The following is a 115,343-nucleotide window of genomic DNA, read 5'->3' as shown; positions in this document are numbered from 1 at the left end:
CACCTGCGCGTCCAAGGCTACTTCGTCGAGGGACGGCCGCCATTCGGCTACGAACGCCAGCCGAAGCCCAAAGGAACGAAGATGCCGCTGCCGCTCCGCGTGGTTCCGGAGCACGCCGTGGTGGTGCGTCGCATGTTCGCGCTCGCGCTCGAAGGCTGTAGCGTGTTTGAGATTGCAAAGCGTCTTCGCCAGGAGTACGGCAACGTCAAAGCATTCGGACGCGCCTGGGTGCTCATCGCGCTGCGTAACCGCGTTTACACGGGCCGCATTGCAAAGACCGCCGTGCGGCCGAAGGCGACACGCGGCGCCGTGCAGCTTCCGGCCGAATGGGTGCCCGCGCATGAGGCGATCGTCGACGATGAGACGTTCAACAACGTCCAGCTCGCACTGAGAGATCGACGCCGGGGAAGGAAGCCACAAGCCGAGTCTGCGACGGTCAACCACTTGCTTCGCGGCATCTGCCGCTGCGCGGAATGCGGCGGCAGCGTTGCTGCGATTCCGGTACCCCGCAGCAGCCGACACAAGGTAGGCTACTACGTCTGCCGCGGCCATGTGGAGCAGAAAGAGAAGGGCGTGCGGTGCAAGTCTTCCGCATGGCTCCGTCAGCCGGACGCGGACGCCGCTGCGGGAGAGCAATTCCTGGCGTTTGCTCGCTCGCTACTCACCTCCCTTACTAGGCCGCCACGCCAGATCGAGAAGCCAGATTTCGCCGCCCAGCGCCGGGAGATCAAGATCGCGCGACAGCGCGTGGTGGAATTTGTTGCAAAGGGGCTCTTCACGGTCGAGGACGTGAAGGTAGAACTGAATCGCCTCGATGACTCGCTTGCAGCAATCGAGGCGAAGGAAGCCGAGTTCAAAGAAACGGTGGGCAACGACACCATCGAGACTCGAAAGCACGCGCACGCCTATGTCCAGCAGATAGCCGATGAGTGGAGCATCTTGCAGGTAGACGTCCAGCGAGCGCTGATCCGCGCGTTCTCCTCGAAAGTCGAGGCGACAAAGGACAAGCAGATCAGGATCACATGGCGCGATCCATCGCAGATATCAGCGGCGCATGGTGCACAGGAGCTGCCAGCGCTCCGCCCTGCGCCGATCGCCGTTGCGCTCCCGGTCCCTTCGACCGTCACGTCTTTGTCCACGAATGTCGCAGCGCTCCCTGCTCCATCGATGTCCGCGCGTGACTACCTCGGTTCGTCGGAAAGTGCCCCCGCTCCGGTCCGGGGTCGGTAAATCTAGCCCGGCGTGTTGCTGATCCGGTTCTGCATGGAGGCCGGGTGGTCACCTGCGCTCACTGCGTCGAAGGCGAATGGACTCCGACGCCGATGCCCGGTAGACAAGGTTCGTCCGACGTCCGACGCCTGCCGGCGTGTACGCCATTTGGGCGATAGCTACAGCGTTTCCTTTACTCCTCGTCCAACTCACTTGCGGAACAGACGGCCCTGTCTGGCAGGGCGGATGATGTCCGAATCCTTCACCTTCGTCGACACCTCGCGCTCCTCACCATTCGCTCCGCGCTTCTCAAACTCAAGGTCCGCGCACAGCCGATTGACGGCGTCGCCGAGCGTCTCGAGATCCGCCGGGGTCTCGTTACATAGGGCCTTATAGAGAGCTTTGAGAGAGACGCCATCGTGGTGCCTGGCCTGGAAGATAACCGGCAGTTCCTCGACGAGCGCCCTAACTGTTCGAGCCTTCGCCGAGTCGTCGAACTCGAACGGGAACGGCAAGACGGCCTGGTATTTGTTCTTGGCCGGGTCGAAGCCGAGCATCATCGTGCCTTCGCGGCCGAAGTGCTCGAAGTGGTTGCTCACCGACCAGTGCAGGGCCTTTACAACGTCGTTGGCTTTGGAACTGTTGGCAAGGTGCAGGAACCAGTACGATCGGTGGCTGCGCTTCGAGGTGATGAAGAAGGGGGTGTAGCACTCGGCGTGCGCGCGCTTCGCGAACGTCTCATGCAGGATGAACTGGATCAAGCGCATCAGCCGGCCGCGGTCCTCGCTGGACAGCGTCGCTGCTTCGTCCATGTCCCGGCGACCGGAGAGGAACGCCTCCAACTCGGGCTCGACCAGGCGCGCGTCCTTCAGCCTGCCGAGCGCCTCTCCGGCCGTCCGTGCATGCGCCGAGATGTGGTCCACCGCGAGTGTTAAAAACACCTCCGCCGTGGGGATTTCCGTCATGATTCGCCTGATCAAGTCGACGGGGATGGCACGATAGCCGTACTGGTCGAGCACGAAGATCGGACGCGGGCGCCTGGGGCTGGTGCCCTTAATTTGATCCAGGATGCCACCGAGTTCCTCCTCGAAAGCCCCACGCCGCAGGTCGACTTTGTCCCGGACGAAGCTCTCGCCGACGTGCCGCTTCAACGTCGCATCCAGGTACGCGTAGGTCGTGGGGTTCTTCTCGATGAAGACGTAGCTCGCCTCGACGGAGAACGGCTTTTTCCGGCCAGCAACGGCGTTCATCCGCGCCTCCGCGGCCCGGACGGCGTTGATCAGGATGAGCGGCGACCCGGGATGGAGCGTACTACCGTGGCCCTCGACGACGTACTCGCCCCCTCCGGCGAACCCGTCGATGAGCATCAATTTTAGTGGGACGGTGCCGCCGCGCGTCAAGATCGGGATGTACCGCTCTATATACTCCCTCAAGATCGCGTGCTTTGCCAAGCTGTGGGGGCCCAGCGTCGCTGGTCCGTCGGACCAATCGTACTTCGCCATGGTGCGCTCCTACTCCGCCGCCATCCCCCCCCGCAGGAACTGGTCCCTTATCACCGCCAGCCGCTGGGCGCGTACGGCCGCGGGCGGCGGCGCGGCCGGTTCGATGGTCGGGTACTCGTCGTACGTTCGCTTTCCTAGGTGTCTTCCGGCGCGAGACTTCTGGACCCCTCCCCACTGCTTGAAGAAGAACGGGATCCCTGCCTCCCTGCACTGGTCGCGGATCGAGAGCACCCAGCGCTCCTCCATCGGACGGGCCCTCGGGCCGCTCTCACCGCCCACGATCACCCAGTCGATACCCTGGAGATCGATCCGGCCGAGGTCTTCAAGCAGTGGCTCGATGGAGAGGAAGCGCACCTTGGCCGGAGTCCGGCGGAGCTCGTCGATCCTCGGGAGCCCGTAAGCTCGGTCCTCCACGCTCACCCCGAGCCAGATATGCCTGCGGTGAACGATCTCAGGCGGCATCCGCGAGGTGAGCGTTAAGAGGCGCGCCGCACGCTTGGTGAGCATCTGGTAGATGTGCCAATCGGCGGAGGCCATGACCTCGAAGACCTGGCGGACGTACTCCTCTGGGACTTTGTCCTGGAAGAGGTCGCTCATGGAGTTGACGAAGACCCTCCGCGAGCGGCTCCATCGGAACGGTTCGAAGAGCTTGTCTGGCACCAGCAGGAGGTCGAAGCCCTGCTCGTACGGATGGCCAGGCACGCCTCGGAAGCGTTCCGCGAAGGTCTCCGCGTAACAGTGCTTGCAGCCGGGGCTCACCTTCGTGCAGCCGCGGAGGGGGTTCCAGGTGGCGTCCGTCCACTCGATGGCGCTGCCGTCGCTCATGACGTGTACAGGTGTACAGTAAGGGCCCGGGCGGGGCAAGCGGGGAGGGCGACGCGGGTCCGGGTCGGCGATCCCTCGTGCGTCCGCGTGCCTCAAGCCCGCCCCGACTCGCGACGCGCGAGCCCACCTCCTCGGCGCGTTCCCCGGACGCGCAGGCGCGAGCCAGAGGCCGGGGATCGCGATGGGCGTTAGGGCTGTCATCCGCGCCCAGTCCGTCCGGTCACGTTGCCCTCGTCGTCGCCGGGGCGGTGCCGGTGGTAGCGTCGCTGCATGCGCGTGCGGCTCATCCTGGAGAAGGGCTGTCACGCCCTGACGTAGCGCGTCCACCTCGTCGAAGCCCCGGCCGTGGGCTCGGTCGTCTTGGCGGATCGCGAGCGCTGCGTGATCAGCGTCGAGCCTCATCCCGAGCGGGGCGAGGCAGACGCCTACCTGCGCGAGGATGCCGACGATCTCGCACTGTAGAGCGTCAGTAAAAATCTTCTTCCTGGGATGTCGTGCGGCAGGCGGGCGGCGAGCCCGCGAGCCCCCTTCCGCGGCTTCCGCGGGTCGGTGCCGCGGCCTGATCGAGCGCGGAGCGGCCGCGGCGTCGGCGAGGACGCCGGGGAGCTCGGGGGCCGTCGAGGCCCTGGCCGGCGCCGAGCGCCCGCGCAGGTCGAGGCCACGTCGGGCGCTGGCGACTGGCCGTTCGTCGACCGGTGTATCGGACCGGTCACCCTCGCGATGGCCAGCAACCAGCTTGCGCAACCGAGCAGCAACCATCGTGAGCGTTAACACCCCCGGGCGTGCGCCGTTCAGCGCCAGACTCGAAGTGAGAGGGACATCATCGCTGTCAGATCCTTCCGTCCCGATGCAGTTCATTGAGAACCTCTCGCAGCTTGCGGAGCCGCCCTCGAGCCCGACCGACATCCTCTGCGTACTCCTCCTCAATACTTTCACATGGTTGAGGTGGCGAAGGTTGCATCTTGAGGGGGTGCGGTTGGTTCTCGAATGTACCATCCGGCAACTCATCGCTATCACAAAATAGGGCCAACGCGGCGAATATAACGAGGTCGATTGCACGGCTAACAGGCAATTCCTCGCTTTGTCGGCTCCAACCCGAGTCGACGTGTCGGAAGACCTTAACCGAGAGATCTTCTACTTCCCACTGTGCACGTCCCACCGAAAGGTGCTGGGCGTCGGTGTTGCCCGCCCGCTTGCCATCGTGCGCGACGTAGGGGACGGCTCGGAGCGGCTGATGTTGCAGGTCGGTCGGAAGCGGAAGCTGTTTCATTGACATGAACGCACCTGTTTCTTATCTCCCTGAACGCCAACTCACACAGGCAGCCTGTACGCATGCATGGATTTATTCCGTTAGACAGCTCCGATTCATAACTTCAGTGTGTTCAACGGCTCGCGGCTCTGCCCTTGCACGAAGCGCGCCCGGCAGCAGTTGGACGTGTACTAGTCATCGCAGGTCGTTATGATGTGCTCAATCAAGGAACCGCGGTTCGGTCACAGGCGATCATATAGCCCGTCCAACGCATTGTTGAGGAGCGTGTTCCGAGCGATGACCCTGACCGTTGATCTGGTCGTCTTCTCAAGCAATCGGTAATTGGTATCATCAGGCTCGAGTTCAAGCTGAAGCTTATTCTCGAGCAATCCACGCAAAAGATATGCGCACGAGTCAACCGATCTGCTTACCAGAATTCCGTTTAGAACACCCGTGCTAAGAATGATCTGAAGCGCGAGCGGATGGACCTCCTTGAAGAGCCTTGCTCGTCTAATCTCAAACCCTACAGTCGTCGCAACCAGTATGCGCTCGACCTCAACGCGCAATTCCGATGTGAGCTCCGGAAGCTCACCACGAGTGATCGCACTAACGAACTTTGTGTATTCTTCGCGAAGCCGCGTGGCGCGTCTCATCTGGTCTTCGTCTTTCTTTTGATCGGTATCCTGGTCTTTAGCCTCCTTCTCTTTGACATCTTTTCCACGAATCCGCTCGGACTCGTCTAGCAGAGCAAAGTCAGCCCAATGCAGGTGCACGATTTCGGTAATCTGCTTATCCGACAGAGCTATAATTCTCGCCGTTAGCGCCTCGGTGAACAGACCGTCGTGGTCGAGGTCATCAAGATCTTCTGCAGTGCGCCCTTGTGCGAGCAACATCTCACGCAGTCGAAGGTCGGTCTCCGCCATCAACGACTCAGAGTCCAAACCGGCAGACGGCAAGACAAGCTTCGGAACATAAACGATGACGGGCTTGCCCTGGCCCAGTGCCACCGACGCCTCCGAATCCTTGCCGAATGAGTCAGCCTTCTGCGCCATGTAAAGAGTAACACTCGCGCGTCTGAGCATCAACGCTTCGACCAAGCCTTTGGCCACGCGATCCTCAATCCATGACTGTGTTGGATTGAAATAGCGAAGGCGCAGCGGGGCGATCTGGTCGTGGCGGAACAAGCGAGCTACAAAACGGTTGACGGAGACGAAGTCTGACGTGCTTCGCATGGAGGTCGCCACATAGACGTCCATGTGATCGGCGCTGATGTAATGGGACAAATTCGACAGTGCCTGTGCCTGGATGCGCTCCATCTCCGCTTCATCCTTTTCGTCGCGGAGAATTCTATTTGCTTCGTTCTCAAGATTCGCGGCGTTAGACACAAAGAGGGGCGAGATGGGAGTGTGCGCCATCGTAGACCCCAACTCACGCATCAATGAGTCGATCTTACGGCGCCGCTTTTCGCCGAATTCATCCAAGGCATGAGGACCTTTTGCCCGCACCTCTTTCGCAAGCTCACGAAGGTACTTGGCGAGCGTTTCGCGTTTTCTCTTTTGTGCCTTGTATTTCGCGGCCGAGATGTAGCCCAGGAACTCAAGCTTGTGCTCCGGAATCGGAAGGATCCTGTTACCCTCAAGGCTTGCAGGATCTGGAGCGTCCCACACCGTACGATCTGTGTAGGCGCTGAGGTCTCTCGCTGCGAGAGGCTCCAAGATCGTCGATAGATTATTCGAAGCGTTCATCTTGCGATAAGCTTCGGCAAAAGTGCTAAAAAGGCGAATGGCCTCTTCGTGAAACCGCCGAATAGCAGCGTCGAAGAGTTCAATCGACTGAAAGGCGGTGCCCCCAAGGTACCGATCGAAGAAAGCTCGACTCATGCGGGGGACAGCGTAAAATAGAAGTATGCTGTTAAGCGTGTCAAAAGACTGTGTTGCGGTGAGCATTCCCGAGAATAGCGTTTTAGTAGTCGCCTCGGCGGCGTGAACTGACTCGATATCCATTGACCGGAGCCCAACCACCCGACCCACCAACTCCCCGACGGATGCCTCGAACTGCTGACGAAGATGGGACTCATCCCTCGCGAACGGTGCCCATGTTTCCCCGGGGATCCCAAGTTGTTCGGCAATCGCTCGAAGACTTTCGGGCTTGGGCAGACGTCGTCCCTGTTCCAGCAGCGCGATCTGCGTGCGGTTTACAGTCGCCCCGCAGCGTTCTGCAAGGCCCTCCTGCGTCAGCTTCTTCATCTCGCGGAACTGCCGAAAGAGGTCGCCCAAGTCGCCCAATCGCTCAATCATCGCTGCCTCCTGCCGTTGACATTGTTGGAACGAATGTGGTTATTCAGACGGTGCTCTTGCCGGCTCCCGACCGTCTTCCGGGGGGCCGAAAGGCCGGAGAGCGGTCGGCGCTGCTCCTGAGGAACTTCCCCCTCTTCGGAAACTGGTGCAAGTCTGTCGCCGTGGGAACGACTTTGGAAGCGATAGGTTTCCGTGTTCCCGGAGATAGGCCGCGGCGTCCGCGACCTGTCAGCACAGCGGGCGCGCGCGCTGGAGGATTCGGTCACGGCCTTGCTCGTTCGCGTCCAGCTCGACGTCATCGGCCTTCGGGTGCAGGGGCTGCTGCTCCCGCCTGGACCGCCGATGCACCAGCTCTCACCCCGCATGCCCCCTCCTTGCTCATCGTGGGGAGGTAGCGTAGCCGATAGCCAACCCGACATGTCAAGCCTTCTGTACGGGCGACCAGGCGACCCGATCGCGATATTTTTGCGTCGAGTTGCTGATGGCGGCGATGTTGCCGGAGGTGGCGACCTCAGCGGCCGGCCCGGTGTCCCTTCGGCCGGGTCGGTGACGCCTGGATCGCGATTCTGGAGAACCTCAGCCTTAGTAACGACCTGACGGACGCCATCGCGCATCGTCGATTCGTACTTCGACGTGCTCCGAGCAGCCATGCCGATGCGATCTGTCGAAGACCGGCTCATGGAGCGCGACCCGATCGGCAGAACGGAGCACGACTGCATCGGTCAAGATTCCCCGGTCCAACCCCGTACCTGCCCCTCCACGGCGCGACGCGCAGCTCACGTCAATGGCTCAAATTTGTTAGAATTTCCGCGGAGCGGCGCCTTGACGTGAGCGGGCACCGCGCCCCCTGCCTCGCGGGGTCCGAGCGGGCTTGCCCACGATCCGCTTGGCCGGTTCGGGCGCGATCCGATGGGGCGGTCCACGACAGCTCCGCCGTCCTGAGAGAGCACGGCCCGACGCGGCGCCGTGGGGCAAGCGGCCGCCGATGACCGCGCGCTGACGGCCGCGCGCGAGGTGCTGCGCGAGCGGACCCGTGCGCGACCGTCCCGCCCGAGCGCAGCCCGTCGCGGCATCACGGGACAGACCCGACGATGCCCGCACGCTGACGGCCGTGCGCAAGCAGGGTCGTGCGCCACCGTCCTCCCGAGCGCGGCCTGTCGCGGTCCGTGGGGCAGGCCGCCGGCGATCACGGTGCGCTGACAGTCGCATGCCAGGAGGCGCACGACGGCGGCGGTGCTCCAGCGTTCCCGGCGAGGTGTGCATGGGTCCGCGGCGAGCCTGACGCGAACCGCGCCAAGGGAGGACGGCGGCTATGCGGCCCCGGGCGTGGCGGTGACGCGATCGAAGTCGCGTACCTCGACGAGGACCAGCTTATGCTGGAAGGCGTCACGTACAGCAACGTGGGCAGCGTCGCCTTCTCCGCGCTCTGCCGGTACGCGCTCCGCTTCATCCCCAGTCGGCGGCTCCAGGAGTACAGCGTCCCGGCGTTGACCCCCTCCTGCTCCGCGAACACCCGGGCGGATTGCCCGCTCTTGTGCCAGCGCGCCACGCGGTCGCGCCAGATACGTGTGCTCTCGTCCATCCACACCTCCGGCGCGGATCTCTACGCAGCGCAGGAGCTCCAGGACAGCATGCTGGTCGCCGAACGGGTACTCACGTACGAGGTGGGACCGCCGGGCAAAGGCGGCACTCGTGGGATTGTTCGGGCGAGATGGTAACGGGGCAGGACGGGGGCCAGGTCGAGCCGCTCCGTTTCCCTGAATAGGATCGGCGAGCGGGCGCGATAGGCACGCGCGGGAGCGCGACGGGGCGGAAGTGCATCGCGAGGCCGCTTCATGTGCTCTACTGGCGCGCTTCCCGCCGGGCAGCGCTGCACCGCAGACGAGCACGCCGATCGCCCGGACGTGCGCTTGGAACCGCGGTCGTCCCGCGCTCCGCCGCCTCCCACGCGGCTCGCAGGCTGCTTGCAACCTCTCCTGGCCCCTCCATCGGTGGTCCCATTTGCTTCAGCGCCTCCAGGCGCGCCGCCTCCAGCCTCGACCGACGCGGCGCCGTTGCCCGGCGCTTCTCCACGAGCTCACCGAGCACCTGCGCCGCGCGCTCCCACTGCGCCGCCGCCCCCGGCGCGTGCGCGATCCTTCGCACAGCGTTCCAGGGCGCCTCAAGCTGATCGCACAGGTTGCCGATGTCGGGGTGCAGCCGTGCAATCGCGCGCAGGTGGCACCGGGTCTGCTTGTTCATCTGAAAACACTCTTCGAGGACGTGGCTCGGCGCGCGGACAACTCCGCACGCGAGCTCGTACCAGCGCCGCGAGCTCATGCGCCTACAAAAGCACGGAGCCACAGACCCGCCACAACGAAGCCTTCATTTTTCGTTCAACCTTAAAGAGCGTTAAAGCAGAGTACAAGAGTCGGCACCAGGCGAGGGCGACGGCATTAAATTGTGATGTAGCGCGCGACCAACAGGACGCCGGGTCTCACGTGACACCGTGACCTGACTGGCGTTCGCTGGAACCCGATCACGTGACCTCGGTGTGCGGCGTGGCCCCTCCGGCGATCCCACGGCCGGGCCGTCGAGCGGGGCCAGCTCGCCCGGCGGCGCGGCCGCGGGCCGCGCTGGCGTCCACCTGGGCGAGCTCCGCCTTGCGTCAGCCTCCCGCCTGGACGGGCGCAGCGGCCCCGTGCGCCGAACACGCGCCCCGATACGTGCTCAGCTCTGGGCCCAGGCCGCCCCGGCGTCCGCCGGGACCAGCTCGCGCCGCGCCGCTCGGCCCGCCCCGCGGCGGCCGTGTCTGCCGCGCGCCGCCCTGTCGCATACGTATGCGACAAAGCCGAGGCGGCTCGCCGGAGATCCTCAGCCGACCCCGCGCAGAATTACCAAATCGACCCCTTCGCGACCCCCCAAAACCGGGCCCTCTGGCGCTCTCTCGAAACGGCCTAACTGCGCGTCACCAGAGCGGCTTCCCCGGCTGACCAGATCCCGGTAACTCGCGACGAGTTACCGGATCTTCAGAATTACCATTTCGGGCCTCCTCACGGGCTCTCGTTCAGGCTCCGTTCCGAACTCGAAACACCACGACATTGGAGGTTCTATATGGCAGGAGCAGCCACCGTTGCGCCGTCGGCGGCTCGAGACGCGCGGTCGTGGGGCCGCGCTGGCGGGCGGCGCTGCTGCACGGGCGGCATGGTGCGCAGCTCTGGGCGCTCGGCCGTCAGCCCGCGGTGATCGCGATCTGCCGCAGAACGCGCTCCGACGAACCGCCCGCGCACGGAACGGTCGCGCCCATCGGCCAGGGCGCGCTCGAGGAGCCCCGACGCGCCGCCACCGCGCGCAACGGTGACCCACGGCGGCGTCATGCAGTTCCAGGTGCGCAGCCCGCGGATGTCACCACACCAACGGGCCCGTTTCAGGGCGGTGGGCGCGCCGCCGTGATGCCGCCCACGCTGCCCGCGGCGCACGGCCACGCTGAACGGGGGCTCGACGATGAGGCCCTCCACACGTTGATCGAGCGCGAGCCCATCGCGGCGCCGGCCGACGTCGCAGGCTCGCCGAGCTCCCTCGCGTCCGCTCGGCCGCAACTGTGCGAACGGAATCCATTGCGGACCCATTGTTGTGTGCGTAAGACCCACACGGTGCCGGTCCGTCGCGCCCCGCTCGCGCATCGCGTCCTCCTCGGCGCCCCCGTGGGCGGCAACCAGCCGCCGTCGCGTCGACAGCGGCGCGGCGCTGTGGTTCCCCCCTGAACGCACGCCCTGCCCGGGTGCTGGGCCTCTGTCGCGCTCACCACATGCATTTTTTTTGACACCTACCGGGAATTTCACACCCGAACACGCAATGCACCTGCCCCGGATCGCTCGGGGAGACAGCGACGCCTGGAACGCTCCCCGCCGGCAACTGGATGATGTAGATAGCGACGCCGCGCCGGATCGGATCCCATCCAGTCTGGCGAGCCAAACCACGGAAGCGTGCATCAGCTCCCAACGAGGTGAACCGTGCGTCGTGCTGCCCTCCTTAAGCGCCCATCACGCGCCGCGACCTTCGCCGCGATCCTCTTGCTGCCTTCCGTTGGCGCCGCTGAGCCATCAGCGCCGGCCCGACAAGTTCAAGAGCTGATGCAAGAGGCGGAGAAGGCCGCGAAGCGGCTTGAGATCGCTCGCGCTCGCGAGTACTGGGCGCAGATCTACGCGCTCGATCCCACGCCGATGGCCATCTGCCAGCTCGGGCAATACGATCTGCGCCTCGACCGCCTCGAGCAGGCTGCGGAGGAGCTCTCCAAGTGCGTCGAGCAGATGCCCGCGCCGACGAACGACCTCGAGCGCCGCCGCTACGAGGTGCGACACGCCGATCTCGCGGCGGTCCGGCAGCGCGTGGCCGAGCTCCAGGTGAGCGCGCCGCCGGACACGGCGCGGATCCTCGTGGACGGTCGCGAGGTGAGCGGGGGCCGTCGTGTCTTCGTCGCCCCTGGACAGCACGAGGTCACGGCGACGGGAAAGCAGGGGCAGGTGGCCCATGCGCTCGTCAAGGTGGCGGCGGGGGACTCGCGGCACGTCTCCCTCTCCTTCGAGGTTCCGAAGTCCTCCTCTGCGAAATCCCGTGCGCCGGCTCGGGTCGCTCCAGCGTCGGGGCGCTCCCGGCGCAACCCCTGGATCATCGGCACCGGCGCGGCCGGCTCGGTCGCGCTGCTCGGTGCAGGCGTCGGTCTTCGCCTGGCCAGCGACGCCGCCGAGCGTGAAACGGCCGCCAAGGTGTCGCGCTTGTATGACGGCTCGATGCTCCCGAGCAGTGCACGGTTCAGCAAGGTCTACGATGAAGCGAACGCTGCCAACACACGAGCCAACGTGTTCCAAGGCTTGGGCACGGCTGCCCTCATCACAGGCGCAGCGCTCGGCGTTGCGACCGTCGTCTATGTGGTCTTTCCCCGGGGCAAGGCCGAGATCCGGACGCGAGCCGGAGGCGCGGAGGTCAAGCTCGTATGGTAGCCATCGGCCATGTCTGGGAAGGCCACGAGATCCTGAACGAGGAGCGCGGCATGGTCCGTCACTTCCTCGCGCGGCAGATCGGCGACAAGCGGGATTTGGTCTGGTTGCACATCCGAGATGGCGCGCGTCTCGATGAGGCCGTGTTCGCTGAAGACATCGCGCGCCTGCAGCGCCTCTCCGACGAGGTTCCGGAGGTCGTCCGCGTGCTCTACGGGGGGGTTAGCGGCTCCGTAGCGTGGGCGGCGTCCCCCGTGCTCAGCGACGCCATCCCGCTCGTCGAAGCGACGCGCGAGAACGATGTCGGACCAGCGGATCTCAAGGTGCTGATCGAGATCGGCCGCTGTCTCGTACGTGCTCATGAGCTCTCTATCATTCATGGCGCCCTCAGTCCGGATCTGGTCTTCATCGAAGGCAATGACCGCTACGCGATAACGCAATTCGGGTTCGCGCGCCTCTTTCAGCTGGGTGCGGAGGAAGCTCGTAACGATCCCTATGGGCATGCACCGCCGGAGCTCATCTCCGGTGGTCGCCTGGGACCTCGCGCGGACGTCTACGGCTTCGGCACCATCATGTACGAGCTCTTGTGCAAACGCGCGCTCTCGCCGTGGGCCCCTCAGCGGAGCTTCCCCGCCGGAATTCCTGGCGTGCTTCAGGCGATGATTGAAATGGCCCTTGAGGAGGACCCCAAGCGACGGCAGCCGAGCATCGAGAAGATGCTCTCTGTTCTGACTCCCTTCGCTCGCGAGTGGGAGGAGCGTGGCGGAGCGCCGGAGCTTCCCCACGCGCACATCTTCGCGAAACCATGCGGCTCTCGGCGCGCGCCGGACGAGGAAGCGCCGATCTCTATCATCGAGGACGAGGCGGAGCGATCGGCCTCGGGTGAACAGGGAAGACGAGCCAGCGAGCTCCCCGCGCCGCGCGCGCCCGATGCGCCCGATACGGTCAAGAGCGTGATGCCCCCGCGGGATGACATCGCCCATGCACCTCCGCTCGCCACGCCGCGGCCTTGCGGAGCGCCCGACACGCTCAAGAGCGCGATGCCGCCGCGGGACGCGCGGCCCAAGGTCTCCCACGCCCCTCCGGTCGTGTCGCGGTCGCCTTCGCCCGAGCTACCGGACCTCGATCCGATGCTGCCATTACTACCGGCCCCCTCGACCCCCCCGCGTTCTCCGGTATTGCCCTTGCCACCGGCGCTCTCGACCCCTCCGCGTTCGAGCGCCGGCACGCGGCGCAGCTCCCCGGTCCGCCTGCTCGGCGCCGTGCTCGCGCTCGCCTTCTTGCTCGGGAGCTCAGGAGCGGTCCTCCTCTGGTGGGGGCAGCTCCCCCGCAGAGCCGCGCCGCGCCTCGCACGGGCCGTCCATATTGTCCAGCTAACAGCGCTCCGAGCAAGCGCACAACCTCCCCCCTCGCCGTCCGATGCGCCCCAAGCGCCGCCGTCTATCGAGCCTCGCTCCATCACGAACCGCCAGGCCGTTCTCACGCAGCAACCCGTGAGGACGCCGTCAAATGACGACGACATCTGCTACGGGCTGGTTGCTTGCGGGCAGCACAAGTACTGAGTCAAGGGGAGGATTCACCGTGCGATCAGGCTCTTGTCTTGCTCTCAGCTTGGCGGTGCTGCTTGGCTGTGGGGATGAACTGGACATCTACGGCCCACGGATAGACGATGATCCTGTGTGGCTCTGGGTGGGTACCGAAGCGAAGGCGCCTCCCTGTCCCGGCGATCGCCTGGTCGAATGGGAGGGTTGGGCTGATGAGAAGGCTCCAGAGGCGTGCGGCGCTTGTACATGCGGCCTCGCCGCCTGCGTCTTGCCGTCCACGGTAACGGCCCATGTGTCACTCTGCTCCAATCCCGGTGCCGGAACTCCGGTGACGTTCGACGCTGGAGCGAGCCTGATCGGTGTATGCACTCCAGTTGATTCGCCTGTGGCGCGCGATGACTTCGCTTCGGTCACCTACGAACCGCCGGCCCTGGAGCGGGCGTGTGTACCCTCGCAATTAGCGCCACCGCCCATCTCAGGAGACTTTGCTAGGGTCTGTCCCTACGAAGCGGAACAGATTGCTCCGGATGATTTTCTAGTGTGCATCACACCCGAGGCTGACGGACTGTGCCGACCGGGATTCTCTACGAGATTGGAATACACGCCTCGGATCCGCGACAATCGCACGTGTACGCCGTGCGCGTGCAGCCCCCCTTCAGGAGGCAATTGCAGAGTCGACGTGCTCTTATACGGCGATGCCACGTGTGAGAATCAGCTCGACACGGGGTTCGGGATTGCGCTTAACGACGCAGCATGTCACGACACTCCAGCGCCGCTGCCCCTTGCTGCGGTTCGCGCGATCCTCACGCAGAACCAACCGGGCACCTGCACGCCAACAACGAACCTCTCGCTAGTTCAGGGTCTCGTAGAGCGCGGCGAGACGCGCGTGTTCTGCTGCACCAGGAAACCGTTGCAGTGAAGGGTTGGTGATCACGATGCGCTCGGCTGTGTTGTTCACGTTGGCCGCTTTGGCCCCCATCGGCTGCTCGTCGGAATCTTATGACTTGCCGCCCCCAGACGATCGCGACCAAATCTACGTTCGGTTTGCGAACCATGGCGGCGATACTGACTGCCTTTTCGGAGACGAGGTGTTGTGGGAGGGACTGGTCGGGACGGATGCGCCCGACGAATGTGAGCCATGCCAGTGCGACCCAGCCGCCTGCATGCTGCCGTCGAAGGTAACCGCACACGCCTCGGTGTGCCCCGGCGAGGACGACGTAGGGGCCGTGGAGGCCAGCGGATCCTGGGATGGCTCTTGCGCGCCGGCTGCCACGCCCATCCAGAGCGACGCCTTCGCGTCGGTGACCTTTGAGCCGCCGGTGCTGGCCCCTTGCGCCCCCGTGACACCCGCTCCGGAACCGTGGCGCCGCAGCCTGGCCGACGTAAGGGCTTGTAAACCCAAGACTCCAAACTGGGCCCCTGCTGCCGCCCGCCTTTGCTATCCTCCGCAGGACAACGGAGAATGCTGGAAGGGCTACCCGTTCCGGCATGAATTTTCTACCGTCATCGACGCCCGTGCCTGCTCGCCCTGCTCCTGTGGCGCACCGACCGGCGGAAGGTGCACGGTGCAGACCACGCTCTACCAGGACGTTCGCTGCTTTGACGAGCTTGGCAACACGGTCATTTCCAGCAGCGACTCTCCGCTTTGCAGCAGGGCTGACAACGCGCCACTCGCGGCGATGCGGTCCGCGTTCACGGAGAATGAGCCCGGCACATGCATTCCTTCAGTCTCCAAGATCGAAAGCGGTACACTTGAGCCAGGGGACATACACGTGGTGTGCTGCGATCGGTAAACGGGCATGTGTGATGGCTTAATGGAAGGTCGCGACCGGTGCTGGTCTCGGTCCCCAGGCACACCGTGGCGGTGGTCTGGCGAGGGCTCAGCCGCCGGGGCGCGCCGGGCGGAGCAAGGGCGGCCGCGCAGGCGTGATTCGCGCAGCGAGCGCACCCTTGCCCGGCCCGGCGCGCCCCGGCACGCTCGCTGGGTCGAGAGGCCTCCATCCCAGTGTGGGACGACGTCACGTGTACAAATCGAATCGGCACAGGAGCCGATCGAAGCGACCGCACGGCTTGAGGAGACAGCGAAGGCCGCGCTCTCGTTGCTGCTCCGATGTCCGCTGCATCGGTCATCGAGATTGACATCGCGCCCTGCTCCGCGAACGCTCAAGATCAGTATTGCCCATACTCATAAATCTGATCACGCTTTTCTTCTTTCTTGGTCTCTAGATCGACAACAACCCCAAGACGGGGCTCCACGTAGGCCGCCCAGCTTAATCCATGTGCAGAGACACTAGCCCACGTATTCATCACCGTCGCCGACAAGAGTCCGCTTATGTTTCGGTCAAAGAGTACGACGTCCCTGAATCGAAATCCGGTTGTGGCGCCGAACTGGACGTTTAGATTGCGAAGAAAAAGATCTCCGCCAACGAAAGCGTCGACATGCGTGGTCCGGAAAATGGCTCCTTGTCCTCTCAAGACCGTAGTAAACATCGGAATAATAGCCTCACCCAACGCATACAATTGAAGGTTCGTGGCCGCACTTGCCCGGAATGGTCCGGTTTCGAACGTGGCATGGATCCCCAATACCTTGTCTTCTACGGTCGACATCCTTTCCTTGCTCAATCCCACGCCTAGAAGGTAGCCAACGTTGAGTTCCTTCGTTAAGCTCAATGTCTGACCAAAGTTCATCATGGCTACATGGACAGCCCCCGGAGCTGTTCCTCCGCTGTATGAAACTCCTAACCTCAAGAGAAGAGGTAGCTTTGCCTGAAAGATTCCGTTAAGATGGAGCCCGTCCCAATAGAATGATCCTTGAGACTCTTTCTCTTGTGCCGATGCCAAATCACTAACAGTAATGACCCCAAGCCCTAACAAGACGCACAAGGCTAGTTGATCTAACATGATCGCCGGCAACGTACCAAGATCTCCCCGAATGATGCGTGATTTCATCACTGCTCAACTAGGCACCTCTTATTTTTTACTAGGCCATCGACGCTAAGTCCGCTGTATTCGTCATCTCTGAAAGCATACGCGTCTTCTACTAACTCGCTGATATTAGGGTCTCTCATTAGGTTTTTATACGAGGCGTCTTCGTTGGCTGTTATGATCGCGACACAAGTCGAATACTGGCTTTGGGCCAAATCCCGAATTGACAAGATCGTCTCGCAGTCGATCTTGTTGTTCTCCAGTATTGCCTTATACGCATCAAACGATTTCCTGAATTCTCTACAGTCTTTGGCCATCATTTGAAGTTCTTTCTTTTGCGATATAGTGCCACATTCTGTTGAGCCCTCCGGGTGGGATGATGCGGTAGGCTCGTCTTCGTTGATGCGAGGTTGCTCTTCCTTTTTCTGAAGTGGTTGTTCGCGGCGATGGAGAGCATTTTCGCAGCTAATTAGCCTTTTCTGAGTAGTGCTTATAATTGATTGGAGATCGGTGACACTTGTGCTGGCCGTGCCCTGGCAATTTTGAGATTTTTCAGGAGCCTCTGCCGAAGTTCGCCCCAAGGTATATGCTCCTACCAATGCGGCAACGGCGATGAGTCCGAATCCAATCCGCTTCGTCGGCTTCGATAAGAGTTCCATGGTGATTGGATGGGCTGATGGTGATCGCGGCTTGTCTCGCTGTTCTTTTGCCATGAACAGCGACTATTCAGGCCTGTCTCCAGGAGAGACGTGGATTAGTACAGGCACGGATTCTTTGTGACGGGTGTTATCCCGATCATCTGAGGAGTAATGGTTAGATAGCTGCTGCCATCGGTGGGTAGTGCTTCGCGCCATTGGTTGCATGTCTTTGTGGTTAATGCTTTCACGAATTGGTTCTGAAGCGGCGTCGTCCTCCCACAGCCAACTGTCTGAGGGAACACGTCTTCTTGCCCACACAACGCTTGGCACTGAGGAGAGGGGTCCGTGCATGTCGGCGCTTGCTTCTCATCTAGGATGGTGCAACCAGTTTGAGATATTGCCGTAGCGGATAGGATATGAACGAGACAGGGGCGGACTATCTTCGAACGAAGACGTATTGCCATCATGGCCTCTTGCTCCCAGGGACACACGAGCCATTCTTCCGATCACAGGATCGGCGTCAAACGGAATCTAGACGAGAACACCACACTGGGCTGGGATCGTACCGTCCAGAGCGTGCGCCAGCCAAGCTGCACGCCGTCGCTCGCGCGGCCACGCGCCCGCGAGCGCGGCGCCTGGCGGTGGCCTGCGCGATCAGCGACGACGACGCGCTAGCGCTCACGCGGCTGGAGCCGCACGACGTCGCTCGCGCGTCCGTGCCGCCCGCGAGCACCGCACGTGGCGGCGCCATCGGCGGGCAGCTACGAGACCGGCAACGGACGGCCCCGGTGCGGTTCCGCAGGCCCCCGCAGCCCGGATGAGCCCGCAGCTCCCGCCGCTGCTCGCGGGCGTGGCCGCGGTTGCCGCGGCGGGCGTCTCGGGGTCGTCGAGCTGCTGAGCCGCGCCTAATCCGATCGCCTCGCGCAGGCGATGCAGATCGCGCAGGAGCGCCGCCACTTCGATCACCGTGTGCGGTACTCCGGCGAGCGGAGCGGAACAGCACAGGGATCAAGAGCTCGATCGCGTCGCTGACCACCCGCCGTGTTCGATCGACGGGGCCAGCGCGGCAAGGGCGGGCCGCGCCGCGCGGCCTGGACGCCTGCGCTCGCAACAAGCGACGGACGGGTCCGGCACACTCGACTCGGGGGCCCTGCCTTCTGGAGACGCAGCGGCGCGCGGTGGAAGCTCCCGACGTCGGGCTCGGCGCCGCCGTAGCTCCTGCCCCAGGCGCAGCGCGTTCCGAAACCGCGCCCCCGATGATCCGCGACCACCAGAACCGCACGGGCGCCCCCGATGGCCCGCACACAGCGTCCCCGGCCTCCGCCCGCTGACCGCCGTCCGTGCCGGGCGTAGCCGCTAACTGCTCGGAACTGCTCAATATTGTTTTTGCGTGTAGAATTTGTTTCCCTCTTGCAGAACTCCTCGCCGAACACGCTCGCCGCGCGTAGGAGCCGCCGCGCCTCATCGTCGAGCGCGCTCAGCCGCGATTCGACCATCGTCACGACCGTCGCCGGCAATTCGTGGCCCCGGCCCTCCGCCGTCCACCGGATCAGCTCCTCCAGATAGAACGCATTGCCCTCCGACAGCGCCACGAGCCGGGCGATCGTCGGCGCGTCGGCGTCGGGCCCCAGCACGTGGCGCGCGAGCCGCTCGGCGGCGCGGCGGCCGAGCTGGTTGAGCCGCAGCTCGTGCATCGACCGCCCCTCCCAGAGCTTCGGAAACAGCTCGCGCACCTCGGGACGGGCCAGCGCCAGCACGAACAGCGGCCGATCGCCGAGGTCGCGGAGCGCCGCGTCGAGGAGCTGCACCGTGAAGCGGTCCCCCCAGTGCAGGTCTTCGAGGACGACGATCACAGGCCCCGCCGCGCACGCGGCGTCGAGATAATCAAGGCACGCCGCGCGCACCTGGTCGGCCATGAGCTGCGCGTCGCGACGCGCAGCGCGCAGCGGAAGGCTGTCATCGTCAGGGAACGGCGCGCCGACGATCTCTCCCAGGAACTCTGCGACGCGATCTCGCTGGGCATCTGTGACCCGGACCGTCACACCGGCGCGGACCTTCGCGCGTCGGGTCTCTATCGGCTCGCTCTCCTGGACGCCCCACGCGCTCCGCAGCGCCTGGCCGAGCATGCCGAACGGAGATCCCGCTCGCTGCGCCTCGCCGCGCGCGAGCCAGAACGACGCCGCATCCTCCTGCGCCTTCTGCTCTCGCAGGAGCTCCTGCAAGAGGCGCGACTTGCCGAAGCCCGGCGGCGCCGTCACCAGGGCGGCCTGCGCGCGTCCTTCCTCCGCGGTCTCGGCGAGCAGCGCTCGGAGCAGGCCGAGCTCCTTCTCGCGCCCGACGCAGGGCGTCGCCCTGCCGAGCAGGAGCCGCGTCCCCTCGCCGAGCGCGCGCTCGCCGTGCAGCGTGAAGAGCCCCTCGCCCTCGCGCACCTCGAAGCGCGCGTCGAGCAGCCCCGCGGCAACCTCGTCGAGCACCACCGCGTCGGGGGCGGCGGCGGCGAGCTGCGCAGCCCGGTCGATGGCCGCGCTTATGGATCGCCCCGTCTGCTCGCTCCGTCCCGTCGCCAGCGCGATGGAACGCCCGCGCGCGTGCGGGCGCAGATCGAGCGCGCAGCGCGCCGCCTGGGCGCACAGGTCGGTGGCCACGCCCGCGCCCGCCATCACGACGACCAGCGAGCCGTCGATCAGCCGCTCGCCCGATCCGCCGTGGCGCGCGGCCTCGCGCAGGAGCGCCTCGTCGGCGTCGATGTTGACGGTGGGGGCGCATTCCAGCGGCTGCCGCTCCGCGCGTGCTGGAGCGGAGACCAGGATCACCGCAGCAGCCCGCTGCTCGCCCGCGGTCAATTCCCGTGCGTCGGTCGACGGGGCCGGGGCCTCGGTCGGCGGCTCCGCGCTCACCTCGCCGAGCGCCTGCAGCGCCGCCGCCGCAAACCGGCCGTCGGGCGGCCGCGCTTCCCGCTCCTTGGCCAGCATCCGCGCGAGGAGCGCGTCGAGCGGCGCCGGCACCTCGGGCCGCAGCGCCCGTGCGCTGGGCGTCTCCGCGAAGCGCACCTTGGCCAGGATCGCCGCCAGGTGGTCGCCCCGGAACGCCGGTTCGCCGGTGAGGCACTCGAACAGCACGCACCCGAGCGCGAAGACATCGACGCGCGCATCGACGTGCAGCTCGCCGCGGGCCTGCTCGGGCGCCATATAGGCGGGCGTGCCGATGAGCCAGCCGGGACGCGTGATGCCCGTCGAGCGGTCCGCGCGCGCGATACCGAAGTCCAGCACCTTCACATCGTCGAGACGCCCCGCCACGAGGAACAGGTTGCCTGGCTTCAGGTCGCGGTGGACGACGCCGCGACCGTGCGCGAACGCGAGCGTGTCGGCGACGCTGGCCGCGAGCGCGACGCTCTCCTCGACCTCGAGGCGACCGCGGGCGAGGCGCGCGGCGAGGTCCTCGCCCTCGAGCCACTCCATGACCAGGTACGGGGTGCCGTCAGCGCTCGCGCCGTGCGAGACGTACCGGACTACGCGCGGGTGAGCGAGCTGCGCGAGGATGAGCGCCTCGCGGGCAAATCGCGCCGCGTGATCGGGCTCCCTGCCGGGCAGGGTCTTCAGCGCCACCGGCTGACCGGTTTCCTGATCGACGGCCTTCCACACCTCTCCCATTCCGCCGGCGCCCGCCCGGCGTTCGAGGAGGTAGCGTTCGGCCAGCAAGGTCCCCTGTTGCACGGGTTACATTATCTGCCGCGCCATGCCGCGCAGGAAGGTGCCTCGGCCGGAAACGACCGGCGTTTGGGGGCCGATCGAGCGGCACGCGATCGATGCGACGTCCCGCGCCATCGACGAGACCCTCCCGGACCTGAGGACAGGGCTGGACGGCGGCCGCTGCCGGCTGGCCTAGCGAGCCTCATCCGGCCGCCGCTCCCGGGTCGTCCCGGGACGGCGGCACTTACGCCGGCAGCAGCCCGAAGAGCTCCTCTCCACGCGGGAGACGGCGGGTGGACCGCAGCCAACGAGCAGAGAGTTCCAGCATAGTGGCAACGAATCCAATGCGATCGAGGCGCTCGCGTAGGTTGTCCGTCGCGCGCACCTCCCCGGCGCACGCCGGGCGGCGGCCGATCTCAGGGACCTTGGGCTCGCAAGGAGAGCGTATGACGTCGAAGTCGAGAATACCGGTCATCGGCAGCAGGGCCGATGTCCTCCAGAGGGCAGTGGCAGAGCTGAACCAACAAGGGGTTTCTGCCGTAAGTACCGTCGGCGACTCGCCGGACACGGAGCTTCATGCCGGCGACTTCGATCTCATGGTCATCGGGGGTGGGGTGGATGCCGCCACCCGAGAGCGCATGCGGACCCGCTTCGAGAAGCAGAACAGGGATGTGATGGTGCTGGATGTCTACGCCCCGACCGCCGGCCAGCAGATCGCTCGAGCGTTGAGTATGGCGGGATACTGCTGAGTCCGAATGAATTTGCATGAGGGTCGCCTCTTCGCCGCATGTCACGCATGCGGCCATCATGTCGCCCGAAACACAAATGCTCCTTGACCCACCCACAGCCCCTCTCTAGTATCTGAATACCCGGTGCGGCTCTCTCGGTGACGACCACCGTCAGCTGCAGGTTTCCGGCCGCATCTTGGGGCGGTGTACGACGCGCGGCCATGTGCGTCGTCTGCGCGTGATGAGACCTGGCGGCCGCGCATCGATGGTGTGCTGGCGGCGCGTCCGACGATCGCGGACCGTGTGAGCCGGCGCGGCGTCGCTTCGTCCGTCGCAGGCGCAGGAGCGCGATGGCTGGTGGACACGATCGCGGATGGGTCCGCCGATCGAAGGAGGCTGATGCATGAGAGCTCTGTTCCGTCTCGTCATTTTCTCAGCGCTTGGAATCGTCGCGTGCGACGGTAACCCCGCTCCCGGCGTGAGCTCCGACGCGGCCGGCTCCAGCTCGTCAGGGGGCGTCGTGGCTGGCGGCACGGGTGGAGCGCCTTCGGGCGGCGTCGGCGGCTCCGGCGGCGCGGAGGGCAGCTTCGGTGCTGCCAGCGGCAGCGGTGGCGAGGCGAGCGCGGGCACGGGCGGAGGCGCGGGCGCCGGCGGCAATGCTGGTGCGGGCGGCGACGCGGGCGCGGGCGGTCAGGGGGGAGCTGCGTCCTTCCCTTCGCTCAAGATCACGAGCGACACGGCGTCCATCGAGTTCACGCCCGTGCTGGTCGCCTCGCAGGACTTCTATCCGGGCGAGGCGACCGTCGACTCCGGCGGCATCGTGAGCCTGCTCAATGACAATAGCATCGACCTCGGCACCAACGCGGAGACGCAGACGCTGAGGCAATCGGTGGCTCATCCGAACTTGCGTATCATCTTCACGGTGACGGAGACGTTCTATCGAATCGTAGCGAACCGCGCGGCGGGGATCAGCGCGCTCGCGGATCTCCGCGGGAAGCGGATCGGGACCATCCCGAACACGTCTGCGGCCTACTTCGTCAACAAGTACCTGGGCACCGTGGGCCTCACGGGGGACGACTACACGATTGTCCCCGGAGGTATCTGCATCTCCACGCCTTGCGGGGCGAACACGCTGCCCTCCCTGATGGAGCGGGGCGACGTGGACGCCGTCGCGCTCTGGGAGCCCTCCTCCGAGCTCGCGAAGGAGGCGCTCGGCAGCGACGCCATCGTGTTCCAGGATCGCTCCCTCTACCGCGAGATCGTGAACCTCCACAGCACCGCCGAGAAGCTCGCGGATCCCGAGAAGCGGCGCGGTATCGTCGAGCTCGTGCGGGCGCTCGCGAGGGCGCAAGAGCTCTATCGCACGGACCCGGAGGCCGTCTGGCCGAGGATCTCGGAGGCGATCGGCATCGAGCCATCCGTGCTCGAGGCGGTCTGGGAAGACGAGCGGTTCCTGGGCACGCTGGTGCCCGACATCCTCGACGTGCTCGAGGAAGAGGAGCCCTGGGTCGCCGCGCAGACCGGCCGCGCCCCGCGCACCCGCGCCGAGCTCGCCCCGCTGGTCGACGACAGCGTGATGAAGGAAGCGCTCGGGCTGCCGTAGGCGCTCCGTCCGCTGGGAACGAGACCGCCGCCCGGGTCGAAGGGGTGTCGGGGTTGGAACAGGGGGTCAGGCGGCCGTCGACGAGGTCGACGAGAGCCCCGCAGGCTGCGCGCGCCGCGCGAGCCCGCGCAGCGAGAGCGCCGCGAGCAGCGCAACGAGCCACGCGAGGCCGTAGGCGGCCGCCGGAGGCATCGCGCCGAGCGCCGCGAGCAGCGCGACGAAGAACGCCGCGAACCCGAACAGGCCGCGCGCGAAGCCCGCGAGCAAGGCCACCGCGGCAGCCGCGCCGTGCCTGGGCAGGGTGAAGCACGGGAGGATGTTGCCCGTGATCGGGACGGCGAGCAGCAGGCCGCTGAACCCCGCGGGCGCGACGCCGGCGCCGCGCACGATGCACCAGGCCATGGCCATCGCGGCCACCACGCGACAGGCGAGCTCGGCGCGCGGAACGGCCGTCGAGGCAGGCGCCTCGCCGAGGCGCGGCAAGGCCAGCGCGCCCAGGGCAGGCGACAGCAGCGCCGCGGCGCAGGCCCACGGCGGGGGCAACCGCAGCGCGAGCAGCGCTGCCCCCAGCGACAGGAACGCCACGTTCGCCGCCAGCAGCGCCGCGCCCCAGCGGAGGCGCGTCGCGCACCAGGCAAAGACGACCCCATGAACGATCGTGGCCGGCAAGCACACCAGCGTCGCGAGCGCGATTGCGCTCGCCTGAGCGGGCGTCTCCTGCAGCAGCACGAAGCCCATGATCGGGCCCACGATCATCGGCAGCCCAGCGATCGTGCCGCCGACCGCGTGGCCGAAGCGCCGCGCCGCCAGCGAGGACAGCAGCACCGATGCGCCCACCAGCGCGAGCTTCAGCAGCACGCCGGCCCAGGCCCCCGTCGATGGCGCTGCAGGACGCGCATGAGTCGCCGGGCCCCTGTAGGGCCACGTTCCAGGGGAGACAATGCCAGGAACTCGCTGAGGGGCGCGGCGCAGGCTGCTGGCGCTGCTCCGCGTCGAGCTCGAAGGGCAGGTTCAGGGAGGGGATGGGGCAGCGCGGCGGCCCCCGGGACGGGGCCGCTCGGGCTCGCGGGGACAGGCCTCTGCCTGCGCCCCGCGCGCCCGGTCGCGACGGGCTAGTTCGGAATGCCGTCGTTCTGGCAGGTCAGGCTGCAGCCGTCGCCGCTCACCTTGTTGCCGTCGTCGCACTCCTCGTGGGCGGCCTGGCGGATGCCGTCGCCGCAGTACGGACCGTAGACGCAGCCCGGCGCGCACTTGCCGTAGCCGCCGGTGTTGTTGCCGTCGCCGTCGTCGCACTTCTCGTCGCCGTTGCGGATGCCGTCGCCGCAGCGCGGGCCGAACACGCAGCCCGGGCCGCACTCGCCGTAACCGCCGTCGTTCTTGCCGTCGTCGCACTTCTCGCCGGCCTGAACGACCCCGTCGCCGCACTGGGCACCGAGGCGGCAGTTCTTGCTACAGCCCGTGGCCTCGTTCGGCGGATCGCACTGCTCGCCCCACTCCTCGTCGACCTCGTTGTCGCCGCACTTGGCCGCCGGCGTGCAGTCGGGGAGGCAGCTGCCGTAGACGCCGTCGTTCACGCCGTCATCGCAGGTCTCCGTCCCGTTGACGAGGCCATCGCCGCAGTACGGCCCGTACTGGCAGAGCGCGGTGCACCCGCCGTACTCGCCGCCGTTCCCGGCGGCGCCGAGGTCGCAGTCCTCGTCCGCGGGCTGGACGATGCCGTCGCCGCAGCGCGGCCCGTAGACGCACGAAGGCGCGCACTCGCCGTACCCACCGTCGTTGATGCCGTCGTCGCACTCCTCGCCGAACTCCGGCTGCAGCTCGCCGTCGCCGCAGTGCGCGCCGAGCCGGCAGCTCTCGCAGTTCGTGTTGGCCGCGCTGTCGCACTCCTCGCCCCACTCCGCGTCGACGTGCTCGTCGCCGCACTTCGGCGCCGGCGTGCAGCCCGGGGCGCAGGTGCCGTAGGTGCCGTCGTTCACGCCGTCGTCGCACGCCTCGGCGCCGTTCACCACGCCGTCGCCGCAGTACGGCGCGTAGTCGCAAGACGCGGTGCACCCGCCGTAAGCGCCGTTGTTCAGCCCGGCGCCGAGGTCGCAGTCCTCCTCCGCGGGCTGGACGATGCCGTCGCCGCAGCGCGGCCCGAACAGGCACGCGGGGCCGCACTGCTCGTACCCGCCGTCGTTCACGCCGTCGTCGCACTGCTCGCCGAGCTCCGGCTGCACGATCCCGTTGCCGCACTGCGCGGCGAGCCGGCAGTTCACGCAGCTCGGGTCGCTGCTGTCGCACTCCTCGCCCCAGTCCCGGTCGACGTTGCCGTCGCCGCACTTCGGCGCCGGCGCGCAGCCCTGGCCGCAGGTGCCGTAGGCGCCGTCGTTCACGCCGTCGTCGCACGCCTCGGCGCCGTTCTTCACGCCGTCGCCGCAGTACGGGCCGTAGGCGCAGGAGGCGGTGCACCCGCCATAAGCGCCGGTGTTCATCCCGTCGCCGAGATCGCAGCTCTCGTCCGCGGGCTGGACGATGCCGTCGCCGCAGCGCGGGCCGTCGACGCACGAGGGCGCGCACTGGCCGTACCCGCCGTCGTTGATGCCGTCGTCGCACTGCTCGCCGAGCTCCGCCTGCAGCACGCCGTCGCCGCAGTGCTCGCCGAGCTGGCAGCGCACGCAGCTCGGGTCGCTGCTGTCGCACTCCTCGCCCCACTCCGCGTCGACGTGGCCGTCGCCGCACTTCGGCGCGGGCGTGCAGTCCGGGTTGCAGGTGTCGTAGAAGCCGTCGTTGACGCCGTCGTCGCACCCCTCGCCGCCGTTGACCACGCCGTCGCCGCAGGACGGCCCGATCTCGCACTCCGTCGTGCAGCCGCCGTAGCCGCTCGCGGTGTTGCCGGAGCCGAGATCGCACGCCTCGTACGGCGTGTTGACCTGACCGTCGCCGCAGCGGGGCGGGGCCACGCACCCCGGCGCGCAGGCGTTCGAGGCGTTGGCGTAGGTGCTGTTGTTGACGCCGTTGTCGCAGGCCTCGGGGCCGTTCTTCACGCCGTCGCCGCAGTAGGCGCCGAGCTGGCAGTCGTTGCACTCGCCGTAGTCGGTCCCGTTCGCGGGGCCGTCGTCGCACTCCTCGCCCGGCGTCACGACCGCCGGCTCGACCCCGCACTGCGGCGTGCACACCGACGTTCCGGCGCTGAAGCCCGAAAGCGTGAGCTGGTAGTTCGATCCGACGACGTGGCGCTCGGCCTGGAACACCGCGATCTCGTAGACCTTGCCCGCCTCGAGGTTGAGGTTGACGGCGTAGGGGGCGCGGTTCGGGCAGTTGTTACCGGTGCAGGGGGTCACGAGGGCGGAGCCGTCGTCCCGGATGGTCACGCTCTCCTGGATGCGCTCGTGGATGCCGCCGATGTCGACGGTCAGCGTGTTCTTGATGAACACCCAGACGTCGTCGTCACCGTAGAAGGTGAGCACCGGGTCGGCCGCGGCGGTGTTCGGGTTGAACTGGAACCAGTACCGGACCTCGCTCGTGAAGTAGAAGTTGTGCCCGCCGTCGCGCGCGTTCTCGTCCCCGGTGAAGAGGAGGCTGTTGAGCGTGGGATCGGCGCCGGGGGGGTCGAGGTCCACCGGCCAGAACGGGCTCCGCTCGTACACGAACCTGCCGGGGGTCGCCTCGAGCAGCTCGATCGTGGTGAGGAGCGTCCGGTTGAACTGCGGGTTGTCCCGGTACCACCACTGGAAGTTGGTTTGCCCCGAGGTGTAGCCGGTGGCGCGGGTCGGATCGAAGTAACCGAGGCCGTGCGCGTTCACGGGCTTGCCGTCGGCGTCGAGCGTCGTCTGGACGGTGCCGTCGAGCTGCGCGCCGTCCGAGGGGGTGATCTCGAAGTCGAAGTGCCCGATGGGGTTGGCGTTCAGGCGGGCGTCGCACTGAGCGTTGCTCGTGCTGCGGTTGTAGGTGTCCGGGCACCAGCCGATGAAGTCGCGGATGACCATCGGCAGCCGCATCTCGGTGGGCGCCACGGTGCAGACGTAGCCCGGCTCGATCCGGCACGTGGCGGAGCAGCCGTCGCCGCTCTCGGTGTTGCCGTCGTCGCACTGCTCGGTGGCGTCGCCGGGCAGGAGGATGCCGTCGCCGCAGATCGAGAGGCACGCGCCGGCCCTGCAGTCGGGCTCGCGCTTGCAGTCCGGCGTGCAGCCGTCGCGCCAGTTGCCGTTGTTGTCGTCGCAGACCTCGGTGCCCTCGACGATGCCGTTGCCGCAGTCGGAGTAGCCGCTGCAGTCCTGGGGCTCGAGATCGTCGCACATCCGGCCGGGCTCGATCCGGCAGGTCTCGTCGCAGCCGTCGCCGCTGTCGCCATTGCCGTCGTCGCACTGCTCGGCGCCGACCTTGATCCCGTCGCCGCAGAGGGTCTTGCACCGGAACCCGACGCGCGAGCAGTCCCACCCGTCCTCGATGGTCTCGCAGTCGGCGCTGCAGCCGTCGCCGTCGGCCGGCTCCTCGCCGTCGTCGCACTGCTCATCGCCGCCGATCACGCCGTCGCCGCACACGGGCGGCGGGGGCGGGGTGCAGGGGCCGCCGGCCGGCGGGCACGTCCAGCCCACCTCGATCTTGCACTGCGGGGTGCAGCCGTCGCCGCCGACGGGGCTCACCCCGCCGCCGTCGTCGCACTGCTCGCCGAGCTGCACCACGCCGTCGCCGCAGAAGGTCCTCTCGGTGCAGGGCTGGCCCGGCCGGCAGTTCCAGCCCTCCTCGAGCCGGCAATCGGCCGTGCAGCCGTCGCCGGACACCGGCGGATCCTCGCCGTCGTCGCACTGCTCGCCGCCGTTCACGCGGCCGTCGCCGCACCGGTAGACGAGGATGCACGGCTCGCCCGGCTCGGGGCACACGTACGCCGGGTCCACCGCCTTGCAGTCCGCGCTGCAGCCGTCGCCGCTCGCCGTGTTGCCGTCGTCGCAGATCTCGCCCGGGTCCACCACGCCGTCGCCGCAGCGGATCAGGAGCTCGCAGGGCTGCCCCGGCGTCGGGCAGGTGTAGAACGCCTCCTGCCGGCACAGGCTCGAGCAGCCGTCGCCGCTCGCGGTGTTGCCGTCGTCGCACACCTCGCCGGTCTCCTTGAGGCCGTTGCCGCAGACGGGCAGGCGCGTGCACGGCTGGCCGGGCCGGCTGCACTGATACCCCTCCTCGCGCATGCACGTGGCGCTGCAGCCGTCGCCGGACGCGGGCGGGCTGTCGCCGTCCTCGCACTCCTCCGAGCCGTTCACGCGGCCGTCGCCGCACCAGTACTGGAGGGTGCAGGGCACGCCCGGCGTGGGGCACGTGTAGATCGGCTCCACCGTCTTGCAGTCGGCGCTGCAGCCGTCGCCGCTCGTGTTGTTGCCGTCGTCGCAGACCTCGCCCGGGTTGAGCGCGCCGTCGCCGCACCAGATCAGCAGCTCGCACGGCTGCCCCGGGTTCGGACAGGCGTAGAACGCCTCCTGCCGGCACAGGCTCGAGCAGCCGTCGCCGCCCGCGGTGTTGCCGTCGTCGCACTGCTCGCCGCTCTCGAGGAGCCCGTTGCCGCAGACCGGCAGGAGCTCGCAGGGCTGCCCGGGCCGCCGGCACACGTAGCCCGGCTCGCGCATGCACGTGGCGCTGCAGCCGTCGCCGGACACGGGCGGGTCGTCGCCGTCCTCGCACTGCTCGCCGTTGTTCACGCGGCCGTCGCCGCAGCGATAGAGGAGGGTGCAGGGCACGCCCGGCGTGGGACACACGTAAAGCGGGTCGAGCACCTTGCAGTCGGCGCTGCAGCCGTCGCCGTCCGCGGTGTTGCCGTCGTCGCAGAGCTCGCCGGGGTCCACCCTGCCGTCGCCGCACCGGATGAGCAGCTCGCACGGCTCGCCCGGCGTGGGACAGTTGTAGAAGGACTCTTGCCGGCACAGGCTCGAGCAGCCGTCGCCGCCCACCGCGTTGCCGTCGTCGCAGATCTCGCCGGCCTCCTTGACCCCGTTGCCGCAGACCGGGACGAGCTCGCAGGGCTGCCCGGGCCGAGGGCACACGAAGCCCGGCTCGCGCTTGCAGTCGGCGCTGCAGCCGTCGCCGGACACCTCGTTGCGGTCGTCGCACGTCTCCGAGCCGTTCACCCGGCCGTCGCCGCAGTCGTAGAGCAGCTTGCAGGGCTCGCCCGGCGACGGACAGACGTACGAGGGGTCGACGAAGTAGCAGTCGGCGCTACAGCCGTCGCCGTCCGCGGTGTTGCCGTCGTCGCAGAACTCGCCCGGGTCGACCACGCCGTCGCCGCACGCGATGGTCAGCACGCACGGCTGGCCGGGCGCGGGACACTCGCAGTAGGGCTCGATCTCGCACAGCCCGGAACAGCAGTCGCCGGGCAGGCTGTTGCCGTCGTCGCACGCCTCGCTGGCCTGGTTGATCATGCCGTCGCCGCAGGCGGGCTCCTGAGGCAGCTCGCACTCGGGGGGCGGGTCGTCGCCGGCGCAGGGATCCGGCCGCTCTCCGCCGCTGCCTCCCTGGCCGACGCCCACGCCGAAGTCGCTGCCGCCGCCGCCGCTCTCGCCGGAACCACTCGAGTTCGTGCCGGTCCCTGCGCCGCCTGCGCCGGGATCGCCCGTGGAGGGCGCTCCCCCGCCGCAGGCGGCAGCGACTTGCAGCAATCCCACCGCCAAAGCCAGATAAGACGTTCTCAAACTCACGACACACCTCGACGAACACGAGCGGATGCGCTCGGGCAGAAAGTCGACGACCCTGTTCCAGGGTAGCCCGGGCGCCCTTCACACCTCTAGACGAAAATCACTTCATTCTCCCCCACTCGGCCACATCTGCGCGGCGTCCCGTTCTCGGTGGACGCCACGAGAGCTCCGCTGACGATTGACGCGCGTTGCGCGACGCAGCGCCGGGTGGGGGCGGTGCTTCCTTTCTGCTGCTGTGGCACGAGCGACCGTGCGGCATCGCAACCCGGTTCGCGCTTGACATTTGCGCTCCGACCGGAGGTCGCGATCTCGTTGATGTACGAACCAAAGGGGCGCTCGCCTCGATGGTCGCGCCGCGGTCCACGAGCAGCTGCGCCCGGCTCGCCTCGTCGATCGGCCGCGTGCGCTCGATGTTTCCGAGGTACTCGTGGTCGCCGAGCGAGGCGAAGATGCCGAGTCGAGGGACCCGCGTGAAGACGGCGTGAACGCGGTCACCCGGCCGGCGCGAGCGGCAGATCGACCGCGAAGGTGGCGCCCCGCCCCGGGTTCGACGCGGCGCTCACGGCGCCGCCGTGCGCCTCGACGATGGCGCGGACCAGCGCGAGCCCGAGCCCGTTGCCCTGCTCGCGCCCGCGCGTCGTGAAGAAGCGATCGAACACCCGCGGGAGATCTTCCGCCGAGATGCCGGGGCCGGTGTCGGAGACGCGGATCTCGACGCGCCTTCCCTCGACCACGTCGACGCTCGCGTGCACCTTGCCGCCGTCGCCCGAGAACGACGCCGCGCTCTCGAGCAGGTTGCGGAGGACGGACTCGAACCGAGAGGCGACGCCGACGACCCGGGCGCTCGCGGCCCCGGAGACGGTGAAGCGGACCTTGGCGAAGCGCTCGTCGTCGGCCATGGCCACGACGAGCCCCCGCGCGAGCGCCGCGACGTCGACCCGCTCGCGCGCCTCGTGGAGCATCCCGGCCTCGGCGCGGGCGAGCTCCAGGAACTGGCTCACCAGCGTGTCGAGCTGGTGGCTCGACTCCTTGAGCAGCCGCGAGAGCCGGGCGGCCTGCTCGCGCTCGTCCGGCGCCTCGGCGAGCGCGTCGGCGCAGCCGCGGATCGTGGCCACGGGGTCCTTGAACTCGCGCGCGAGGTCCGCGACGAACGCCTCGTTCGCCTTGCGGCGCTCCGCGAGCGCCGCGAGCAGGGCGTTGAACGCCGCGGCCACGTCCTGCATCTCGGCCGGCCCCTGGAGGGGGAGGTCGGCGCTCGGGGTGGGCTCGCGGATCTTCGCGAGCGCGCGCCGGCGGAGCGCCTCGAGCGGGCGGACGAGCCGGCGCGTGAGCCAGAGGGCGAGCAGCAGCGACAGCGGCAGGGTGATCGCGACGAGGCGCGGGAGCTCGATGCGCAGGTACAGGGAGAGGAGCGTGGGCGCGAACAGGGCGGCGACGACGAGCGCCGTCACCCGGAAGCGCAGTGAGCGGAAGAAGGGGAGCGGGCCGCGCCGCGCCCTCCCGTCATCCACGGAAGGCCCGGAATCGGTCGCCGGCGCCGATCACGGTCTCGACGCGATCGGAGGTGGTGTCGACCTGCTCGATCTGGCGGAGGACGGCGAGCGCGGCCGTCCCGTCGGGCGCGGAGAGCGCCGCGTGCCCCGCCTCCTGGAACGCGAGCGCGAGCACCTCGACCAGGGAGGCGTCGTCGTCGACGAGGAGGATGCGTGCCATGCCGCGCTCCCCGATGGTCGCACGGTTCAGTCCGCTTTCACACCCTCGGCCTGCCGGAACACGATCGCGGCGCCGAGCGCCGCCGCGGCGGGGACGAAGAGGTCGCCCGAGGTCGACGCCCTCAGCGGGAAGCCGTTCCCATTCAGGAGCTGCCGCGCGGCGGAGGCGTCGCGCACCGCGACCGTGTAGGCGACGAAGGCCGGGAGCGCCGGGGCTCGCTCGCCCGGCAGGAGCGCCTCCAGATCGGCGTCGGCGACGAGGGTGACGCGGGCGCCGTCGAGATCGAAGACGCGCGCCGGGCCCTCGGCGCGCGCCGCGCGGCCGAGGTACGTCGCGTAGCGGCGCTCGACCTCCGGCAGCGCCGCCCGGTCGACGCAGAGCACGGCGTCGACGAGGTCCACCGCGCCGTTCGGATGATCCATGTGGAGCTGCGCCTCGAGCAGCTCCGCGGGCGGGTTCTCCGCGATCGCGAGCCTCCCCTCCGGCGCGCGGCCCGCCCCGGCGTCCTCCGGAGCGTCGCTGTCGAGCTCGATGAAGCGGAGCGCCTCCACCCGCGGTCCTTGTGCGGTGTCCACCGGCCGCCGGACCGCGCTGACGCCCCCGTGGCGGATGCCCTCCGCGCTCAGCCTGCCGGCCGCGGCGTCGGCGTCGGGGGTCTTGAACACGAGGATGTGCAGGCCCTGGAAGCGCGCGAGGCACGCGGCGATCTTGGCGACGGTGCTGCGGATGGCCTCGGTGAGCCGCGGCAGGTGCTCGGGAGGCGCCTGGATGGGGACGAGCTTGGCGTCGCTCGGGATCCCGCCGGGGTCGTCGTCCCGGACGCAGCTCACGAGCTCGACGAAGTTGCGTCGGAAGTTGGCGTGGGTGTTCGCGGCGCCGAACGGCCTGGGCGGCTCGCCCTCCCTGGGCGACAGCATGGGGTAGGCGGGCGGCGACAGGCGGAAGCCGAGCCGGCGGTAGAGCTCGAGCCCTTCCTTCATGTCGCTCACGACGTGGCCGACGTGGTGCAGGTGATCGATGTCACGACCCATTCAGGTCACCTCCGCCTCCTCGAGCGCTGGGGGGCGAGACCGCCGCAGGAGGCATCGGCGGTACGCCCGGGGAGCCTAGCCGAGGTCGCGGCGGCCCAGGCCGCGATCGCCGAGGCGATCTGTGTCACGGCACATTCGAGCTCACTTGCTGCGGCGCTTTGTGGCACAGATGTGCCAGGAAAAGTGCGCCGAGTAGCGGAACAGGCTCGTTTTGGTGGCCGGCACGACCTGTGATTCATCAGTGCCAGCGGAAGCCATACCTCGCCTACGGCACATTTTTGTCGTCGAGTGCCATCGGCTCCCGGGAGAACACCATGCCTTCTTTCTCGATCTTGAGAGGTTCCTCGCTGCTCGCGTTCCTGGTGAGCGCATTCCTCGTGGCCTGCTCGGGGAATGACGCCGACCCCGGCGGCTCCGGTGCCTCCGGCGGCTCCGGCGGCTCCGGCGGCTCCGGCGGCTCCGGCGGCGACGAGACCGGCGGCGGCGGCGCCGGCGGCGAGGAGAGCTGCGATGCCATGCGCGATGACGAGGCGCTCGAAGAGCCGATCTCGATCGTCGTGACGAACGAGCGGAGCACGCCCGTGTACTATTCCGCGGGCCCATTCGGCTCGATCGATTGGTGGATCGACGGCACGAACCTGCTCGGTTCCAGGATTCCCACCTGCGAGGGTCTGCTCATGGGCGAGCCCGGCGGCCACAATGTCGGGGTGGAGTTCGCGGAGATTGCGCCCGGCGCGTCGGTCACGATCGACTGGCACGGGCGTCTCGCCGAGTCGGCTCCTGTGGTCGCCGGCTGCATCAGCCCGTCGCTCGAAGAAGAGCACGAGACGTGCGACCGCTTCGAGCTCGTCGGCGACGGAGACCACGAGCTGAAGGCCACGGTTTTCCTGGAGCGCGACGAGGAAACGAGGATCGCAACGTCGCCGCTCCCGGTCATCACCGTGCCCTTCACCCTGCCGACCGAGAGCATCGCCGTGACCATCCCGGAAGATCCGTAGTCCCGGCGCTTGGTCGTCCTGTTCCCGGCCACGGGACGGGCCTGGCCAGCGTGCGCGGGGACAGGTCGCCCGCCGGCGAGCGTCGGGCGGGGCCGCGCCGGCTCCGCCGGATCACTCGTCTGCGGGCGGATCGGGCAGGCCTGGCAGGCCGTCGATGCTCGCCGCGTTCTTCTCCCGCCGGTACCGCGAGAGGCCCTCGTTCCCCTTGCGCTCCGCCCATTTCGACAGCGTGTCTCGCTCTCCCTCGTAGGCCATGCGCGGCACGGCGTATCCGCACGACGTGGCGACGCGCTCGAGCGCGACGCGGATCACCGACCGGACGCCCGGGAGCTGCGGAAAGAGGCCCGCGAGCGCGTCGAAGCGCGGATCGCCGGGGAAGACCGGCTCGCCGCAGCCGTACAGGCGCACGATGCGGGGCGGCCCGGAGAACGCACAGAACATCAGCGTGATGCGGCCGTTGTCGCGGAGGTGCGCGACGGTCTCGACGCCGCTGCCGGTGAGGTCGAGGTAGGCCACGGTCCGGGGGTCGAGGACGCGGAAGGTGTCGTGCCCCTTCGGCGACAGGTTGACGTGCCCGCCGCTGCCCGAGGGGGCGGAGGCGACGAAGAAGAGGTGTTGCTCGGCGATGAAGCCGGTGAGGTCGTCGTCCAGCTCGGAGAAGGTCTTTCCCATGGATCCTCGGGGGGACAGGCGCTCGTGGGGGCGCGTCCGTGCGCGGGGTGATCGGAGCCGTGGCGTGCGGTCGGGCCGCGCGAGGCGCCGCTGGAGCGAGGCTGTCGGTCCTGGTGAGAGAGATTCTGACGCAAAGGCGCAAAGGCGCAAAGGCGCAAGGAAAGAGGGTGAGGAGGGGCAAGGAGCTCCGTGCCTGGTTCCCTCCCATGTGAAGCGGACGAGCCTGGTCATGCGGCGCTTGTCTACTCCATCTTGTCTTTTTGCGCCTTTGCGCCTTTGCGCCTTTGCGCCTTTGCGTTGAAATCCGAGCTTCGCGATCGTTCAGGCGATCGCGGGCTCACCTCGTCCCTCATCACCGGTTCGCGCGCCCGCCATCGCGCCGGGAGCCGCGCCGTGCGCCGTTCAGGGGTTCAGATCGCCGCTGTACGAGAAGCCGGTGCCCAGCGGGATCATGATGCGCTGGATGATCGGCAGGTTGACGTGGGCGCGCAGAGCGCCGTTGTCCAGGCCACGCCCCGTGCAGGCGGAGAACGCGACATGGATCGCGCCCTTGCCGGCGGCGTCCTCCACGAGCAACACCGCATCTGCCGGGGGCGGCGCAGGCGGGTGCAGGCACTGCTTGGGATCGACATCGGGGTTGGGCCCGGGCCTCGACGAGTTGAGGGCGATGGCCAGCGCTGCCGCCTCTCGCCCGGACAGGCGCGCGGAGCTCCGCAGCACATCGCCCCTCGGGCCGTAGTAGCAGATGGAGAGCGACGACGGGTCGCGAGGCGCCAGGGCCGAGCGCGCGCCGGGGTGCGCCGCCTTGGGAGGGCGCCTGTCTGGGCAGCCGTTGTGATCGACGCCGACGAGCTGCGCGCTGTCGAGGATCCGGCGGGTGATCTCGGCATCGTGCGTCCGGACCGAGATCAGGATCTGCCGCGACGGGATCCTCAGCCAGCCGAAATGGCGGCCGTCCGCGCCCCGCCCCTCGGTGCGCTCGGCGCTCACGCCGCCGAGCGACACGTCGCGGCGCGTGAACTCCGGGCCCTTCTTCACCTCTTCCGGCGCATCGGCGCCGATCTGCGCGACCCGCTTCGTCGGCTTCTCCGGCGTCAGGCACCCGAGCTGGAGCATCTGTGCCCGTACGACGGTGGGCCTGTCGCTCATGTTGCAGCCGTAGTCGTTGACGGCCCAGTCGGCCGGGACCTCGATCTGCACGCCGAGGGAGCTCTCGAACCGCCACCCCGCGGCGGCCGCCGGCGGCGGCGTCGCGGCCGGCGCGGCGCTGGCCGTGGGCGCGGCGCCGGCGGTGGGCGCGGCGCCGGCGCTCGCCGCGGCGCTGGCGACGGGCGCGGCGCTGGCGACCGGCCTGGCCTCGACAGCGGCCGTCCCTGACCGGTCCGGAGCGGCGCGCGCGCAGCCCGCGGCCCCCAGCCCGAGCGCGCCGGCCGCGAGCACCCCCGTCAGGGCCCATGCGGCCTCGCGCCACCGCCGGACCGGGCGCCGCTGCCGCGGCGGCGCGTCGATGTTGCCCCCGCCGGCTCCGGTCCACACGCGCGCGCTCGTTTCGCTGTCTCGATCTGCGTTGGCCATCGCTGTCCCTCACCGTTCGCGCGGCGGAGCGGAGCCGCCGCATCCCCCACCTACGCACGCGCTCCTGCATCGATCTACACGAAAACCGGAGCCCGTGCCGTTCGTCCGGCAGCCTGAACGGTCCGTGCCGGGTCGGCCGACGAGATAGGGGAGCGCTCCCCGGACGAATCGGTGCATCTGCCATGACGCCATCCGGGTGTGATCGCAGACGCCCGCGCCGCAATCGTATCGTGTCGGTTGAATGGCGCGCTCGCTGCGTGATGCGTCGGGATAGCTGCGCTGCCCATGGGTCGCCCCTCTCGATCGATGTCCGGACAACGCGATCCGGCCCCGGGCTGCGCTCCTTGACCCTCTTTCCTGGACCCATATAGTCAGCTGGACGGTCGGGCTGCACACAATCCGTGTCTGCCGTGCCGTCGAGCACGCGACCGCGGCAGCGCGCGGGTCGTGGACGTGTGCGCTGTTCACGCATCAACCATCACGATCTAGGAGGCTCGAATGGAACACCTGATTCGGCAGATCGCCCAGGACCGTCTCTGGAACCAGTGGGTCGCGGCCAACTCGGCCGGGGAAGCGACCCTCGACGCCGGCTGCATCTCGAAGAAGGCGGGCTGTATCTCGAAGAAGGCCGGCTGCATCTCGAAGAAGGCCGGCTGCATCTCGAAGAAGGCGGGCTGTATCTCGAAGAAGGCCGGCTGCATCAGCTGACAGGGCCACCCGGGCGGCGAGCGAGGCGGAGCGCCATCGCATCTGCGGGCTTCTGCCTCGCTCGCGGCCGCCCGGACCCTGGGGAACAACGCTTCTCGACGGCCCGCCCGGCCGTCTCCCGGAGTCGACCGATGGACGCCCAACGACAGACGCTCGCCGCGATGATCGAAGAGGTCAGGGACATCCCCATCTACCGCGCGTCCATCGAGGCGGGCTCGTTCCCGATCCTCGAGAAGCCGGAGATCGCCAGGGGCTTCCCGGACAACTGGATGACCCCGAGGCTCGCCGCGGCGCTCGAGGCCGGCGAGGCGGAGCTCGTGCTCTCGACCGGGACCAACCACGCGCGGATGCAGATCATCCGCCCGCCCTTCTTCCTGCTCAAGTCCTATTACCGGCTGTGGAGCGAGCACCCCGACATCGCCGTCACCTGGCAGCAGGGCTGCCAGCGCCTCTCGCTCACCACCGTGCTGGCGACCGAGCACGTGGCGCGGCTCAGCGCGAAGCGGCGCGGCGCCACGGCGCCGGCGCACCCGAGCCTCGAGGAGCGCCGGCTCGACGAGCGGACGCTCTACCTCAACCTGCGGCTCGACCCGGCGCTCTGGGAGCGCAGCGACGTGGAGCGCATGCTGGGCGAGATGACCGCCGTCCAAACGGCGCATCCGCGAGGCTTGTACCACCTCGACTGCGACGGCTACCACCTCGCTCACCTCGTGCAAAAGGCCCTCTCTTCGGGCGCGTGGCAGCGCTTCCCGAGGCCGGCCAGCATCGTCCACGCCTACGAGTACACGCCGAGGAACGTGCGGCGGTTCCTCCAGCAGCGCTTCGAATGCCCCATCATCGACCTGTTCGGCAGCACCGAGCTCGGATATCTGTATTACAGCGATCGTCACGGGCGATATTGGCCCTACCTCGACGAGATGCACCTCGAGCTGATCCCGGTCGAGGACGGCAGCGCGATCTACAGCCTCATCGTGTCGAGCGTGCGCAACCCCCACATGCCGCTGATCCGCTATCGCTCGGGCGACTGCGCCGAGACGGTCGACGGCTCGCCCGACCCGCTCCGCATCCGGCGGTTCTGCGGGCGCGAGCGCGAGCTGCTGCGGCTCGGGCGCGGCGGCCTGCTCTCCCAGGCCCACCTCGACGACTGGATCGCCGCGTCCGCGCCGTCCATCTTCGTCTACCAGCTCCGCCCGAGCGGCCCGCACGAGGCGCGGCTCCTGTACACCACGTTCGACGGCAGGCCCATCGGGGCGGCCGCGGCGCGCGCGCTGCGACAGGCGATCTCGGACGGCGCCGCGCTCGACTGCGCTCCCGAGCACCGCGAGCACATCGCGATCGGCAAGTCCGGGAAATACGCATGGCTGGTGCACGAGACCGAGGCCGCGGAGCGAGGTGGCGTATGAAGACGGAACAACCCAGGGTGACGGCCGCCGCGATGAAGGCGTTGCTCGACGACGCGTTCTTCTCCGGGGTCGTGCGGCACTTCGCGCGGACCACCGGCGAGGAGCCCGCGTACGTCGAGCGCCAGGTCATCGAGTGCCTGAGGTACCTGTACCTGGTGTCGCGCTACCCGGAGCGGCTGGCCGGGCTGTTCCTGCCCGTGGAGCAGGCGATCGACGAGGTCTGGCACTACCTGATCTTGCAGACGCGGGAGTACCGCGAGCTCTGCGAGGAGCGCCTGCCGGGGCGCTTCTTCATCCATCACCGCAGCTTGCCGTACGAGGATTACCAGGAGACGCAGCCCAGCCGGGAGCAGGCGCTCGAGGAGGCGCTGCGCTGGCTGCCGCTCTACCGCGCGGAGTTCGGCCCCTTCGACGAGGGCGCGCTGCCCCACTGGACGATGGTGCGTTTCCTGAGCGAGCGCCTCGGCCTGTCCCTGGGCGCCATCGCGGCGCTGGATGCGGAAGGCGAGCCCGCGCGGCCCGGCGCGGAGCGCTCCCGTTGATCCGCCGCGCGCTCGCCGCCGCGCCGGCCGCGTCCGTCAACACGGCGGTCCTGCTGCTGTGCCAGGTCGCCGGGATCGCCGGCGTGGTCTCGATCCAGTTCGTCGGCAGCGTGGTGGGCGAGCGGCTCGCGGGGGACATGCGGCTCGCGACCGTGCCGGTGGCCGTGCTGGTGCTGTCCTCGGCGCTGGGCACCTGGCCGGCGAGCCAGCTGATGCGGCGCTTCGGGCGCCGGCCCTGCTTCATCGCCGCGGCGCTCCTGTCCGCCGGCTGCCTCGCGCTCGCCGCGCGCGGGGTGGAGACCTCGGACTTCGCGCTGTTCTGCACGGCGGTCCTCGGCGTCGGGCTGCACGGCGCCTTCGTGCAGCAGTATCGCTTCGCGATCCTCGAAGGGCAGCCGAGCGGTCGCGCGCCGCGCCTGCTGACGATGATCCAGCTCGCCAGCGCGGCGGGCATCGTCCCCGGCATCTCGCTCTTCGGCCTGCTGGAGGGGCGGACGTCCAGCACCATGCCGACTACCCTGCTGATCCTGGCGGCGCTCCAGGCGATCTCGGCGCTCTCGTTCGCGGCGTACCGGCCGCAAGAGGCGCTCGCCGCCGGGGCCTCCGCCGCGCCCGACGCGCGCGCGCGCGCCCTGTACTGGCCGATGGTCGCCATGGGCGCAGGCGCCTTCCTGGTGATGAGCCTGATCATGGTGCCGACGCCCTTGCAGATGTGCGGCGTCGAGCAGCGCTCGGTCAAGGAGGCGAGCTGGGTGATCGAGGTGCACCTCCTGAGCATGTACCTGCCGTCGCTCTCGGTCGGCGCCTTGCTCAAGCGGATGTCGATCGCGGCGCTCCAGGGCGTCGGGCTCGGGTTCCTGCTCGTGGGCTTCATGCTCAGCTGGATTCCGGGGTTCGAAGGGCACCTGGTCGGCCTTTCGTTGGTCGGGATCGGGTGGTGTTACGTGTTCGTGACCGCGACGACCCTGGTCGCGCGCAGCCGCTCGGGCGCCGAGCGCTTTCGCGCGCAGGGCGTCAATGATCTGTGCGTGTTTGCCGGAAGCGGCGCGGCCTCGCTCTCGTCCGGAGCGCTCCTGCCGACGCTGGGGTGGAGCGGCCTGTTGCACCTCGGCGTGCTGCTGGTCGTGAGCTTGATGGCGCTCGCCTGGAACGTCCACCGGGCCTGAAGGCCATCGCCGCGGGCGGCGCCGCGCCGCACGCATCATCGCAAACGCCGCGCGGGGCGAGCCGCGCCGCGCGCACATCCGTGTCCGGAGGGAGGCGAACATCATGTCCGAGGTGCAGTCGAATCGTTCGGTGGGCGGCGCGGCGCCGGTGGGCCGCTTCGATGCGGTCGTGGTCGGCGCCGGGTTCGCGGGGCTGTACATGCTTTACCGCCTGCGCCAGCTCGGCCTCTCGGCGCGGGTCTACGAGGCGGGCAGCGGGGTGGGCGGCACGTGGTTCTGGAACCGCTACCCGGGCGCGCGCTGCGATATCCCCAGCATGGACTACTCCTATTCGTTCTCGCCCGAGCTCCAGCAAGCGTGGAAGTGGACCGAGCGCTACGCCACCCAGCCGGAGATCCTGCGCTATCTCGAGCACGTCGCGGACAGGTTCGAGCTCCGCCGGGACATCCAGCTCGGGACGCGCGTGACCGCGGCGACCTTCGACGAGGGGACGGGCCGGTGGCTCGTCCGGACCGGCGACGGCGCGAGCGTGTCCGCCGGGTTCCTGATCATGGCCACGGGCTGCTTGTCCGCGGCGAAGACGCCCGATCTCCCCGGGATCGAGCGCTTCCAGGGCGCGCGGTACCACACGAGCCGCTGGCCGCACGGAGGCGTCGACCTCCGCGGCAAGCGCGTCGGCGTCCTCGGCACCGGCTCGTCCGGCGTCCAGGTCATCCCCATCATCGCCGAGCAGGCGGCCCGGCTCTTCGTGTTCCAGCGGACCCCCTGCTTCAGCGTGCCGGCGCGCAACGCGCCCCTGGATCCGGCCTACGAAGCGTGGATGAAGGCGAACTACGCCGAGTACCGGCGCAAGGCCCGCGAGACGCGCGCCGGGGTCGTCATGGAGGTCAACCCGAAGTCCGCGCTGGAGGTGTCGCCCGAGGAGCGGGAGCGCGCGTACAGCGCGCGATGGGAGCAGGGCGGCACGTCCTTCCTCGTCACGTTCTCGGACGTGATGCGCTCCCGCGAGGCCAACGAGACGGCCGCCGAGTTCGTCCGGTCCCAGATCCGCGCGACGGTCCGCGACCCCGCGGTCGCCGAGGCGCTGTGCCCGCGAGAATACCCGCTCGGCACCCGGCGCCTCTGCGTCGATACCCGCTATTACGAGACGTTCAATCGAGACAACGTCACCCTGGTCGACCTGAACGCGTCGCCGATCGAGGAGATCACCGAGCGGGGGCTCCGGACGCGGAGCGCGGAGCACGCGCTGGATTGCCTCGTGTTCGCGACGGGCTTCGACGCGATGACGGGCGCCCTGACCCGCATCGACCTCCGGGGCAGGGGCGGCGCGTCGCTGAAGCAGGTGTGGGCCGACGGCCCGCGCACGTACCTCGGCCTCGCCGTCGCCGGATTCCCGAACCTGTTCACCATCACCGGCCCGGGCAGCCCGTCGGTGTTCAGCAACGCGATCGTCTCCATCGAGCAGCACGTGGAGTGGATCGCCGACTGCCTCGCGTACCTGCGCGCGCGCGGCCTCGACCGCATCGAGGCCACCGCCGAGGCGGAGGACCGGTGGGTCGCGCACGTCAAGGAGGTGGCCGACGGCACGCTCTATCCCCTGGCCCATTCCTGGTACATCGGGGCCAACATCCCCGGCAAGCCGCGCGTCCTCATGCCGTATGCCGGCGGCGTCGGGGCCTACAGGAAGCGGTGCGAGGAGGTCGCGGCCCAGGGGTACGCGGGGTTCGCGCTGGCGAAGACGGGGTGAACGGCGGCGGCGTGGGCTCGGCGGAGCCCCGGCCACGGGTGCGCCGCCTGCAAACGAGCAGGAAATCAACGGGTGAAAGCACCCCTCCTGCTGGGCTCACGAGAAAGTGAACGTCGCGCGAGCGCCGCGCACCGGAGCCGCCACGACCGGGCGCTCCCCCGCATGAGCCTGGCATCGAAAATGCAAGCGCTGCCACCGACCCGGGCTCGAGCCAGGGCCCAACGCGCCTGATTGGACATGCTTCTCGTGGACGCTACGACGATGAACGGCAGGTACACCCTTGGCCGGCTGATCGGCAAAGGGGGGATGGGGGCCGTTTACGAGGCCGATGACGTCGCGCTGCAGCGCCGCGTCGCCGTGAAGGTCCTCTCCCCGGAGCTCGCCCGCGGCCGGTCCGCCCTGGGCCGGTTCGAGCGCGAGGCGCGGGCCGCGAGCGCCATCCGGACCGAGCACATCGTCCGCGTGCTCGACGCCGGCGTGGATCGGGCGACGGGCTCGCCGTTCCTGGTCATGGAGCTCCTCCGCGGCGAGGACCTCGCGCACCTCCTCGATCGCCTCGGCCCGCTGCCCCCCCGGCTCGCGCTCCGGATCGTGGCCCAGGCGTGCGTCGGCCTGCAGAGGGCGCACGAAGCCGGGGTCGTGCACCGGGACATCAAGCCGGCCAACCTGTTCCTCGCGCGGCGCGAGGGGGGCGGCGGGCTCGTCGTCAAGCTGCTCGACTTCGGCGTCGCGAAGATCCGGCCAGCCCACGATCCTCGCCGGGATACCACGGGGCTCACGTGGTCCGGACACGTGCTCGGGACGCCGCGCTACATGTCCCCCGAGCAGGCGCGGGGCATCAAGGACATCGATCATCGGACCGACCTCTGGTCGCTCGGGGTCGTGCTCTACCGCGCGCTGGCCGGTCGAACGCCGACCGAGGACGTCAAGTCGGTCGGCGAGCTCATCACCGCCCTGGTCGCCGACCTGCCCGCGCCGGTCCAGGACTTCGCGCCGTGGGTCCCGCCCGAGGTCGCCGCGGTCATCGACGGCGCGCTCCAGTACCAGCCGGCCGACCGGTATCCGAGCGCCTCCGCGATGCGCGACGCCCTCCTGCCGCTGCTCGGCGAGGACCCTCTCTCGCTGGACGAGAGCCTGCTCGTCCCCCTGGCGCCGTCCGAGCGCCTCACGGTCGCCCCGCGGTTCGAGCCGCGGGTGAGGGCGCGCGCCCCCCGGCGGCCGATGAGGGGCGCGGGCGGCGCGCAGCGGTGGAGGGACCTCCCGCTGGACAGCGGGACCGCGACCCCGGACGAGCGGACGCTCAGCCGGGACTACGGCGCCCTCGGCGAACCGACGCTCAGCCGGGACTACGGCGCCCTCGGCGAGCGGACGCCCGGCCGGGACCACGGCGCCCTCGGCGAGCGGACGCCCGGCCTGGACCGCGGCACGCACGGCGAGCGGACGCTCGGTCGGGACCACCGCGTCGACGAGCGACCGGGGCGACCGCCGAGCGAGCCCGCGCGGCCGCCGCACCGGGACCGGACCCCGTTGCGGCTCTCCGCGTTCGCGCTGCTCGCCGCGGGCCTCGGCGGGGCCGCGATGCCCTGGCCGGCCGACGCGCCCGGCGCGGCGCCCGCCGGGGTGCTGCGCGCGATCCACGGCGCGCTGGAGGCGCCCTCGGTCGAGCGCCCGGCGCCCTCGCCGATGCCCGAGGCGTCCCCGTCCGCGCGCCGGATCGGGCGGGCGATCGCCCCCGGGGAGGCCCTGGCGGAGATCGACGGGGCGCCCGCGGCGCGGAACGACGGCATGGCGGCGCTGCCCGGGATCCCGGGGGAGGTCCGCGACGTCCTGGAGGGCGATGGGGAGACCGAGGTCATCGTCGCCGACGCCGGCGCCGCCGCGGCGAAGCGGAAGCAGGTGTCGCGCCGGGCTTCCGGGAGCCCGGCGCGGAAACCTCGTCCCGCGGCAGCGAGCGCGGCGCCTGCCGCGGCGCTGCCCCCCGCGGGCGCGAGCGACCCGCTCCTCCCCCAGCGCTTCGAATAGCCGGCGTCGACCGCCGCGTCGGGTCAGCGGAAGTCGTCGACGTTCATGTTGTACCGCCGGATCCACCGGTGCACCTGCGCGCGATCCCTCCCGAGCTCGCGCGCCACCGCGGCGACGTTGCCCCGCTGCTGCACCAGGAGCTCCCGCAGCGCCTTCTCGTCCGGGCAGGCCCGCGGGGGCAGCGTCCCCCTCGGCGCGTCGGCGCCCTCGCGGGCCGAGGGCGCCGCCTCGTCCTCCGGGGCCAGCGTGGCGCGGGCCTCGTCCGCGGGCGGCGGCTGCGACGCCGAGCTCCGGGCGCCGTAGCTCCGCATCCGGTCCCGGATCTCGTCGCTGAGGTCCTCGACGTCGAGCTCGGCGCTGCGCGCCCTGGCGGCCCAGCGCTTGATGAGCGCCTCGAGCTCCCGCACGTTGTAGGGGAAATCGTGGTGGAGCAGGCCCGCCATGAACGCCATGCCGGGGCGCGCCTCGGGCCGACCGTGGCGCCTCGCGAGCGCGACGCACAGCGAGAAGATGTCTTCCTTGCGCTCGCGCAGGGGGGGCAGCGTGATGCTGAGCTCGTTCAGGCGAGCGAACAGGTCGGCGCGGAAGGCGCCCGTCTGCTGGAGCGCGTCGAGGTCGCGGTGGGTGGCGGCGACGATCCGCACGTCGACCTGCTCGGGCTGCGACGCGCCGAGCGGCATGACCTCCTTCGACTGGATCACCCGGAGGAGCTTCGCCTGGGCTTCGAGCGGCATATCCCCGATCTCGTCGAGCAGGAGCGTGCCCTGGTGGGCCGCGCGGAGGATGCCCACCCGGTCGCGGTCGGCGCCCGAGAAGGCGCCGCGCCGGTGTCCGAAGAGCTCCCCCTCGATGAGCGCGGCGGGGATCGCCGCGCAGTTGACGACATGGAGCGGCCCGCGCCTGCCGCTCCAATCGTGGAGCTGCTCGGCGAAGATCTCCTTTCCGGTCCCGCTCTCGCCGAGGATCAGCACCGACAGCTCGCTGCGCGCGATCTCGCGCAGGCTCCCGGCGAGGCGCTGGCTCTGGTAGCCGCCGACGATCCGGCTCGTCGAGGCGCGCGGCCGGGGCTGCGCCGGCGCGTCCGGATCGTCGAGATAGGCGCCGTCGATGCGGTAGTGCGCGTAGCTCTCGGCGTCGCTCTCGACGAACTTGAAGATGGCGTCGCCGATCCGGATCTCGTCGAGGTGCGCGAGGACGGCCTCGGCGACGAACTCGCCGTTATGCAGCGTGCCGTTGCGGCCGCCGAGATCGACGAGCCGCCAGACGCCCCCGCGCCGCTCGATGCGGGCGTGCTGGCGCGACGCGGTGCGCGTCGGTACGCAGATGTCCGCGCTCGGATCGCGGCCGAGGACGGAGCCCGACTCGGGCAGGGCGTACGCCGGGCGAAACTGCTCGTAATTGGGCGCATAGAGCAGCACGATGCCCGCCCCCGAGCCCACGGGTCCGGCGACCGGCGTGCAAATTTGCATCGAGGCTGTGGTGCCGAGGCTCTTCGTCGACGGCCAGCGTTCGCCGGGCATTGCGTGGACGATGCTACCAAACCTCCTCCGCGCGCGCGTGCTTTGTTCCGTCCGGATCACGCGCTCACAGCGTCGTTCCTGTGCGACACCGCGGCAGGTTCTCATTCCGGGTGCAACCCCGCGAATGCGCACCGAAGCTCTCCGAGGCGGGCTGAGCTGCGACGCTGCCCCGGAATGGCAAGGTGCGGGGATCGGCGCGCGCCGGGGAGCGACCGAGCCGGCGAACGCCTCGACGGCGCCGGTAGGACGACGTTCTCCCCGGCGAGCAGCCTGCCGAGCGCGAGCAGGGTCCCTGCGCCCGAGGGGCGCGGCGAGCGCGGGCCGCGCAGGCCGTGGCCGTCAGGCGCGACCCAGACCGCGGCGCCGAGGCGGCGCGCGGCTCGCCGCCTCGGCCCCACGACGCCGCGCTACGGCGTGAACTCGGCCTTGCGCAGGGGAGTGCCCACGCTGCCCGCGGTGTAGAACACGAACAGGCCGCCGCCGCCCCTGATGACCGCCGGGCCGCCCACGCCGCTGCCGGCCGTCACCGCGCCGGAGCACGTGTTCCCGCTGTTTGCGCCGTCGACCTTGATCGCGCTCCAGGAGGAGCCGCTGAGCCAAGCCGCGCGGAGCGTATGGTTGGTCTCGTCGGTATAGAAGACGTAGGGCGCTCTCCAGTCGAGGATGTTCTCGCCATAGCTGATGGCATCGATACCATAGCCGAGGTCACCGCTGGTCGCGCCGCTCGCGATGCCGCCGGTGCCGTCGATAACGCTGAACGTGAAGGTGGTCCCGTCAAAATCGGCGACGCGCAGGTTCTTCTGGGTCTCGTTGATATAGAAGACCTTGAGGTCGAGGGTGCCCAGCGGACTGCCGTACGTCGTGACCGCGATGTCCCCGCCGACGTGATCCGTCGTCCGACCGTTGGCGCCTCCGTCGCCGTCGAGCACGGAGAGGCTCCAGCCCGTGCCGTTCGTGGTGACGGCCTGGCGGACGTTCGTACCGGTGTTGCCAAATGAGCGGTAAAAGACCCGCAGCTTCCCGTCATGGACGACGGGCCTGGCGTTGCTGATCCCGCCGATGTTGTCGATGAGCTGGTAGCTCCAGGTCGAACCGTCATAGACGGCGGCGCGGAGCACCCGATCGCTGGCCGCGAAGCCGACCGTCGTGTAGAAGATGAAGAGCTTGTCGTTGAAGACGACCGCGGCGGGTTGGAAGCCCATGTCTCCGAAGACATTCTCGCCGTTCCCGTCGACGTCGATGTGGGTCCATGCGCCGGTGTTGCTGGTCTTGTACGCGACCCTCAGACCCCCGGTGAAGCGGTCCACATAAGGGAAGTAGAAGGTGCTGCCGTAGGTCACCGCTTTTCCTATCGAGTTGAGTCCGGCATGCTGGCCGGGCAGCGCCGGGTCGCCCGCGAGGGTCAGATGGCTCCACACCGTCTGATTGGTGTCCGTCGTGTTCGCCACGCGCAGCGGAGTGATGCCCTGCTGCTGCCAGAAGCTGTAAAATACGTGAGGCCTGCCGCTGTACGACGCAGCCTGCATGCTCCCATCCACGGAGTTGTTGACGAAGGTGCTGCATGTCCATCCCGCGCTCGCTTCGCCCGCCCCCGCCGCGAGCGCGAGCGCGCCGCTCAGCGCAGCCGCGCCGGTAGCGATGAGACGATGGGTCGTACGCTCGATCCGAGAAGTCAACGAAGACATGTTCATTGTATCCTTTCGTGCTGGCGCGAAGAAACGCCTCCGATGCGTGAGAACGCATCGGAGGCGCGCTCGCCAAGGCTGCACAGCTCGTCGCTCGCGCCGCTAAGGCAGCGAGCGTGCCATCGTCGCGCCCACGCGCCGGCCCTTGCGATGGCGGATGAAATGCCGCCGAAGTCCGTCGCTCTCGATGCGGCGCAGGGCTGCGGAGATTTATTGCCCCGGGTGACAAGCGGCTCAGCGACCGTAACTTGTCGCCGTGAGCGTGCCTGGCACGGCGACGCGCGTGCCATGGCACAGTGAAGTCGTGCCATGTGACACCGAGCCGGCTTGCCCACGCCGGGTGCCGCTCGTGCTCGCGTGAAGGCGGGCCCGCGCGAGAGGGCGCGCTGGCGAGGCTGCGCGGCCGGTCAGAGCATCCTCGTGGGTCGATGTCCCGGCGAGCGACCTCCGGGCGCCGGGCGGGCGGCCGATCGCGGCGTCAGCGCCGGCGCCTAGGCACCCAGCGGGCGCCGCGCCCCGCAGCGGGCCAACGTTGGCCCGAGGACGGCAACGTTGGCCCCCGCGCCGGGCCGCCGCCGCGCCCCGCACCGGGCCGACGTTGGCCCCAGGACGGCCACGTCGGCCGCCCCGCGCCGCCCACGCGCCCCGCGCCGCACCCACGCCGGCGCCCTCTCCGGAGCCTATTGCAGGGCCCCACGCTTTGGCCGCACCATGCGTGGTGTGGCCTGGGGAGAGGCACGGCGCGGCGCAGCGCAGCCCTGCCCGGCATCGCGGGGGGTAAGGCAATCTTGTTGATCTCGGCGACGACGGTCCCTTCGAGGAGCTCCGTGACCACCTCGTCCCTCCACGGCCGCGCGCCCGCGCCGGCCGGGCGCCTCGTCGCGGGATCATGACCGCCTCCACCCCGCCGCTCCCGGCCTCGATGGCCCCGTTTCTCGGCAGCTTCCGCGAGGTCCTCCGCGTCCTTCAGCGCACCCCCGGCTTCGTCCTGCTCCCCGTCGAGATCCCCGGCCCCGACGTGGCCTGCGCCCTCGGCGACTTCCTCACCCGCGAGGGGCGCCGCGCGCTGATCATCGAGCCGCGCCGCGACGAGGCCACCTGGAAGGACCTCGTCACCGCCCTCTACAAGGCGGAGCCCGAGCCGCGCGGCGTCGTCGTCCTCGTCGGCTCCGACCCCCCGCCGGCGGCCGCGCGCGAGGGCCTCCGCCTCCTCAACCAGCACCAGCGGCACGACACGCTGTCGAGCCGCCTCGGCTGCCCCCTGCTCTGGTGCGGCCCGCCGGCCTTCCTCGCCCTCTGCCGCGAGGAGGCGCCCGACTTCTGGGCCATCCGCACCCCCGAGATCCGCCTCGCCGACGAGCCCTCGCCCGGCGCCCCCGAGCCGCGCGCCCTGGAGATGGCCGCCCACCGCCCAGGCGGCGCCGCCTGCTCGCTGCGCGCCGCGCCGCACGGCGCGGCCGAGCCCGCGGCGGAGCTGCTCCTCCGTCAGGCCACCGCCGAGCGGCGCCGTGGCCACGCCGTCGCCGCGGCGGCGACCCTCGGCGCCCTGCTCGCGCGGCCCGGCGCCGCGCCGCCCCTGCGCCTGCGCGCCCAGCTCGAGATGGCCGGCCTGCTCGAGGACGGCGGCGACCTCGCGGCCGCCGAGGCGAGCTACCGCGAGGCGCTCGCGCTCGCGCGCCAGGTCGAGGACCGCGAGGCCGAGGCCCGCGCCCTGATCGGCGCCTTCGGGATCGCCGCGCGCACCGGCCGCGCCGCCGAGGCCGAGGCGCCGCTCGCCGAGGCGCGCGCCATCGCCGAGCGGCTCGGCGACCGCGCCCTCGAGGCGTCCGCCGTGGCCGCCCAGGCGCTCGCCGCGACCGGCCGGCACGACGCCCAGAAGGGCCGCGAGCGCATCTCGGAGGCCAAGGCCCTCTACGCCGCGGACCCGCAGAAGGACGCGGCCCCCGGCGGGGGCCCGGGCGCCGAGCGGGACGTCGGGCACGTGGACGTGCTCGTCGTCACGGCGCAGAAGGACGAGCTCGACGCGGTCCTCGCCGAGGGCGCCGCCGGCGACGGCGAGGCCGGCGACCGGGGGTGGCGCGAGCTCCGGGACCTCGGCGGCCTCCGCTACTACCGGCGCACGCTCCCGAGCGCGCGCGGCGGCCTGCTCGTCGTGGCCGCCGCGTGGATCGGCGCGGCGGGGCAGCGCACCGCCGTCATCCGCGGCCAGCACCTGCTCGCCGAGCTCGATCCCGCCTGCCTCGCGATGTGCGGCGCCTGCGCCGGCGATCCGAGGAAGGTGTCGCCGGGCGACGTGATCGTCGCCGACCAGCTCTACAGCTTCGACCACGGCAAGCGGGGCGCGCCGCCGGGCGGCGAGGCCGGGCTCTTCCACGACCTCTGCACCTTCAACCTCCAGGCCGCGTGGAAGATGGACGCCGCTTACCTCGCGCGCGAGCTCGACCTCTCGGCGCTCTCCCGCGCGCGCCCGCCCTCCCGGGCGGCCGCGCGGCGCTGGCTCCTGCACGCGCTGTACGCGCACGAGGCCGAAGGCGGGCCGACGCCCGTGGCGCACCCGGATCGGCGGCGCGCCTGCCCGGGGTGGACCGCGCGGCTCAAGGAGGCCCTCGAGGACGGCCTCGTCTCGATGAAGGGCGGCGCCCTCGCCCTCACCGCCGCGGGGCGCGAGAAGGTGCTCGAGGAGCGGCTGCTCTACCCCGACGCGCTGCCGGCCGATCCGCCGCTCCGCGTGCACGTCGGCGCGATCGCCAGCTTCTCGGCGGCGCTCGACGACCCGGACATCTGGGACCGGCTCCAGCGGGTCGTGCCGGGCACGCTCGGCCTCCTGGCCGGGGGCGCGGCCCTCGGCGACCTCGCGGCGCGCTTCCAGCGGCGCTCGATCCTCATGCGGGCGGTGGCCGACCCCGCCGGGCGCGACGGGCGCGACGGTGAAGACGGCCTGCGCGCCTTCGCCTGCCGCGCCTCGGCGGCCGCGCTGCTCGCCTTTTTGCAGCAGCACCTCGCGCCCGAGCCGCGGATCGAGCGCGCCTCCGCGCCGGACCTGCGCGAGCCGGCCGAGGACGGCGAGCGCCCCCAAGGCGAGCGGGAGCCCGTGTTCGACGACCGGCGGGACAGCTTCCTCGACCGCGTCGAGCGCGTGGCGCTCCTGCGCGATCCCGGCGCGACCGTGACCAGGCACCGCGCGCCGCCGCCGTTCGCGGGCGCGCTCGAGATCGCGGTGCCGGACGGCCGGCGCGTCGACGTCCGCGTGATCGGCGTCCTGGACGGGTCGATCACCGAGGAGCTCGTCACGCGGTACGTCACCGAGGTCGAGCACCGCTTCCGGCAGCGGGACCCGTACCTGCGCTCCACGCTCGTCCACACCGACCCGCCGGCGCCGCCCGATCTCGCCCGGAGCGCGGCGCGCCGCGGCGTCGTGCTGAAGAGCTTCTCCGAGGTCCAGGGGCTCATCGACTTCGGCCGCTACCTCGCGTGGCAGACCGAGCGCGTCGAGGCCGACCCGTCGTACCCGCCGTGGCTCTACGTCGAGCAGCCGGCGGTGGTGAGCCTCGGCGATCGCGAGAAGAGCGCGACCGAGAGCGCGGTCGACGCGCTCTGGAAGCTGCTCGACGCGCCCCACCGCCGCTTCGCGCTGGTGCTCGGCGACTTCGGCGCCGGCAAGACGTTCCTCCTGCGCGAGCTCGCCCGGCGGATGGCGCGGGACCGGCACCCGCTCGTGCCGGTGCTCATCGAGCTCGGCCGCATCGAGAAGCAGCGCTCGCTCGACTCGCTCCTCGCGCAGCACTTCGCCCTCGCGAACGAGCCGGTCGATCTGCGGGCCTTCCGGTACATGCTCGCCGAGGGGCGGATCGCGCTCCTCTTCGACGGCTTCGACGAGCTCGCCCTGCGGCTCACCTACGACCGCGCGCTCGAGCACTTCGACACCGTGGTCCAGGCGGCGGAGGGGATCGCCAAGGTCGTCGTGACCAGCCGGACGCAGCATTTCCTCACCGATCCGCCGATCAAGCGGGAGCTCGCCCGGCGGGCCGAGCAGCTGCAGGGCTACCGCCTGGTGCAGCTCCAGGGGTTCGGGGAGAAGCAGATCCGCCGATTCCTCGGCAACCTGAGCCCGGAGCCCGCCGAGGCCGAGGCGCGCTACCGGCTGCTCCACGAGGTCAAGGACCTGCTCGGGCTGTCCGAGAACCCGCGCATGCTGGGGTTCATCGCGAAGATCGAGCCGGACAAGCTGCGGCAGGCGAAGGCGCGGACCGGGACGATCACGGCGGCGAAGCTGTACGAGGTGCTGGTCGAGCAGTGGCTCGATCACGAGCACGCGCGCGCGAACCCGCCGGGCGCGCCGCGGGGCATCCCGCGCGACGCGCTGCGGGCGGCGATGACGGCGGTTTCGCGGCTGCTCTGGGAGCGGAGCGCGCGGTCGGTCGGGCTCGGCGAGCTGCCGGAGAGCCTGATCCGGGGCGCGCAGCCGGCCGACGCGCCGCCGCTCGAGCGGGGGATCGTCGAGCACCTGCTCGGCTCGGGCTCGCTGCTCGTGCGGGACGCGGAGGGGTCGTTCTCGTTCGTGCACCGCTCGGCGCTGGAGTGGCTGGTGGCCGAGGCGGCGGCGCGCGAGGTGAAGGAGACGGGCGACAGCGCGGCGCTCGGGGCCGACGAGATGAGCGAGCTCATGGTCGACTTCTTCGTGTCCCTCGCGGGGCGCGGGGCGGCGGCGGCGTGGGCGCAGCGGATCCTCCGCGGGGCGGCCGAGGGGAACGCCAAGGACAACGCGCTGCGCGTCGCGCGCTGGCTGGCCAAGGACGACGGGGCGCGGGAGGACGGGGACGGGGCCGAGCGCGACGTGGCCGGCGTCAACCTGGCGGGGCAGGACCTGAGCGGGTGCAACCTCGCCTGCGCCGACCTGAGGAAGGCCGATCTCACGCAGGCGAACCTCTGGAGCGCCACGCTCGTCGAGGCCCGGCTCGCCGGCGCGTCGCTCGGCGGGGCGCAGCTCTCGAGGGCGGATCTCACCGGCGCCGACCTCGCCGGCGCGGATCTGCGGGGCGCGGATCTCTCGTTCGCGCGGCTGGTCGGCGCGGATCTGCGGGGCGCGGATCTCGCGGGCGCGCAGCTGCGCGGCGCGAAGCTCGTCGGCGCGCGGGGGGTGCCTGCCGCGCCGCTGTCGGCGGACGGCGCGGCGCCGCCCCGGCCGCGCGAGGCCGACGCGATGTGGGCGCCGGTCTCGCCGTGCAACGCGGTGGCGTGGAGCCGGCTCGGCGATCTCCTGGCGGCGGGCCACGAGGACGGCTCGGTGCGGCTCTGGGACGCGGTGACCGGGCAGCCGATCCGGGCGATGCACGGGCACCTCGGCGCGGCGATGAGCGTGGCGTTCAGCCCGGATGGGCTCTGGCTCGCGTCGGGCTCGTCGGACAACACGGTGCGCCTCTGGGAGGTCCGGACCGGCCGCGCGGTGCGCGCGTTCGAGGGGCACACGCTCGGGGTGCGCAGCGTCGCGTGGAGCCCGGACAGCCAGACGCTCGCGTCGGGCTCGTCGGACAAGACGGTGCGCCTCTGGGAGGCCGGGACGGGCCGCGTGCTGCGCACGTTCAAGGGGCACACGCTCGGGGTGCGCAGCGTGGCGTTCAGCCCGGATGGGCAGACGCTCGCGTCGGGCTCGTCGGACAAGACGGTGCGCCTGTGGCGGGTCCGGAGCGGCCACGCGCTGCGCACCTTCGAGGGGCACACCGACTGGATCCTCGCCGTGGCGTGGAGCCCGGACGGCCAGGCGCTCGCGTCGGGCTCGTCGGATCGGACGGCGCGGCTGTGGGACGCGGGGGGCGGCCGCGCGCTGCGCACGTTCGTGGGCCACACCGACTGGGTGTTCGGGGTCGCCTGGAGCGCCGACGGCCGCACGCTGGCGTCGGGGTCGCTGGACCGGACGGTGCGGCTCTGGGAGGTCGGGACCGGCCGCGCGATCCGCAGGTTCGAGGGCCACAGGAAGGGGGTGTGCAGCGTGGCGTTCAGCCCGAGCGGCCAGACGCTGGCGTCGGGCTCGCGCGACAAGACGGTGCGGCTCTGGGAGGTCGCCCGGGGTCATGCGCTGCGCAGCTTCGAGGGCCACACCGACTGGGTGCTCGGGGTGGCGTGCAGCCCGGATGGTCAGTCGCTGGCGTCGGGGTCGGACGACAAGACGGTGCGGCTCTGGGAGGTCGGGAGCGGCCGGGCGATCCGCACTTTCAAGGGGCACACGCTCGGGGTGCGCAGCGTGGCGTTCGGCCCGGATGGGGTGACGCTGGCGTCGGGCTCGGACGACAAGACGGTGCGGCTCTGGGAGGTCGCCCGGGGCCGGCTCCTGCGCTCGTTCGAGGGGCACGCGCAGGCGATCCGCAGCGTGGCGTTCAGCCCGGATGGCGAGATGCTGGCGTCGGGGTCGGACGACCGGACGGTGCGGCTCTGGGAGGTCGTGAGCGGCGGCGCGGTCCGCACGCTCGAGGGCCACGCGCACCGGGTGTGCAGCGTCGCGTGGAGCCCGGCAGGCCTGACATTGGCGTCAGGGTCGGACGACCGGACGCTGCGCCTGTGGGAGGTGGGCCGCAGCCGGGCGATCCGCACATTCGAGGGGCACACGGACGGGATCCGCGGGGTGGCGTTCAGTCCGGATGGATTCCTGCTCGCGTCGGGGTCGGACGACCGGACGGTGCGGCTCTGGGACGTGGGGAGCGGCCGTGCCCTGGGCTGCCTGGAGGGGCACACGCGCGGGGTGCGCGGGGTCGCGTTCAACCCGGCCAGCCAGATGCTCGCGTCGGGGTCGTCGGACAAGACGGTGCGGCTCTGGGACGTGAAGCGGGGCCGCGTCCTGCGCACCCTGGAGGGCCACAAGGCGTCGGTGCAGGGGATCGCCTTCAGCCCCGACGGCGCGCGCCTCGCGTCGGCGTCCGCCGACGGCACCCTGCGCCTCTGGGACGTGGGCACGGGCGGGTGTCTCGCGATCTTGCTGCCCTGTCCCGAGGGCTGGGCGGCGTTCAGCCCCGACGGCCGTTACAAGCTCGGCGGCGACATCGGCGGGTCGTTCTGGCACGTCATCGGCCTGTGCCGCTTCGAGCCGGGCGAGCTGGATCCGTACCTGCCGAGCCCGTTGCGCATCCCGAGCGAGGCGCCGCTCGTCGCGCACCCGCGGCCGGTGGCGCTGCCCGCGAACGGGGCGGGGCGGTAGGGCGGGGGACGGCGCGCCGCGCGCGTGCCCGACGCATCGCTCACGCCTGCGAGGGCCCGGACGCACGAGCCCCCTCGGCAAGACCAAGGGGGCCGCGGCTGACGCTCTTGTTGGGCAGCGTCAGGGAAGTCGCGTGCCAAGCTATCGCGTCATCCCCTGCACGTCCCTAGCGGCGGGTTGCCGATATCGCGCGCCAGCACCCGCAATTGCGCTCGCCCTCAAGCTTTTGTGCGCAAACGATTGACCAGCAAATCATCCTGAATGATTTTGTCTTTGATTTGCGTCAACTCGTCAACGTCCCAGTTGCAGCTCAAGTATCGGCCCTTGGCCCAGTCAGCCTTGCCGGAGCAGAGCCAAACAGCGAACCCGGCTGCCAAATCAGGTTCGTCGATAAGGCCGGCGTGAATCTCCTTGGGCATGTTCTTTGCGAGCGCGGTGGAGACGCCTCCTGGATGGATGGCAAAGCATTTGATGCCCTCCTCGCCATGATCAACGTCGACGAACTCGCAAAGACGGTTGATCGCGTGCTTGGATGTCTGATAGTCCGACGCCGCAGGCGTCACCAGTTGAGCGCCGATGGAGGAGACGAGGATCAGATGGCCGCCTGTCGATCCTGCGGCAAAATGCTTCCTGGCCGACTGGATGAGATAGGGGATGGCAAATCGAATCACGTGGTATGTGCCTTTAAGGTTGACTTCCCATGTCTTCCACCAGCTGGCTGTGTCGGATTCGCCAATCTTCTTCCACTGGTCGAGATAACCGGCATTCGAGTCGACCGCATCGATGCCGCCAAATTTGGCCACGCAATCCATGATGGACGCCTTGACCTGCTCTTCATCTGTTACGTCGCAGGTCGAATACTCGCACTGCGTCTCTGGATTCGCCTCGCTCACTCGTCTTTTTGTTGCCTCGAGCCCCTTTTCTGACCTCGCGGTGATATAGATCGCTTTGGCGCTCGCGTGAGCGAAAGCCACCGCGGTAGCCTGACCAATACCCTGTGATGCACCGGTGATAAAAATGACTTTGCCCGATGCGCTGCCGCTCAATGTGGTCTTGGGATCGATGGCAGGGTATAGCGAGTGATGCGCCTTGATATCGAGAGACTGTGTTCGAATAGAAGACATGAGACTCCTTGCGTTCCTTGTGCTGCTATACTGTTTGAGGGTCTATGCGATCCCTGTCGTGCGGAGCGCCGAGCCCGGGCGACGATAGCGCGAAGACGATCCGTCCGTACTCGAGAGCACGGAACGCGGAGCGTGTCAACGCGAAGGAGACGCGTCGTTCCGCTTGTGCTTGAGCGCCTCGTCGCGTCCGCTGGAGCGAGCTGTGGCTGGCCTCGACCGAGCCGGTGCCGCAGCGGCGCCGAGTCCCTTGTCGCTTGTCGAGCGAGCGCTGCCGGAGCGGTCGCCGCCGCCTCCGCGATGGCGCCGCCACCCCTGAGCTCGATCTCTCCTCGGCGCGTGGGCAAATCAAGCCGGAGCGCAGCGCGAGGAAGTTTAGCGCGGCAGAGCGAAAAGCGAGACCAGTCAAGCGCCTTTTGCGGGTTCTTCTCGGCGGCGAGGACCACCGAGCCAACGGCGTTCAGCGCCGGCGACAGCGCGGCCTGGTTCTTTGCCCGCTCTTCGGCCGCGAGCGCGCGGCGGTAATGCTCGCCGCGCCGGCTTCCTGGGCGCGCTCGAGGACCTGAGGCCTGTGGGGATGAGGGCCGCTACCTCTGCGTCAGATACTGGTTCTGCCACGCCACTATCCAGCCAGGGTATTCGGGCGTGAGCGCGCTCGCCTCGTCGAGCTGCTGGATGTGCTCGGGCGAGAGCGCGACCTCCGCAGCGGCGAGGTTGTCGGCGAGCTGCTCCCGCGTCTTCGCGCCGATGATGACGCTGGTGACGAAGGGGCGAGTCAAGTGCCACGCGAGCGCGACGCGCGCGACCGAGAGGCCCGTGGCGCCAGAGACCTCCCGCAGCGCGCCGAGCACGCGCGGCAGGCGGGCGCGGTCGACGGGCGGAAAGTCGAAGCTCGATCGCCGCGCGCCCTCGGGGCCGCCCGGCTTCTCCGGATCGTACTTGCCCGACAGCATGCCGCCCGCGAGCGGGCTCCAGGGGAGGATCGCGATGCCCTCCGACTGCGCCAGGGGCACGATCTCGCGCTCGATGTCGCGCCCCGCGAGCGAGTAGTAGACCTGCGCGCTCTCGAACCGCGCGAGGCCGTTCACCGACATCGGACGCGGAGGAGGCTCAGGCGATGCGGAGCGCCAGTTCGGCGAAGGCCGCTCGCACAGCCTGGGGATTCTCGATCCAGGGGAAGTGCCCAGCGCCCTCGATAACGCGCTCGATTACGTTGGGCGTCTGGAACCTCGGGTCGCCCCAACCGCCTTGCCAGACGATCCGATCGTCCGAGCCGGCCAATCGAAGGACCGGCATTCGAGTCGGCCACCACGAGGCCCGGTAGACGTGGTCGAAGTTCGCCTCCGACCACGCGACCGCCGCGCTGTTGTAGGGCATCCTCGCGAGGAGCTCGCGTCCCGCCGAAAGCCCGGCCGGGGTGAAGTTCCATTCCGCGGACGCCCCCGCAATCGCGGCGATGTTCTCGTCACGCGGATCCGCTTCATAGATCGCAGTCGCCGCCTCGACGTCGGGCAACGGATTCGCCTGGGTCATCTCCACGAAGCGAGGATGCCAGAGGGCGTCCGGCGCGGTGTCCAGAAGCGCCAGGGCCTCGAGGTGCGGCTCCAGGTCGGGCGTCGAAAGCAGATACATGCCGCCGGTCGAATGTCCGGCGAACACGACGTTCGGGAGCGCCCTGGCAGCCTCGGCCACGACCTGGGGCCAGGCATCAAAGGGAGTCGCGAGGCGCCCAGGAGGGTCGCGGTTCGAGCCGTCTCCAGGCAGATCGACGAGCCAGGTGGCCCCCGGCACATCCAGGATGTCGGCGAGCCCTTCCAGGCTTTCCGAGCCGATGCCGGGTCCTCCCGGCAGGAACAGCCAGTTGAGGTCTCCCGGGCGGCTCGAGTGACGACGCAGCCGGACGCCCGACGGGGTAAAAAAGAGGTCGGCCATGTCGGCCATGGTTAGCGCAAACGACGCCTCCGGCCAGGTTGTGGAGGGAAGGATCCGGCAGCATGCAGGAGCCGCTTCGCCACTCGTTTTCCCACCTCTCCCCGTGGCGTCCGCAGTTCCGCCATGGCGTCGCCAGGCGGCATCGCGGCGAGAGGGTCGTCGCCTGCGCACGCCGCCGCGCTTGCCTCCCGGCATAGGTCTCGTGCTTGCCTGCATGCTGTCGGTGATCGCCGCGTCCCGCGTCGCGCGGCCCGTCAGGGCCAGGCGGCCCGGCGCGCGCGCCGCTCATTCGTCGATGAAGATGCCGCCGTAACGGTGGTAGGCGTCTGCCTCTCTGGTCAGCTCAGGTGCGTCGCAGGGGGCGCTACGAGCGCGGGCGGCTCCGCCGCGCGAGCGCGAGGAGGCCCGCGAGCGCCGCGGCGAGCGCGGTGGCGCCGCTCGGAGAGCCCGCCGGGCCAGAGGCGCTGCACCCCGCCGCGGCCGGCGCGAGGTCCCCGCCCGTGTCCGCGTCGCCATCGCCGATCAGCTCGGAGCCGTCGGACGACACCGGCAGCGCGTCGGGCTCGTGGAGAGCGCGGACGGCCACCGGCGCGCCGAGCAGCTCATCGCCGGTGAACGAGGTGGACAGCACCTCGCGCGCGCCGCCGTCCTCCGGCGCGAACGCCGCGGTCGCCGCGAGGCGCGCGGGGGAGCCGCCCGCGCTCGCGACCTGAAACAGCGTGTTGCCGATGGTCACGTAACAGATCCCGCCATCCCAGCGCCCGTGCCCGAGGTCCGTGCTGATGCGCTCGGGCGCTGCCCCTGGCCGGCCGATGTAGCGATTGCCGTCGTTCAGGAAGAGGACGTCGCCGACGTTGCTGAGGCCGTCGTGGCCGACCCGGAGCTTCGCTTGATCGAACTGGCTCGACGTCGTGAAATTGCTGATCTGTTGCTGCCGGCCGTCCGTCATCCGCAGCCATATCTGGTTGACCGCGCCGTCGGTCTTCAGGAAGCCCGTGTAGCCCGCGTGCAGCAGCAGCCCGACCGAGCTGCTGGTGATCGACTCGCCCAGGAACACCTCGTTTTCTCCAGACTCCGTGTACAGGTTGTACAGGTAACTCGAGCTCCTGCGCCCATCCCACCACTGGGCGGCGATGTACGTCCCATAGGTGATCGGCCGCTGCAGGTTGCCCTCGTGATGCACGGGGAGCAACCCCCAGGGCCCCACGATCGAGCCGCTCTCGTGGGTCCCGAAAAAGATGTCCCCGGGCGCCACGATGTCGGCCTGGAAAGGCGATCGGCTGCCCGGGCTGGACCAGAGAAGCCTGTTGGCGAGCCCCGTGCCCAGCGAGTGCGCGAAGGCCCAGTCGTCGTTGGTCGTGGTGAACACCACCGTGTTGCCGTTCACCGCGTCGAGCCGCGCCGCGCGCGCTACGGTGTAACGGTTGCCACCAACCCAGGAAAGGATGTAGCCGTTCGTCGTCTGGTACACGGCCCCGGTGGGCGTGAGCGCTCCATAGACCGCGCTGAGCGGGGCATCCTCTTGCGGTATCACCCCGAGCCACGTCACGGCCTGTGTGTTGCGATCGACGATCGCGATGCGCCCGCGGTGATCCAGGACGAGGAGCCGCGTCACATCGAAGTCGATGATGGCGCCGGGAGCGCGCTGGACGACGGTGAGCCGCGGGCTCCGGTCGACGTAGATCGGGCCGATCGTCCTCGAGACGACCGGCCCCACGCCGTCGCTGGCCTCGACCGTGAGCGTGTACGCCCTGCCCGACGGGATCTGGTAGTCATCGCCGGATTGCCGCTCCTTGACGCCCTCGTTCATCTAGTTCGCGTCGCTATTTTCCGGATGCCTCCGGGGCGCTTCGGCGCGCAACCACCGCGCGCGGGCGATCCCAGTAGAGCCTGCGGTACGGAGGCAGCTCACGGCATCGGCTGGTATACCTGTTGCTGTGGTTCCGGCCGGCTCCAACCCAAGGGAGGCTCCATTGAGCAGAGCAAAGCGCTTGCTTTCGGTAGGTGTCGCGATGGTGGTCGGTCTGGGCCTGGCGACGGGCATGACGGGAGCGGCGTCAGCCCGTGTGGACACCGGTGGCGAGGTCGTCGTCGCGGCGGCGGACTTCTGGTACCTGCACAGCACGTACAACAGGCAGGCCGAGTGCGAGACCGCCGCTCAGCTGTACATGTGGCCCAACAACCCGGGCGGCGCGGACGACTACGAATGCCGGTCCGAGGGCGGCCGCTGGAATCTGTGGCTGGGGTTCCTGTCCTGACGTAGCACCGGGAGGCGGCGCGCCGCCGATGCAACCGCTGCCGTCAACCGGTGCAACCCACGGTTGACAGGGATGGGGGCTGAGTGGGCGGGGAGAGCGCCCGAGTGGAACGTCTCGTCGACGGTGCGTGGGCTGCAGTCGTGCTGGGCCCGGTACGTGACCTGATCGGCTCTACCCCTTCGCTATCCCCATCCCCTCAGCCGGGTACCAGCAAATCTAGAATTATGCAATTCAAGCGACATTGTTGGGGGGCGCCCCGCCCGGCCATCCGCGGTTCCTGACCGTGGAATCAGGATTAAGTCAGTTGACTTCCTAAGTCGTCTGCCTTAGACCCCTGGCGGGAGGTCTCGATGAGCACTGACAGCAGCGATCAGGTCCTGGAGTATCCGTTCCGCGCCCCGAACGCCGTGGAGCCTCCGGAGGAATGGGCGAAGCTCCGGAAGGGGTGTCCGGTCGCCCATGTCCGGCTGCCGAGCGGGGACGAGGCGGTGCTGGTCACGCGGTATGACGACGTGCGCCATGTGCTCTCGGATCCGCGGTTCACCCGCAACCTGAGCCAGGAAGGCGCGGCGAGGATCACGGCCAACGAGGGCGGCAGCGCCTTCGAGAGCGAGGCCGCGGCCGAGATCTCGGCCGGCGAGCAGCACGAGAAATGGCGGCGCTTCATCAGCCGCTGGTTCACCGTCAAGCGCATCTCCGCGATGCAGCAGAGCATCGAGTCGATGGCGAACCAGCTCATCGACTCGATGGTCGCGAAGGGCCCGCCCGCCGACCTCGTGAGCGGGCTCGCCTTCCCCTTGCCGGTCTGGGTGATCGCCGAGATCCTCGGCATCTCCGTGGATGAGCGCGACAAGCTCGCCACCTGGTCGAATGCCATGCTCACCCTGACGCAGTTCACCCAGGCGGAGGTCGACGAGGCCCAGGCGGAGTTCACCGAGTACCTGATGGGCCATATCGCGAAGAAGCGCGCGCAGCCCGGGGACGACCTGCTCAGCGATCTGATCAGGGCCGCCGACCAGGGAGAGCAGATCAGCGAAAAGGTCCTCATGCTCACGGCGCAGGGCGTCCTGGTGGCCGGGCACGAGACCACCTCGAACATGATCGCCAAGATGGTCGCCATGCTGCTCTCGGATCGGAAGCGCTGGGAGCGGCTCCTGGCCGAGCCCTCCCTCGTCCGCACCGCGGTGGAGGAGGCGCTCCGCTTCGACGCCAACGCGGGCTTCGGGCTGCCGCGCTTCATCACCGAGGACATCGAGCTGTCGGGCACGAAGGTGCCGCGCGGCACGACGATCATCTGCAACATGGCCGCGGCGAACCGGGACGAGAAGGCGTTCGAGCGGGCCGACGACATGGTGCTGAGCCGCGCGCCGAACCCGCACCTCGCGTTCGGCGCGGGCGGCCATTCGTGCGTGGGCCAGGCGCTCGCGCGGACCGAGCTGCAGACCGTGCTGAGCGTGCTCCTGCGCCGCTTGCCCTCGCTCGATCTCGCGGTGGCGCCCCAGGACCTGCCGCGCCGCGAGGGCCTGCTCGTCGGCGGGATCGAGAGGCTCCTGGTCCGCTGGTGACGATGGCCGGCCGCGACGTGAGACGGGAGCGGAGAGACACATGGAAACCGGTTCGAAGCTCAGGGTGATCGCGGACGTCGAAAAGTGCTGCGGCGCGGGCCAATGCGTGATGGTCGCGCCCGCGGTCTTCGATCAGCGGGAGGACGGGATCGTGATCGTGCGCGACGCCGAGCCGCCGGAGGAGCAGCACGCGGCCGTCCGGGAAGCGGTCGCCGTGTGCCCCGGCGCCGCCCTCCGGCTGAGCGAGGGCGCACGATGACGACGCTCGACAAAGCGAACGGTCGTGCTATCGTCGCCTCGTGACCAAGGGAGAGGACACCCGCAGGGCGATCCTGGCGGAGGCGCTGTCGCTCGCCAGCGAGGTCGGCCTCGACGGCCTGAGCATCGGGCTGCTCGCCGAGCGGGTGGGCATGTCGAAGAGCGGCCTGTTCGCGCATTTCGGCTCCAAGGAGGACATGCAGGTCGCCGTGCTCGACGAGGCGACGAGCCGCTTCGTGGACGTGGTCGTGAGCCCCGCCCTCCGCGAGCCGCGCGGGCTCCCGCGTGTCCGGGCGCTGTTCGAGCGCTGGCTGCGCTGGACCGAGCAGCCGTTCATGCCCGGCGGCTGCGTGTTCCTGCACGCGAGCGTCGAGCTCGACGACAAACCCGGGCCGGCCCGCGACAAGCTCGTCGCCTCCCAGAAGGACTGGATCGAGACCCTCGCGCACGCCGCGCGCATCGCCGTCGAGGAGGGGCACTTCCGGAAGGACCTCGACGTGCTTCAGCTCGCGTTCGAGGTGTTCTCGATCGCGTACGGCTTTCACATCCTGGGCAGGCTGCTGCGCGACCCTAAAGCAGAGGAGCGCGCCCGCGCCGCGTTCGAGCGGCTGGTCGGCGACGCGGCGGCGACGCGCTGACGAGACAACCGGAGGTACCATGAGCAAGGCGACTCTCGGGTCAAAAAATAGTACGAACGTTCGATCGTTTGATCCGCGCCTCTTCGCGGTGCGCGCCGGCCTGCGCGCGGTGGGGGCCTTGTCCCCGGAGGCGGCGGCGCAGTGGGCCGAGCGGATCTACAGGACGCCCCGGCGCCACGCGCGGCCGGCGTGGGAGCGTGAAGCGCTCGTCGGGGCGGTGCCGTCGCGCGTGGCGAGCGGCGCGGGCGATATCCCGGTGTGGACGTTCAACCCGCCGCGGCCGCGGTCCGGCGATCCTGCGGTGCTGCTGGTGCACGGGTGGGAGGGGCGCGGGAGCCAGCTGTCGGCCTTCGTCCCGCGGCTGCTCGCGGCGGGGCTCCGGGTCGTGGCGTTCGACGCGCCCGGTCACGGCGACCACCCTGCGCCCGACGCCACGGTTGTCGACCTCGCCGACGCGCTCGCGCACGTCGCGCGCGCGGCCGGCCCCATCGAAGGGGTCGTGGCGCACTCGCTCGGGGGCGTGGCGGCGGTCCTGGCGCAGCGGGGCGGCGTGGGCGCGAAGCGCTATGCGTTCGTCGCGCCGCCGCTCAACCCGCACCGCTTCATCGGGGCGTTCGTATCGTTCTTCGGGCTGGATCCGCGCGTCGAGCGCCGCCTGAAGGAGCGCATCGAGGCGCGGACGGGCATCGCGCTGCGCGAGCTCGACGGGCGCTTGCTCGCCCCTCGGATGCGCGGGGAGCTGCTCGTGGTGCACGATCGGCAGGACCAGGAGGTGCTGTTCGAGGAAGGGCTCGCGCTGGCCGGCGCGTGGCCGGGCGCGCGCCTCCACGAGACGCAGGGGCTGGGCCACCGGCGCGTGCTCCGCGACAGCCACGTCATCCGGGAGGTGGCGAGCTTCATCGCGGGCGCCGAGGCGGCGGCGGACACGGGCCTGAGCATGGATTCGCTCGAGGGCGAGCTATTTCATCGAGAGCTGCGGTGGGTCGCCTGAGGGGCCCCGGCATTGCGGCATTGCGACCGGCGCCGCGGTGGCTCGCCTGAGGCGCCGCGCGACGCGATACGCGATACGCGACACGCGACACCGAAAATGCCGCGCGCGCCGCCCCCGAGCGGCCTTGCTCCGCGCCGAAGCGGTCGGGTATCCTGCCGCCGCCCCGATGGAGCTCGAGAACCGCACTCCGTTTCCCGTGCTGGAGTACGACATCGTCGATGCTCGGGGCGACGAATCGCATGTCGTCGTCGCGCGGGGCAGCTACGAGCTGCGCGCCGCGCCGGGCGCGGGCGAGAGCGACGGCGCGCGGATCACCCACGTTGCCGCCATCGCCGATGGCGAGCTCGTGGTCTCGGACGTCTATCACGGCGAGATCAACCGCAGCAGCGTCAAGGTCGAGAGCGATCTCGCGCAGAGCAAGCCGAGGTGCGACGTCATCGTGATCGGCGCCGCGCACGCGCCGGCCGGCGAGGCGGCGGCGCGCGTGGACGTGCGCGTCCGCATCCGGCGCCTGGCCGCGATCCCCGGCCTCGCGGAGGCCGGCACGCTGCTGGATCACCGCCTCGCCGTCCACGGGGCGCGGGCGTTCGAGCGCAAGGACGATGGCTGGGCGCTGACGGATCCGGAGCCCTTCGTGGCGCTGCCGCTGCGCTACGAGCACGCCTTCGGCGGCCAGCTCAAGGTGTACGCCGAGGACGAGGCCGCGAGGCGGCTCGACGGCGCGCACCGGCTGAGCGAGGCGGCGCGCCGGGCGCACCCGGAGGCGGACGCGGCCCCGGTGGCGCACGCGACCTGCGCGCACAATCCGTTCGGCGTCGGCTTCCTCGAGGGCTGGTACGCCGACGCGGCCGAGGTGAAGCGATGGCCGGCCCCGCGGATCGAGGCGCCCGGCGCCGGGATCACGGCGGAGATCTTCGCGCGGATGGTGGCGGGCGAGGTGCGCGCCGGCGAGGCGCCGGAGCTGTCGCCGCGCGGATTCGGCGTCATCGCCAAGCCGTGGCAGCCGCGGCTGAAGCTGGCAGGCACCTTCGACGATCGCTGGCTCGCCGAGCGCTGGCCGTACATGCCGCCCGATTTCGACATGGCTTACTGGAACGGCGCGCACCCCGACATGCAATGCGATTACCTGCTTGGCGGCGAGCTCGCCGAGCTGTGGAACCTGCTGCCGCCGAGCGCGCCGGGCGCGGCGCCCGAGGCCGTGGGCACGGCCTGCCGCTTCCACGTGCCGGAGGCCGCCGTGGTCGTCCGGCTCGCCGGCGAGGGCGACGCGGTGAGCTTCGCCGCCGTGCCCATCGACACGGTCATCGTCGACCTCGAGCAGATGCGCCTGTCGCTCGTGTGGCGCGCGCGCATCCCGGCGTCGCTCGAGGTCGAGGGCGTGACCCTCCTCTCGCTCGGGTACATGCAGCAGGCGGGTGCGGCTTAATCGGGGCACGGAGAGAGAACATGCCTATCGGCGCTCGAAAGGACAGCAGCTTCTACGCGGTGACCGTCGCCCCGGACGTGTGCTTGACGCCGGTGGGCGGCGCGATGGTGCCGGTCCCGTACATGCTTTACGCCAGCTTCGACGGCAGCATGAAATGCATCGAGGGCGTGAATCTCAACGGCAAGCCCACCTACGTTTACGATCACAGCCTGGCGCCGACCGTCCGGGGCGACGAGCCCGGCACCGGGGGCGGCGTGAAGTCGGGCGTGAACCTCGGCAAGGTGTGGGCGCACGAGGCGTCGAAGAACGTCCGCGCCGACGGCCGGCGCGTCGTGCGCAGGGGCGATCGCTGCTGGATGAACGTGAAGGCCTGACGCCGTGGCCCTCCCTCCCAGCGCGCAGATCGACACCTCGGTTCGAGGCGAGACGCCCGGCGACGGCAACCCGCCCGCCAACGCGCTCGGGCGCGTCTACACGACCCAGCAAGAGAGGACGCAGGTGGCGCTGCTCGACGAGGAGCTCGCCAGGCAGCTCGCGGCGGAGGCCGCCAGGAGAGCGGCGGCGGAGGCCGCCACGAAGGCGGCGCCGGGCGCCTTGTCCACCCTCGGCCCGGTGGCCGGCGGAGCGGCCGCCGGCGCGGGGGTGTGGGGGGCGCTCGCCGGCGGAATCGGCCTGATCGGCATCTCGCGGACGCAGGCCCTCACCCAGGACGCGCTCACCGATCCGGCTCACCGGCCGATGCGCACGCCCTTCCTCGGCCTGGACATGGGCCTCGACCTCCGCGCGGCCCCGAGGCTCGACAGCAATGTCCAGGTCAGGCGCCCGCCGTGCATCGTGGGGCGGCACGGCGATCTCAAGAGGATCTGCAAGCTGCTGCCGGGCGAGGGCTCCCAGTCGCACCACATCGTCCCCGACGAGTTCGTGCGCTCGGGCACGCGCAACGGCTCCCAGTACCGGATCCTCTCCGAGGACGACGGCGCCGCCATCTGCATCCCCGGAAACGCCTTCGTCAAGGGCACGCTGCACAACGCGATTCACGCGGACCTGAACAGAATCCTCAGCAACAAGGTCGCCGCCGGCGAGTCGACCGACGGCACCCTCCCGCTCTCCGAGGTGATCGGATCGTCGCTGCGCGTCACGGTCGCGTACAAGCCGGAGTGCACTGCGCAGATCATCCGCGAGGTCGACAGGGCATTCCAAGGGATCGACACCACCCAGCGAGTGAAGATCAGATGACCACGATCGGCGCGGATCCCCGGGCGACGCCGGACGATTCCAGCGACACGCCGATGACGATCACGGGCGCGCTCGCCCTGAGCGCCTCCAGCGTCTATCTCTCGGCGACGTTCGCCGCGCCGGGGGATTATGCCCCGCATACGAGGCTCTTCCTGTACGACGAGGCCGGCGCCCCGCCGTGGACGGCGCACGACGTCGGCTTCTTCACGGTCGGGCTGGAGAAGCAGGCCGCCCCCGGGGAAGATCTCGCGCTGTGCGCGCTCTCGCTGGACGGCGAGGTCGAGCTCCGGTCTGCGCGGGGCGCGGTGCTCGAGCAGATCCCGGAGGCCGGGCTCCGCCGGCCGACGTCGAAGGGATACGGCTTCCTCACGGCGCTGCGCCGCGTCGGCGACCGCCTGTTCGCCTGCGGGAGCGCGGGGCAGGTGTACCGGAGGCTCGGCCCCGGCCGCTGGGCGCACGCGGACGCGGGCCTCCTCCAGGCGCCCGGCGTGGACTTCCAGGACCTCGTGAGGCCCGTCGACCTCCAGGGGCCGGCGGAGGACGACCTCTACCTGGCCGCCCAGCAGCTCGGCCCGCGCGGGCTCGAAGGGAACCTGTATTACCTGGGCAGTCCGCGGTGGCGCCGCCTCGAGGTGCCGGCGGTCGGCGGGCTCAACGCGATTCACGTCGAGAGCGCGCAGCGCATCTGGGTGTGCGGGCACGAGGGAGCGCTGCTGGTCGGCAATCACCGCGACGGCTTCCGGAGCGTGTCGCGGGAGAGGAGCCCGCACCTCTTCCACGCCGTCGCCATGTACCAGGAGACCCTCTATCTCGGGTCGAACTTCGGTCTCTTCCGCTACGACCTCGAGCGCCGGCGCGCCCTGCGGGTGCGCACCGGCCTCGAGCAGGAGCTGCGCTACATCCACACGATCGAGCAGGCCGGCGGCGTCCTCTGGTGCGTCGGCCCCACGGACGTCGCGCGCTTCGACGGCGAGACGTGGACCCGCGTCCACCCCCCGGAGGCGCCGAAGGGCGCGGGCTGACGTACGCCTTACCGATCTCCCTCTTCGTCGGGAGACGGCTCGCCGAGCGGGATGGCGTGGCGGATCGCGAACGCCTCGTCGCCACGGCGGCTGATCAGGTGGATCGCGCGGGCCTGGAAGGTGATCGGCAGGATGCGCCGCCATTCGGCCACGAGCGCCTCGCCGCCCTCGCCGCCGCGGAGCTGCGCGATGGACAGGTGCGGGGTGAAGCCGCTGGCCGAGACCGTGCTCTGCTCGCTGCACTGGGGGAAGAGGGCTTCCAGCCTGGCCTGCAGGGCCTCCAGCGCGCCGGGCGGCTCGGAGCGCGGGTGGAGCCATACCGTGGCGCCGGCGCGGTGCTGGAAGCGCCGCACGTCGTCGAGGGTCACCTCGAAGGGCGCGACGTCGCGCAGCGCCGCGGCGATGACGCTCCTCGCCTCGGCGAAGGCGGCCTCCGGCAAGAACCCGTAAAGCAGGTTGATGTGCGGCATCCACCGCTGCACGTGCCTGTCGTGCGCCTGGCGGATCGCCTCGATCGGCGCCCACGCTTCCTGGGGCGGGATCAGCGCGAGGGCGCTGCGGTGAACGGGCCGGGCGTCGAGGCCGCATCGCGCCGGCGGTGCGGGCGCGCTGCGCTGGCCTTCGAGCAGGTCGACGCGCCGGCGGCGGTCCCAGACGGTGGTTGCGCCCTGGCGGATGTACTGGATTCGATGCCAGGGGATGTCGCCCTCCGGGTCGAAGCTCGGGAGGCCGATCTCCTCGGTTCCCGACGCGCGGGTCTCGTAGCCGATGACGAACGCGGCCGGGTCGAGCCGCGGGTCCCAGCGGATCTGGTCGTACACCTGCCGGCTGGTCCGGAGCTTCTGCCGCGCCTCGCCTTCGTGTCCTGAGCTCTCTTGCCGAGCCATGCCAGGAAGGTAGCAGCCCGAGGCGATCGCGACAGGGAGCCACGTCACCGCGGCGGGGCTCCGGGGCGAGTCCTCTCGGGATCTCGGGCGCCGCTCAGCGCGCTTGCCGCTGCAACCCGAACAACGTGGAGAGCCGCCTTGCGCCTTCGCGGTCCAGCGTCGAGAACCGGGCCCGCGTGAGGTGCGAGGTCAGCTCGAGCAGCTCCGGCGTCGCGAGCACGGGATCGTCGAGGAAGGCCCACCCCTGGCGCAGCAGCGGCCAGAAGCCTGCCACCACGGCGCGCGCCGGCGGCGTGGCTTGATGCGTCCAGGAGAACTCCTTCTCCTTCTCCGTCCGAGGATCGCGCGCGGGCACCGCGGGGATATCCACGCGGATCAGGCCGTCGCTGCCGACGTGCGCCTCGAGCTGCGCGAGGAGGGCGACGTCGTAGGGGATCGCCTGGTGATCCTTGCGATAGGCCCACGCCATTCGACGAATGTTGTCGAGGTCTCCGATCGCGTCGTAGAGATACGCGCTCACGGCCCCGAGGACGGGATCGACGTGCTTTTCCTGCCGGAGGTTGACGGCCTCGTCCAGAACGTCGCTGGCCCGCAGCTCGCCGCGCTCCAGGCGGCCGAGCGCCTTGACGGCCGCCTCGCTCGCGGATCGAGCGCTCCCGACCTCGCGGTACACGAGGGCGGATGAGCCGCAGTCGTCGCACAGGATGGAACCGATGAAGTCGGGGAGCGCTGTCGTGGCCACGTAGGTGTCGTCGGCGAGCTCGACGAGCACGGGCACCGGCTTGCCCAGCTCGAAGCCGTCGCGCTCTCCGACGCGCCACCAGCGCGCTTCGCCATCCTGCGCCTCCGCGAACGCGTCGGGCGGGGTCCAGAGCGCCGCCACGCGGGCGCCCTCGATCGCGAAGCCGGCGCGGGTCTCGAAGTGGGTCGGCGCGTGCAGATCATGCAGCCGCTTCTCCATCGACAGCTTCTCCTTCACCGAAGGATCCCGCGCCGACTCCAGCCCGAGCTCCTGCTGCGACACGCCCTTCTCCGACAGACCCTGCGCCGACTTCGGGCTGTCGAGCCTGAGCACCTGCTGCGGCACGCCCGCGAGCTCTTGGTCAGGGGGCCAGGGCGGGAACTCCGGGGGCGACAGCTTGGGCCCGACGCCAAAGTAGTAGTTGTCGCCCTCGGGGAACGCCGGCACCGCCGTCGGCACGACCTTCTTGCCGTAGCGGTTCGAGAGCGCCGGCACCTCCGTCGTGAGGTACTTGCCCAGGCTGCTGCTCGTGATCTTGCCCGGGAGGATCTGGGAGAACGCGGACGGCCTCGTGCCCCAGAGCGCTTCCAGGAGCACGCCGGAGAAGAGACACCGATCGTCGTCCGGCGACGCGCCCGGCACCGCGAACGTGGCGGTGCCGTCCTGCGCGGCGATGAACTTGTCGAGCGCGGGTGTCCCGTCCGGTTTCCTCGGACCGCGCCCGAGCACGGCGTCGGCGGTGAGGTCGAGCGCGTCGACGTCCGGGGGCAGCGACCGGCACGCGTCCGCGAAGATGCCGATCTGCTGGATGCCGTGCATGTAGAGGCGGCGGCGGAGGACCTCCACGGCCACCGCGCGCAGCTCGGAGTACCAGTTCGAGAGGAGCCATAGCCCCTCCTCCGCCTCCCGGATCAGCCCGTGCCCCGCGAAGTAGAGCAGCATCCGGTGGATCGGCCCCGAGCCGGGCGCGAGGACCGCTTCCAGCTCGGCCTTCAGCCGCGGAAACGTGACCGGCTCCTCGTCGTCGATCACCAGGCGCGACTCGTAGCCGCTCGCGACCGCCCACGCGTGGAACCCGCGCGCTCCGTTGTGCGCCCCTGCGAGGAACGGCAGGCGCTCCGCGTCGCCCACCCCGATCGCGAAGGCGACCATGCGCTGGTTCGGAGGCACCGGTGATCCTTCGCTCGCGGCGTCGGTCGGCATCGATGCGGCCTACAGATCGAGGATGCTGCTCAGGTAATCGGCCTGGTACGCCCGCACCTTCTTGCGGATCGTCGGCCCGAGGTCGATGAGCGACGGCCGGTCGATCGACACCTTGGCGCTGCTGGCCGAGAACGCCGCCTGCTCCTTTTGGAGCTTGAAGAAGAGCACCTGGGTGATGCCCCTGTTCGCCTTGATCAGGCAGGCGAGCAGCGAGACGAACACGTCGTCGTTCGCGCCCGTCTCGACGATACCGACCTGGAAGCGCGCGATGTTCGCGTGCTGCGACTCGCGGCTGAAGATGGTGAACCAGGAGCCACCCTCCTTCATCGCCGCCAGCGCGTCGATCGCCGACTTCACGATCGCCGCGGCGGCGGCGCTGGGCCCGAGCGCCACCGAGAGGACCTCGATGATCTTCTCGTGGACCTCGGCCCCCGTCCCCTGCGTCGTGTAGTCGGACCAGGCGCCGGCTTGCATCACCCAGCCGACGTTCTGCAGCACCTCCACGTACTTCGCGTACCAGTCGAGGGGCGCGGCCTGCGCGGACGCGTGCTTGTTGGCGACGAGCTGGGCGAGCAGCGCCGAGTCCGAGATGGCCTCCCGGACGCCCGCGTCCACGCCCTGCGCGAACGACAGGAGCGACGAGCCGATTACCCGAGCTTGGCTCTTCGCGGCATCGAAGACGTCGCCAGCGTCGGTCGCCGCGTCCTGCGCGACCAGCTTGCGAGGGATTCCCGCGAGGTCCAGGGCCTGAACGTAATCGCGCGCCGCGGCCGGATCGAAGCTCATGGCGAGAAGGAAATCCAAACGTCTCGGAGACGTCAAGCCCAATCGCGGGACCTGCCCTGGGTGGACAGAGCATTCTTCGATGCGATCCGGTCCCCCTGGAAAGGCGAGATTCGTTCAGCAACGTATCTATCCGTGAAGGGGGGCCCCTCGCGTCACGGCCCGCGGGGCGATCGGCGAGGGGTGCGCAGGCCACGAGCGCGCTCGCCATGAAAGCCAGCAGGGCGACCCCTCGGAGGGGTCCCCATGCCATCAGAGCTCGATCGGCCAGCCCAGGTGGCGCTCGTACATCCGGCTCCGGTGCTCGACGAGCGCGCGCGGCACCGCGTCGCCGAGCTCCTCGCGCGCGGTCCCGAAGGCCTGCCGGAGCAACGGCTGGAGGCGGGGACAGTCGCTCTCCGGGATCGGGCAGAGCGGGGTCAGGAAGGTGGCGGCGTAGACGTCGAGCGCGTTCGGGCGGTCGCCGTCGAGGTAGTCGCGGCCTCCGTCGAGCCGGGCGGCGAGGGCGGAGAGCGCGGCGACGATGCGGGCGCGCACGCGGTCGAGATCGAACGCCGGGGAGTAGCCGTAGCGCGCCGCGAGGTAGCCCGCGACGGGCGGCGGAAAGCCGCGCTTGCCCTCGCTCGTCACCGAGGCGTGGATCATGAGGAGGCGCGCGTTCCAGCCGAGGCCCTCCTCACCCGCGATCTCGTGGAGCAGGCCGACGGTGCGGGCGCGGTGATCGAGGTCGTCGGGGAGCAGGGCGCCCGGCGGGCCGAGGCGGGCGGCGAGGGTCGTGATCGCGGCCCAATGGACGCGCGGGGGCTCGTCGTCGTGGAAGACGACGGGCACGTTGTCGGCGCGCATCCACGCCGCGAGCTCCGCGTCTTCCCGCGAGAACCGCACCACGCGGACCGGCACGCCCTGAAGCCGGAACAGCCCCTTCGCGGCCTCCGACCAGGGGCTCGGCACCAACCCCGACGCGACCATGCGGACGCCGCGGGCCGCCTTCGCGGTCGCGACGTCGACGAACTCGATAGGATTCATGCGCCCGATGCTGCCCCCGAGCGGCCTCGCCTTGCAAGCCGCGCAGGCCGACTCCACGCCGATCGCTACGCGATGCGGCAGGCCTCTTCGAAATCGAGGCGGGGGTTGCGCGGGTAGAGCTTCTCCGGGTCGCCGTGGCCCAGGTTGATGAGGAGGATCGATCTCCACGGCACGTCGGCGAAGAACGCGGCGTCGACCTTCTCCCGGTCGAAGCCGCCCATCGGCCCGCAGTCGATCCCGAGCGCGCGGGCCGCGAGGATCAGGTAGCCGGCCTGGAGCGACGCGTTCTGCAGGAGAAAGAAGTCGAGCTGCTCCGGCGGCATCCCGGCGAGGGTCTCGCCCATCGTCGGGCGCGCCGGGAAGAGCGTCGGCATCTTCTCGTGAAAGCGCGTGTCGTAGGCGATGATCGCGGTGACCGGCGCGCTCATGGCCTTCTCGACGTTGCCCGGCGCGAGGCAGGGGCGCAGGCGCTCCTTGGCCTCGGGGCTCTTCACGAAGACGATCCGCGCCGGCACGGTGTTGGCCGCGGTCGGCCCGAGGCGCAGGGCCTCGTAGAGGCGGCGCAGGGTCGCGTCGTCGATGGGCTCGGCGAGCCAGCCGTTGTGGGTGCGGGCTTCGAGGAGGATCTGCTGGAGGAGTTGGTCGCTCATGAGGCTTGCTCCGTGATACGTGGTCGAGGTGGGGCGAGTCGTTCCGTGAGATCCCCGTCAGGTCGCGAGCGCGGGCTCGCCGACGCGGGCCCCGGCCTCGCGCTTCGGGGCGCTCGCGAGCCTGCGGCTCTCGGGGCGCAGCGCCCAGGAGGCGGCGGCGACGGCGACGAGGACGAGGGGCGTCATCACCTGGCCGGCGGCGTCGCCCGCGGCGGCGTGCGAGGCGGCGGCGCCGGTGAGATCGAAGAAGATGCCGGCGTACGCCCACTCCTTGAGGCGCGGGAAGCGCGGGGCGAGGACGGCGACGGCGCCGAGGACCTTCCAGACGCCGAGGATGGTGGCGAAGTAGGCCGGGTAGCCGAGGTGCGCCATGCCCTCGAGGACCTGGGGGGAGCCAGCGAGATCGGCGAGCCCGCCTGTGGCGAAGGCGAGGCCGAGGAGACTCGTCGAGATCCAGTAACCGATGGTGCGTGCCTTGTCGTTCATGAGCGAGCATTCTGGGCCGTGGACGCGCCTGTAACAATGCATCAACAGTTGGAAGCACCTGCCAGGATTTGATCCAAATGGACGAACCTCTCGAGACCTCCGAGCTCCTCGCCTTCTCGAAGACCGTGGAGGCCCGATCCCTGTCCCGCGCCGCCGCCGAGCTCGGCGTCCCGCGCGCCACCGTCAGCCGCCGCCTCGCGCGGCTGGAGGAGCGGCTCGGGGTGCGCTTGCTCCGCCGGACGACGCGCAGCCTCGCCCTCACCGACGCGGGCGAGGCGCTCTACCGCCACGCCCGCATCGTCCTCGACGCCGTCCACCACGCCGAGGCGAGCGTGCGCCAGGCCGACGACGCCGTGCGCGGCGAGCTGCGCGTGTCGGTGCCGCCGATGATGGACGAGAGCTTCAGCGCGATGCTCTGCGATTTCGCGCGGCGCTACCCCGAGGTCCGCCTCCACGTCCACAGCGCGACGCAGCACGTCGATCTCCTGCGCGGCGGCTACGACGTCGCGCTCCGCGCGAGCTCCGCGCTCGAGCCCGGCCTCGTCGCCCGGACGCTGATGCGCCACCCGCTCCTCGCGGTCGCCTCGCCCGCGTACCTCGAGGCCCGCGGCGCGCCGCGCACGCGCCGCGATCTGCGGGGCCACCGCTGCCTCATGGGCTTCGCCCGGGGGGAGCTGCCGCAGACGCACTGGCCGTCCTCCGGCGGCAAGCTCCAGGTCGAGGGGGCGCTCTTCACGAACGACATGCACCTGCTCTGCGACGCCGCGCTCAAGGGCCTCGGCATCGCGCTCTTGCCGGAGCCGCTCGCGCGCGCGCACCTCGAGAGCGGCGCGCTCGTGCACGTGCTGAAAGGCGCGATCCAGGGGGAATCGCACTTCGCGGTGATCTACGCGGAGCGGGAGTTCATGCCGCCGCAGCTCCGCGCCTTCATCGACGCGGTGGTGGCGTGGGGAGGGGGGGAGCTCCGCCCGCGGGCGGACGCGCCGAAGCCGAAGCGGGCGGCGAAGACGGGCCCGCGCCCGCGCTCGAGGTCGCCCGGCGGCGCCCGGCGCGCCTCCGGATAGCGTGGCAGGGCCCGATGCGCGCGTGTCCCGCGTGCGCGTCGAGGAGAGCCTCCCGGCGGACGTGGATCAACCGGGGAGGGCGGCGGTCAGGTCCACCTCGACCAGCTGACCGGTGAAGCCGAGCGAAGCGACCCCGAGCAGGGTGCTGGCCGAACCGAAGGCCGGGCCGAGCGCCGAGTCGTTCAGCCGCTGCCACACCGCGCCCAGCACCTCGCGGTCGTCGCTGACCACGTAGATCACCGAGCGCACCACGTCGGCGGGCTGCGCCCCGACCGCGGCCAGGATGGCCAGGGCGTTCGCCGCCACCTGGTCGGCCTGCGCGAGGGGGTCGCCCGCCCCGACCAGGTTGCCGTCGGGATCGAGCGGGCACTGGCCGGCGAGGAAGGCCAGCCGGCCCGCCTCGACGATCGTGACATGGTGATAGCCGGGAGTTTTGTGGACGTCGGGCGGATTGAGCTTGCCAACGCGCATGGAGGGGGAAGGAAAAACGAAATGACTCGAGGATGTCAAGGGCGGCTCTGCGGCGCTCTCCTCAGGTGCGATGTTCGAGCCGGCGGCGAACTCTATCCTATCCGTCTTCCCGACGAGGACCGGCCCCGCCTGATTCTCGCCCCCACGCATGCCGGGCGCGCGACGCCGCGCGCGCCCCGACCCACCGCCGAGCGGCGCCGCGCACCATCCGGCCCACCGACGAGAGCCGATCGAGCCCCGAGCTCGCGCCCAGGGAGCGCACCATTCCCCGCGACATCTCCACGAACGCGCGGTCGTAGGGGAACCACCAGAGCTCGCGCGACGCGGTGCTCTCGTCGACCGCGATGAGCCGCGGCCTCGTCATCGCCCGCAGGGCCTCGGGGCCGTTCTGCACGCCGTAGCCCGAGCGCCCGCGCCCCGTCCACACGGCCTGCGGCGCCGCGCCGGTGAACATGTGGTTGTTGACCGTGGCGACCCCGACCCGCAGCTCCCGGGCGAGCGCCTCGCCCCGCGCGACGTCTCGCGTCCACACGCTCCCCGTGAGGCCATAGACGCTCTCGTTGGCCGCGCGGACCGCCGCGCCCGCGTCCGGAACGGCGATGACGGGGAGCACGGGCCCGAAGGTCTCCTCGCGCAGGAGGTCGAGCGACGGGTCGACGCCCGTGAGCACCGTCGGAAGATAGAAGTTGCCCCGGCGCGCCCCGCCGCAGCGCACCCGCGCGCCGGCCGCGACCGCCGCGCGCACGTGCGCCTCGACGCGCGCCATCTGCGCTTCGGTGACCAAGGGGCCGATCTCCACCGTGCCCGGCGCGCCGCCGTCGTCGCCGGCGCGCAGCCGCTCCGCGACGGCGACGAGGCGCTCGACGAACGCCTCGAACACCTCCGCCTCGACATAGACGCGCTCGATCCCCGCGCAGCTCTGGCCGGCGTTGACGAAGCCCGCCCACGCGACGCCGTGCGCGGCGCGGTCGAGATCCGCGTCGCGCAGCACGATGGCCGCGTCCTTCCCGCCGAGCTCGATCTGCGCCGGGATGAGGCGATCCGCGGCCGCGCGCGCCACCGCCCGCCCCCCCGCGACGCCGCCGACGAAGACGACGTGATCGACCTCGGCGACGAGCGCCGCGCCCGCGTCGGCGCCGCCCTGCACCAGGCCGAGCAGCGCCTCGGGCAGCGCCTCGCGAAGCGCGCCGGCGAGCGCGGCGCCGGTCCGGGCGGCGTGCTCGGACGGCTTCAGCACCACCGCGTTGCCCGCGAGGAGCGCCGGGACGAGGTTGTGCACCGCGACGGACACCGGATAGTTCCAGGGCGTGATGAGGCCGACCACCCCGTGCGGCAGGCGCTCGACGCGCGCCCTCTTGCGCGGAAACATGACCGGGTTGAAGGCGACCGCCTCGTCCCCGAGGAACGCCTCGCCGCGCGTCGTGTAATACCGAAATACCTCAGGGGTCGAGCCGAGATCGACCCCGTACGCGTCCGCCATGGGCTTGCCCAGCTCCCGGTGGAGCGCCTGCGCGATCTCGTCGGCCCTCCCCAGCAGGCGCCGCCCGGCCTCGGCGAGGGCGCGCGCCCGCTCCGCGACCGGACGCCGTGCCCAGGCGGCCTGCGCCCGCCGGGCGGCGTGGACCACCCCGGCGATGTCGTCGGCGGCCGTCACCCGCACGGACGACAGCGGCGCGCCGTCGAGCGGCGAGGTGCCATGAATCCATCCTTCCTCGACGATCGACCCCATGGACTAGGCAGCTCGCTGGCCGAGCAGGGCGGGCGCGACGCGGCGGCAGCCCGGCATCCCTGACCCTCGAAGGTGCGCGGCGAGCGTCCGGCGGAAGGCGCCGCGAGGAAGGGGCCTGTGGCGATCGAGCGCCCGGAGCAGCGGCACCACCGTCGCGAGCACGCCAGCCGTGTGCCACCAGTAGCGCGAGATCGCGCGGACGTACGTTGGCAGGCTGGCTCGGGACAAGAAGCCTTCCAGGTAGGCGCGGTCGTAGGCCGTGTGCGCGCGCTCGTCGATGGCGAGGCGCCGGAACACAGGCCCGAGCGGAGGATACGAGAGGCGCGGCGCGGCGATCTCGTAAAACGCGCTCATGACCACCTCGAACGCGAGGCAGTCGACCGCGAACTCGAGCACGTCGTGCGGGACGGCGACCCTGCGGAGCATCGATTTCATGAGCCACCCCGGGAGGCGCGCGCGCTCGACGACGTCGGGGTAGGCGCGGGTGAAATCGAGGAGCGCCTCGCACCAGAGATTCGCGTGCGCCTGCTCGTCCCGGAGGTGCTTCAGGCCGTGCGCAAAGAACGAATCGAGATAGCCGAGGTCGCCGCGCTCCCGCGCCAGATCGAGCGCCGGGAGGACGGGCAGGACCCCGAGCGCCGCCGACTCCACGACGGCGAACCAGGTGATCAGGAGGCACGTGGCGTCCGCCTCGGCGTCGCTCTCGAACCCGAAGGACACCGGCGCATCGATCGGGGCGTTCTCGTCCTCAGGTTTCATCATCGATGGCCGCGCTCCCGGCGGCGTGCGTCAAGCGCACGAGTCCTCGGTCGCCGCGACGGGCTGCAGCAACCGTGCCGGTCGTGACGTGGCGTGGGGCGCCGGAGCGCGCCCCGCTCGACCGAGGCGGAGCCGCGCTCGCGGCCGGCGCGCCGGGGGGTGGCCGGATTTGAACATGAAGGCGGGAAGGCGGGAAGAAAAGATCAATGATCTTCCTGCCTTCCCGCCTTCATGTGAATCACTCCGGGGCAAATTGGGCCACCACCGCGCGCCGTGCGGACGGGCGGCTCGAGCGTGCTTGGGCGTTGGTCGCCACACCGGAGGCGTGAGCTCTCCTGTCGCGCCGCGCTCCTGCCAATCGCCTTCGTATCCCGGATCTCCGCGCCTTCCCGCGCGATCGGCGAATGCCGCGCTGGCCAGGCTGGTTGCGCGACGCGCCCGCGCTGTCTACGCTCGCGCTCAACAACGAGCGCCCGCGAGAGCCGCGGCGAGCCGAAGAGCCCGCCGGAGGCGGCGCGGCGGCGCTGCAAGGAGGCGGTGATCCCATGTGCGGCATTGCTGGATGGGTGGATTACGCCCGCGATCTGACGCGGGAACGCGACGTCCTGCAAAAGATGACGAGGACGATGAAGAACCGCGGACCGGACGACGAGGGGCTGTGGCTCGCGCCCCGCGCGGGCCTCGGGCACCGCCGCCTCGCCATCATCGATCTCGAGGGCGGGCGCCAGCCCATGATCGCCGAGGAAGACGGCGCGCCGGCCGCCGTCCTCGCCTATACCGGCGAGGTCTACAACTTCCGCGAGCTGCGCGGCGAGCTCGAGGCCCTCGGACACCGATTCAGGACGAGCAGCGACACCGAGGTCGTCCTCCGCGCCTACCTCGAGTGGGGCGCGAGCTTCCCCGAGCGCCTCAACGGCATGTACGCCTTCGCCCTCTGGGACGCCCGCGAAGAAGAGCTCCTGCTCGTCCGGGACCGCATGGGCATCAAGCCGCTGTTCTACCAGTCGACCGGCTCGGGCGTGCTCTTCGGCTCGGAGCCCAAGGCCATCCTGGCGAACCCGCTCGCCGCGCCGGTCGTGGACGAGACCGGCTTGCGCGAGCTCTTCGCCTTCGTGAAGACGCCGGGGCTCGCCGTCTTCCGCGACATGCGCGAGGTGCGCCCCGGCCACGTCGTGCGCGTCCGGCGAGGAGGCGTCACCGAGCGCCGCTACTGGGCGCTCGAGTCCAGGCCGCACACCGACGATCTCCCGACGACGATCCGCACCGTCCGCGAGCTGCTCGACGACATCGTCGCTCGCCAGCTCATCTCCGACGTGCCGCTGTGCACGCTGCTGTCCGGAGGGCTGGACTCCAGCGCCGTCACCTCGCTCGCCCAGAAGACCCTGCGCGCGGCGGGCGCGGGGCCGGTGCGCTCGTTCTCCGTCGATTTCGTGGGCCAGGCCGACAACTTCAAGGCGGACGAGCTGCGGAGCACGCCGGACGCGCCCTACGTCGCGGAGGTCCAGCGGTACGTCGGGTCGGATCACGCGGACATCGTGCTCTCCGCGGCCGAGCTCGCCGATCCCGCCGTCCGCGCGATCGTGCTCCGGGCCCGGGATATCCCGATCGGCTTCGGGGACATGGATGCCTCGCTGTACCTGCTCTTCCGCGCCATCCGGGAGCGCTCCACGGTGGCCCTGTCCGGCGAGTCGGCCGACGAGATCTTCGGCGGGTATCTCTGGTTCCACGACCCGGAGGCGGTGGCCGCCGCGACGTTCCCCTGGAGCTCCATGCGCACGCGGATGAGGAGCTCGAGCTCCGTCGCGACGCTGCTCGCCCCGGATCTCCTCGGGCGGCTCGACGTTCAGGGCTACATCGCCGAGCGCTACGCGGAGGCCCTCGCCGAGGTCCCGCGCCTGCCGGGCGAGGACGGGAAGGAGCGGCGCATGCGCGAGATTTGCTATCTGCACCTGACGCGCTTCTTGCAGCTCTTGCTCGACCGGAAGGATCGCATGAGCATGGCGACGGGGCTCGAGGTCCGGGTCCCGTTCTGCGACCACCGGCTCGTGGAGTACGTGTTCAACACGCCGTGGTCGATGAAGACCTTCGACGGGCGCGAGAAGAGCCTGCTGCGCGCCGCAGCCGATGATCTCCTGCCGCGCTCGGTGCTGGAGCGGCGCAAGAGCCCATATCCGGCGACGCAGGATCCCGCGTACGCGCAGGCGCTCCGGGGCCAGCTCGGCCGGCTCCTCGCCCAGAAGGACGCTCCGGTGCTGCCGCTGCTCGACGCGGAGCGCGCCCGCGCCGCCGCGTCGAGCGCCGGGGGGCCCTCGGACGAGGTCTCCCGGTCGAGCGTGGAGCAGGTCCTCCTGCTCAACGACTGGCTCGCGCGTTACGAGGTGAAGCTCGCGCTCTGAGCGCGTCTCGCCGACGGCGGCCTCCCGCCGCGCCCCATCGCGAACGAGCGGCGCGGCGGCCTCCCGCCGCGCCGCATCGCGAACGAGCCTGGCGGCGCGGTGCTAGTGCGGCGGGGCGGCGTTCGGGTCCATGTGCATCACCTCCCAGTGGTGGCCGTCGAGATCGTAGAAGCGCCGGAAGTACATGAAGCCCATATCGGACGGCTCGCCCGCCTCCGTCCCGCCGGACGCGATCGCGGTGTTCACGAGCTCGTCGACCTCGGCCCGGCTGTTGGCCGACAGCGCGAAGATCCCCTCGGTCGACGTGGCGGTGTCGCAGATCTGCTTCTTGGTGAAGTCCTTGAAGCGCTCCTCGACGAGGAGCATCACGAACGCCTGCTCGCTGACGATCATACAGGTCGCCTTGTCGTCGGTGAACTGCGGGTTGAACGAGAAGCCGAGCCTGGTGAAGAACTCGACCGATCGCTTCAGGTCACGGATGGGCAGGTTGACGAAGAGCATACGGGAACGGTTCGTCGACATGATCGTCTCCACGGTGGGGTAGGTTCGAAGCTACTGACGCCCGCAGGGGGTCGAGCTCATCGGTCGGGCGAACAAAATCGACCCGCCCCGTGTCTACCAGGTCCGCCTGCCCTGGAAAAGCGCAGGAGCGCCTAGCCCGCCGCCGCCGCGGGCCGCGGCTCCCAAAGGATCAACGTGGACAGCACGATTCAGGTGCCGCCCTAGCCGCGCCCTGGGCGAGGTGCTCCCACCGTGTCGTCCCATGTCGCCGCGCTCGATCCCGCCGGCGTCAACCGCGGGTTGACGTCGTTGACGACCCCGCGCGACGCCCGCGTGTGTGCCTTTCCGCCGGCACGGTCGGATTGCGGCGGACTGCGATGCTTCGGCGGAAAAATGTAAGGATAGCGTGCATTTGGACGATCTCGGGCAAAGCCGCTTCGTGGCCCGAGCGTTGCTTTGATGGGCTGTCGAGGCGTGCGGCGGGGCGCTGCATCGCGGCGAGGGGCGCAGAGCTCCGGACCGTCGAGCGGTGAGATCTCCTGAGATGGCTTGACTACTTGCTCGGTCGCGCGGACGGCCAATCAACGAGGGATGACATCATGAGCTTGAAATGGATCGGTGCTTTGGGTTCGCTGCTCTCGCTCGGTCTCGTCGGCTGCATCGCGGCGGACGAGGCCGCGATGGACATGGGCGCGATGAGCGACGCGCTCAGCGCGGTCAAGATCCAGGCGGAGGATCAGTCCTGGGCCATCTCCTCGGGCGACAGGATCGAGGACAACGCGGACAACGTGAAGCTCCGCGCCAACCAGAGCGGCGACACCTTCAAGTTCTCCACGTCGGTCGCGGCCGGCAAGTACGAGATCGTCCTCCGGTACGCCAAGCGGAACGTGTACGGCAAGTACGAGCTGCTCGCGAACGGCTCCTCGGTGAAGTCCTTCGACGCCTATACGTCCTCCACCGGCGACAGCTGGACGACGGCGAAGCTCGCGGAGAAGTCGCTCTCCGGGAACGTCGAGTTCACCTTCAAGGTGACGGGCAGGAATTCGTCCGCGTCCGGCTACGACCTCAAGATCGACTACATCGAGCTCGTGCCTGTGGACGGCGGCGGCTCGGATGGCGGCGGCTCGGATGGCGGCGGCTCGGACGGCGGCGGCTCGACCACGACGGGGGACGGCGGCGTCGTCAGCGCGACCATCGTCGTGAAGAAAGGCGAGACGTTCGACGGCGGCGGCAAGCGCTTCATCGCCGACAAGGACAAGCTCGGCGACGGCAGCCAGAAGGAGGGGCAGAAGCCGGTGTTCAAGCTCGAGGACGGCGCGAAGCTGAAGAACGTCGTCCTCGGCGCGCCGGCCGCCGACGGCATCCACACCTACGGCAACGTCACGCTCGAGAACATCGTCTGGGAGGACATCGGCGAGGACGCCATGACGGTCAAGGAGTCCGGCACCGTGGTCCTGAACGGCGGCTCCGCGAAGAACGGCGAGGACAAGGTGTTCCAGATCAACGCGCCCAGCACCTTCAGGGTCTCGAACTTCAAGGCGGAGAACGCCGGCAAGTTCATCCGGCAGAACGGCGGCACCACCTTCAAGGTCGACGTCTTCATCGACCGGTGCGACATCTCGAAGATGAAGGAGTCGATCTTCAGGACCGACAGCAGCGGCAGCTCCGTGACGATGACGAACACCCGCTACAGCGACATCGGCAAGCAGCTCTTCATGGGCGTGAGCTCCTCGAAGATCTCGACGTCGAACAACACGGAGTACTGATCGGCTCGCGCGGCCGCGGGCGCCCGGCGGCGCGGCGCGCTGCGCCGCCGGGCGGCGCCGACGACGGCGTTTACGCGCGGCCGCGGTCCTGGGCCGGCGTCAGACGTTCACGTCGATCACCAGGCACGACGGCCGGATCTACCTAACCCCTGGTTTCTTCGTTGACGATGAACCGGAAGTGGAACCTATCGTTCGTTGCATCAGTAATATCCAGGTGAACCGATGCGCAGTCATCGAACGTGTCACCGTTGCATCCCTCGTCGTGAGCGTAAAGCCAGTGCCACGTATCCGTGGGCATAGACCAGTGCACAGTGGACCACTCGTCGCTCGAGACATCTACCGAAATCGAGCCATCGGCAGCGCACACGGCGACGTGCCCAATGTAGACGTCGTTGTGATGGGCAAAAGCGCCGTGCATCCAATCCAGCTTGCACACATCAAAGTTTGTCTGTTCCCAGATGCCGCCAGGCTCCCAATCGCAATCGGCGTAATTGGACGCCAGATAGGTCGTGTCACAGTATCCCAAACCTGCGGCAAACGCGGGCTGTCCGTCTCCCAGGTCAGGCGCCTGCTCAGCCCTCGCGCTGCGTACAGTGCTAGTCTCGGTCGCCTCGGCAACGAAAGCCGCTGGACGATTCGCCTTCCGTCGCTGTTCAGAACGCTTCAGGGCTGCCTGCAGCTCGGGCGTCATCGGCTGTCCACCTGTCGCGCGAGACCAAAGCTCCCGGATCCCGATGCGACTGTCGGCTCCGCTGAAGCGCGGAGGACCGTCCGGCCGTCCACCGCCGGACACGATGAGCCGCCCAGGCGCCGGTTCGTAGAACTCCAACAATTCGTTGGGCTGCACTTCGACACGCGCGACCAAATTTGCCGTCAACTCGGCGTCTTGATTCTCTAGCACAATGGCCGCCGACGTTTCGCCCAGGGGAGTCCCCAAGGAGTCCGTCAGTGGTGCCTCGACGCCGCAGGCAACTGCCTCAAGAGCAAGAGCGATTGCCACTCCTCGAACGGCCATATCTCCAGTGATTTTCATCGTCTTCGTCGACCTCGTCATACGCTGCTCTGTACACGACCGCGTCCTTCAGATAACCCATGGGCGCGATACGCGACGCACTCTATACGCGAAGGAAAAATGTTGTCAAGCTTACGATGTTACTCGGGCTAGATAGCCGATCGTGAACCGGCGACCGGGGAGCCAAGCACGGGCCGCAGGCTCGCGGGTGACCCCGGATGCGGGGAGTGCGGAGGCCGCGCATCGGCCTCATGCTGCGCCGATAGGCGAATCATCTCGGTGAAAATTCAGGCTAAGCCGGCGAACGACATCGAGGCTGCGCTGGCTTGAGGGTCGCCGTCAGCCCGAACAGCGGCCGAAGTCGGCGCTGCCCGCGCGGCCGCGGGTGCCCGGCGGCGAGGCGCTGCGCCGCCGGGCGCCGCCGACGACGGCGCCCAGCGGACGCCCGCTCCTCAGCACGCCGCCCCGCATACCGTGCTTCCGTCTGGGCACGTCACGCCGGGCGAGCCGTCAGCGCCGCAGCTCACCTTGCACGTCGCCGTCTCGGCGCACCTCGCGGTGCAATCCGCGAAGCACTTGAGTTCGCAGCTGCTCTCGCCCTCGCACAAGATCATGGAGCCCGAGCCCATGTCGAACTTGCACGCGGCCTGGTCCCGGCAAATCGCCGTGGAGCGAACGTCGGCCTTCAGATCGCACTTCGACTGCTGCGTGCACGTGAGCACGCTGCCGTCGCCGCCGTCGCCCTTGCACTCGCTCGTGTCGATGCACTGGATCACGAGCGCCTCCTCGCTGCTGCCGTTGCACTTGGAGCCCATCGAGCAGTCGAGCGCGCACGCCTCCGAGCCGCAGTCGGTCTTGCAATCCGCGCCCGCCACGCACTCGCAGTCGAACCCGCTGCACGCACATCCTGCACCCGTACACGTCGCGCTCTCCGCCTCTTCGCGGTCGCTCCCGCATCCAGCAGCCGTGATCATCGCGAGCGCCATCAGCCACATCCGAGCCTTCATGGTTGTCTCCTTGGAAAGGGGACAGGGATCTACACCAGGCGTGGACGGCGCCGCGAGCATCTAGCGCCCCGCGACGCCGCGGGGTGAGACCCGCCGGCGAGGATCCGAGCGCCGCCGCCTCGATCGGGCTTCCGGCGCAGCTCACCCGGGCATCCCAGCCAGCGCCGGCAGCGCGCCCTGCCGCACCGCGGCGGAGCGCCGGCCGGCAGCGCCGCGCTCGCGGCGATTGGGCGAGGCGCCCTACGCTGCACGCGCAGGGGCGCCACATGTGGCGCAAAGGACGCTGCCATCGACGCGGGAGACCTGTCAGTCCGCGCAGCGGGGGGCGCTCCCACCAACTCTCTGCCTGGTCCGATGGATGCATTGGCGCCTCCCACGACTGGCCGTTGACGGAGCTGACCGATGCGGACGGGCGGATGAGCCCGCCGGCGAGGCGCCGGATGGAGGTTCCCCGGCCGACCCATCCACGCGAGGAAGCCATGGCGAACAACCACCAGCCCAAGGAGAGCGGGCTCGTCGAGCTCGTGAAGGACGCCATCCAGGACACGCAGGAGCTGATCCGGATCGAGGTCGCGCTCGCGAGGAACGAGACGAAGCGGGATGTCGCCAAGTTCAAGAATGCGGCCATCGCGTTCGGCGTGGCCTTCGCCGCCGCGATCCTGACGCTGGCGATGCTCCTCGTCGCGGCGGCGCTCGCGATGGGCGGGCCGGCGCCGGCCCTCGTCATCGCGGGCGTCCTGCTCGTCACGGCGGGGGTCGCCGGGCTCGTCGGATACCGGCTCATCCCGCGGGAGCCGCCGCTCGACGCCACGAAGGAGCACGCCCAGGCCCAGGCCAACCTGCTGAAGGAAGAGATCGCATGAGCACGAACACCGATGGCATCGACGACCTGGAACACCGCGCCGCCCTGCTCCGCGAGAGCGTCCGCGCGAGCCTGGACGAGCTCGAGCGGAGGAGCGAGGAGGAGGTCCTCATGGCTCGCGGCGCCGCAGGGCCCGCGGTCAGGGACAAGGAGGCGAAGGACTCGCCGGAGCGCGAGCGCCTCGAACAGCGGGCCGACGCGGTCCGCGAGCACCTCGTGAGCCGCGTCGGCGAGATGGAGCGGCAAGCGCGCGCGAAGGTCCTGCCGCTCGCCGCGATCGGCGGGGCCGTGCTCGTCGCGCTGACGCTGGGCCTCGGCTACATGTTCTACAAGACGCTGCGGCGATAAGCGCCGGACGCGCCCGCCCGGCCTGCTCGGCGTCGGGGTCGCGGACCACGCGGTCGCGGACCGCGCGCCGAGGCGATGCGCCCTCAGGGACGGGGCGCGGCCGTCGGCAGGCGGTGCGCCGTCTCGACGAGCGAGGGGCGGCTGGCCACGGCGGCCCAGAAGGCCGAGAGGGCCGGGCGCCCGGGGCGCCAGTCGCGCTCGGGCCAGCGGAAGCCGAGGTAGCCGAGCAGGCACGCGGCCCCGACCTCGGCCATCGTGAAGACCTCGGTCGACAGCGGCTCGGTCTCGAGCGCGTCGAGCGACGCGGCGATCGCTTGCTCGAACCGCGGGGTCATCGGGTCCGGCTGCGTCGCGGCGCGGCGCTCGGCGGCGAACAGGCGCCCGGCGGCCGTGGCCGCGCCGTCGGTCAGGCCCTGCAGCCGCAAGGCGCGGCGACGCTCGCGGCCGGAGCGGGGAACGAGGCGCCCGCCGCCGGCGCGCTCGTCGAGGTGATCGCAGATCGCGGACGACTCGTAGAGGATCTCGCCGTCGTCGAGGACCAGGGTCGGCACCTTGGCCAGGGGGTTGACCGCGCGCAGGCGCGGATCCGTCCACGGATCGGTCTCGACCAGCGCGATCTCCCCTGCGAGGCCGAGCTCGTGGGCGGCGATGCGGACCTTGCGGGCGAACGGCGAGGTGAACGCGAGCCACAGCTGCATCCGCGAAGGATGGCCGATCCCGGCGACGGACGACAGGCCTCGTCTCGCGCTCGCCCGGCCATCACGGATCGTCCGCCGGCGGCGCGCTCAGCCCCCGGTGGACAGGAGCCGCACGTCGCGTCCTTCTCGCTCGTCATCGTCGAGCGGCTCCCACCTGTCGCTGGCCAGCTCGAAGAACTGAGGTGGAACCACCATCGAGAAGGTGCTCCCCTGCTCGCGATTGCGCCGCTCCACGCGCTCGCGCCGCAGCGCGCGAGGCGCGTCGAGCACGTAGATGGTGAGGCCGTATCCGCCGGTGTCGACGCGCTCGTAAAACCTCTCCCTGGCGTCCCGGCGGATGAGGCCGATCTCGAGCACGACGCTGGTGCCCACGTCGAGCATCCTCTCGGCGAGCGTCCAGATCTGATCGATACACCGCTCCGTTCGCTCGATGTACCACGCCAGCACGCCCGTATCCGGGCGATCCGGGCTGAAGAGCGCCGTCATCCACTCGTCCAGGTTCATCCGCACGGCGCGCTGCGCTCGACAGAGCTCGAGCGCGAACGTCGACTTGCCGGCGCCCACCGGGCCGACGATGAGATGGAGATGCGCCGGGCCGCGCGCCGCTGCGTGAAGCTCGCCCGACGAGGCGTGCTTCGGAGACGTCCTCTCATCCATCGTCCTGTCTCTCATGGATCCTCTCCTCGGTGTGGGCGCGACGAGACGAGCCGTGGCCTGCGCATCGAGGCTGGAGTGACCGCCTCGATCCATCGGCGCGAGATCGTGCGACACGGCGCACGCGCGCTCGTCGCCTCGCGGGCGACACGCATCTTCGCGGAGCCGCGGCGGCGCGCGCAGGCCTCGTCGCGAGCGTGGCCAGCAACGAAAACGCCAGCCGGAGGGCTGGCGCTCTCGAGGTTGTACCGGAAGGCGGCAGCAGCCGTAAAGTCAAAACGTCGCGGCCGTGAGCGGCTGGGAGCTCCGCCGCGCGACAGCCATGTTGCGCAACGTCGAGACGAGAGGAGGGCCGGGCAGCTCGGCGCGGCCTCCTCGCGCCGCAGCGCCGGCTCGATCGGCCCCCGCGCCCCGCGCCCCGCGCCCCGCGCACGCCCGAGCGCCGCACCCCTGCGCGCGCGACGTCGCGGATCCGCGTGGATCGCGGGTTGCTTCTCCCCGGGCGCGTCACCGCAGCGCCGACGTGAGGACCTCGATCGAAGCCTCTTGCCACGCCGCTCGGCCGCGAAGCGAGGAGTCGCTGGAAAGAGAGGCGTGCGTCCCATGGACCAGGAACCGAGAGCCCGACAGGACACGTGGCAGCGTCAGCTCTATCAGCTGCTCGTCGAGAACACGAAGGATTACGCCATCCTCATCGCCGATCCGGCCGGCGACGTCATCGCCTGGGGCGGGGGAGCCGCCGAGGTCCTCGGGTTCACCGAGGAGGAGATCCTCGGAAAGCCGCTCGAGCTGATCTACACGCCCGAGGACGTCCGGGCCGGCGTGCTCGCCAACGAGATGAGGACCGCCCTGGCGCAGGGCCGGGCATCCGACGAGCGCTGGCAGCTCCGGAAGAACGGCAGCCGCGTCTGGTGCAGCGGCATCATGACGCCGCTCAGGGACGAGGCGAACAACCTGCGCGGCTTCGCGAAGGTCGTGCGCGATCGGACGGAGACCCACCTAGCAGACCTGGCGCTGCGCGAGAGCGAGCAGCGGCTGCGGGTCGCGCTCGACGCCGCCAAGATGGGCACCTGGCTCTGGAACGTCGCCGAGGACCGAGAGACCCTGGACGCGAGCCTGAAGCGCCTCATGGGCGCGGCGCCGGACACGGAGGTGCGCACCCTCGAGGACTTCATCCAGCTCATCCATCCCGACGACCAGGCGGCCGTGCGAGGCGCCTTCCAGGCCGCGCTCCGCGAGGGCACGGAGCTGACCGTCGAGTTCCGCGTCGTCGGGCCCGACGGCTCCGTCCGCTGGCTGCGCGACCAGGGGACGATCCTGCGCGATGCGCGCGGGAGCCCCGTGGCCGTGACGGGCGCGTGCGTCGACATCACCGAACGAAAGCTCCTCGAAGAAGCGCTCCAGCACCGAGCGGAGCAGCTCGCCCAGGCCGACCGGCAGAAGGACGAGTTCCTGGCGATGCTGGGGCACGAGCTGCGCAACCCGCTCGCCCCGGTCCGCAGCCTCATGGAGGTGCTGCGCCAGAAGCCGTGCGACGCCGAGCGCCTGGAGAAGGCCTACGCCATCATCGAGCGCCAGGTCGAGCACCTCGTGCGGCTCGTCGACGACCTGCTCGACGTCTCGCGCATCACGCGCGGCATGATCCAGCTCCACAAGGAGAAGGCGGAGCTCGCCGCGATCGTGGGCCAGGCCGTGGAGACCGTCCGCCCGCTCGTCGAGGCGCGCGATCTCGAGCTGATGATCTCGCTCCCGATGAAGCCCGCGCACCTCGAGGTGGACGCGACCCGGATGACGCAGGTGATCACGAATCTCCTCCACAACGCGGTCAAGTACACGGAGCCAGGGGGCCGCATCTGGGTGATGGGCGAGCGGACGGGGGACGGCCTCGAGATCCGGATCAGGGACACCGGACAGGGCATCCCGCCGGACCTCCTGCCGAAGTTGTTCGATCTGTTCACCCAGGGAGACCGCGCGCTGGACCGGTCCCAGGGGGGGCTCGGCCTCGGTCTGACGCTGGTGCGCCGCCTGGTCGAGATGCACGGAGGGTCCGTGCGCGCCGCGAGCGACGGGCCGGGGAAGGGGAGCGAGTTCATCGTGCGGCTGCCGGCGGAGGCCCTCGCCGCCGGCGCCGGGGGCGCGGCGACGCCCTCCGCGGCGCTCCCGCAGGCGCGCCCGGGCCCCGCGAGCCCGAGGCGCATCCTGGTCGTCGAGGACAACCCCGACGTGGCCGAGTCCCTCGTCATGCTGCTGCAGGCCCTGGGCCACGAGGTCGCCATGGCGAGGAGCGGCCCCGAGGCGCTCGAGGCGGCCCCGGCGTTCCTGCCGGACGTCGTGCTGCTGGACATCGGGCTGCCTGGGATGGACGGGTACGAGGTCGCCAGGCAGCTCCGCCGGCAGCCCGAGCTGGAGCGGGCGCTCCTCGTGGCCCTGAGCGGGTACGGCCAGGATGAAGATCGGCGCCGCTCGCGGGCGGCCGGCTTCGACCATCACCTGGTCAAGCCGGTCTCGCGCGCGGTGCTGCAGCCGCTGATCACCTCCGGGCAGCGCCGGCTCGCGCAGAACGTCAGCTGAGCCGGAGGCGCGCGGCGCGGGGACGCGCGCTCATTTCGCGCAGATCCCCGGCCGGCGCTTGTCCCACGGCGCCGCCTGCTCGAGCTGGCCGGCGAGCCGCAGCAGCGTCGCGTCGTCGGCGTACCGGCCGGCGAACTGCACGCCGACCGGCAGGCCGTCGGCGCTCATGTGGAGCGGCACCGACATGGCCGGGCTCCCGTTCACGTTGAAGAGGGGCGTGAACGCCGCGAACTCGAAGATCCGGTCGAGCCAGCCCTCGGCGCTCACGGTCGGATCGTTCGCGTCGAGCGTGCCGGACGGGATGGGGAGCGTGGCCAGCGTCGGCGTGAGCAGGGCGTCGAACTGCGTGAAGAACTGCCCGAGCTGCCGCGCGAGCTGGTCGCGCGCGACGAGCACGTCGTGCAGATCCACGGCGCTCATCCGCCGGCCGGCCTCGGCCATGGTCAGCGTGGTCGCCTCGAGCGTGTCGCGCCCCGCCGCGAGCCCGTACAGCGGGCAGACGCGGTCGAACATGTGGGCGTGGTACGACAGCAGCATCCGGAAGGCGATCCGCACCTTCTCCCACGCGATGTCCGGCCGCGCCGGCACGACCTCGTGCCCCAGCTGCTCGCACAGCGCCGCGGCCCGGCGCACCGCCAGCTTGCACTCGTCGTGCACCGGCACCCCGCTCCAGGAGGCGTCGGTGAACGCGATCCGCAGCCGCCCCGGCGGCGTGCGCGCCTCCTCCAGGAACGACCGCGGGGCCGACGCCGTGAAGTACGGCGCGCCCGCGTCGGGCCCGGCGATCGCGTCGAGCAGCGCCGCGCTGTCCCGCACCGAGCGCGTCAGCACGTGGTCGGTGGCGAAGCCCATCAGGACCTCGCCCTCGATCGGCCCGGTCGGGACGCGGCCGCGGGTGGGCTTCAGCCCGAAGAGGTTGCAGCACGACGACGGGATGCGGATCGACCCGGCGACGTCGTTGCCGTGGGCCATCGGCACCATGCGCGCGGCCACGGCCGCGGCCGCCCCGCCGCTCGAGCCCCCGGGCGTGCGATCCGGGCGCCACGGGTTGCGCGTCGGCCCGTGCGCCGCCGGCTCGGTGACCACGTTGAGGCCGAGCTCCGGGGTGTTCGTCTTGCCCACGGACACGAGCCCCGCGCGCCGGAAGCGCGTCATGAGCTCGTCGTCCGCGGACGAGACGAGGCCCTGAAACAGCCGAGAGCCCATTCCGGTCGGCGTGCCCGCGACGAGGATGCCGAGGTCCTTCACGAGGTACGGCACCCCGGTGAACGGCCCCTCCGGCAGCCCCGCGCGGATCGCCCGCTCGGCGTCGTCGCGCAGCGAGGAGATCACCGCGTTCAGGGCCGGGTTGACCTGCTCGATGGCGGTCGAGGCCACGTCCATGAGCTCGGAAGGGGTGACCTCGCGCCGGCGGACCAGCTCCGCGAGGCCCAGGGCATCGAAGGCGGTGTACTCGGAGATCTTCATGGTGCAGGTCCCTTATACGAGGCTCCCGCGCGCGGCGGATGGAAGAAAGAAGCGACGCCGCGCAATGCGCCTCCGCTCGGCGCAGCGGCGACGCAGCGACGCGGCGCGCGCGCCGGACCACCGTCGATGGCGGGGAGCCGTGATAGGGTCGCCGCCGTTCACGCCACCGCACGGAGGACCTCACATGAGCACGATTGAGCGGCATACCCCGGGGACCCTATCGTGGGTCGATCTGATGACGCCCGACCTCGACGGCGCGATGAAGTTCTATGGCGCGCTGTTCGGGTGGACGTTCGAAGTCGGCCCGCCGGAGCTCCACCACTACACGACGTGCAGCGTCGGCGGGCGCCGCGCGGCCGGCATCGGCCAGCGGCCCGCGGGCGCCACGTTCCCCCCGGTGTGGAGCGTCTATTTCGACGGCGAGGACGCCGACCGGATCGCCGAGCGCATCCGCGCGAGCGGCGGGCAGATCATGATGGGGCCGATGGCGGTGGCGGATCACGGGCGCATGCTCGTGGCGTCCGACCCGACCGGCGCCGCCTTCGGCGTCTGGGAGCCGAAGAACCACACCGGCGCGCAGGCGATCCTCGAGCACGGCTCGATGATCTGGCACGAGGTGAACACCCGCGATCACAAGAAGGCGGCGGACTTCTACTGTCGCGTCTTCGACCTCGAGGCGCAGAAGCTCGACGCGCCCGGGATCGACTACGTGACGCTCCACAAGGGCCAGAAGACGGCGGGCGGCGTGCTCCAGATGAACGCGCAGTGGCCGGCCGACGTCCCGCCGCACTGGATGACGTATTTCGCCGTCGACGACCTCGACGCCGCGCTCGCGAAGGTCGAGGCGCTGGGCGGCAAGGTGCATGTGCCGCCCTTCGACACGCCTTATGGTCGGCAGTCGGTCGTCACCGATCCCTGGGGCGCGGCCTTCACCCTCATCAAGCCGAGCGAGCTCGCGAACGCGGGCGGATGACCGCGCCCGGCCGCGCGACGGCGCCGCGCGCGGCCGGTCAGCCGGACGAGGTCTTCCGGCGGCGACCTTCGGGGCGCTTCGGGGCCTTCTTCGCGACGGCCGCCTGCGCCCCGGGCTCGACGTCGGGCAGCTTGCCGTTCCCCTGATCGACCACCTTCTTCTCGTACCAGGGCCGCGTGCTGTGCGCGCGGATCAGGTAGGCGAACGCGAGGACGCCGAGGAGCGGCAAGGCGACCCAGGCCGCGGAGTGGGCCGTCACGCCGGGGCCGACCGCGCTGGCCAACGGCCACGACGGGACGTGGCGCGCCTTCAGCGCGTCGCCCTTCCGGAGTAGGGCGAAGGCGGCGTGGGACACCTCGTCCACGATCGCGGCGCCGCCTTCGCCCTGCGCCGTCACCTCGTGGTAGTCGGTGTCGCCCCTCTCGATCTCTCGCAGCTCGGTCACGCGGACATCGATCGTCTCTCCCAGCCATCGGCGCGCGTGGAAGCCCGCGAACGCGGCGTTGAACGCGATCGACGCGACCGCGGCGAAGGCGCCCCACCGCAGGTGGAACGCCGCCCGGCGCGCGAACCGCTGCCCGAGCGGCTCGGACGAGAGGAGCATGCGCCGCCCGTGCGAGCGGGGCACGAGCAGGAACCCCTGCGCCGCGCCGCGGTATCCCTGGGTCGGCGCCTCGGGGTCGGGCGCGCGCCGGAGCTCGCCGACCGCGAAGACCTGCTCGCCGGGCACGAGCTCGGCCACGCGGACGCGCTTCGTGCGATCGACGAGGATCATGCCGTCGAGCGCGTCGACGAGCGTCACGTCCTCGCCGGGCTCCACGCGGACGCGCGCGCCCGAGGCGTGGCGCAGGTAGAAGGGCTGCACCCGGACCTTGCGATCGGTCTCGGACCACTCGTGGCTCCAGACGCCGGAGCTCTCCGTCTCGGACCCCTCCTGCTCGACCTCGACGCGCACGGCCACGTCCGCCCCTTGCGCTCGCTCGACGGTGCCCATGACGACGGCCTCGCCGGGCGCGAGCGCGACGCCGGGATCGAACGACGCCTCGGCCTGCGCGGCGGCGCGGCGCTCGCGGAGCGCCAGCCGGACGGCGTGGGCGGCGAGGACGAGCAGGCCGACCGTCGCGACGCCGTCCACCAGGACCGACGACAACCAGGCGTCGAGGTGGTGGTCGCTGACGATCGACAAGAGGCGGTGTCCCATGGCCCGCCATGAGAGCGCAAAGCGGGGCGCCCGTGCGAAAAACCCGGCGCCTCCGCGGCGGCGCCTCCGCGTGGTCGCGCGCGCGGAAGATCGCCGGAGGGCGCGTCGGTCCGGCGCTCCCGGCGAGGGCGCGGGAGCCCGTTCCCTCCCGCGCGTCCCGCGCGTACACCCGCGGAGAGGATCATGTCCGCGCCGCCGCCTCCGCTCCGCCCGTTCCGCGTCCACGAGCCCGCCGCGCCGGGGCCGGTCGTCGTCGAGGTCCCGCACGCGGGCCTCGCCGTGGACGAGCGCGCGGCGCGCTTCACGCGGGTGCCGGAGCGCGCGCTCGTGGCCGACGCGGACGTCGCGGCGGACGCGCTCTTCGGCGACGTCGCAGAGGAGGGCGCCGCGCTCGTGGTGGCGACGGCGAGCCGCTTCGTCATCGACCTCAACACGGCCCCGCGCGTGCCCACGCCCTACGAGGACAAGCTCCCCTACGGGCTGCGGGAGGTGCGGCGGCGCTCGGCGAGCGGCGAGGCGTGGCTCGACAGCCCGCCGCCGCGCGCCGAGGTCGAGCGCCGCGTGCGCGAGGTGTTCGAGCCGTACCACGCGGAGGTCGCCGCGCGCCTCGCCGCCGCGCGCGCGCGCCACGGCGTGGCGATCCTCGTGTCGGCGCACAGCTACCCCGACGTCCTGTTCCCGCGCGCGGCCGACGTCGTGCTCGGGACGCGGGGCGGCGCGAGCGCGGCCGGCTGGGCGCGCGACGCGGTCGCCGACGTCGCGCGCGCGCACGGCCTGTCGCTCGCGCTGGACGACCCGTTCCCCGGCGGCCACGCGATCGAGCGGCACGCGCGCCGCGACGAGGGGGTGCACGCGCTCCAGGTCGAGCTCGCCCGCCGGCTTTACTGCGACGCGCCCTCGTTCACGCCTCGCCCCGAGGACGTCGCGCGCCTCCGCGGCTTCGCGCGCGGCGTCGTGGCCGCGCTCGCGGCCGCCGCGCGAGATCACGGCGCGATGACGCCGCACGAGGACGCCGCCGCCGCGCGATGACGGAGCCGCCATGCGCGATGACGAAGCCGTGAAGAGGCCGCCATCGCGCGATGACGAAGCCGCGACGAAGCCGTGAAGAGGCCGCCATGCGCGATGACGAAGCCCCCATCGCACGATGACGCTGCACAATACCGCCACCGCGCGGCGACGCGGCACGACCACGCGGTGCGCGCGTCGTCGGCGCTGCGCGGTCAGGCGCCGGACGCACACACGTGCGCGCTCATCCCACCGCCGGATCCCCCTGTTTCGCGGCGCCGCCCGGCAGCAGCTGAGCGTTGACGCCGCGGCGCGATGCGCTGAGATTCCGCCGTCAACACTTAGGTCTGGGACGGGAGACTCTTGATGCGCCACGACGGTTTCACGCTCTCGTGCTCGGCGCTCGCCAGCGTCGCTTTCATCGGCTTCCGGGGCACCGAGCACGTCTCGCAGCCGTACGAGTTCGAGCTCTTCTTCTCCGTCCCCGCGAACACCGACGTGCGCAAGGCGGTGGGCGAGCGGGCGACCGTCCGCGCGAACCGCGGCCAGGGGAACGACCCGTTCGTGCTGCACGGGGTGATCGCGAGCGTGCGCCTCCTGCACCAGAACGCGGATCGGGCGCTGTACCAGGCGCTGCTCGTGCCGAAGCTCTGGCTCCTGCGCCACTTCTGGCGCAGCCACGTCTTCACGAACCAGGCCGTCAAGGAGTTCCTCTCGGCGACACTCCAGAGCGGCGGGCTCGCGGCAAGCGAGTTCCGCTTCTCGATCGACGACGCCGACTACCCGGTCGAGGAGTTCGTCGCGCAGTACCGCGAGACGCAGCTCGCGTTCTTCCACCGGTGGCTCGAGCGCGAGGGGCTCTACTACTACTTCGAGCACCCCGAGGACGGGCCCGGCGAGGTGCTCGTCGTCGTGGACGACCGCGGGCTGCACGACGATTTCCCGGGCGGCGGCGCCGTGCGCTACGTCCCCCTCTTCGGCGAAGACGTGACCGCGCCGCCGGGCCTGCACCACCTCGAGCAGGACGTGCAGTGGCTCCCGAAGTCGGTCACCATCGCCGATTACAACTACTCGAACCCGTCCGCGTCGGTGAAGGGCGAGAGCAGCATCACCCAGAACGGCCTCGGCGCGATCCGCGAGTACGGCTACCGCGTCTTCATGCAGAGCGACGCCGAGCGCCTCGCGCAGGTGCGCGCGCAGTCGATCGGCTGCCGCGAGGTGACCTTGCGCGGCAGCGGCGACGTGCTCGGCCCCCGCGCCGGGTACCGGTTCTCGCTGGAGGACCAGCCGGGCGACGTCGGCGAGGAGTGGCTCGCGCTGGAGGTGCACCACACCGCGTCGATCGCCGGGATCACGCCCGAGATCGCGAAGCTCACGCGGCTCTCGGACAAGAACATCTACGGCGTGAAGCTGCTCGCGATCCCGGCCGACGTGCAGTTCCGCGCGCCGCAAACGACGCCGTGGCCGCGCATCTACGGGCTCGAGAACGCCGTGGTCTGCGGCCCCGCCGACAGCCAGTACGCCCAGATCGACGCCGACGGCCGCTACCTCGTGCGCTTCGAGTTCGACACGAGCGGCCTGCCCGACGCGCGCGTCTCGACGCGGGTGCGCATGATGCAGCCCCACGGCGGGACCACCGAGGGCTTCCACTTCCCGCTCCGCAAGGGGACCGAGGTGATGATCGCCTTCCTCGGCGGCGACCCGGACCGGCCGTTCATCGCCGGGGTCGTGCCGAACGCGCACCGGCCGAGCGTCGTCGGGGAGCGCAACCTCAGCCAGAACATCATCCGGACCGGCAGCGGCAACCAGCTCGTGCTCGAGGACGAGCAGGGCAAGGAGTTCATCTTCCTCCACACGCCGAACAACCGCACCGGCATCTACATGGGCACGCCGAGCGGCGGCCACTCGTCGGTCTATACGGGCGACGGCGAGACGCAGGTCGGCACGTTCCTGTCCCCCGAGAACGCCGACCCGGCGGTCGCGGGCAGCAGCCTCGTCGACGTCACGTTCAGCTACCTCGAGACGACGTGCGGCGACGGCGGGTCCTGGATCGGCGGCGACTCCTGGGAGAACGTCGGCGGGCAGAAGTTCAGCATGGTGGTGGGCGACCTCTGGGCGGGCGTCGGCGCGACGTACACGTTCCAGGTCACCGGCGCGGCGACGGAGACGTACTACGCGACGCGCACGACCACGATCAAGACGGGCCGCGTGGACACCGTGGAAGCCGGCGGCATGAAGCAGACGATCACCGACGGGATGACGCTGACCATCACGAGCGGCGGGATGAAGCACGACGTCCACGGCACGTACGAGCAGACGATCGAGCCGGAGGGCTCGTCGACGGTGACCGGGCCGTGGACGCACAAGGTCACGGACCTGAGCTTCGACGACTACAAGAGCTGGAAGACCGAGGTCGCCACCACCTGGAACGGCCACTTCGGCGGCAACGTCGACCTGAAGAGCGACACGAGCTTCGTGATCAAGGCGCCGAGCGCGAAGATCACCGCCACCGACCTGAAGTGGGAGGTGCTCGGGCTGACGTTCGACCTCACGCCGAACAAGCACGAGCTCTACGTCTACAAGGGCGCGAGCGGCGTCCTCAAGACCGACCACGCCGCGCTCTACCAGACGCTGTACGGGCTCAAGCTCGAGCTCGTGGGGATCAAGCTCGACTACGTCGGGATGGACAAGAAGGCCGTCGGCCTCAAGATGAACCAGTTCGGCACCTACCTGAAGCAGAAGGCGATCGGCCTGATCCTCGCCGGGGTCATCGCGTACAACGCCGGCTTCACGAAGCTCTGAGCGCGGATGCGAGTCGTCAAACCCCTCAAGGTCCCGGCGCTCACGCGCGTGGTCGAGGTCGCGCGGCGCCTCAGGTTCCACGTGGGCGCGATGGTGGCGTTCCCCCTCGACGCGCCGCGCTCGCTCGTCGACGAGATGACGTTCTGGCAGGCCGCGACCCCGGAGCTCGGGGGCCTCCCGCTCGACGACGGCATCGCGAAGGCGCGCGGCGAGCTGCTCGTCGCGGGCCGGTGCTACGCCCCGGAGGGCCGCCGCGTCGCCGCGTCGTTCGTGCGCGCGCGGCTCGGCGCCGTCGACAAGCGCCTGGCCGTGCTGGGCGACCGGCACTGGACCGGCCACGGCTTCACGGAGCCGGAGCCGTTCGCGGAGATGCCCATCGACTGGGCGCACGCCCTCGGCGGGCCGAAGGACGCGGCGAACCCCTACGGCAAGGGGCTCGAGGAGGTCGAGCGCGGCGGGCACCGCGTCCGGCCGCTGCCGAACGTGGAGCACTACGGCGCGCTGATCCGCTCGCCCGGCGACCGGCCGGGCCCGGCGTCCTTCCTCCCGATGGACGTGACGTTCGCCCAGCGCCGCGCCCGCGCGGGGACGTACGGCCCGGACTACGCCGAGAAGTGGGCGCCCGGCCTGCCGCCCGACGTGGATCCCGCCTTCTTCAACGTCGCGCCGAGCGATCAATGGAGCGCCGAGCCGCTGCGCGGCGACGAGGCGTTCGTCGTGGAGAACATGCACCCGACGCGCCCGCGCATCGAGGGCGCGCTCCCCGGCCTCGCCGCGCGCGTGCTCGTCACCCGCCGCGACGCGGGCGGGGAGGCGTTCGTGGAGCTGCCCGTCCGCTGCGACACGGTGTGGCTCTTCCCCTCGGCCAACCTCGGCGTGGTGATCTTCCACGGCTCGATGCCCGTGGCCGAGGACGACGCCGCGGACATCGTCGATCTCGTCGTCGCCTGCGAGGAGATCGGCCGCCCCCGGCCGATCGAGCACTACCGCGAGGCGCTCGCCCGGCGGATCGACAGGGACCGGGGCGCGATCGCGTCCCTCAGCGACAGCGATCTCATGCCGCCGCGCGAGTCGGGCGTCGTCGCGAACGTCGCCGGGCTCCAGATGATGCAGTGGATCAAGAGCGAGAACCTCGCCGCGCCGAACCTGCGGCGCGGCGCGGAGCGGGAGCGCGAGCGCCGCCGCGAGGAGCTCCTCGCCGACGGCATCGACCCCGCGCGCTACGGCCTCGACGGGCCGCTGCCGGAGGAGGAGGCGCCGCCGCCGGTCGACGATCTCGACGCGCTGGTCGTGTACCTGGACACCGCGTCGCGGAAGATGGAGGAGGAGGAGGAGCGGGCCGCGCGCCTCAAGAAGGAGGCCGAGGAGCGCATGAAAGCGCGGGCCGCGGACATGGGCGTGTCCGAGGAGACGCTCCGGCGCGCCGAGAACGAGGACGATCCGCCCGGCGGCCCGCCGAAGTTCTCGGCGCAGGCGCAGCTCCAGCAGTACGCCGAGCTGGCGGAGGCCGGGCGCCGCGGCGGCGTGCCCAACCTCGAGCTCGAGGCGATGCTCGCGGATCCGGCGTTCCACGAGCAGCTCTTGCGCCTGGAGCAGACGGCGCGCGAGGGCTACCGCGGCTCGGCGCACCTCCGGTCCGAGGCCCTGCCGATGACCGCCGAGGCCGCGCAGATGGCGCGCGTCGTCGTCGATGCGGCGCGCGAAGCGGGCGAGCCGCTCGACGAGCGCGACCTCACCGGCGCCGACTTCCGCGGGGTCGATCTGCGGGGGATGCGCTTCGTGCGCGCGTTCCTCGAGGGGGCCGACCTGCGCGGCTGCGACCTCTCGGGCGCGGTGCTCGAGGGCGCGGTGCTCGCGAGGGCCGACCTCACGGGCGCGAACCTCACGGGCGCGCGGCTCCGGGGCGCGAACCTGGGCAAGGCGAACCTCGAGGGCGCGGTGCTCGACGACGCCGACCTGACCGAGGCCGTCCTGATGGGCGCGAGGCTCGCCGGGGCGAGCCTGAAGCGGGCGCGGCTCGAGCGCGCGGACGTGCTCCAGGTGAGCTGGGCCGGCGTGGATCTCTCGGGCGCGGACCTCTCGCTCTGCTCGTTCGTCCAGACGAGCTTCGCCGACGCGAACCTCGCCGGGGCGAACCTCGAGCGGGCGACGCTGCTGGAGTGCTCGCTCGACGACGCGGACCTGTCGGGCGCGCGGCTGCACAAGACGTCGCTGATGAGCTGCACGGGGTCGCGGGCGCGCTTCGCGGGCGCGCGCTTCTCCGAGGGGGTCGCCGTCCACAAGAGCGGCCTGCCCGAGGCCGACTTCCGCGACGCGGTGCTCGACAGGACCTGCTTCCGGACGACCGACCTGCGCGGCGCGCGCTTCGATCGCGCCCAGATGACGATGACCGATCTCTCCGAGGCCGACGCGACGGGCGCGATCTTCGACCGCGCGGTCATGAAGAACGCCCTGCTGATCCGGACGAACCTCGACCGCGCCTCGCTCCGCGGGTGCAACCTGACGGAGGCGATCCTCTCGAAATCGCGCCTGGCGGGGGCCGATTTCACGGGCGCGCAGCTCTGCCGGGCCGATTTCAGCCGCGCGCGCGGGGACAGCCGGACGACGTTCGCCGAGGCGAGCGTCGACTTCGCCCGGTTCGACCGGCAGGCGGCGCCGGCTCCCGGAGGCGCGACATGAACCGCGACGAGGTGCTCGACAAGGTCCGCCACGGGGAGCCGATCCAGGCCGTGGACATCTCCGGGCTCGACCTGACGGGCGCGGATCTCTCGGGCGCGGTGTTCGACCGGGTCCGCATGCCCCGCGCGATGCGGGGCGCGCTCGTCAAGGAGTCGACGTTCACGGAGTGCGACCTGTCCGGCGTGGACGCGGCGGGCGTGGACCTGCACCTGACGACCTTCTTCCGGAGCCGCCTCGACGGGGCGACGCTCTCGGGGGCGAGGCTCGTCGGCGCGAGCTTCGTGGAGTCGACGCTCGAGGGCGCGGCGCTGTCGGGCGCGGAGGCGCCCATCGCGACCTGGACGACGTGCTCGGTCGAGCGCGCCTCGTTCGAGGGGGCGAACCTCGACCGGGCGAACCTCGTCGAGGTCAGGGCCGACGGCGCCAATTTCTCTCGCGCCAACCTCGAGAAGGCGACGCTGTACAGGCTCGACCTGCGCACGGCGCTGCTCGACGGCGCGAACCTGACGCTCACGACGCTGGTCGAGGCCGCGCTGGGCGCGCGGGCGTTCCAGGGGATCAGGCTGTTCCGAACGCAGTTCATGCGCGGCAGCGTCGCGGGCTCCAGCTTCGCGGGCTGCGACGCGACGCAGTGCAACTTCACCGGCGTCGACGTGTCGGGCTGCGACTTCAGCGACGCGGTCCTGACGCAGGCGCTCTTCGGCGAGGCGAAGGCGGCGCAGGCGCGGTTCCCGCGGGCGAGGCTGAAGAACACGATCTTCGAGCGGGCCGCGCTCGCGGAGGCCGATTTCTCGGGCGCGGAGCTCGTCGAGGCGTACCTCGCGTTCGCCTCGTGCCCCGGCGCGCGCTTCGTCGGCGCGAAGCTCGCGTACGCGGACCTCTCGCACTGCGATCTGTCCGGCGCCGACTTCACGCAGGCGTCGATGTTCCGCGCGAAGCTGCACCGCGCCCGCCGCGACGGCGCGCGGCTGCCGGCCGGGGCAGGGTGGCTGGGCGACGACGAGAAGCTCGCCGCGCTCGAGGACTGGAAGCCGAAGCGCGGCGGCGAGCGAGACGAGCGTGGCGAGCGCGGCGAGCGCGACCCAGAGCGCCCGTGAGACGCGAGATGCCGTTGATTCCCCTCGAAAATTGCCAGAAACTGGCGCGGCGGCCTGCACGTCCCGAACGGGCGGAGCCGGGCCGAGGAGATCCGAGATGCAGAGCACGGCGGCCCGCGAGCCCCTGACGGTGGCACACGACGACAGCGCGCAGGACGACCTCCTGGCCGCGGTGGATCTGCCGCCGGTGGAGGCGGCGCCGCGGCGCGCGCCGTCGCTCGAGACGGGCGTCGTCCGGGGCACGGCGTCGGGGCTCCTGGTCGAGCTCGGCGGCGGCCCGGTGATCGCGCGGCGCGCGAAGAGCTGCCTCGTGGCGCCGGACGCGGGGGATCGGGTGCTCTGCGCGAAGGACGGGGATCAGGTGTTCCTCCTCGCGGTGCTCGAGGGCGAGGCCGGCGCGACGACGCGGGTGGTCGCCGAGGGCGACCTGAAGGTGCAGGCGACGGGGCGCCTCGGGCTCGGCGCGGGGGACCAGATCGAGATCGCCGCCGCCCGGGAGGTGGGGCTGTTCGCGGGCAAGCTCCAGGTCCGCGCGCAGGCGGCGGCCGCCGCGATCGAGGAGCTCGGGCTCGTGGGCGGGTCGCTCGAGGCGCACCTCCAGAAGGCGGTCGTCGTGGCCGAGCGCATGGAAGCGCGCGCAGGCCGCCTCGTGCAGCGGGCGAAGCAGGCGTTCCGCTTCGTCGAGGCGCTCGAGCAGGTGCGCGCGGGGGTCTTCGACCTGCGCGCGGAGGGGCTCGCGGCCGTCCGCGGGGAGAACACGATCGTCGCCGCGCGGACGCTCGCGAAGCTCGACGGCGAGCAGGTGAAGATCGGCTGAGGGCCCGCGCCGCGGGGCGCCGCGGACGCTGGCAAGGACGAGGGGTGAAGCGATGCTCGCGAAGACGACCGCAGGGGGGATGTGCTTGGCGTTCCCCGACGTGTGTTTGACCCCCACGCCGGCGCCGGTGCCGATCCCGTACCCGAACATCTCGCTGCACCCGATGAGCGTGCTGTTCGTGCCGAACGTGCTGGTCACGTGCGCGCCGGCGCACAACATGCTGACCGTCGCGCCGCTCACGATGGGGGACAACCCGGGCGTCGCGCTCGGCGTCGCGTCCGGGATGGTGATGGGCCCGTCGCGCAACATCACCGCGGCCTTCACGGTGATCGTCGGCTGCGCGCCGATGACGCGCCTGACGAGCCTCTCGCTGCAGAACAGCACGAACACGGTGGGCATGGCGATCGTGCCGAGCGTCACCACGGTGGTCGTGCTCTCCCCGTGAGCGGCGCGCGCCCCCTGCCCGCGATGGAAGCGTCCTCGTCCGAGAGGCGCCCGCTCGCCGAGGCGCTGGCGAAGCTCGACGCGGCGATGCGCCCGCTGCGGGGCAGCAGCGCCGATCCGGAGCGGCGCCGCGTGGCGGCCCGGCTCGCGGACCTGGCGCGCTGCGAGGACGACGAGCTCGCGGCGTTCTCGAGCCGGCACCTGCCCGGCCGCGCGGTGGACGAGCCGGCGCTGCGGGCCGCGCGCGAGATGATCCTGGCGATCGGCCGGATCCTCGGCCCGGACGGCGAGAGCGCCGAGGCGATGGGCGCGCTTCAGGACGCGCGCCGCGCGCTCGACGAGCGGCTGGCCGAGGCGAAGCGGGCCGCGGCGCAGCGCGAGGCCGAGGCCGCCGCTGCCACGACGGGCGCGCCGGCGCTGGTCGAGGCGTCGGGGCCGCGCTCGTGGTCGGGCGGGGGATTGCCCTTCGTGGCGGCGCCAGCGTCGGTGGCGGCACCCCCGCCGATGAGCCTGGCTGCGCTGGCCGCGGTGCCAGCGCCAGCGTCGGTGGCGGTGCCTGCGCCGGTGGGGCTGGCTGCGCTGGCCGCGGTGCCTGCGCCAGCGTCGGTGGCGGTGCCTGCGCCGGTGGCGGTGCCTGCGCTGGTGGCGGTGCCTGCGCTGGTGGCGGTGCCTGCGCTAGTGGCCGCGCCTGCGCCGGTGGCCGCGCCAGCGCCGGTGGCGGTGCCTGCGCCGGTGGCGGTGCCTGCGCTGGTGGCCGCGCGCGAGGCGGAAGATGCTGCTGCCGTGACGAGCGCGCCGGCGCTGGTCGAGGCGTCGGGGCCGCTGTCACGGCCAGGCGGGGGATTGCCCTTCGCGCCCGTGGCGGTGCCTGCGCCGGCGGCGGTGCCCGCGCCGATTGCCGAGCACGAGACGGAGGATGCTGTTGCCGTGACGAGCGCGCCGGGGCTGGTCGAGGCATCGGGGCCGCTGTCACGGCCAGGCGGGGGATTGCCCTTCGCGCCCGTGGCCGCGCCTGCGCCGGTGGCCGCGCTTGCGCCGGCGGCGGTGCCTGCGCCGGTGGCCGCGCCTGCGCCGGTGGTCGCGCCTGGGCCGGTGGTCGCGCCCGAGTCCGCGCCGGTTTCCCGGACGGAGCCGCCGTCCTCCCGGACGGAGCCGCCGTCCTCTCGGGTAGAGCCGCCGGCGGGGAGCGACCAGCGCAGGCCCTTCAGCAAGACGCTCCCCGACGCGGAAAGGTTCGTCGGCTCGGCGCTTCCCTTCATCCAGGTGGCCTCCGAGGAGCGCCCGCGGCCGTCCGTCGCGCGCTTCGACGCGGCCCTCCCTTTCCAGCCCGTCGCGAGCGACGGGCCACCGTCTCGCGAGCCTCCTCCGGCGGCGGCGCACCACGGCCCCGCGGCGTGGTCGACCCACCACGAGCGCCCTCCCGTGGCTCCAGGCCCGAGCGCCCCGCCGGCCTCGGCGCCGAGCATCTCGTCCGCGGCCCCGCCGAGCATCTCGCCCGCGGCCACGCCGAGCGTCCCGCCCGCGGCCACGCCGAGCGTCCCGCCCGCGGCCACGTCGAGCATCTCGCCCGCGGCCACGCCGAGCGTCCCGCCCGGGGCCGCGTCGAGCGTCTCGCCCGCGGCCACGCCGAGCATCTCTCCTGCGGCCACGCCGAGCATCTCTCCTGCGGCCACGCCGAGCATCTCTCCTGCGGCCACGCCGAGCATCTCCCCTGCGGCCACGCCGGGCGCCCACCCGCCCCCCGCGCCGAGCGTCCCGCCGCCGTCCGCGCCCGCCCCTGCGAGCGCCGGCGATCCGCTCAGCATGCGCTCGCCGCCACCGCTCACGCTCAACCAGTACGCCGGCCTCGTCGTCGCGTGCGAGCTGTACCCCGCCTACATCGAGAGCACGCACGCGCGGTACGGCGTCCCGACCCCCGCTGCGCGCGCCGCGCTCGACGCCTTCTGGTCAGCCCGCCTCGCCGCCGATCCCGCGCTCGCCCAGCGCTGGCCGGAGCTCTGCGAGGCGGCGCGCAGGTACTTCCTGCAATCGCGCTGAGCGCCTTCGCCGCCGCTCGGCGCCGCCCGAGGAATCGGCATGATTCGTCGTGTGCACGTATCGCCGTGTTTCCTCGCGTGGGCGCATCGCCATACGCGGAACGCGCAAGAGGGGAAACGACGTGCGCAAAACGAAATCTGAGAATGTCCCGCTACAGAATGACGCCAGGAAGAGATAGCCCCTCTTTCTTTCTTGGGCCTTTGCGTTGTCTCTCTTTCTCTTCGGGCCGCTCGCAACTGCTAGTTCCACCCGCCAGGATTCCGGCCATGGATCCGGAGAGAGCGTTCCACGCAAACGCGCGAGCCCGCGACGCCGGCGGCGCTCCCGCACCTTCTCGCTTGCCTCGGACGATCGCGAGGGGTACCTCGTAGCAATGCCCAAGGACGCCAGGGTGTTCGTTTTCGATCACATTTCGGTCGGTGTCGAGAATCTCGAGCGTGCTACGTCGTTCTACGACGCCTGCCTCGCGCCGCTCGGTTATGTCCGGCTTTGGCAAAACGCCCGTAGCGCGGGGTACGGGCCCGCGGGATACGAAGCAGAGGCGCCCTTCGCCATCGTCGCGTCCGGTCCTGACGCGAAGCCTCCCGGTCGGGGCTTCCACCTCGCCTTTGCCGCCCCGAGCCGCGAGGCGGTCGATCGTTTCTATGCGGCGGCGCTCAGCAAGGGCGGTGTCGATGAGGGACCGCCCGGCGTTCGCGAGAACTACGATCCCGGCTACTACGCGTCGTTCGTCCGCGACCCCGACGGCCACCGGCTGGAGGCGGTATTGCACGAGCATTGACCGTGCGGCCGTCGACCTGCCCGATCGCCGTGGTGAGATCGTCCAACCGCCCACGAACAGTTTCCGATGACCGCTCGTCATCGACCGGCTTTTCTGGCGGGATTGCTGACCCGGGGGACTGGTGGCGTTCACCCGGCGCGGCCCGAGCACGCCCGGATGAGCTCGGCCACGAGCGGCGGCAGCTGACCGGCGAGCGCGGCGCGCTCCGGCTGAAACAGCGTGGCGACGAAGAACGGGTGCCCGTCCAGCTCCACGGCGCGCACGTCGCCGGCGTCGTCCTCCGCGCTGACGCGCAGCGGGCCCGAGACCAACGCGGCCTGGAACTCCGGGTTCAGGCCGTAGCGGCAGCGGTATCCTTCGGTGGCCTCGGCGCGGCCGTACGCCTGCGCGATGCGGCTGCCGGCGCGGAAACGAACCGTGCCGGTCGCCTCCACGAGCGCGCATTCAAGCGGCGCGATCACCGCGCGCCGCGCCTCCGGCGCCGTCTCCGCGTGCTCGGCGTCCGGCCAGCCCAGCACGTGACGCGCATATTCGACGATCGCGTGCTGGAAGCCGCCGCAGGTGCCGAGGAACGGGCGCCGCTGCTCGCGGGCGAAGCGGATCGCCCGCAGCGCGCCCTCCATGCTCCGGTACGGGCTGGCCGGCACGCACCAGAGGGCGTCGTAGCGCGCCACCCGCGACGCGTCGGCCACCTCCTCGGTCGGGACCCACGCGAACGCGAGCGGCGTCGCCAGCGCCTCCCCTGCGAGCCGCAGCGCCACCGGGATGGCCCGGTGGGCCGTCACCGCGTCGTCGCGATCACCGACGAGCCCCACCTGGATTGTCGACGTCATGCGCCGCACTCTAGCGCGCTCGGCGCCGCCGCAGAACTCGAGCGCTCCTCGATACCGCCAATTCTCAGCGGCGGCGCGCCGGGCCGCGGCGGCCGGGTTCCGGCGGAGCGCGCCGCCTCAGGGCGTGCTCTGGGGATCGGCCGGATCGCTGCCCGCCGAGGTCTCGTCGCCGTCGAGGTGCCCGTCGAGATCGCGGTCGACCCCCATGCGCTCGCCGGATCCCGGCGGCGCGCAGGTGTAGGTCAGCGCGCTGCCGGGCAGGGCGACCAGCAACCGCAGCAGCGCGTCCGGCACGGCGCCGAGCGACTGCCGGTCGGCCGCGAAGTGGCCGCCGCCGAGGTAGAGGAACCCGAACTCCTGCTGCGCGATCCGGCCCTTCGCGATGAGATCGCATTCGCCGGCGTCCGCGCGTTCGATGAGGAGATCGATGCGCCCCTCGACCGCGGCGTAGGTGCTCGCGGTGAGCGTCGTCTGCTGCCCGACGATCGGCGCGAGGTTCGAGTCGAAGGCCAGCATGAACTGCTCCATGTCCCGCTTGAGCTGGGCGTTCTCGGGGGTCACCGGGAGGCCGACGGGGTTGCCCTCGAACTGGTCGAACCCGCTGTTGAAGCGGAACAGGTCCGGGAAGGCGCCGTCGTGGTTGAAGCCGAAGCCGCGCACCTGATCGCCGAGGAACGGATCGGGGCCGTGCGAGAGGGTGGTGAAGGCCGCGCCGAACATCCCGACCTTCTGGTACTGGTTGCGGAGGTGCGGGACCTTGAAGAACTGCGGATCCGGTGAGACCGCCGCGCGTCCGTCGGTCCCGAAGAAGCCGGCGAAGACGCCCTCCGAGGGGTTTCCGCCGGGGTCGAGCCGGTGGCAGCTCTCGCACGAGCCCGTCGGCGCGACGACGGTGTTCATGAAGGTGTCGCGCCCGCTCTGCTGAGCGGGGGTGAGCGAGTTGTCGAGGTTGCGGATCGGGTTGGGCGGGTAGGTGACCTGGAGGATGAAGTCGGTGAAGGCCTGCATCTCCGGGTCGCCGAGCTCCGCGTGCCGCCCGAGCAGGTCCATGAACGCGGGGTTGAACTTCTTGAACGCCGCCTCCTCGTCGAAGCCGCCCTCGTCCGGCTGCGACGTGGGCTCGGCGTTGCCGCCGGTGCGGTCGCCGCGCCAGTGCATGGGGCCGTGGTTGTCCATGCCGCGCAGGCTCTGCGTCACCATCGGCCCCTTCATCGGGTGGAAATCGGGGTCCTCGCCGAAGAACCCGTCGTCGCCGAACCCGGCGCCGGGGATGGGCGGGACGACCAGCGTCGGGTTGTTGACCACCGAGCCGTCCGGGTTGCCGAGGTCCCAGGCGAGGCTGTCGAAATCGCCGAAGACATGGCAGCTCCCGCAGGACGAATCCCCGTGGCTCGAGCTCATCCGGGCGTCGTAGAGGAACGGCCGCCCCGCGACGACGCTCGGCGGCTCGGGGTTGTAGAGGGGCAGGTGCGCGATCTCCTCGCGCGCGGCGGTGTCGATCACGGAGATCGCGTTGTCGAAGCGGGTCATCACGTACATGCGCTTGCGGGCCTGGTCGAGCGCCATCCCGGTCGGTCCGCCGCCGGTGAGCGGGATCTGCGCGGCCGTGCTCGGCGTGAAGGTGTCGCCCTCGAGCGCGGCGGTGTCGTAGACGCCGATCTTCGAGGAGCCGAACGCGGCGACGTACAGCGTCTTGCCGTCGCCGCTCACCGCCATGCCGAGCGGCTGCGCGAGGCTCTTCTCGTTCTCGTCGTTCGGGAGCGGGGCGCAGCAAGCGTCGTAATCGATGTGCTTGTTGAGGTGCCGCGGGGCGACGCCGGCGGAGCTCAGCACCGTGATCCGGCTCTCGTGCAGGTGGCCGCGCAGGCTGCTGCCGGCGAAGATGCCCGGCCCCTCGAAGCGGAGGTCGTTGCGCGCCTCGGTGTTGCTGACATACACCTTCCCGCTCACCGGGTTCACGGCCATGTTGAAGAGGATGGTGCCGACGCCGGTGTAGAAGCCGCTCGAGCCAGGGAGCTGCGCCGGCGGATTGGCCTTGGCGTCGATGACGAAGACGTCCTTGTCCGGCAGCGACAGCCGCAGCTTGTCGTCCCAGGGGCGGCTCAGCTCATCGACCCAGTGCTCGCCGTCGAACTTGACGATGAGCCCCACCTCGGGCCTCGGGATCCCCTCGAAGTTCGTCGTCGGGCCGGGCAGCCCGCCGGCCTCCTCGCCCCCGTCGGGAACGAGGGAGTCGTGGACGACGGTGGTGCGGTTGCCCGAGTGGAACGCGGCCGCGTAGACGCGGGACCCGTCGGGCGTCGCCGCCAGCGCGCGGGGCGTGTCGCCGAACAGGGTGACGATGGTGAGCGGGTCGCCGCCGAGCGAGGCGCCGAGGCTCGCGGCGTCGAAGACCCACACGTCGGCGCGGCCGACCCCGGGCGTCGTGAGCTGCGGGTCGTGAGGGATGTTTTGCCCTCGGTGGGCCGTGGTGATGAAGGCGCGCCGCTTGTTCCGGCCGGCGAAGACGATATCGCGCGGCTCGTCGCCCACGAGCAGGGTGCGCTCGACGGCGCCGCGGTACCCGAGCGGGCCGAGGCGCACCACGCTCACGCTGTCGGACAGGTGGTTGACGACCCAGACCTCCTCGTCGCTGCGCGCCGCGACCGCGACCGGCTCGAGCCCGACGGGGATCGAGGCGCGGTGGGCCAGGCCGCCCGCGTTGACGGCAAAGACCTCCAGGCGGTTGTCCGGGGTGTTGACGGCGAAGAGCAGCTTGCCGTTCGGCGAGAGCGCGAGCGGGCGGACCTGCCCGCTCTCGAACAGCCGGTAGGACGGAGCGGCGATGGCCTCCGGGCCCGACGACACGCCGGCGAACAGGGTCGCGGCGAAGGCAACCCTGGAGAGGGCACGGCCAATGCCGCGCCTCGAGAGCCCGATGCTCCTTGCGTTCATGGATCCTCCTTGATTGGGGGGGTCGTGCTCGTGCGCCTAAGATGCAAGCGAAGGAGAGATGCTCAGCTTCGGATGCTACAGAACACGTGGCGACTGACAACTGCAAAGTAGGTGAAGAGCACGGATCGCGACGCCTTACCGCGGAGGCGGACGACGTCCGCGCTGGTTTGTCTTCGTGGCTCGTGGCTCGTGGCTCGCGGCGTCGCGGCGTCGCGGCGTTGCGGGGGAGCGCCCGCGCGCGGCGTCGCCGGCAGAGGGCTCCGTCCGCCTCCATCTCCGCGGGGGCGTCTCCGACCGCGGCAGCGCACATCAGCCGCGGCCGTGGCCTCGCCGCGCGCGCGTCCGTCGGCGATAAGGCGCGCGGCAGGGGGGCGCGGCGGAAATCGGCGCGATGGGCCGACCGTCGGCCTTGGACGGGGCGATCTGCGGAAGGTGGGGAGGGCGTTCTCGGTCGATGCGCGCGCCGCCGGCGGGGGGGGCGGCGCGAAGTCCGCGGGGGCGGACGATGCTCAGCGGTCGGGGGCGCCGGCGCAGATCCAGTCGTTGATCGTCTTGATCTCGGCGTCGGGCAGCGGCGTGCCTAGGGGCATCCTGAACTCGTCAGGGTCGCACAGATCGACCCCCTTCAGCTTGTTCATGAGATAGCTGCTGCTCGGTATGAGCGGCACGACGAGCGCCTTTTCGCTGGAGCACGAGCCGGCGTCCTGATTGACCATCGCGGAGACCGCCGCGGCCGTGCGCAGATCGAGCCCGCCGGCCGGCGAGCTGGCGTTGCCGTGGCAGTACTGGTTCGAGCAGCTCCGCTCCAGGATGGGCGCCACATCGGCGAAGGTCGCGGTGTCCGGGCCGCAGGCGGGATCCAGCGGAGGCGCGCCGCCCGCGCCCGCGGTGGTGGCGCCGCCGCCCGCGCCGCCCGAGCCCGCGGCGGTCGTGGTGCTGCCGCCCGCGCCGCCGGAGCCCGCGGTGGTGGAGGCGCCGCCCTCTCCGCCGGCGCCGGCGGTGGTGGCGTCGCCACCCGCGCCCGTGGTGGCGGCGTCGCCGCCCGCGCCGCCGGTGGTGGCGTCGCCGCCCGCGCCGCCGGAGCCCGCGGTGGCGCTGCCGCCGCCCTGGCTCGAGCTGCTGGCGCTGTCGGTCGTGCTGGCGGCGTCGCCGTCGTCCGAGCCGTCGCCGCCGCCGATGCCCCAATCCTCTGGATCGATGTTGAGGCCGTTGCAGGCCGTCGCCGAGAGGCCGATGGCCAGGCACAAGACCAGTCGAAGCGGAGTGTTATAGTAAAGCAAGGTAACCTCTTCATGGTGATGGCCGCGCGACGTTCGCCGCTCGACCGATTCATGAAAAGATTAGAAAGCACGCGAGCGCGCGCGACGCAATGCGCGATGCTGGATGAGGGGCTCGTTTATGTGACGACAATACTGCAATGCAATCGCGCCGCTGGACATCGATGGCTGTCGCGAGCGCCTGCTGTTGTGCGCACACAGGGGGTGTTGTCGTTTATCTGGAGAGCTTTCCGCAGGAAGATGGGTGTTGAAAATATCTATCGAGTCGCGCTGCGTGTCCCGGATTCATGTGCTGTCGACGGGCGGAGCCCGCAGGCGGGGATGGGACAGCCGGCCGGGAGGACGCCGGAAAAATCTTCTGCTCTCCCGGCGTCCTCGGCGTCTTGGCGGTTTTTTTTCCGGAGGGACGCACTCGGGCGCGGTCCAGGGCCAGCCCATGTCGGGTGCGCCTCGTCCGCCCGCCGTCGCGAGCGGCCGATCTCGATCCGTGAGCGATTCTCGATTCAGCGCTGCTTTCTCGCGAGAGGGGACTGAAGGAAGATCCTCTGTCCGGCCGACGTGTGCAGCGTGGCTGTACGACGGGATGGACCTGCCGCCCCTGCCGCCGCAGCAACCCCGCAGCCGTCTGGCCCTCGCGGCGGCGCTCGTGGTACGTCGTTCGGGTGACCGAGCCCACACCCGATCCTGGCAGCATCCCCACGCTCGTCGGCCGTTCGAGCTCCCATTTCACGCGTGTCACGCGCCTCTTCGCCGCGGAGCTCGGGGTCGCTTGCGCCTTCGAGGTCGTCCCCGATCTGCGCTCCGTGGACGCCGCGGATTACGCGGGCAACCCGGCGCTGCGCATGCCGATCCTGCGGACGGGGGCGACCACGTGGCTCGGCTCGCTCAACATCTGCCGCGAGCTCGCCCGCCGGGCGCCCGCGCCGCGACGCGTGGTCTGGCCCGAGCACCTCACCGAGGCGCTGACCGCGAACGCGCAGGAGCTCGTCGTGCAGGCGATGGCGACCGAGGTCACGCTGATCATGGGCCAGCTCGCGGGGACGCCGAAGGAGGACGCGCAGCTCGTGAAGCTGCAAAAGAGCCTGCTCAACATGCTCGCCTGGCTCGACGACAACATCGAGGCGGTGCGCGCCGCGCTGCCCCCGGATCGCGACGTCAGCTACCTGGAGGCCTGCGCGTTCTGCCTCGTCACGCACCTCGAGTTCCGGAAGCTGCTGCCCACGAGCGGCTATCGCGCCCTGTCGGCCTTCTGCGACGACTTCGGCCAGCGCGCGTCGGCGCAGGCGACCGCGTACCGCTTTGACGCGCCGTGAGCCCGGCGGGCGCCGGCGAGACCCGCCGCTGGTTCGGCGTGTCAGAGATCCCGACGGCTTCCGATGGATCCCGACGGTGAGGCGCCGCAAATTCGTCCTTGGGCGGATCGACCAGCCGCGCGGTTGGTCCCCGGTTTGACGGAACCACCTCCACAGGTTGAGATATCCTGCCCCTGTTCATGACGGTGCCCTCTTTGACGCCGCCCTCCTTGCCCGATCCATCTGGATCGAGCGCGATGGCACCAAAGCAACCCGATCCTGCGCTGGCCCCCAGCGCCACGCCGAACAAGGCAGCGCTGAGCTTGCTGCTCAGCCAACTCCCGGTGATCGGCGGAGGCATCACGGCGGTGCTCCACAGCCCGCTGGCAACGTGGGCCAAGGAGCACCCGGGCACGACGACGTTGCTGGTCCTCGCGTACGAGGCGTCGCTGATGGTCGGCGGCGTCCTCAAGAAGGTGTGGAGCAACCTCGAGCCGGAGGTCGTCACGGGGCTGACCGACGGCTCACGGCACCTCGCCGGCGCCGCCCAGGCGAGCCTGCTCAACCTCGTCAGCAGCTACCGGCGCCGCTACCTCCGGCGGCTCCTCCTCGATCACCGGAGCTTCAACGTCCGGGGCCTGCGCACCCAGGGCGCCTTCACCATTCACCTCGATCAGGTCTTCGTCGAGGTCCGCATCACGCCGAACAGCGCGCAGCAGGTCAGCTTGAGCCCCCTCGGCGGAAAGGAGCTCTCGGGGAACCGCACCATCTGGGACTTTTTGAGCCGCACCGCCCAAGGAGAAGCGGAGGCCCTCGCCCTCCTCGGCCCCCCCGGCAGCGGTAAGACGACGCTCCTCCAGCATGTTGCTCTGACCCTGGCCGCCCATCGCAAACGCCCTCACCGGCTCCGCGCCTTGCTCCCGATCTTTCTTTCGTTGCGTGAGCATACGGCGGCGTTCGTCGCCGCGTCGCCGCCGTCGCTGGGCGACCTCGCGCAGGCGTACTTCGCGAAGAAGCTCGGCGAGCCGCCGCCTCCGCGCTGGTTCGAGCGACAGCTTCAGGCTGGAGCGTGCGTCGTGCTGTTCGATGGCCTCGACGAGGTGGCGGACGACGAGGCCCGCGCCCGCGTCTCGTCCTGGGTGGACCAGCAGATCGCGGCCTATCCGCGATCGCCCTTCGTGCTCACCTCGCGCCCGAGGGGCTACGCGACCGCTCCCCTTGCGCGGGCGCACATTCTCGAGATCTTGCCCTTCGGGGCAGAGCAGGTCGGGCACTTCGTCCGCAACTGGTATCTGGCGAACGAGATCCTGCGCGCCGGTGGGCACGTGGACGACGGCGTGCGCCTCACCGCCGAGAACCACGCCACCGAGCTCCTGCATCGACTGCACTCGCGCCCGGCGCTCGGCGAGCTCACCCGCAATCCCCTCCTGCTCACGATGCTCGCCACGGTGCACAGCCAGCGAAACGCCTTGCCTGGAGGCCGCGTGGAGCTCTACGGCGAGATCTGCGATGTCTTGCTCGGGTACTGGCAGAGGGCCAAAGGGCTCGCGCAGCCGCTCAGCGTCGGGAAGATCAGGGAGGTGCTCGAGCCGCTTGCCTATCGCATGATGCGGGAAGGCGTGCGAGAGATGCGTACGGCCGAGGTGCTGGCCGCGATCCAGGAACATCTGGCCGAGGTCGGGCTCACCGGCAACGCGGTAGCGACGTTCTTGCCTACGCTCCAGGCCTCGAGCGGATTGTTCGTCGAGCGCGAGCGCGACACATGGGGCTTCGCCCACCTCAGCTTCCAGGAGTACCTTGCCTCCACGTACCTCCGGAAGCATGGACGGGACGTCGACTGGCCTGCCTTGATCCAGAACAGCTGGTGGCACGAGGCGCTCTGCCTCTATGCGGCGCAGGGCGATGCTTCCGCCTTGATTCAGGCGAGCCTCGCGCTGGACACCGTGCCCGCGCTCGCGCTCGCGAGCGAATGCCTGGGGGAAGCGCAGCGCCTTGAACCGACGTTGCGCCTCGAGGTGGAGCAACGCCTGGTGGCCGATCTGGAGTCGAAGGACGATCTGCGACGGCGCCTCGCCATGGAGGTGCGCCTGGCGTGTCGCCTGCGTACTTTCCAGAGGATCGACGACACCCGCGAGATCGATCCCGGTTACATGACCTGCGCGGAGTACCAGCTCTACATCGATGATAGACGCCGGGAAAGAGTCTTTACGCAACCAGATCACTGGAGCTCGGAGTCGTTTCCACGGGGGCGCGCACAGGCGCCTGTCGCGGGCGTCCACCTGGAGGATGCTCGTGCGTTTGCCGGGTGGCTCACGGCACGTCATGGGGGCGATGTGATATACCGTCTGCCCACCGCGCAAGAGGCGTCTCAGCACCCTGCCAGCAGCACTGAGCCGATGGCTGCCTGGTGCGCCAGCGATGGCGCGATCGGCTTGATCGGGCTCACCGGTGCCCAAGAAGATTCATTGCAGCAGCGAATGCAGGACCTCTCCGGGCTGCTGCTTCGTCCGTCAGTCGCTCGCATGCCTGAGCTCTCGCGCGCCCTGGCCCTCGCGCGTGACGGCAAGATCGCCGCACAATCGAATGTTGCGCTCATCCAAGCCCTGAGCCGCGACAACGACGTCGAATGGGCCAAAGCCGCCAAGCGGATCGGGGACTCCATCGAGGTCGGGATCCGCAACCCGGACCGCGCAGGCGACCGCATCGTCAAGGCCAGCTTCGCGTTCGACCTCAACGGCGCCGTTGCCCGCGCCCTCGCCCTCGGCCGCGATCTCGCCCTCGACCGCAACGTCGTCCGCGCCGTCAAGGTCGAGCCGAACGACATATCGGATTTGATCAAGGCTATCCTGGCAGACGAATTCAGTGGACCGGTGCTCGCGCTGCTGCGCGACCTGCACGATTTGCTCACGCTCCGCGCTTCGCTGGCGCGCCGTCGAGCGTGCTGCCGGTATCTCGCCCATCTTGTGGAATACTTGCATCGCAAGCGATTGGGGCCGCTCCCGCGCGAGCAACACACCGATGGAGGAGCTCACCCTTCGCACGAGCGAAGAGCGTCCCATTCCGCGCCGACGGATGCCCCCTCGGACGATGCCGGCAACGCTCTCCTGATGGTCCACTGGTGGGCCCACCTCACCCTGGCTCGCATCGACGGCATCGTGCCCGCCTGGGAAGGCATCCGGCTCGTCCGTGAGCGCCGGGCGTAGCGGCGAGGAGCTCTCAGATATGCCAGAACGCCTTGGCGCGTCATGGCGACGTCATTCGAGGAATGGACCGCCAAGGACGCCGAGAGTCACTTCTCGCTGTCGAGCATCGCCATCATCGGCGCGGGGTAGCGGGTGCCGGCGATCTCCTCCGCGGGGACGGCGGCCTCGAGCTCGGCGACGTCGGCGGGCGAGAGCGCGATCTCGAGGCCGGCGAGGGCATCGTCGAGCTGCTTCCGCGTGCGCGCGCCCATCGTCGGGATGATCGTGACGCCCTGCGCGGCCCCCTTGGCGCGGACCCAGGCGACCGCGAGCTGCGCGGGGGTGACGCCGCGCCTCTCTGCGAGCCGGACGAAGGCGTCGACGAGGGCCTGGTTCTTCCGGCCGTTCTCGCCCGAGAAGCGCGGCAAGTGGGCCCGCATGTCGCCCGCGCCGGCCGGCTTGCTCCCGGCCAGCAGGCCGCGCGAGAGCACGCCGTACGCGGTGACCGCGACGCCGAGCTCGGCGAGCGCGGGGAAGATCGTCGCCTCGGGGCCGCGGCTCACGATCGCATACTCGATCTGGAGGTCCACGATCGGGTGCACCTTCGCGGCGCGGCGGATCGTCTCCACACCCACCTCGGAGAGGGCGATGTGGCGGACATACCCCGCCTTCACCATGTCGGCGATGGCGCCGATCGTGTCCTCGATCGGCACCGCAGGGTCCAGGCGCGCGGGCCGGTAGACGTCGATGTAGTCGACGCCGAGGCGCGACAGGCTATGGGCGAGGAAGCTCTTCGTCGCGACCGGACGGGTGTCGAAGCCGATGAAGGCGCCGTCGGGCGCGCGCAGGCCGCCGTACTTCACGCTGAGCACGACCTTGTCGCGCCGGTCCTTGATCGCCCGGCCGACGAGTATCTCGTTCTTGCCCATGCCGTAGAAGTCGCCGGTGTCGAGGACGTTCACGCCCCGATCGAGCGCCGCGTGGATGGTCGCGATGCTCTCCGCCTCGTCGCTCGCGCCGTACGGGCTGCCGCCGGCCATGCTCATGCAGCCGAGGGCGAGGGGGAAGACGGAGGGGCCAGTTTTGCCGAGCTTGGTGGTGTTCGTCGTTGTCATGCAGTTACCCTAGGGGCTCGCGTTTCATTGCTCCAATGAATAGTATGTATTCTTGACATGCCTGATATTTATGGAAAGGACCTCGACCTGAACCTGCTCCGCGTCTTCGCCGTCGTCGCCGAGGCGGGCAGCGTCACGGAGGCGGCGAGCCGGCTGTACCTGACGCAGCCGGCGGTGAGCGCCGCGCTCCGGCGCCTGACCGGGACGGTCGGCGCGCCGCTCTTCGTGCGGAGCGGGCGCGGGCTCGCGCTGACGAGCCGCGGCGAACGGCTGCGCGCGGCGCTGAAGCCGCACCTCGGCGCCCTGATCGAGGCCGCGCTCGCGCCGCCGAGCTTCGACCCGAAGACGTGCGAGCGCACCCTCCGCCTCGGGCTCTCCGACACGGCCGAGGTGTGGCTGCTCCCGCCGCTCTTGCGCGCGCTCGAGCGCGAGGCGCCGCGCATGCGCGTCATCGCCGTGCCCGTGCAGTTCCGCACCGTGGGCGCGGCGCTCGCGGGCGGCGTCGACGCGGCGATCACGGTCGCCGACGATCTGCCCTCGAACGTCCGCCGGAAGCGGCTCTTGAAGACCGGCTTCACCTGCCTCTACGACCCGCGTCACGCGCGCCTGCGCAAGCTGACCGAGGCCGAGTACTTCGCGCACGAGCACGTCATCGTCTCGTACAACGGGGACCTGCGCGGCTTCGTGGAGGACGCGTTCGGCAAGACGCGAAAGATCCGGTGTTCCGTCGCGACCTTCTCCAACCTGGGCGCGCTGATCGACGGCACCGCGATGCTGGCGACCGTGCCCGAGATCGTCGCCGCCGACATCCGCGCCGTCAGGCCGCACCTCCGGACCAAGCCCCTGCCGTTCGAGATCCAGCCCGGGTACATGGAGCTGCTCTGGCCCGCCGCCACCGACGACGACGATGCGTGCAGGTTCGCGCGGGAGAAGATCGTCCAGATCGCGCGGCCGCTGAGCAAGGGCTGACCGGCCTGCCGGCCCTCTCGACCCCGGGCCCTAGCCATGAGCTCACCTATGCGCGCGCGAAGTAGGTGCCGTGCTCCAGGTCGGCGAGCAGGCCCGTCTGCTCGGGCTTCCAGCCGAGCCGCGCCTGCGTGAGCGCGCTCGTCGCGGGGGTGTCGAGCGCGAAGAACCCGCCGAGCCAGCCGAAGTGCTCTTTGGGGGCTGACTCGACCGGCAGGCCGAGCTTGCGGCCGATCACGCCGGCGATGTCGCGGGTCGGGATCCCCTCGTCGCCGACCGCGTGGAGCCGCGCGCCGGCCGGCGCCTGCTCGAGCGCGAGGACGAACAGCCGCGCGGCGTCGAGCCGATGCACCGCGGGCCACCGGTTCTCGCCGTCACCGACGTACCCGGAGCGCCCGGCCTTGCGCGCGATCTCGATCAGCATCGGGACGAACCCGTGGTCGCCATCCCCGTGGACCGATGGCGGCAGCCGCAGCGAGGACACCCGCACACCGCGGCTCGCGAACGAGAGGGCGAGCCGCTCGGAGGCGGCCCGCAGGCCGCCGGTCGACTCGTCGGGCGTCTCGT

Annotated in this window: 84 protein-coding genes and 1 pseudogene (2 of these 85 cut by a window edge); 41 read left to right on the top strand and 44 right to left on the bottom strand. The window is 70.5% G+C overall.

What is annotated here, in order from left to right:
- On the top strand, positions 1–1,230 hold the 3' portion of the coding sequence (locus WMF26_RS30070; RefSeq protein ID WP_437995502.1) for a recombinase family protein. 459 nt of this gene lie to the left of the window's left edge; only the last 1,230 of its 1,689 coding nucleotides appear in the window; the start codon falls outside the window, past its left edge; its stop codon occupies positions 1,228–1,230.
- A gap of 188 nt (positions 1,231–1,418) precedes the next feature.
- Here WMF26_RS30070 and WMF26_RS30065 read toward each other — a convergent pair whose 3' ends face one another.
- From WMF26_RS30065 to WMF26_RS30040, 6 genes are all read right to left on the bottom strand, one after another.
- A complete protein-coding gene (locus WMF26_RS30065; RefSeq protein ID WP_020739813.1) occupies positions 1,419–2,711 on the bottom strand; it encodes a three-Cys-motif partner protein TcmP in 1,293 nt (430 codons plus the stop codon).
- Positions 2,712–2,720: 9 nt separating this feature from the next.
- On the bottom strand, positions 2,721–3,536 hold the full coding sequence (locus WMF26_RS30060; protein WP_020739812.1) for a DUF5131 family protein: 816 nt from the start codon (positions 3,534–3,536) through the stop codon (positions 2,721–2,723).
- An 829-nt stretch (positions 3,537–4,365) separates the two neighbouring features.
- Positions 4,366–4,806, bottom strand: coding sequence for a DUF6530 family protein (locus WMF26_RS30055; protein WP_420878178.1), 441 nt, complete (start codon positions 4,804–4,806; stop codon positions 4,366–4,368).
- 221 nt (positions 4,807–5,027) lie between these two features.
- Positions 5,028–7,082, bottom strand: a complete 2,055-nt coding sequence (locus tag WMF26_RS30050) for a helix-turn-helix domain-containing protein (protein WP_020739808.1) — start codon at positions 7,080–7,082, stop codon at positions 5,028–5,030.
- 1,186 nt (positions 7,083–8,268) lie between these two features.
- Positions 8,269–8,664 (bottom strand): IS66 family insertion sequence element accessory protein TnpA, encoded by a 396-nt coding sequence (tnpA, locus tag WMF26_RS30045; RefSeq protein ID WP_437995501.1) that lies wholly within the window; start codon positions 8,662–8,664, stop codon positions 8,269–8,271.
- 260 nt (positions 8,665–8,924) lie between these two features.
- Positions 8,925–9,323: a hypothetical protein gene (locus tag WMF26_RS30040; RefSeq protein WP_437995500.1), complete on the bottom strand. Its 399-nt coding sequence runs from the start codon at positions 9,321–9,323 to the stop codon at positions 8,925–8,927.
- A 1,751-nt stretch (positions 9,324–11,074) separates the two neighbouring features.
- Here WMF26_RS30040 and WMF26_RS30035 point away from each other — a divergent pair.
- Both WMF26_RS30035 and WMF26_RS30030 read left to right on the top strand, forming a co-directional pair.
- On the top strand, positions 11,075–12,061 hold the full coding sequence (locus tag WMF26_RS30035) for a hypothetical protein (RefSeq protein ID WP_044986605.1): 987 nt from the start codon (positions 11,075–11,077) through the stop codon (positions 12,059–12,061).
- Positions 12,055–13,620, top strand: a complete 1,566-nt coding sequence (locus WMF26_RS30030) for a protein kinase domain-containing protein (RefSeq protein ID WP_437995499.1) — start codon at positions 12,055–12,057, stop codon at positions 13,618–13,620. The genes WMF26_RS30035 and WMF26_RS30030 overlap by 7 nt, the downstream gene beginning before the upstream one ends.
- Before the next feature lie 832 nt (positions 13,621–14,452).
- Here the strand turns inward: WMF26_RS30030 and WMF26_RS30025 are convergent.
- The 4 genes from WMF26_RS30025 to WMF26_RS30010 form a co-directional block, all read right to left on the bottom strand.
- Entirely contained in the window at positions 14,453–14,581 is a 129-nt protein-coding gene (locus tag WMF26_RS30025) for a hypothetical protein (RefSeq protein ID WP_437995498.1), read from the bottom strand.
- 1,190 nt (positions 14,582–15,771) lie between these two features.
- Positions 15,772–16,551, bottom strand: coding sequence for a hypothetical protein (locus tag WMF26_RS30020; RefSeq protein ID WP_437995497.1), 780 nt, complete (start codon positions 16,549–16,551; stop codon positions 15,772–15,774).
- A complete protein-coding gene (locus WMF26_RS30015; RefSeq protein ID WP_437995496.1) occupies positions 16,551–17,240 on the bottom strand; it encodes a hypothetical protein in 690 nt (229 codons plus the stop codon). Before WMF26_RS30015 ends, WMF26_RS30020 begins: the two co-directional genes overlap by 1 nt.
- An 887-nt stretch (positions 17,241–18,127) precedes the next feature.
- Positions 18,128–20,878: a protein kinase domain-containing protein gene (locus WMF26_RS30010; RefSeq protein ID WP_437995495.1), complete on the bottom strand. Its 2,751-nt coding sequence runs from the start codon at positions 20,876–20,878 to the stop codon at positions 18,128–18,130.
- Positions 20,879–21,300: 422 nt separating this feature from the next.
- Between WMF26_RS30010 and WMF26_RS30005 the strand changes: the two genes are divergently transcribed.
- Complete coding sequence (locus tag WMF26_RS30005) at positions 21,301–21,603, top strand: hypothetical protein (protein WP_437995494.1); 303 nt, start codon at positions 21,301–21,303, stop codon at positions 21,601–21,603.
- A 382-nt stretch (positions 21,604–21,985) separates the two neighbouring features.
- Positions 21,986–23,185: an ABC transporter substrate-binding protein gene (locus WMF26_RS30000; RefSeq protein ID WP_437995493.1), complete on the top strand. Its 1,200-nt coding sequence runs from the start codon at positions 21,986–21,988 to the stop codon at positions 23,183–23,185.
- Positions 23,186–23,251: 66 nt separating this feature from the next.
- Here WMF26_RS30000 and WMF26_RS29995 read toward each other — a convergent pair whose 3' ends face one another.
- The 5 genes from WMF26_RS29995 to WMF26_RS29975 all read right to left on the bottom strand — a co-directional run bounded on the left by WMF26_RS29995 (position 23,252) and on the right by WMF26_RS29975 (position 32,588).
- Positions 23,252–24,043 carry a hypothetical protein gene (locus WMF26_RS29995; protein WP_437995492.1) on the bottom strand — a complete coding sequence of 264 codons (792 nt, stop codon included), beginning with the start codon at positions 24,041–24,043 and terminating at the stop codon, positions 23,252–23,254.
- 254 nt (positions 24,044–24,297) lie between these two features.
- Positions 24,298–29,808, bottom strand: coding sequence for a DUF4215 domain-containing protein (locus WMF26_RS29990; protein ID WP_437995491.1), 5,511 nt, complete (start codon positions 29,806–29,808; stop codon positions 24,298–24,300).
- A 527-nt stretch (positions 29,809–30,335) separates the two neighbouring features.
- Positions 30,336–31,355 (bottom strand): sensor histidine kinase, encoded by a 1,020-nt coding sequence (locus WMF26_RS29985; RefSeq protein WP_437995490.1) that lies wholly within the window; start codon positions 31,353–31,355, stop codon positions 30,336–30,338.
- Complete coding sequence (locus tag WMF26_RS29980; protein ID WP_437995489.1) at positions 31,348–31,557, bottom strand: hypothetical protein; 210 nt, start codon at positions 31,555–31,557, stop codon at positions 31,348–31,350. Before WMF26_RS29980 ends, WMF26_RS29985 begins: the two co-directional genes overlap by 8 nt.
- A gap of 26 nt (positions 31,558–31,583) precedes the next feature.
- Positions 31,584–32,588: a VOC family protein gene (locus WMF26_RS29975; protein ID WP_437995488.1), complete on the bottom strand. Its 1,005-nt coding sequence runs from the start codon at positions 32,586–32,588 to the stop codon at positions 31,584–31,586.
- A gap of 314 nt (positions 32,589–32,902) precedes the next feature.
- On the opposite strand from WMF26_RS29975, the gene WMF26_RS29970 reads away from it, so the two are divergent.
- Positions 32,903–33,586 (top strand): hypothetical protein, encoded by a 684-nt coding sequence (locus WMF26_RS29970; RefSeq protein WP_437995487.1) that lies wholly within the window; start codon positions 32,903–32,905, stop codon positions 33,584–33,586.
- 111 nt (positions 33,587–33,697) lie between these two features.
- Here the strand turns inward: WMF26_RS29970 and WMF26_RS29965 are convergent, their stop codons facing one another.
- Both WMF26_RS29965 and WMF26_RS29960 read right to left on the bottom strand, forming a co-directional pair.
- Positions 33,698–34,258 (bottom strand): pyridoxamine 5'-phosphate oxidase family protein, encoded by a 561-nt coding sequence (locus WMF26_RS29965; RefSeq protein WP_437995486.1) that lies wholly within the window; start codon positions 34,256–34,258, stop codon positions 33,698–33,700.
- Between the two features lie 402 nt (positions 34,259–34,660).
- The gene (locus WMF26_RS29960; protein ID WP_437995485.1) at positions 34,661–35,794 is read right to left on the bottom strand and encodes a hypothetical protein; all 1,134 of its coding nucleotides are present in this window, start codon (positions 35,792–35,794) and stop codon (positions 34,661–34,663) included.
- A 537-nt stretch (positions 35,795–36,331) separates the two neighbouring features.
- On the opposite strand from WMF26_RS29960, the gene WMF26_RS29955 reads away from it, so the two are divergent.
- From WMF26_RS29955 to WMF26_RS29930, 6 genes are all read left to right on the top strand, one after another.
- Complete coding sequence (locus WMF26_RS29955) at positions 36,332–36,541, top strand: hypothetical protein (protein ID WP_437995484.1); 210 nt, start codon at positions 36,332–36,334, stop codon at positions 36,539–36,541.
- A 131-nt stretch (positions 36,542–36,672) separates the two neighbouring features.
- Complete coding sequence (locus WMF26_RS29950; protein WP_437995483.1) at positions 36,673–37,944, top strand: hypothetical protein; 1,272 nt, start codon at positions 36,673–36,675, stop codon at positions 37,942–37,944.
- Complete coding sequence (locus WMF26_RS29945) at positions 37,941–38,486, top strand: glycine-rich domain-containing protein (RefSeq protein WP_437995482.1); 546 nt, start codon at positions 37,941–37,943, stop codon at positions 38,484–38,486. The genes WMF26_RS29950 and WMF26_RS29945 overlap by 4 nt, the downstream gene beginning before the upstream one ends.
- The gene (locus tag WMF26_RS29940) at positions 38,483–39,652 is read left to right on the top strand and encodes an MFS transporter (protein WP_437995481.1); all 1,170 of its coding nucleotides are present in this window, start codon (positions 38,483–38,485) and stop codon (positions 39,650–39,652) included. The genes WMF26_RS29945 and WMF26_RS29940 overlap by 4 nt, the downstream gene beginning before the upstream one ends.
- A gap of 103 nt (positions 39,653–39,755) precedes the next feature.
- Positions 39,756–41,399, top strand: coding sequence for a flavin-containing monooxygenase (locus WMF26_RS29935; RefSeq protein ID WP_437995480.1), 1,644 nt, complete (start codon positions 39,756–39,758; stop codon positions 41,397–41,399).
- A gap of 246 nt (positions 41,400–41,645) precedes the next feature.
- Positions 41,646–43,421, top strand: coding sequence for a protein kinase domain-containing protein (locus WMF26_RS29930; protein WP_437995479.1), 1,776 nt, complete (start codon positions 41,646–41,648; stop codon positions 43,419–43,421).
- Between the two features lie 23 nt (positions 43,422–43,444).
- Here the strand turns inward: WMF26_RS29930 and WMF26_RS29925 are convergent, their stop codons facing one another.
- Together WMF26_RS29925 and WMF26_RS29920 are read right to left on the bottom strand one after the other, a co-directional pair.
- Positions 43,445–44,941 (bottom strand): sigma 54-interacting transcriptional regulator, encoded by a 1,497-nt coding sequence (locus tag WMF26_RS29925; RefSeq protein WP_437995478.1) that lies wholly within the window; start codon positions 44,939–44,941, stop codon positions 43,445–43,447.
- A 407-nt stretch (positions 44,942–45,348) separates the two neighbouring features.
- Positions 45,349–46,632 carry a hypothetical protein gene (locus WMF26_RS29920; RefSeq protein ID WP_437995477.1) on the bottom strand — a complete coding sequence of 428 codons (1,284 nt, stop codon included), beginning with the start codon at positions 46,630–46,632 and terminating at the stop codon, positions 45,349–45,351.
- 883 nt (positions 46,633–47,515) lie between these two features.
- Between WMF26_RS29920 and WMF26_RS29915 the strand changes: the two genes are divergently transcribed.
- Positions 47,516–53,812 (top strand): pentapeptide repeat-containing protein, encoded by a 6,297-nt coding sequence (locus WMF26_RS29915; RefSeq protein WP_437995476.1) that lies wholly within the window; start codon positions 47,516–47,518, stop codon positions 53,810–53,812.
- A 218-nt stretch (positions 53,813–54,030) separates the two neighbouring features.
- Here WMF26_RS29915 and WMF26_RS29910 read toward each other — a convergent pair whose 3' ends face one another.
- From WMF26_RS29910 to WMF26_RS29895, 4 genes are all read right to left on the bottom strand, one after another.
- Entirely contained in the window at positions 54,031–54,936 is a 906-nt protein-coding gene (locus WMF26_RS29910; RefSeq protein ID WP_437995475.1) for an SDR family NAD(P)-dependent oxidoreductase, read from the bottom strand.
- A 584-nt stretch (positions 54,937–55,520) separates the two neighbouring features.
- Positions 55,521–56,027: an aldo/keto reductase gene (locus WMF26_RS29905; protein ID WP_437995474.1), complete on the bottom strand. Its 507-nt coding sequence runs from the start codon at positions 56,025–56,027 to the stop codon at positions 55,521–55,523.
- 16 nt (positions 56,028–56,043) lie between these two features.
- Positions 56,044–56,874: an alpha/beta fold hydrolase gene (locus tag WMF26_RS29900; RefSeq protein ID WP_437995473.1), complete on the bottom strand. Its 831-nt coding sequence runs from the start codon at positions 56,872–56,874 to the stop codon at positions 56,044–56,046.
- A 355-nt stretch (positions 56,875–57,229) separates the two neighbouring features.
- The gene (locus WMF26_RS29895) at positions 57,230–58,675 is read right to left on the bottom strand and encodes a hypothetical protein (RefSeq protein ID WP_437995472.1); all 1,446 of its coding nucleotides are present in this window, start codon (positions 58,673–58,675) and stop codon (positions 57,230–57,232) included.
- A gap of 256 nt (positions 58,676–58,931) precedes the next feature.
- Between WMF26_RS29895 and WMF26_RS29890 the strand changes: the two genes are divergently transcribed.
- The 9 genes from WMF26_RS29890 to WMF26_RS29850 all read left to right on the top strand — a co-directional run bounded on the left by WMF26_RS29890 (position 58,932) and on the right by WMF26_RS29850 (position 66,259).
- Positions 58,932–59,123: a hypothetical protein gene (locus WMF26_RS29890; protein ID WP_437331798.1), complete on the top strand. Its 192-nt coding sequence runs from the start codon at positions 58,932–58,934 to the stop codon at positions 59,121–59,123.
- 350 nt (positions 59,124–59,473) lie between these two features.
- Positions 59,474–60,688: a cytochrome P450 gene (locus WMF26_RS29885; protein WP_437995471.1), complete on the top strand. Its 1,215-nt coding sequence runs from the start codon at positions 59,474–59,476 to the stop codon at positions 60,686–60,688.
- A 40-nt stretch (positions 60,689–60,728) separates the two neighbouring features.
- The gene (locus tag WMF26_RS29880) at positions 60,729–60,947 is read left to right on the top strand and encodes a ferredoxin (RefSeq protein ID WP_061627543.1); all 219 of its coding nucleotides are present in this window, start codon (positions 60,729–60,731) and stop codon (positions 60,945–60,947) included.
- Between the two features lie 40 nt (positions 60,948–60,987).
- A complete protein-coding gene (locus tag WMF26_RS29875; RefSeq protein WP_437995470.1) occupies positions 60,988–61,584 on the top strand; it encodes a TetR/AcrR family transcriptional regulator in 597 nt (198 codons plus the stop codon).
- Positions 61,585–61,603: 19 nt separating this feature from the next.
- Positions 61,604–62,575 carry an alpha/beta hydrolase gene (locus WMF26_RS29870; RefSeq protein ID WP_437995469.1) on the top strand — a complete coding sequence of 324 codons (972 nt, stop codon included), beginning with the start codon at positions 61,604–61,606 and terminating at the stop codon, positions 62,573–62,575.
- A 124-nt stretch (positions 62,576–62,699) separates the two neighbouring features.
- Positions 62,700–64,001 carry a DUF2169 family type VI secretion system accessory protein gene (locus WMF26_RS29865; protein ID WP_437995468.1) on the top strand — a complete coding sequence of 434 codons (1,302 nt, stop codon included), beginning with the start codon at positions 62,700–62,702 and terminating at the stop codon, positions 63,999–64,001.
- A 20-nt stretch (positions 64,002–64,021) separates the two neighbouring features.
- The gene (locus WMF26_RS29860; protein WP_061627547.1) at positions 64,022–64,375 is read left to right on the top strand and encodes a PAAR-like domain-containing protein; all 354 of its coding nucleotides are present in this window, start codon (positions 64,022–64,024) and stop codon (positions 64,373–64,375) included.
- A 4-nt stretch (positions 64,376–64,379) separates the two neighbouring features.
- Positions 64,380–65,237 (top strand): hypothetical protein, encoded by an 858-nt coding sequence (locus tag WMF26_RS29855; protein WP_437995467.1) that lies wholly within the window; start codon positions 64,380–64,382, stop codon positions 65,235–65,237.
- Positions 65,234–66,259 carry a hypothetical protein gene (locus WMF26_RS29850; protein WP_437995466.1) on the top strand — a complete coding sequence of 342 codons (1,026 nt, stop codon included), beginning with the start codon at positions 65,234–65,236 and terminating at the stop codon, positions 66,257–66,259. The genes WMF26_RS29855 and WMF26_RS29850 overlap by 4 nt, the downstream gene beginning before the upstream one ends.
- A gap of 8 nt (positions 66,260–66,267) precedes the next feature.
- Here the strand turns inward: WMF26_RS29850 and WMF26_RS29845 are convergent, their stop codons facing one another.
- The 6 genes from WMF26_RS29845 to WMF26_RS29820 form a co-directional block, all read right to left on the bottom strand.
- The gene (locus WMF26_RS29845; RefSeq protein ID WP_437995465.1) at positions 66,268–67,146 is read right to left on the bottom strand and encodes an RNA repair domain-containing protein; all 879 of its coding nucleotides are present in this window, start codon (positions 67,144–67,146) and stop codon (positions 66,268–66,270) included.
- Positions 67,147–67,240: 94 nt separating this feature from the next.
- A complete protein-coding gene (locus WMF26_RS29840; protein WP_437995464.1) occupies positions 67,241–69,058 on the bottom strand; it encodes a hypothetical protein in 1,818 nt (605 codons plus the stop codon).
- Positions 69,059–69,100: 42 nt separating this feature from the next.
- On the bottom strand, positions 69,101–69,877 hold the full coding sequence (locus WMF26_RS29835; protein WP_437995463.1) for a hypothetical protein: 777 nt from the start codon (positions 69,875–69,877) through the stop codon (positions 69,101–69,103).
- Between the two features lie 249 nt (positions 69,878–70,126).
- A complete protein-coding gene (locus WMF26_RS29830) occupies positions 70,127–70,900 on the bottom strand; it encodes a glutathione S-transferase C-terminal domain-containing protein (protein ID WP_437995462.1) in 774 nt (257 codons plus the stop codon).
- A 65-nt stretch (positions 70,901–70,965) separates the two neighbouring features.
- Entirely contained in the window at positions 70,966–71,550 is a 585-nt protein-coding gene (locus WMF26_RS29825; RefSeq protein ID WP_437995461.1) for a malonic semialdehyde reductase, read from the bottom strand.
- Between the two features lie 57 nt (positions 71,551–71,607).
- Entirely contained in the window at positions 71,608–72,036 is a 429-nt protein-coding gene (locus WMF26_RS29820) for a DoxX family protein (RefSeq protein ID WP_437995460.1), read from the bottom strand.
- Between the two features lie 77 nt (positions 72,037–72,113).
- On the opposite strand from WMF26_RS29820, the gene WMF26_RS29815 reads away from it, so the two are divergent.
- Complete coding sequence (locus WMF26_RS29815; RefSeq protein WP_437995459.1) at positions 72,114–73,100, top strand: LysR family transcriptional regulator; 987 nt, start codon at positions 72,114–72,116, stop codon at positions 73,098–73,100.
- A 66-nt stretch (positions 73,101–73,166) separates the two neighbouring features.
- On the opposite strand, the gene WMF26_RS29810 is transcribed toward WMF26_RS29815, so the two are convergent.
- The 3 genes from WMF26_RS29810 to WMF26_RS29800 form a co-directional block, all read right to left on the bottom strand.
- On the bottom strand, positions 73,167–73,571 hold the full coding sequence (locus WMF26_RS29810; RefSeq protein ID WP_437995458.1) for a RidA family protein: 405 nt from the start codon (positions 73,569–73,571) through the stop codon (positions 73,167–73,169).
- Between the two features lie 97 nt (positions 73,572–73,668).
- Complete coding sequence (locus WMF26_RS29805) at positions 73,669–75,300, bottom strand: aldehyde dehydrogenase family protein (protein ID WP_437995457.1); 1,632 nt, start codon at positions 75,298–75,300, stop codon at positions 73,669–73,671.
- Positions 75,301–75,303: 3 nt separating this feature from the next.
- Positions 75,304–76,062: a hypothetical protein gene (locus tag WMF26_RS29800; RefSeq protein WP_437995456.1), complete on the bottom strand. Its 759-nt coding sequence runs from the start codon at positions 76,060–76,062 to the stop codon at positions 75,304–75,306.
- A gap of 542 nt (positions 76,063–76,604) precedes the next feature.
- Here WMF26_RS29800 and asnB point away from each other — a divergent pair.
- Positions 76,605–78,455: an asparagine synthase (glutamine-hydrolyzing) gene (gene asnB, locus WMF26_RS29795; protein ID WP_437995455.1), complete on the top strand. Its 1,851-nt coding sequence runs from the start codon at positions 76,605–76,607 to the stop codon at positions 78,453–78,455.
- A 102-nt stretch (positions 78,456–78,557) separates the two neighbouring features.
- On the opposite strand, the gene WMF26_RS29790 is transcribed toward asnB, so the two are convergent.
- Positions 78,558–78,977, bottom strand: a complete 420-nt coding sequence (locus WMF26_RS29790; protein WP_437949618.1) for a VOC family protein — start codon at positions 78,975–78,977, stop codon at positions 78,558–78,560.
- A 578-nt stretch (positions 78,978–79,555) separates the two neighbouring features.
- On the opposite strand from WMF26_RS29790, the pseudogene WMF26_RS29785 reads away from it, so the two are divergent.
- Positions 79,556–80,044: pseudogene (locus tag WMF26_RS29785) on the top strand (pectate lyase); the annotation flags it as partial.
- Between the two features lie 6 nt (positions 80,045–80,050).
- Positions 80,051–80,722 carry a pectate lyase gene (locus tag WMF26_RS29780; protein ID WP_438002463.1) on the top strand — a complete coding sequence of 224 codons (672 nt, stop codon included), beginning with the start codon at positions 80,051–80,053 and terminating at the stop codon, positions 80,720–80,722.
- A 142-nt stretch (positions 80,723–80,864) separates the two neighbouring features.
- On the opposite strand, the gene WMF26_RS29775 is transcribed toward WMF26_RS29780, so the two are convergent.
- The gene (locus WMF26_RS29775; protein WP_437995454.1) at positions 80,865–81,755 is read right to left on the bottom strand and encodes a hypothetical protein; all 891 of its coding nucleotides are present in this window, start codon (positions 81,753–81,755) and stop codon (positions 80,865–80,867) included.
- Positions 81,756–82,186: 431 nt separating this feature from the next.
- A complete protein-coding gene (locus WMF26_RS29770) occupies positions 82,187–82,741 on the bottom strand; it encodes a hypothetical protein (protein WP_437995453.1) in 555 nt (184 codons plus the stop codon).
- A gap of 479 nt (positions 82,742–83,220) precedes the next feature.
- Here WMF26_RS29770 and WMF26_RS29765 point away from each other — a divergent pair, with 479 nt between their 5' ends.
- Both WMF26_RS29765 and WMF26_RS29760 read left to right on the top strand, forming a co-directional pair.
- Positions 83,221–83,604 (top strand): phage holin family protein, encoded by a 384-nt coding sequence (locus WMF26_RS29765; RefSeq protein WP_437313154.1) that lies wholly within the window; start codon positions 83,221–83,223, stop codon positions 83,602–83,604.
- Positions 83,601–83,951 (top strand): hypothetical protein, encoded by a 351-nt coding sequence (locus WMF26_RS29760; protein WP_437995452.1) that lies wholly within the window; start codon positions 83,601–83,603, stop codon positions 83,949–83,951. The genes WMF26_RS29765 and WMF26_RS29760 overlap by 4 nt, the downstream gene beginning before the upstream one ends.
- Positions 83,952–84,034: 83 nt before the next feature.
- Here the strand turns inward: WMF26_RS29760 and WMF26_RS29755 are convergent, their stop codons facing one another.
- A complete protein-coding gene (locus tag WMF26_RS29755; protein WP_437995451.1) occupies positions 84,035–84,649 on the bottom strand; it encodes a glutathione S-transferase family protein in 615 nt (204 codons plus the stop codon).
- Positions 84,650–84,736: 87 nt separating this feature from the next.
- Positions 84,737–85,321, bottom strand: coding sequence for an AAA family ATPase (locus tag WMF26_RS29750; protein WP_437995450.1), 585 nt, complete (start codon positions 85,319–85,321; stop codon positions 84,737–84,739).
- Positions 85,322–85,906: 585 nt separating this feature from the next.
- Between WMF26_RS29750 and WMF26_RS29745 the strand changes: the two genes are divergently transcribed.
- Positions 85,907–87,874, top strand: coding sequence for a hybrid sensor histidine kinase/response regulator (locus WMF26_RS29745; protein ID WP_437995449.1), 1,968 nt, complete (start codon positions 85,907–85,909; stop codon positions 87,872–87,874).
- A gap of 30 nt (positions 87,875–87,904) precedes the next feature.
- Here the strand turns inward: WMF26_RS29745 and WMF26_RS29740 are convergent, their stop codons facing one another.
- On the bottom strand, positions 87,905–89,341 hold the full coding sequence (locus tag WMF26_RS29740; RefSeq protein ID WP_437949611.1) for an amidase: 1,437 nt from the start codon (positions 89,339–89,341) through the stop codon (positions 87,905–87,907).
- Positions 89,342–89,525: 184 nt separating this feature from the next.
- Between WMF26_RS29740 and WMF26_RS29735 the strand changes: the two genes are divergently transcribed.
- A complete protein-coding gene (locus WMF26_RS29735) occupies positions 89,526–90,314 on the top strand; it encodes a VOC family protein (RefSeq protein ID WP_437995448.1) in 789 nt (262 codons plus the stop codon).
- Between the two features lie 37 nt (positions 90,315–90,351).
- Here the strand turns inward: WMF26_RS29735 and WMF26_RS29730 are convergent, their stop codons facing one another.
- Positions 90,352–91,515: a hypothetical protein gene (locus WMF26_RS29730; RefSeq protein WP_437995447.1), complete on the bottom strand. Its 1,164-nt coding sequence runs from the start codon at positions 91,513–91,515 to the stop codon at positions 90,352–90,354.
- Positions 91,516–91,698: 183 nt separating this feature from the next.
- On the opposite strand from WMF26_RS29730, the gene WMF26_RS29725 reads away from it, so the two are divergent.
- The 8 genes from WMF26_RS29725 (at position 91,699) to WMF26_RS29690 (ending at position 103,177) form a co-directional block, all read left to right on the top strand.
- A complete protein-coding gene (locus tag WMF26_RS29725; RefSeq protein ID WP_437995446.1) occupies positions 91,699–92,544 on the top strand; it encodes an N-formylglutamate amidohydrolase in 846 nt (281 codons plus the stop codon).
- 342 nt (positions 92,545–92,886) lie between these two features.
- Positions 92,887–95,322, top strand: a complete 2,436-nt coding sequence (locus WMF26_RS29720) for a type VI secretion system Vgr family protein (protein ID WP_437995445.1) — start codon at positions 92,887–92,889, stop codon at positions 95,320–95,322.
- 6 nt (positions 95,323–95,328) lie between these two features.
- Positions 95,329–98,001: a DUF2169 family type VI secretion system accessory protein gene (locus tag WMF26_RS29715; RefSeq protein WP_437995444.1), complete on the top strand. Its 2,673-nt coding sequence runs from the start codon at positions 95,329–95,331 to the stop codon at positions 97,999–98,001.
- Complete coding sequence (locus WMF26_RS29710; protein ID WP_437995443.1) at positions 97,998–99,098, top strand: pentapeptide repeat-containing protein; 1,101 nt, start codon at positions 97,998–98,000, stop codon at positions 99,096–99,098. The genes WMF26_RS29715 and WMF26_RS29710 overlap by 4 nt, the downstream gene beginning before the upstream one ends.
- 97 nt (positions 99,099–99,195) lie before the next feature.
- Complete coding sequence (locus tag WMF26_RS29705; RefSeq protein WP_437995442.1) at positions 99,196–99,915, top strand: DUF3540 domain-containing protein; 720 nt, start codon at positions 99,196–99,198, stop codon at positions 99,913–99,915.
- 52 nt (positions 99,916–99,967) lie between these two features.
- Entirely contained in the window at positions 99,968–100,360 is a 393-nt protein-coding gene (locus tag WMF26_RS29700) for a DUF4150 domain-containing protein (RefSeq protein ID WP_020737870.1), read from the top strand.
- Positions 100,357–102,396, top strand: coding sequence for a hypothetical protein (locus WMF26_RS29695; protein WP_437995441.1), 2,040 nt, complete (start codon positions 100,357–100,359; stop codon positions 102,394–102,396). The genes WMF26_RS29700 and WMF26_RS29695 overlap by 4 nt, the downstream gene beginning before the upstream one ends.
- A gap of 373 nt (positions 102,397–102,769) precedes the next feature.
- A complete protein-coding gene (locus WMF26_RS29690) occupies positions 102,770–103,177 on the top strand; it encodes a VOC family protein (protein ID WP_437995440.1) in 408 nt (135 codons plus the stop codon).
- A gap of 128 nt (positions 103,178–103,305) precedes the next feature.
- Here WMF26_RS29690 and WMF26_RS29685 read toward each other — a convergent pair whose 3' ends face one another.
- From WMF26_RS29685 to WMF26_RS29675, 3 genes are all read right to left on the bottom strand, one after another.
- The gene (locus WMF26_RS29685; protein WP_437995439.1) at positions 103,306–104,010 is read right to left on the bottom strand and encodes a CTP synthase C-terminal region-related (seleno)protein; all 705 of its coding nucleotides are present in this window, start codon (positions 104,008–104,010) and stop codon (positions 103,306–103,308) included.
- Between the two features lie 117 nt (positions 104,011–104,127).
- On the bottom strand, positions 104,128–106,944 hold the full coding sequence (locus tag WMF26_RS29680) for a hypothetical protein (protein WP_437995438.1): 2,817 nt from the start codon (positions 106,942–106,944) through the stop codon (positions 104,128–104,130).
- Between the two features lie 509 nt (positions 106,945–107,453).
- A complete protein-coding gene (locus WMF26_RS29675) occupies positions 107,454–108,224 on the bottom strand; it encodes a hypothetical protein (RefSeq protein ID WP_437995437.1) in 771 nt (256 codons plus the stop codon).
- A 659-nt stretch (positions 108,225–108,883) separates the two neighbouring features.
- On the opposite strand from WMF26_RS29675, the gene WMF26_RS29670 reads away from it, so the two are divergent.
- Complete coding sequence (locus tag WMF26_RS29670; RefSeq protein WP_437995436.1) at positions 108,884–109,534, top strand: glutathione S-transferase N-terminal domain-containing protein; 651 nt, start codon at positions 108,884–108,886, stop codon at positions 109,532–109,534.
- 236 nt (positions 109,535–109,770) lie between these two features.
- Positions 109,771–112,716 (top strand): NACHT domain-containing protein, encoded by a 2,946-nt coding sequence (locus tag WMF26_RS29665; RefSeq protein WP_437995435.1) that lies wholly within the window; start codon positions 109,771–109,773, stop codon positions 112,714–112,716.
- Positions 112,717–112,802: 86 nt separating this feature from the next.
- Here the strand turns inward: WMF26_RS29665 and WMF26_RS29660 are convergent, their stop codons facing one another.
- Positions 112,803–113,810, bottom strand: a complete 1,008-nt coding sequence (locus WMF26_RS29660; RefSeq protein ID WP_437995434.1) for an aldo/keto reductase — start codon at positions 113,808–113,810, stop codon at positions 112,803–112,805.
- A gap of 57 nt (positions 113,811–113,867) precedes the next feature.
- Between WMF26_RS29660 and WMF26_RS29655 the strand changes: the two genes are divergently transcribed.
- Positions 113,868–114,779 (top strand): LysR family transcriptional regulator, encoded by a 912-nt coding sequence (locus tag WMF26_RS29655; protein WP_437995433.1) that lies wholly within the window; start codon positions 113,868–113,870, stop codon positions 114,777–114,779.
- Positions 114,780–114,825: 46 nt separating this feature from the next.
- Here WMF26_RS29655 and WMF26_RS29650 read toward each other — a convergent pair whose 3' ends face one another.
- A protein-coding gene (locus WMF26_RS29650) for an SDR family oxidoreductase (RefSeq protein WP_437995432.1) crosses the window boundary here: on the bottom strand, positions 114,826–115,343 show its 3' portion. It continues 370 nt past the right edge of the window; only the last 518 of its 888 coding nucleotides appear in the window; its start codon lies off the right edge, out of view; the stop codon is at positions 114,826–114,828.

It is taken from the genome of Sorangium sp. So ce185, from assembly GCF_051526825.1.
GTDB lineage: Bacteria > Myxococcota_A > Polyangia > Polyangiales > Polyangiaceae > Sorangium > Sorangium cellulosum_D.
The sequence above is the reverse complement of the archived record's forward strand: the minus strand, read 5'-3'. Positions and strand labels throughout refer to the sequence as shown.

Bases quoted from the DNA above. Each gene is read 5' to 3' on its own strand.
- WMF26_RS30065 (WP_020739813.1), bottom strand. From the start codon at position 2,711: ATGGCGAAGTACGATTGGTCCGACGGACCAGCGACGCTGGGCCCCCAC.
- WMF26_RS30060 (WP_020739812.1), bottom strand. From the start codon at position 3,536: ATGAGCGACGGCAGCGCCATCGAGTGGACGGACGCCACCTGGAACCCC.
- WMF26_RS30055 (WP_420878178.1), bottom strand. From the start codon at position 4,806: ATGAAACAGCTTCCGCTTCCGACCGACCTGCAACATCAGCCGCTCCGA.
- WMF26_RS30050 (WP_020739808.1), bottom strand. From the start codon at position 7,082: ATGATTGAGCGATTGGGCGACTTGGGCGACCTCTTTCGGCAGTTCCGC.
- tnpA (WP_437995501.1), bottom strand. From the start codon at position 8,664: ATGGACGAGAGCACACGTATCTGGCGCGACCGCGTGGCGCGCTGGCAC.
- WMF26_RS30040 (WP_437995500.1), bottom strand. From the start codon at position 9,323: ATGAACAAGCAGACCCGGTGCCACCTGCGCGCGATTGCACGGCTGCAC.
- WMF26_RS30030 (WP_437995499.1), top strand. From the start codon at position 12,055: ATGGTAGCCATCGGCCATGTCTGGGAAGGCCACGAGATCCTGAACGAG.
- WMF26_RS30025 (WP_437995498.1), bottom strand. From the start codon at position 14,581: ATGGGGGCCAAAGCGGCCAACGTGAACAACACAGCCGAGCGCATCGTG.
- WMF26_RS30020 (WP_437995497.1), bottom strand. From the start codon at position 16,551: ATGAAATCACGCATCATTCGGGGAGATCTTGGTACGTTGCCGGCGATC.
- WMF26_RS30015 (WP_437995496.1), bottom strand. From the start codon at position 17,240: ATGGCAAAAGAACAGCGAGACAAGCCGCGATCACCATCAGCCCATCCA.
- WMF26_RS30005 (WP_437995494.1), top strand. From the start codon at position 21,301: ATGACGTCGAAGTCGAGAATACCGGTCATCGGCAGCAGGGCCGATGTC.
- WMF26_RS30000 (WP_437995493.1), top strand. From the start codon at position 21,986: ATGAGAGCTCTGTTCCGTCTCGTCATTTTCTCAGCGCTTGGAATCGTC.
- WMF26_RS29980 (WP_437995489.1), bottom strand. From the start codon at position 31,557: ATGGCACGCATCCTCCTCGTCGACGACGACGCCTCCCTGGTCGAGGTG.
- WMF26_RS29975 (WP_437995488.1), bottom strand. From the start codon at position 32,588: ATGGGTCGTGACATCGATCACCTGCACCACGTCGGCCACGTCGTGAGC.
- WMF26_RS29970 (WP_437995487.1), top strand. From the start codon at position 32,903: ATGCCTTCTTTCTCGATCTTGAGAGGTTCCTCGCTGCTCGCGTTCCTG.
- WMF26_RS29965 (WP_437995486.1), bottom strand. From the start codon at position 34,258: ATGGGAAAGACCTTCTCCGAGCTGGACGACGACCTCACCGGCTTCATC.
- WMF26_RS29955 (WP_437995484.1), top strand. From the start codon at position 36,332: ATGGAACACCTGATTCGGCAGATCGCCCAGGACCGTCTCTGGAACCAG.
- WMF26_RS29950 (WP_437995483.1), top strand. From the start codon at position 36,673: ATGGACGCCCAACGACAGACGCTCGCCGCGATGATCGAAGAGGTCAGG.
- WMF26_RS29945 (WP_437995482.1), top strand. From the start codon at position 37,941: ATGAAGACGGAACAACCCAGGGTGACGGCCGCCGCGATGAAGGCGTTG.
- WMF26_RS29935 (WP_437995480.1), top strand. From the start codon at position 39,756: ATGTCCGAGGTGCAGTCGAATCGTTCGGTGGGCGGCGCGGCGCCGGTG.
- WMF26_RS29925 (WP_437995478.1), bottom strand. From the start codon at position 44,941: ATGCCCGGCGAACGCTGGCCGTCGACGAAGAGCCTCGGCACCACAGCC.
- WMF26_RS29920 (WP_437995477.1), bottom strand. From the start codon at position 46,632: ATGAACATGTCTTCGTTGACTTCTCGGATCGAGCGTACGACCCATCGT.
- WMF26_RS29915 (WP_437995476.1), top strand. From the start codon at position 47,516: ATGACCGCCTCCACCCCGCCGCTCCCGGCCTCGATGGCCCCGTTTCTC.
- WMF26_RS29910 (WP_437995475.1), bottom strand. From the start codon at position 54,936: ATGTCTTCTATTCGAACACAGTCTCTCGATATCAAGGCGCATCACTCG.
- WMF26_RS29905 (WP_437995474.1), bottom strand. From the start codon at position 56,027: ATGTCGGTGAACGGCCTCGCGCGGTTCGAGAGCGCGCAGGTCTACTAC.
- WMF26_RS29900 (WP_437995473.1), bottom strand. From the start codon at position 56,874: ATGGCCGACATGGCCGACCTCTTTTTTACCCCGTCGGGCGTCCGGCTG.
- WMF26_RS29895 (WP_437995472.1), bottom strand. From the start codon at position 58,675: ATGAACGAGGGCGTCAAGGAGCGGCAATCCGGCGATGACTACCAGATC.
- WMF26_RS29885 (WP_437995471.1), top strand. From the start codon at position 59,474: ATGAGCACTGACAGCAGCGATCAGGTCCTGGAGTATCCGTTCCGCGCC.
- WMF26_RS29880 (WP_061627543.1), top strand. From the start codon at position 60,729: ATGGAAACCGGTTCGAAGCTCAGGGTGATCGCGGACGTCGAAAAGTGC.
- WMF26_RS29870 (WP_437995469.1), top strand. From the start codon at position 61,604: ATGAGCAAGGCGACTCTCGGGTCAAAAAATAGTACGAACGTTCGATCG.
- WMF26_RS29860 (WP_061627547.1), top strand. From the start codon at position 64,022: ATGCCTATCGGCGCTCGAAAGGACAGCAGCTTCTACGCGGTGACCGTC.
- WMF26_RS29850 (WP_437995466.1), top strand. From the start codon at position 65,234: ATGACCACGATCGGCGCGGATCCCCGGGCGACGCCGGACGATTCCAGC.
- WMF26_RS29845 (WP_437995465.1), bottom strand. From the start codon at position 67,146: ATGGCTCGGCAAGAGAGCTCAGGACACGAAGGCGAGGCGCGGCAGAAG.
- WMF26_RS29835 (WP_437995463.1), bottom strand. From the start codon at position 69,877: ATGAGCTTCGATCCGGCCGCGGCGCGCGATTACGTTCAGGCCCTGGAC.
- WMF26_RS29830 (WP_437995462.1), bottom strand. From the start codon at position 70,900: ATGAATCCTATCGAGTTCGTCGACGTCGCGACCGCGAAGGCGGCCCGC.
- WMF26_RS29825 (WP_437995461.1), bottom strand. From the start codon at position 71,550: ATGAGCGACCAACTCCTCCAGCAGATCCTCCTCGAAGCCCGCACCCAC.
- WMF26_RS29820 (WP_437995460.1), bottom strand. From the start codon at position 72,036: ATGAACGACAAGGCACGCACCATCGGTTACTGGATCTCGACGAGTCTC.
- WMF26_RS29815 (WP_437995459.1), top strand. From the start codon at position 72,114: ATGGACGAACCTCTCGAGACCTCCGAGCTCCTCGCCTTCTCGAAGACC.
- WMF26_RS29810 (WP_437995458.1), bottom strand. From the start codon at position 73,571: ATGCGCGTTGGCAAGCTCAATCCGCCCGACGTCCACAAAACTCCCGGC.
- WMF26_RS29805 (WP_437995457.1), bottom strand. From the start codon at position 75,300: ATGGGGTCGATCGTCGAGGAAGGATGGATTCATGGCACCTCGCCGCTC.
- WMF26_RS29800 (WP_437995456.1), bottom strand. From the start codon at position 76,062: ATGATGAAACCTGAGGACGAGAACGCCCCGATCGATGCGCCGGTGTCC.
- asnB (WP_437995455.1), top strand. From the start codon at position 76,605: ATGTGCGGCATTGCTGGATGGGTGGATTACGCCCGCGATCTGACGCGG.
- WMF26_RS29790 (WP_437949618.1), bottom strand. From the start codon at position 78,977: ATGTCGACGAACCGTTCCCGTATGCTCTTCGTCAACCTGCCCATCCGT.
- WMF26_RS29775 (WP_437995454.1), bottom strand. From the start codon at position 81,755: ATGAAAATCACTGGAGATATGGCCGTTCGAGGAGTGGCAATCGCTCTT.
- WMF26_RS29770 (WP_437995453.1), bottom strand. From the start codon at position 82,741: ATGAAGGCTCGGATGTGGCTGATGGCGCTCGCGATGATCACGGCTGCT.
- WMF26_RS29765 (WP_437313154.1), top strand. From the start codon at position 83,221: ATGGCGAACAACCACCAGCCCAAGGAGAGCGGGCTCGTCGAGCTCGTG.
- WMF26_RS29760 (WP_437995452.1), top strand. From the start codon at position 83,601: ATGAGCACGAACACCGATGGCATCGACGACCTGGAACACCGCGCCGCC.
- WMF26_RS29755 (WP_437995451.1), bottom strand. From the start codon at position 84,649: ATGCAGCTGTGGCTCGCGTTCACCTCGCCGTTCGCCCGCAAGGTCCGC.
- WMF26_RS29750 (WP_437995450.1), bottom strand. From the start codon at position 85,321: ATGAGAGACAGGACGATGGATGAGAGGACGTCTCCGAAGCACGCCTCG.
- WMF26_RS29745 (WP_437995449.1), top strand. From the start codon at position 85,907: ATGGACCAGGAACCGAGAGCCCGACAGGACACGTGGCAGCGTCAGCTC.
- WMF26_RS29740 (WP_437949611.1), bottom strand. From the start codon at position 89,341: ATGAAGATCTCCGAGTACACCGCCTTCGATGCCCTGGGCCTCGCGGAG.
- WMF26_RS29735 (WP_437995448.1), top strand. From the start codon at position 89,526: ATGAGCACGATTGAGCGGCATACCCCGGGGACCCTATCGTGGGTCGAT.
- WMF26_RS29730 (WP_437995447.1), bottom strand. From the start codon at position 91,515: ATGGGACACCGCCTCTTGTCGATCGTCAGCGACCACCACCTCGACGCC.
- WMF26_RS29725 (WP_437995446.1), top strand. From the start codon at position 91,699: ATGTCCGCGCCGCCGCCTCCGCTCCGCCCGTTCCGCGTCCACGAGCCC.
- WMF26_RS29720 (WP_437995445.1), top strand. From the start codon at position 92,887: ATGCGCCACGACGGTTTCACGCTCTCGTGCTCGGCGCTCGCCAGCGTC.
- WMF26_RS29715 (WP_437995444.1), top strand. From the start codon at position 95,329: ATGCGAGTCGTCAAACCCCTCAAGGTCCCGGCGCTCACGCGCGTGGTC.
- WMF26_RS29710 (WP_437995443.1), top strand. From the start codon at position 97,998: ATGAACCGCGACGAGGTGCTCGACAAGGTCCGCCACGGGGAGCCGATC.
- WMF26_RS29705 (WP_437995442.1), top strand. From the start codon at position 99,196: ATGCAGAGCACGGCGGCCCGCGAGCCCCTGACGGTGGCACACGACGAC.
- WMF26_RS29700 (WP_020737870.1), top strand. From the start codon at position 99,968: ATGCTCGCGAAGACGACCGCAGGGGGGATGTGCTTGGCGTTCCCCGAC.
- WMF26_RS29690 (WP_437995440.1), top strand. From the start codon at position 102,770: ATGCCCAAGGACGCCAGGGTGTTCGTTTTCGATCACATTTCGGTCGGT.
- WMF26_RS29685 (WP_437995439.1), bottom strand. From the start codon at position 104,010: ATGACGTCGACAATCCAGGTGGGGCTCGTCGGTGATCGCGACGACGCG.
- WMF26_RS29680 (WP_437995438.1), bottom strand. From the start codon at position 106,944: ATGAACGCAAGGAGCATCGGGCTCTCGAGGCGCGGCATTGGCCGTGCC.
- WMF26_RS29665 (WP_437995435.1), top strand. From the start codon at position 109,771: ATGGCACCAAAGCAACCCGATCCTGCGCTGGCCCCCAGCGCCACGCCG.
- WMF26_RS29660 (WP_437995434.1), bottom strand. From the start codon at position 113,810: ATGACAACGACGAACACCACCAAGCTCGGCAAAACTGGCCCCTCCGTC.
- WMF26_RS29655 (WP_437995433.1), top strand. From the start codon at position 113,868: ATGCCTGATATTTATGGAAAGGACCTCGACCTGAACCTGCTCCGCGTC.